Source organism: Clostridium sp. HGF2 (assembly GCF_964240115.1).
GTDB lineage: Bacteria > Bacillota_I > Bacilli_A > Erysipelotrichales > Erysipelotrichaceae > Clostridium_AQ > Clostridium_AQ innocuum.
In genome coordinates this window covers 245,155-330,322 of sequence record NZ_CAXSSO010000004.1, presented here as the reverse complement: position 1 = coordinate 330,322, position 85,168 = coordinate 245,155, and the positions used below count along the sequence as shown (strand labels likewise).

The window sequence follows — 85,168 nt, the reverse complement described above, 5'->3', positions numbered from 1 at the left end:
ATATGCATACGTATGCAGATTTGGAAAGAGTATTGTTTGTGAAGAATGGAAAAGGGAGGAGTTTTTTTTTATGTACAAAATCGGAGAGGCTGCCAGACTGCTGGGTCTCAGCACGGAAGCTTTGCGGTACTACGAACGTAAAGGGCTCATCGTGCCGCATAAGGACAGTGTATCCAATTACCGTTATTTCGATGCTTCACAAATCAACCATCTTCTGAATATGCAGAAGTATCAGAAGCTTGGCTTTACGCTGTATGAGCTGATGGATTTGTTTGAAAGCAGGGGAAATGATATGTTTCTTGAGCTGATGGAACAAAAGGAGAAGGAGCTGCTGCAGGAAAGTGTGTCGATGAGTCTTCGTCTTCACAGCATTCATCTTTCTTTGGAATGCATTGCGCTGGCAGAACGTGCACAGCATGCCATACAGTTTGTAACAAGACCTGCCCTGTATCGCATTTCCTATATGCAGGATGATGTGATTTTAGCGGATGATGCATCCCTGAATGAGGAACTCAGGGTGTGGTCGAAAAGCAGCGAGCTTCAGTTTCTGAGTGGACGAATCTGTGCCAAGGATTTTATCAGCGGACAGGAGCACTTTGATTACGGCTTTTGTATGTACGAGACGATTGGGGATTTCATCGGTATTCGGAAAAATGATGTGGTAAGACAGTATGCCGAATGTTCGGCTCTTGCCTACTGCTTTGAAGCGGATGCCCAGCATACGATTCTGCAGGAAAAGGAAAAGCTGCTGCAGTTTATGGAGGCACATCACCTGGTGCTTGACGGGGATATCCTGTCTCAGGTCTTATACAGTGCCTGCGAGGATCATCATTATCAGATGCGCCATATGATATGGGTCCCTTACAAGAGAGTGATATAAAATAATTTAATGTTTTTCTTAAATATTTTTAATAAATACTTGACTCTAAAAATACTTTAGGGTTTATGATGGTTCCTGCCTAGGTAGTTGGAGGAATGAAAGATGAAGAGCTTGATTTTTTTAGTAGATGAGAATAGAAATCAGTTATCTGCTTTAGAAAGGGCCATTTCTTCCGTTGAGGAATTTGAACTGGCCGGAATGACAAGCGATGGTGAGGAATGTATCCGACAGCTGGAGGGGAAACATGTACATGTTCTGGTGTTGGACATGATCCTGCCAAAGAAAGATGGGTTTTATGTATTAGAGGAAATACGCAGCAGAAGGCTGCAGGTGGATCATATTATCTGCATATCCTCATATCTCAGTGAAATGATTCTTTCTGAGTTCAACCGCTATTGTGTCGACTACATCATGATGAAGCCCTATGAGATTCCTGATCTGATTCGCAAGATTCATTTCATCAGGAATTATCAGCCGGATTATTCATTGAATGAGGAGCTGCAGAAAAAGCTGGGACGCAGTCAGAACCAGCATCTGGAGGGAACGATCACCGAGCTGCTGCACGAGCTTGGAGTTCCTGCAAACCTGAAAGGGTATCAGTATCTACGCTGTGCAATTATGCAGACCTACCGTGATATGGATCTGCTTGGTAAGGTTACCAAAACATTATATCCGAAGATTGCGCTGGAGTTTCAGACAACACCCTCCCGAGTGGAGCGTGGTATACGGCATGCAATCGAAGTGGCCTGGAATCGCGGAAATGCACATGTGATACATAAGATTTTCGGCTATACGATTTCCATGGAACGAAGCAAACCTACAAATTCCGAATTCATTGCAATGCTGTCTGACAAAATTCATATGGAGGAAACACGTGTCTGAACATGCACATAATGCATCCGGAAATAAAAAAGGGCGGAATGATCAACTGTTCAAATGAAACAGGATCAGAATACTCCGCCTTTTTATTTGGATTATTTGCGTAGAATGAAGCTGAGGTGTCTTCCGCATGCAGGCTCTCTTCGATAGCTGAAAAAAGCATCGTTTTTCAGAAAGGTATCGTTTGGATTCACTGTGATATGATCGCGTTCAACACCGAGATTCAGCAGCATCTGCATATTCAGCCCTTTGTTGTCTGCGATTGCCCTGCCGTTTGGCAGCATTGTCAGATAGTCACGGGTATCAAAGCTCATTGCCCGGATGCGGTCAATGACATCCTGCTGGATTTCAAAGCTGCGATATGCGATAGCCGGACCGATATAAGCCATCAGGTGAGCAGGATCGACATGCTCCTTCTGCATGAGCAGGGTCACGGTTTTGCGTGTAATTTCCTGCACGGTTCCCTGCCAGCCACTGTGAATAGCGGCAATGATACCGGTAAAGGGGTCATATAGAAGTACCGGCACGCAATCTGCATGAAAGACACCGATTGCGATGTTTCTTTCCTTTGTGTAAAGGGCATCACAGTCCGCAATCCCCTCCTCATAAACACGATAGCCTCTGCCGGCATCTGCGGCGGTTACCTCATGAATATGATCGGAGTGCGTCTGCATAGCGAAGGTCCACTGTGACGATGCTATATGGAGTGCTTTTGACAGAGTATCACGATTATTTAAAACATCCTCTTTCCGTAAACAGGCGTGCAGTGCCATATTGTTGTTTTCCGGCAGGGATGGGTCGCGCAGCGTCGTACCTGCAAGCAAATCATCCTCGTAGTTCCATTGTATATAATTCATATGATCATTCCTTCTTTCTTTCTTATATATTTATAGTATATGTGTGAGTATCCGGGTTTGCCCTGGGAAAAGTATATAGCAAGCTGCGGCTCTTGGCAATCCATTTGCGTGAATATATGCATTTTTCCAACGCTGGGCAAAACAGAGCACTTTCCTAATATTTCCAGAAATGATAACAATTTTTATGGATTTTAGCACTAAAGTGTTGACAGTGCTAAAATATTGGAATATACTATTAGCAGACATAGAGGTTGAGTGCTAGAAAGGAGTGAACCATATGCTTACAAAACGCCAGACGGCGATCTTTAAAACGATAGTAGATGAGTTCACCCGGACTGCCGAGCCTGTCGGTTCCAAGAAACTGATGGACCTGCTGGATTTCAACTGTTCCAGTGCCACCATTCGCAATGAGATGGCTGCACTGGAGGATTTGGGTCTGCTGGAGAAAACACATACCTCCAGCGGTCGTATACCAAGCAGTCGCGGTTATCGGTTCTATGTTGAAAATCTGATGGAGCGTGAACTGGATGATGGAGTCAAGCATTCTCTGCAGGCTGTATTTCAGGAGCGTCATTATTCAATGGATGAAATCGTTAAGAAAAGCTGTGATATTCTATCTCAGATGACCTCGCTGACTTCCGTGGTGCTGGGGCCGGAAAGCCGTTACCAGACACTGCAGCACATACAGCTGTTTCCACTCAGTGACACCAGTGCGGTTGCAGTCTTCATCACCGATCACGGGCATACGGAAAATAAGACATTTCACTTCCATACAGCCGTGAGCGTTGAGGATATCAAAACCTGCTGTAATCTGCTCAATGACAAGCTGAGCGGCACACCGATCAATGAGGTGGTGGAGCGCATGCAGCAGATTGAGCCGCTGCTGGCCAGCCATATTGCCCGTCACGAGGTGCTGTTTGAAGCCTTCGTTAATGCATTCATGCGGTTTGCAACCGACCATGTATACTGCAGCGGACAGAGCAATATGCTGTATCAGCCGGAATTCGCAGATATCGAAAAGCTGAAGGAGCTTATGAAGATGCTGGAGGACAGCAGTCTGTTTCGCCAGCTGGCCAATCACGAGGGTGATGTCGCCATTGAAATCGGCGGTGACAATGAATTGATTCAGGTCAATAATGTTGCAGTGGTATCCAGCAAGTTCAAGCTGAACGAGGATGAAGAAGGGGAACTGATGATCGTGGGACCTACCCGCATGCAGTACAGCCGTGTCGTTGCCCTTATGGAATATATGAGCAAAGTAATCGAAGATTTATACAGAAGTGAAAATCGATAAGGAGGTCATCATGCAGGAAGAAAAAGAAGTTGTAAACGAGGAAGCAAAGGCTGCCGGGCAAAGCGAAGAAGCAAAGACAGAGCAGGATGCTGCCAAGGCAGAGAAAAAGGATGCGAAGGAAGCGGAAAAGGAAGATAAGAAATCCGCAAAATTCGGTAAGAAGAAAAAAATCGAGGAACTGGAAGAAGAAATCGTAAAGCTGAAGGAAGAGGCGGCAGCAAACAAGAATGCCTACTTCAAGGCGTATGCAGATACAGAAAATCTGAAGAAGCGTCTGCAGAGTGAAAGCGACAATGTGCGCAAGTACCGCATTCAAAGCTTTGCGATGGAAATCCTGCCGGTTCTGGATAACCTGGAGCGTGCGCTGGATGTTAAGGTCGATGATCAGAATGTCAAAAACTACGCCAAGGGCTTTGAGATGATTTACCAGCAGCTGGTACACATCCTGAATCAGGAGGGTGTAAAGGAAATCGAAGCGCTGGACAAGCCGTTTGATCCAAACTTCCATCAGGCCCTGATGCAGGAGGCCAAGGATGGCGTGGAAAGCGGTATGGTCATTGAGGTCCTGCAAAAGGGATATATGCTGAAGGATCGTGTATTACGTGCAACACTTGTAAAGGTTAGCGAATAGATAAAAGGAGGATAACGATTATGAGTAAAATTATTGGTATTGACTTAGGTACAACAAACAGCTGTGTGTCCGTTATGGACGGTGGTGAATGCAAGGTCATCACAAATCCGGAAGGAAATCGTACAACACCATCTGTAGTCGCATACAAGAACGGTGAACGTATCGTCGGTGATGCCGCAAAGCGTCAGGTTGTTACAAACAAAAACACTATCAGCTCAATCAAGCGTCTGATGGGTACAAATGAAAAGGTTGAACTGGAAGGTAAGCAGTATACGCCGCAGGAAGTCAGTGCGATGATCCTGCAGTATCTGAAATCCTATGCCGAGGATTATCTTGGAGAAAAGATTGAAAAAGCAGTTATCACCGTACCTGCATACTTCAACGATTCCCAGCGTCAGGCTACCAAGGATGCAGGGAAAATCGCCGGTCTGGAAGTAGAGCGTATCATCAATGAGCCGACAGCTGCAGCTCTGGCTTACGGTATTGATAAAACTGAAAAAGAACAGAAGGTTCTGGTATATGACTTAGGTGGAGGTACCTTCGACGTTTCTATTCTGGAGCTTGCGGATGGAACCTTTGAGGTATTGTCTACAAACGGAGATACCCGTCTGGGTGGAGATGACTTCGATAACGTTGTTGTTGACTGGATGGTAGATACCTTCAAGAAGGAAAACGGTGTTGACCTACGTAAGGATACTATGGCTATGCAGCGTCTGAAAGAGGCTGGAGAAAAAGCGAAGAAGGATCTGAGTGGAGTTGTACAGACCCAGATTTCTCTGCCGTTTATCTCTGCAGGTGCGGATGGACCTCTGCACTTCGAGGCTACATTATCACGTGCAAAATTCGATGAAATGACAAAATCTCTGGTTGATCGTACGATGGAGCCGGTAAGAAACGCACTGCGCGATGCCGGACTGACGAAAAACGATATCCACCAGGTACTGCTGGTAGGTGGATCTACCCGTATCCCTGCTGTACAGGAAGCTGTTAAGAGCGTTCTGGGCAAGGAACCTAACAAATCCGTAAACCCGGATGAAGTAGTTGCTATGGGTGCTGCTATTCAGGGTGGTGTTATCGCCGGTGATGTAAAGGATGTTCTGCTGCTGGATGTTACACCATTGAGCCTCGGTATTGAGACAATGGGTGGTGTCATGACCGTGCTGATTCCACGTAACACAACGATTCCAACAAGCAAATCTCAGGTATTCTCAACTGCTGCGGATAACCAGCCTGCGGTTGATATCCGTGTTCTGCAGGGTGAGCGCCCGATGGCAAATGACAATAAGGAGCTCGGTATGTTCAAGCTGGATGGTATCGCTCCGGCTCGCCGTGGTGTGCCACAGATTGAAGTTACCTTTGATATTGACGTAAACGGTATCGTACATGTATCTGCAAAGGATAAGGGTACCGGTAAGGAACAGTCCATCACGATTCAGAATACGAGCGGACTGAGCGATGAGGAAATCGATCGTATGGTTCGTGAGGCTGAGGAACACAAGGCTGAGGATGAAAAACGCAAGGAAGAAATTGATCTGCGCAACCGTGCAGAGGGCTTCATTGCTCAGATTGATTCCATGCTGGCAGATAGCGGTGACAAGATTGATGCAAAGCAGAAGGAAGAAACACAGAAGCTGCGCGACGATTTACAGAAATCTCTGGATGAAAATGACATGGATGCTGTAAAGGAAAAACTGGAGGCACTGGAAAAGGCTGCACAGGCGGCTAGTGCTCAGATGTATCAGCAGCAGAGTGCGGATCCGAATGCAGGAGCAGGTGCAAACAACGCAAACAACGATGACAACGTTGTAGACGCTGAATTTGAAGAAAAGAAGTAAGAAAACGAAACGACTACAATTCCTAGTGCTTGCGCTAGGTTTTGTATGTTGTGTGATGCTGGTCATCTATTGGATGTATCCCATGCAGAGACAAAAGACTGCTGTTGATGTTTCCTCATATTATGCACAGACGGTGCGTGTGGATAAGGAAACACCGCTGTTTGAGAAGAAGGATGGAGAATACAAAGAGATTGGCCGTATCTTTAAGGGGACAATGCTGAAGCTTGACAAGCAAAGCGCACAGAACATGAAGGAAAAGTATTTCAGGCTGCAAACGGATGACTGCTACATCCTGGCTGATCATGTGGTACCCGAACAAACAGAAGAAAACAATGTCAAAAAGGCTAGTGTGTATCTGCCGTTTAATGAGAATATTGTGACAAAAGACAGCTATATCATTCAGAATGATGCAGGAGATAAGCTGGTGGAGGTAACACGGAAAGCATCTTATCCTATTTATGTTAAGGATGAGAAACGCTATGGTGTACAGATGGGGAATACCCTTGTGTATATTCCAAAATCCGCAATAGCAGCTACAAAGCAGGCTGACAATACCAGTGAGCCGGTCGCAAAACAGATTCCGGTTTTCATGTATCACTATTTCTATTCCAGAGAAAACGGTGAGGTCTCGAAAAACGGAAACTGGCTGGAGGTCAATGATTTTGAAGCACAGCTGAAGTATTTGAAGGAGCATAACTATGTGACGCTGCGCATGCAGGACGTGGAGAATTTTCTGGATGGAAAGGTACAACTGCCGAAGAACAGTGTTTCCATTACGATTGATGATGGGACAGCTTCCATATATAAATATGCATATCCGCTGCTGAAGAAATATGGTAATAGTGCAACGCTCTTTCTGATCGGGAATCATCTGGATGATGATAAGCTGCCACAAAGCTTTCAGGAAATGAAGCAAAACGGCATGGAGTTGCAGTCGCATTCCTATGACATGCATACCGGCGGCTGTGAAGGCGGTCATGGCGGTGCATTGCGCTGTGTGGCACATGATGAGGGTGTTGCGGACACAGAAAAGTCGTTTTCCATCATCGGCGGAGGTAATGTGTATTGTTATCCGTATGGTGATGTTACAGACAGTGCACTGCAGATTATGAAAGATGCAGGTGTGCATATGGCTTTTACGACAAATTATGGTAAAATAGAACCCGGTATGGATAAGCTGCAGCTGCCGAGAGTGCGTATTTTCGGAGATGCAGACATACAGCAGTTCATATACAGTCTGGAAAGTTAGGAGGGTGATCCACATGAGCAAACGAGATTATTATGAGGTCCTGGGACTCAGCAAGGGTGCCAGCGATGATGAAATAAAAAGAGCCTATCGGAAGATGGCGAAAAAATATCACCCGGATGTCAATAAGGATCCGGGGGCTGAAGAGTCGTTCAAGGAAGTAAACGAAGCATATGAGGTACTGAGTGATCCGCAGAAGAAGGCAACGTATGATCAGTTTGGTCATGCAGGTATGGATGGTGCCAATTTTGGCGGCGGTGCCGGAGGCTTTGGCGGTTTTGAGGACTTCGGAGATATCTTCGGTTCCTTTTTCGGCGGAGGCTTTGGCGGTGGTGGAAGTCGTCGCGCAAGCAACGGACCGCGTAAGGGGAATGACCGCTTCATGCAGATGCGCATCGAGTTCATGGATGCTATATTCGGAAAAACGGAAACAGTTACGATTGAGGTGGATGAGCAGTGCGATGAATGTATGGGAAGCGGCGCGAAGAGTAAGTCCGATATTAAGTCCTGTCCGCATTGTAATGGTACCGGTACAGTAACGACTCAGCAGAGAACGCCGTTTGGTGTGTTCCAGAGTCAGTCGGTGTGTCCGGATTGTAACGGAACGGGTAAGACGATTGTGAACAAGTGTCCGAAGTGCCATGGCAAGGGCTATGAGCATAAGCGTGTGAAGCTGGATATCAAGATTCCGGCAGGCATTCAGTCCGGTCAGCAGGTGCGTGTACCGAATAAGGGAGAGCGCGGTGTGAATGGCGGGCCGAACGGCGATCTGTATATCGAGATTCTGGTAAGCCGTCACAAGCAATTTGTACGCGATGGCAATGATATCCGTATCACGGTACCGATTAGTGCTGTGGATGCAATTTTGGGCTGCAAGGTGGATGTTCCGACTGTTTACGGTGATGTGGAGCTGACGATTCCGGCAGGTACGCAGTTCGGACAGCAGTTCCGGTTGAAGGGAAAGGGTGTCAAGTCTGCTTCTTCTCGCGGCAATCAGGGTGATCAGTATGTCGAGGTCAAGGTGGAGGTACCGACCAAGATTACACGCGACGAAAAGGAGCTGTATGAGAAAATTCGCAATAAGAAATCTCATGAGTCTCCGTTTGATAAATTTAAGAAGGCTTTTAAATAAGAATATTGCGGCAGTTGTTACTGATTTCAGTAATGCTGTCGCTTTTTTATTTGTTTTGTAATCGTTAACATTTTTGAGCGTGACAGTTTTGAGATAAATGATTTCTTTGTAAAATAAATAAAATTCTAATAATTCGGACTTTTTTTGCATGAAATCATTGATTGTAATGACCTATTGTAGTAGAATAGCTACGTGTAGAATGGAATGAATTAAGCATTTGCATACCCTTTATGATTATAAAGGTATACCTTTCTGTCTATATACTTATAATTAATGAAACAGGTGATTTCATATGAAATCATCTGTTTTTTTACGTTTTTCAGTCTATATAAATATACTTTATAACACTATTCTCGTTTTATTTAGTATATCTTTAAAGGTATACGTTTTGAGATTTAAAATTCCATTTTATAAAAGGGAGGGTAGTGAATTCATTAATGAATGTAAGTACATGAGGGAAAAAATAGGAATAACAGCATGTTTGCTGGAGGAAATCGTTGTTTGCAATCTTTCTTTTCTTTTTGATTTTACAGGTGATTATACAGTGCGCATCTGTGCCTTGTATTTTGTCATTCAGTATCTGTTTGGTCATTATCGGACGAAGACGCTGCTGATCTGGGAAGAGATAGAGCTGCTTGTAAAAAGTCATATCTGTTTTTTTATCGTCAGTATCCTGCTTGACCCCATGCAGGATTTCAATGCTCATTGTGCTTTGCTGAATGCAGTGATCTCATGCATCATGCTCTGCTTCAGTATCCTATTACAGCGTTATCTGCGCATCTGGTTTCGAAACAGCTGTGCGGACAATGTACTGATCATCGGTGCAGGAAGGCAGGCTCTTGCATTTGCAGAGGTCTGTGAGAAAAACCGGTTTGCGCTGATGAAGGTAAAGGGCTACATAGATACACAGGATGGTCATGTGTTGAAGGATATCAAACAGGATGTGTTTGCGTTGGGTGAGCTGGAACAGGCCGTTTCCAGACTGCAGATAAATTCCGCAGTCATCGCCTCAACGAATCTTACTAATGCACAGTTCGATGATATCCTGCTGAAGCTTAGGACAGTCGAAAAGATTCGCTATATGCCGTCCGTCAAGATTTTGACCTTCGATACTAGGGTCGAGGATTTTGACGGTCAGCTGCTCGTATCTACAGCAAAGGGAAAGATATCGACCTTCAATAAAGTGGTCAAGCGGACCATCGATATTCTCGGCGGTATAGCCGGCTGTATCCTGCTGATCCCCTTGACGATCTATGTGTGGAGATCAAACAGCAAAAATCATGATCATGATCCCATATTTTTCAAACAGGTGCGAATCGGGAAGGGCGGAAAGAAATTCGTTTTGTATAAATACAGGACGATGATACCCGATGCGGAGCGCATACTGCAGGAGCTTATGGAAAAGGATCCCGTGATCAGGGAAGAGTACGAGACGAATAAGAAGCTGAAGAAGGATCCCAGAATCACAAGGGCCGGAGAATTTCTGCGACGGAAGAGTCTGGATGAATTCCCGCAGTTCCTGAATGTGCTGAAGGGCGATATGAGCCTGACAGGACCAAGGCCGTACCTGCCTGGGGAACGTAAAGATATGGGAATCTATTATGACTATGTGATCGGCTGCAAGCCCGGACTGACCGGCATGTGGCAGACACACGGACGAAGCGATATCAGCTTTTCGGACCGGTTGAAGATGGATGAGTATTACTACAAAAACTGGAGCCTGAAGCTGGATATGACGATCCTCGTCAAGACGATCAAGACCGTGTTTCACGGGGATGGGGCAAGATGATGAAGCCGTGGTACGTGCTGTATGTGATGGGTGGCAGAGAAAAAAGGATATTGGAGCTTTTGAGTCAACAGGATGGTATAAAAGCATTCACTCCTTTAAAGGAAGTGGTGCACCGCATACAGGGGAAGCGAGTGATTGTGAAGAAACCGTTGTTTCCTTCGTATGTGTTTGTGGAAACAGAGCTGAATCCGAACGGGTTCCAGCAGGCGCTGCTTCGATACCGTTCACAGATCCGCGGTATCTTGAAGGAACTGAGGTATGAGGATGACGTCAGTGCATTGAGCACGGAAGAAAGAGCGTATCTGGAAGGCCTTATGGATGAGGAACACAATGTCCGAATATCAAAGGGTGAGATCCTGGATGGAGAGGTCATCATCACCGAAGGTCCGTTAAAGGGCTATGAAAGCAATATTATACGAATCGACAGACATAAACGTCGTGCCATCCTGAATGTCCGAATGAACGATCGGGAGATGCAGGTGGACGTTTCTCTGGAAATAGTGAAAAAGATCGAATCTCAGAAGTAATAGTTGTTGAGGCACTTTATGGAGAGGTTCAGGATACAGCCAACCATTCAACACTGCAGGTGGGGGAAGGGGAGAGTGTATCCTTTTTATGTAGTAAGATTCTCGCCTCAAAAGAAGAAAGCAAAGGAGAGAAATTAGTGGAAGATTTACAGAAGAGCATAGAACAGAATGAAGAAATAGAAATCGATCTGGGAAGACTGTTTCGGCAGTTGAAGAAAAAGATGTCCTTTATCATCGCAGTGACGGTGATCGCGATCATCATATCCTTATTGGTGACGAAGTTTCTGATACCAAAGAAATATGAAAGCATGGCAAGGATCTATCTGAAGCCGAATATCACGGAAAGTGGAATGATCGATTACAATACACTGACCGCCAATTCCAAGATGGTGAACAACTATGTCCTGATGCTGCAGGGGAACAGCCTGCTGGAGGATGTCGCGGAGAAGCTGAAGCTGGAGAATGAGGCATTGGTAAAGAATTCCTTGAGCGTCAGCAATGAAGCAGACAGTGAGATCATCACGGTGAGTGCTAGGACGAAGGATGCGAAGATGTCGAAGGATATCGTGAATACGACGGTGAATCTGTTTTTTGAGAGCATGAAGGACAAGCTGGATATCAAGAATATGACGATCCTGGATGCGCCGCAGGTGAATGAGACACCGGTATCGCCGAGCTTAAAGATGAACCTCTTGATCGGAGCGCTGCTTGGAATCATGGTGTCCTGTGGCTTTGTGACTGTACAGTTCCTACTGGATAAGAGGCTACATACGAAGGAAGATGCGGAATCGTATTTGGAGATACCGGTACTGGCAGAGATTCCGTTTCTGGAGGATTAGCGAATGAGCTTCATTGATCTGCATTGCCATATGGCATGGGATATCGATGATGGTATCGATAGCCGTGCAGAAGCACAACAGGCGTTACAGCAGGCCAGGGTGGATGGAATCGTAAAGCTGGCGGCAACACCGCATTTCATACCAGGAGCTCAAAAGGAAGCGGATGTAAGAGAGATGGATCAGCGGATCCGGGAGCTGAGGGAGCTTGGCAAGGAATATGGCGTCACGATTTACAGTGGCTGTGAGATGTTTCTGAATGATGATTATCTGGATATGGTCGATGGGAAATATTATAACACGATCAATGAGAGCCGCTATCTGCTGTGTGAGTTTGATGTCCGCAAGGATATCGAAAAGAACAGCTATGCGGATGAGCAGCTGTATGAATTGTCGATCAGAGGACTGACTCCCATGATAGCGCATGCGGAGCGGTACTTTCATAAGGATATCGATGTAAATCGAGTAAAGGAATGGATAAACAACGGATATGTGATTCAGATGAATCGGACGAGTCTATTGGGAATGCATGGTTCGCAGATTCAGAAGAATGCCAGACGGCTGTTGGAGGAAGGACTGGTGCATATCGTTGCGAGTGATGCACATCGTACCGGTGGAAATCGTATCTGCAGGCTGAGCGATGTATATCAGGAAATCGTAAAGGTAACTGATACGGCGAGCGCAGAGCTGCTCTGTACCATCAATCCACAGCATGTCCTTCAAGACGAGGATGTGGAACGTATGGCGGTAAGGAAAAGATCCTGGCTACAGCGAATGAGGAGGAGATGATGAAATGGAACGAAAGATAGCACCAAAGCGGAGTGATCCGAAAAAGCATACAAAAAAGAGTCAGTTTGACAATATGGAGGTATATCGTCAGCTGCGGACGAATATAGAATATTCATCCTTCAATAAGGATATCCAAGTGATTTGTGTGACCAGCTCGAATCCAGCAGAGGGAAAAAGCTCGGTCGCAAGCAACCTGGCAACGGTGGCGATTGCAAAGTACGAGAAGGTCCTGTTGATTGACTGTGATCTTCGAAAGCCCGTACAGCATAAGATCTTCAAGGTTTCGAATAAGCTGGGGATCAGTAATCTGATGAAAGAGAAGTCAGAGATCGACCTGGAGATCGGAGGTTATTTTCAGAAGTTCAAGGATAACAGTACGGACGGCAAGCTGTATGTGCTCACCAGTGGAAAATCTGTCCCGAATCCGCAGGAGATGCTGGCGAGCGACCGCTTCAAGGAGCTGATTGAAAAATTTCGAGAGATGTTTGACTACATCATCATCGACTGTCCGCCATTGAATGCGGTAGCGGATGCAATTCCGGTTTCGAGTATTGTAGATGGAACACTGTTTGTGGTATCCGCAATGGATACAGCAAAGCAGGAGGCAAAAAATGCGTTGACGATGCTGCAGAGAAATGGTGCGAATGTATTGGGGTGTGTGTTGACGAAGGTTGATATCACATCGAAGTCTTATTACAGCTATTATGGAAATTATAGCTAAGTGATGGAAGAATGAAACATGTGATCGGGATGAGGTGAGTCGATGAAGTATTTCTATGCATACGCTACAACGGAGGCTGAATGCGAAGCCATACACACGATTGTATTACATTCAGATTTGAATATACAGGAAACTTCTATTTACATAGATAACAATAGGTACGATGCATGGAATCAATTGATTGCTAATCTGGAAATGAAGGATGAACTTTATGTTTATAAGCTTTCGTCAATCGCAGCGGATGGAAATACACTCTTTGTCCATCTAACATATATAAAGAATAAGGATATAACGATAAAGCTTTTGGATGATTCAGATTTGAATACTGAACAGATGCTGACTCTGATTGATTTTGTCAGAGATACACAGCGCAAGCAGATATATGATAAGCAAATGGAGGGAATCCAGAGAGCTCTGGAGAAAAAGCGAAACGGGGAGGGTGATTACGGTCGACCTAAAATAACGCTGCCTGCTGATTTTGAAGTTAATATCAAAAAAATCATGCGAAAAGAAATGAAGCATGAGGATTATCGGGAGAAGTTAGGTTTCAAGCGTTCTACCTATTTTAAATTTGTCAAGGATCTGAAGGATTCCTGGAAGCAGCAGGAGCTGGAGAGGAGTCTGAGAAAAGATGGAAAATATTAAAAAGTATGGAAAGCATGTATACTGGATCGTGATGGTTCTGGCCGCGGCATATTTGTTATGGAGTCTGTACAGGTTCCATATTTTGCCATTGAAATATTATATACCGATTCTTGTTGTTATCTTATTGATTGTCGGTGCAGTTATCTATTGTATCCTTGGAAAAAAGGCTAACAAAATTACCAAGATTCTGGGATGTGTATTTTCAATAGTCCTTTGTATATGTATCCTGTTTATGAACGTTAAGGTTATAAATAAGGCACAGGAAACAGTGAAGGCTGTCAGTAACGGCGATATTAAGACGACAGAGATTTCTGTGCTTGTAAAAAAAGACAGCAGCTATAAGGATGTTAAAGATTTGGATGGAAAACAGTTTGGTATATTAAAAACAATTGATCGTGAGAATACGGACTTTATGTTGAACCGCCTAGGCTCTCAATTTTCAAATGAGATATCCAAAATCGAGTATAAGGAATTCAAGGATGAGATGCAGGGATTGCTGGATGGCAATACGGATGCCATTATCATGAATGAAGGGATGCGGGATGCATTCAACATCATCGATGGCAGCTTTGAGAAGGAAACCAGAGTTATCTATACGCTGGATCGTAAGGAAGTTTTGAAAAACTTAAAAGCGAACAACATCACAAAGGATCCATTCATCGTGTATATCTCAGGAATCGATACGAATGGTTCGATATCTAAAACGAGTCGAAGTGATGTCAATATGCTGGCGGCAGTGAATCCGCAAAAGAAAGAGTTGTTACTGGTATTCATACCACGTGATTATTATGTACCCTTACAGTGCCCGAATGGCAGTTGTGAAACAGGTGCGATGGATAAATTGACACATGCTGGACTCTATGGCGTGGAAACATCACAGGCAACATTGAGTAAGCTGTTTGATATTAAGATTAATTACAATGTGCGACTGAATTTCGATACGCTGACGACCATGGTGGATGCATTGGATGGAATAGATATTTATTCTGATAAAGAATTAACTGCATATACAAATAAGAATTGCAGCTATGTTAAAGGAAATCAACATGTAGATGGTGCTTGTGCATTAGCTTTTGCGAGAGAGCGGTATGCTTATGAAAGTGGAGATCGTCATCGTGGAGAGAACCAGCAGCAGGTAATTGAAGCGATGTTGAAGAAATTCACAAAGTCAAATGTCATCAAGAATTATGAAAGCATCATGAATGCAGTACAGGGAATGTTTCAGACCAATATGACAACGGATGAAATCACTGCACTCATACAGATGCAAATTGATGATATGGCTACATGGAAGGTCACAAGTATCAGTGCAGATGGCACAGGAGATATGTTGCCTACGTATTCGTTTGGTAGTCAGCCGTTGTATGTTATGCATCCTAAGGAAAACGCAATCGTAAATATAAAGAAGATATTGAAGAACATATTATGAACATGAAATTATTTCGAGGACTATATCACGGGAGTTCAATCATATTTTCATGAAGTGATTATTAGGAAATTATATCTGTTTCTTATTGGAAGTTTAACTGAAATAATAAGGTGATTAATTCTAATCCTAAGGCAAAAAATATGAGATGCGTATATAAATGTTAATTCTATGTTTATTTATGCAAAAGAAGGGAATTTACTATGAATATCGAAACTATAGAGTTTTTCTGTAAAGTACAAACATTTTTACGGCATAAATATTTAAAAGCGATTTATTATTATGATAAAAAAGGGATAATGATATCCAATGTCATTAAGTTAAGAAGATGAAAACTAACAGGATGCGATTTTATATAATCTTATCCTGATAGGATTAAGAGTATTCTGAAAAAATGCATGACAAAAAGAAGATTTTTCAAGCAATTTATAAACTTTTGAGTTTTAATTATATCGTGTTAAGAAAGGCGGTAGTTGAAACATATTTGCGCTTGTGATTTCACATGCCTCTTACATTTTCGATTTGGGTGGATTGGTAAGATATCTTGTGAAATGAGAGTTTCAAGATCAGGCGGGTGACCGCCTTTTCTTTTATGATGCTGGATAAAATAGCGACAATGATGTATCGCCATTTTTTTGTTTATCGCATAAGAATACTTTTTTTCTTACCCTTTTCCTTTGGCTTTTTATTTACTATATGATGAGCCATAATAAAAGATATATTATATAGTATCATCCTTGCCTAAATCTCCTGTTGGATGCTTTCTCGTTTTTTTGCATGAACAGCAACAGATCCGCTGAATATTTAAGGTCACGGAACGATAATTCTTTAAACCATCGAGTATTGTATATTTCTTATATTTCATCCTTACTAAATTCAACCCGGTTTAAATTTGTGATAATCGATTCATATTCTTCACTACCATCCAGTTTAAAGCGAACTACACGGAAATGAAGTTCATACTCAGGATTATGTTCATCAATAAAATCAAATGTAGATGTAGTAGATAAGAAACGATATTTCTCTTGTTGAGATTTTATATCTTTGGTCTGTTTTCTTGTCAATGTAATATGTAAATCCAAATCAAATTCTTCATCTGGCTGATTGTAATTTCATAAAAAACTGGAAATCGAGTGTATATCTTTCACACGTATCAAAAAGGACTTACCTGAATAATGACATTGGGGTTCTTATACGTTTTGTGTAAAAAAATTTGGATGATATTATAGAAGACATATGTCTTATACTTTCAGATTTAATAATCATGATTGCTATGTAAGAACAGACCCTTTTTATTCTGATTTTTTTAAGGGGGTGTAATTATAAAGAATGCTGTTATAGATGTTTATTCAAATTAGGTATCATAAATCAGATTTTACTGTGGGAGTTTAATGGAGTGGAAATTGCGTACCCAGATTTTATGGATAATAAAGGCGTATTATATGTTATTTTCAATACGAGTAAGGGAGAAAATCTGTCTTCTAAAACTAAATATTATTTTGAGATTATAAATTTAGATTTAGCAATTATAAAAAAATATAATAAAACCCTTACTTCAGCAGTAAAGCGACCTGAAATAAGAAATACATTCTATTCATCCTTGAATACTGATGGATACGTAGAAGTATATACAAAAAAATATCTTTTAAAAGTAAATTAAAGTCTTATCTGCCAAATTTTATTGAGAAAATTATGAAAGGATAAAAAATGAATAAAATAAATATGCCAATATTATATGAACAAAAAAAAGATTGCTGTGGATGTAGTGCTTGTTATGCATGTTGTCCGGTTAAAGCTATACAAATGAAATCGGATAACGAAGGTTTTCAATACCCTATTATCGATGAAAAAAAATGTATAAGGTGTCTAAAATGTATTAAGGTTTGTCCACTTAAAACATAATAACAATTCTAGCAAACACTGCTAAAAATCAATAGTTTTTATACTATATTTGTAAAAAAAAAGGTGAAATCGAAGTAGTTGTAGTAGAACTTGCCGTTCGGATGGTTGCTTTAGGAAATGATGTAACTTGCTATAATCCCAAAAACAAAAAAGTGGGTAAAGGAAAAAATGATAGGAAATATAAGCAAGTTCTTTTTAAATCAGTACCTACAATAAAAGGTTTTGCAGCTATAACGTCATCTGTTTTTGCTTAAATCTTTGCATCTTTTGGAAGATATGATATTGTACATTATCATGCTGAAGGTCCTTCAATTATGTGTTGGTTGCCAAAGCTATTTCGAAAAGGGATTGTAGTAACGATTTATGGAATTCTAGTTATAATTTTTGCAAGCTAGGAATAAACGCCTTAAATACGGGCTTTTTTGCATGTAAGAATTTGTCACAGATTAAGAAACAATTTGAAACAATTGGGTAAAAAAGCAGTATTAGAGATGATTTTCTGATTAGCTTGTGGACCTAAAAAACATTTATAAGAAGAGGGTGAGAGTGTATATGACAAAACAAAGTAAAATTAAAATTTTACATGTTGCTGAATGTATTGGAGGTGTGGATAAATATCTCCACAGTTTATTAAAATATACGGAACGTAATAAATATGAAACTATTGTTGTTTTATCTCATCTTTATAATGCTAGCGAATATAAAGATATATCCAATCATATTGAACAATTGAATATACCTCATGATATTGGAATAAAAACTATATTATCATCAAAAAAAATACGTAGTATTATAAAAAAATATGACCCAGATGTTGTTTATGCACATTCAAGTATTGCGGGCGCTATAACTAGAATTGCTTGCTTGGGTGTAAAATGTAAAGTCATATATAATCCTCATGGATGGTCGTTTAACATTAAAAGTAAAAAAAGTTGGATTTATGTGGCGTTAGAAAGACTAATGGCAAAGTATTGCGATGCAATTGTCTGCATATCAGAAGCAGAAAAGAAATCTGCGTTAGATAACAATATTTCAAATATAAATAAATTACATATAATTTATAATGGAATAGAAACAAATATAGTGCCTGAAAAAAGTAGAAAAGAGCTTGGTATACCTGAAGATGCATACGTAATTGGTATGGTAGGCAGAATTTGCAAACAAAAGGCACCTGATATTTTTGTAGGAATATCAAAATTTATAAGTGATGCATATTTTTTAATAGTTGGAGATGTATTGGAAGGTTCTTACGAAGAAAGAAAAGAAATTGAAAAAATCGCAAAAGAAAATAACGTCAAATTGAAAATAACTGGCTGGGTTGACAACCCGATAGATTATGTAGGAACATTTGATGTTGCTTGTTTACTAAGCAGATGGGAAGGATTTGGACTAGCAATCCCAGAGTATATGATTTGCAAAAAGCCAATAGTTGCTACGAATGTTGATGCATTATCTTATTTAATTCAAAATGAGCAAAATGGTCTTTTGGTTAGTGTGGATAATCAGGAAGAAGCTGCAAATGCTATATCAAAAATAAGAAATAATGATGAATTTAGGAAAAAAATTATCAAAAAGGGATATAAAGATGTGTTTGAAAAATATGATGTAAAAAGAGTTGCATTAGAAACAGACAAACTCATTAATGCACTTCTTGATTAATCTAAAGTAAAACATTATTTGGAGGTATTAATAGTGAAAAGAGTATGTTTAGTAGTTAACGGCTTGAGCTATGGAGGTGTAGAACAAGTATTGTTTAATTATTTAAATAATTATGATAAAGACGAATATGTTTTTGATATAGTTGCACAACGTGAAATATCCGTAGAAAAAGATATACAACGTTTCTCAAATATTGGATTCAATATCAAGTTTGTGACTCATAAAAGGAAAAATTTACTCAAGAATATTTTTGAAATAAGAAAAATATTAAAAAATGGTAACTACGATGTTGTCCATTCAAATATGAGTTATATGAATTTTTATATTCTGTATTTATCAAGAAAATATGGGATCAAAATCAGAATTAATCATTATCATAATGTTTTTAACGGCAAGCACCTAAAACAAATTGTATATTCGGTATGCAACAATTTATGCGATAGGTATTCGACTTGTAATTTGTTTTGTTCGGAGAAGGTATCTGATTATTTTGGTAAAACTACGAAGAAGTCACAAGTATTACCAAATGCTATAAATATTGAACAATTCAAATTTAGAAGATCAACAAGAGATATAACCCGTAAAGAACTTGGTATAAAAAGTACTGATTTTGTATTAGGGCATATTGGACGTTTTACAGATCAAAAAAACCATAAGTTTATAATTGATATTTTTCAAGAATATTGTAAAAAAAATAGTAATGCTAAGCTTTTATTATGTGGAGATGGTGAAATGCTTGGTACGATAAAAAAACAATGCGATGATTATAAGTTAAGTGAAAATGTGATTTTTTTATCTCCAAATTCTAGACCTGAATTGTACTACAATGTAATGGATTATTTCGTATTTCCTTCATTATTTGAGGGGTTAGGTATCACGATTGTTGAAGCGCAGATTAATGGTTTACCATGTATTTGCTCAAGTGTAATACCGGAAGAGGCAATTTTATCAAAAAATGTTAAAGTAGTTAGTTTAAATGAACCTGCGAAAGTATGGGTAGATAAAATTAAATGTAAAAGTACTGAAAGAAAAATTGATTTTGATTATTCTAGATATGATTTAAGTTTACATAAAGCACTTTTATTCAAAGTGTATAACAATCAATGTGAAGGGATATAATTATGAAAATAAAAAAGTCTAGTTTAAAATTAAATAATTATAAATCTAATTTAAGTATGAGTACTCCATTTATACTAAGTTTATGTATTGCTTTTGCTTTGTTTTGTTCAAGTATGCTTGGTCTACAAGTGTTTGGTATTTCTCTTAATAAAATAGGTCTATTACCTTTAGAGTTATATGGTTTATATCATATTTTTCATGTAAAAAAGGGGAAAATACAAGGTAACAGATATATTAAAGCTTTTATAGTTTTATACATGATTCAGATAATAGGATCAATCTTATCGTTAGCTTTTAGAGATTATATATCTTTTTTAGAATGGGAAGATCGATTAGTTAATAATGCGGTTCAATATTTATTTATATATTTCCCAATAGCCTTCTTCGTTTTTTCATATAGTAATAAGAAGGCTTTGTTTTCATCATTTAAAAGTATAATGATAAAGATATGTAGATTTCATGCCATCTACGTTCTCATTCAATTTGTGCTATGGAACACAATTAGTATTAATATAACAGATATTCTAATTAATCAAATGTTTTCACATATATTTGGTAGTTATGGAGTCGCGTATGGAAACACTGGTACTCAGATTTTTTTAAGAATAACTGGATTGAATAGTGATGCTGCATTCTTATCAATACTAATGCTTATTGGTTATTGTTTTGATAAGAATAAAGTATATAAAATATTATATTTTGCAAGTACGATTTTTGCGGTATCTAGAGTAGGGATGTTTTCAATTGCAATGCTAATGTGTATAGAATTATTTTTATACTTAGTTAAGCACAGACATGGAATCAAGCAAAAGGTTATTATTAGATCATTTATCGGTGTTGTTATTCTACTTTTTCCTGTGATAGTTGTGTATAACAATAGTCCTTCTGTACAAAATTATATCAATTTATTATTCGGGAGAATTCTTACTATATTTAATAGTGATGCTGATATTTATGGAACTGGTAGACATATGAGTTATCCGTTCTTATCTATTTATTCGTGGTTTTTTGATTTGAACATAATTGAAAGATTAATAGGTGTTGGAATTAGAACGGAAGGGTTAGTTTTTAACCACAGCCAATACATAGCATCTTTTTTTGATTTCAATCGAACAATGTTGACTAGTGCTTGGGCAATAGAGTGTGATTTTGCATCTATTTTACTAGGTAATGGGATTATAGGTATGTTAGTTTATTTGTATTTGTATATTCAGTTAATAAAATCAAAAGATATGTCTTTAATTTTATTAGGCATAGGCTTATTAGTGTTTGGGATAATGTACGACGTGTTTATATCTACAATAGTACAAACAACTTTAATATTTATTTTTGCTTATAGGGGGGATATGTTATGTGCAAAAAAACAAGTTCAAAGTCATTAATCAGCGGAAAAAGAAGTGAAGTAGAATTTTCAATTTGCATTCCAACATATAAGAGAAATCAATATTTAAAACAAGCTATAGATAGTGTGTTGATGCAAGATGATATTGAGAAATATTCGTATGAAGTAATAGTGGTTAATAATGATCCACAAGATGAGATGAAGGAACTTTGTGAGCAGTATATTGATAACAACAATGTTTACTTTTTTTCTAATGAAGTAAATGTTGGAATGTTAGGTAATTGTAACCAATGTATTAACTTAGCAAAAGGTAAGTATGTTTTATTTTTACATGATGATGATTATCTATTAAAAAATCATCTTAAAGAATTGATGAAATCTATTGAATATGCTAAGAAAAATAACTTAGATGCTGATTGTTTTATACCATCACGCTATGTATTATCACAATCATATTCATCTTTAAAAAAAGCTTTAAAAAATACTCTAAGCTTATTATTTTGTGTAAGAAAAGTGTATAAAAAATATTTAACAAAAGTAGATTATAAGGATGCTCTATTGTCATGGCGAGATTGTTTTCTAGCTCCTACATGCGGTATTTGTTTTTTACATGATAGCTTGCAAGAATATGGAGAAATTAAAGAAGTATTCGGTAAAGCGTGGGATTTTGTGTTTTTATATGAATTTTCAAAAAAATTCAACGTATACATAATGAAAAATAGAACGGCAGTATATAGATTAGAATCTGGAGTTACAAAAAATAAATTTACTCAGTTAGATTTTTATGAATATAATCAATATTTATTGAAAGAATCGGAATTACAGTTTAACAAATATTTTTATAATGAAATATATTGGTTTAACTATAAACGAAACATAGATGAAACAAAAGAACTTATTAGAGATAAAGGAATGTTTGATTTTAATACAAAGTATTCAAGAATAAAGTTTTTATTATTTAAAAGCAAACAAATGATTAACTATTATTTAAGAAATTTGGATGCAGAAAAAATTGTGTCTAAGGAGGACATATTATAATGAAAGTAGTAATTTTAGCGGGTGGATATGGAACAAGAATTTCAGAAGAATCAGCGTTCAAGCCAAAGCCCATGATTGAAATTGGTGGAATGCCTATTTTATGGCATATTATGAAAGGGTTTTCTGAACAAGGATTCAATGAGTTTGTGATTTGTGCCGGTTATAAACAGCATGTTATTAAAGAGTGGTTTGCAGATTATTTTTTACATACATCAGATATTACTTTTGATTTCACCAAAGGAAATGAAATGATTGTCCATAATAAGCATGCAGAAGCTTGGAAAGTAACAGTAGTAGACACTGGATTAAATACAATGACAGGTGGTAGAATTAAAAAAATACAGGATTATATTGGAAATGAATCATTTATAATGACTTATGGAGATGCTGTTGGAAATGTAGATATTAACGATTTAATTAAATTCCATAAAGCACATGGCAAAATTGGAACAATATCTGTATACAACTTCGGTCAAAATAAAGGGGTTCTTGATATAGCTAAAGATGGGAAAGTAAATGCATTTAGAGAGAAGTCTGATCTGGATGGAGATTTAATCAATATTGGATTTATGGTTATGAATCCTGATATTTTCAAAAGAATTGAAGGGGATAATACTGTTTTTGAACAAGAACCATTAAATAGCTTGGTTGCGAATAATGAGTTAATTGCAAGAACACATATTGGTTATTGGCAATGTATGGATACTCTTAGAGAAAAGCAGCAGTTAGAAAAATTATGGAGTTCAGGTAAAGCACCTTGGAAAACATGGGAGGATTAGGCATGTTCGATATTAATTTTTATAAAGGAAAAAAAGTATTTATTACTGGACATACAGGATTTAAAGGATCTTGGTTATGTAAAATTTTAACTAATGTTGGAGCAGAAGTTACGGGTTATTCTCTAAATCCTCCAACTTCTCCATCATTATTTGAAATTGCTAAAATTGAAGATGATATTCATTCAGTAATAGGTGATATAAGATATTTAGATTCTCTTAAAAGTGTGTTTGATGAAGCTCAACCTGAAATTGTTCTTCATTTAGCTGCTCAACCTATTGTAAGAGATTCTTATAATGATCCAAGATATACATATGAAACCAATGTTATGGGGACAGTCAATATTTGCGAGTGTGTCAGAAAATCTAAAACTGTAAAATCATTCCTAAATGTGACTACTGATAAAGTGTATTTAAATAAAGAATGGAATTGGGGATATAGAGAAAATGAAGAATTAGATGGATACGATCCATATTCTAATTCTAAGTCTTGTTCTGAATTAGTTACTCATTCATACATCAATTCTTTTTTTAATGAGATGGGAATTGCAGTGAGTACAGCTAGGGCAGGTAATGTTATTGGTGGTGGTGATTTCGCTAATGACAGAATTATTCCTGACTGCGTTAGAGCTGCAATTAAGAATGATGATATCGTAGTTAGAAATCCATTCTCAACTCGACCATATCAACATGTATTAGAACCATTATATGCATATTTAATGATAGCAGCTATGCAATATGAAGATAACAAATATGCTGGATATTACAATGTAGGGCCAGATGATATTGATTGCTATCAAACTGGAGCAATTGTGGATGTTTTTGTTTCAAAATGGGGAGATAACATGAAATGGATCAATCAATATGACGGCGGTCCTCATGAAGCTGATTTTCTAAAATTAGATTGTTCAAAATTAAAAGCGACATTCAATTGGAAACCACATTGGAACCTAGATACGGCTATCGAAAAAGTATGTGAGTGGTCTAAATGTTGGATTAATAATGAAGATGTTCGAGCATGTATGGATAAAGAAATTAATGAATTTTTAAAGGAAGGTATTTAAGTGTGAAGCAATAAAATAAGAAAAGGGCAACTTAAAAAGAACACAAAAGCGAACTATATTTAGCTCGAAAATGACAGAATTATTAGCTTGCGGCTAAAATAGGAGTAATTTTATATTCTCCTATAGATTGTAAAAGCTCTAAAGCATATTAAATATCCTGCTTACGAGGCTTAGGGGGATTAGGGTACATCAGTTCCTCATAATCGGATGGATGGAAATCCTTCAAGTATTTGAACATATGAAAAAGGCAGACTGCCATCAATCTGGTAGCAGCGATGTCCGCACGTTTATGACCCCTGCGCTTTTTGATTTTATTATATTTGATCTTGAAGTAAGGATATTACTTATCTTTAAGTGCGGCAAGTGCACATTGGATAAGCATTGGTAAGTATGTTCCAGCATGAGAGATACAGACAGATTTCTTTTTATCGGCACTCGCATTATTTGTCGGGGTAAGACCAATCCAAGAAGTAAAATGTTCTACGTCGAAAAAAAACACTCATATCAACACCGGTTTCTGAAACCAGCGTTGTCGCAGAAAGGTGACCAATACCAGGCAATTGAGTTGCAAAATCAATATACACATGGTATTTCGAAGTTCTTTTATCTATTTCAATAGAAAGTGCGGACTTCATATCTTCAAGAAACTGCATGTGACCAAGTGATAATAGGGTTTTGTATGACTGATCATCATCAAGGTGAAAACCTCTGATGGAGTTGAGAATTTCCTCACTTTTCTTTTTCAAGGAACCACGGAGTAAAGATCTGATATGGACTTCATCGACATCACTGGAAGTGAGAAGTTCAGAAAACACGGCAGAAGCACTGACACCAAAAGGATCAGAAACAACGAATGCCAAAGAAATATTGGAAACAGTTTGACAATTCTGCACACGGTTCTTTTCTGAAGATATAAAGTTTGTAATTTTATAACGATAACGAGATAGTCATGAAGTTGACGAAACTCTTAATTGGGCATGTAAGAAGGTTGTACTTCGCCCATTTGAAATAATTCTGCGATATGAATAGAATCTAAGAAATCAGTTTTTTTACCTTTCGGTGATTTAACATACTTTGGATGAGTGATAACAATATCAAAATCACGATCTTCAAGGTAGTTAAATACAGGAATTCAATACTTGCCTGTAGATTCCATACAGACGCAGTGGCAGTCATAATGATCAAGCCAGTCAACGAGTTTAACAAGGTCATAATTGTGAGTAGAGAATTTGCGGTGATGGTAAACAGGTTCCACCTGCATACTTTCAGCGATGATGATTGTGCAAGCTAATTTCTTTTTGTGACATCAATACCACAAGCAATGGGGTACATCACTCTGCTCATGAAAACCGCCTCCTTTGAAAGAAAGAAAAAGCATTGACTGCCATCTGTGTTCTCAAATATATCGATTCAAATAACAAGATTACTTTATTGGTAAGTGTATGTCCTCAAAGGGAACAAAAGTTTGTGCATGGACAGATGACTGCACAGATAAGAATACGAGTTAAACTAAAAAACAGAAAACATCACTCACCTCCACGTGCTCTATAGTATATTTCTTCTCTAACTATATTATAACGCATTGTAATGGTGCTGGTGTTTCATAAAAATTTGTGCTCACGCATAGCGAGAGAATGGAGGCAAGAATGAAAAATGTCATAGTTACAGGTGCCAATGGATTTATTGGCTCATCATTAATTAAAAAAATAATTCAAAATAATATTTTTGTAGTTGCAATTGATATATCTTTTAAGAATTCTAAATTACCTAAGTCTGATTTAATTAATGCTATCGAAATATCTTTAGATAATGCAGAAGATATAGAAAAATTAATTTCCTCAAAAAAATATGATTGTTTTTATCATTTTGCCTGGGCAGGTGTAAATGGCGGTGATAAAGCTAATCCATATGTGCAATTAAAAAATATTGAAATGACTTTGAATTGTGCCACTATAGCAAAAAAAATAAATTGTAAAAGATTCTTATGCGCAGGAACAATAGCTGAAAGAGCTACAGAATCATTAAACAAGCTAAAAAAAACAAGTGGTGGGATGATGTATGGTGTTGCAAAAACATCAGCACATTTAATTCTTGAAACATATTGTAAGAATATTGACTTAGAGTATGTTTGGATGCAGTTTTCAAATATATATGGTCCTGAAAATAAAACGGGAAATCTTGTTAGTTATACAATAGGTGAATTAGTAAAAGGTAATGAAGCGACTTTTGGCCCTGCAATGCAACCATATGATTTTATTTATGTTCAGGATTTAATTGAAGCTGTATATAGACTTGGAGAGGCAAAACTCAATGAAAATTTTTATTTCATTGGTTCTGGTAAACCTAGAATTTTAAAAGAATACTTAGCTGAAATTGGTGAACAGTGTAAAAAAAGTGATTTAATACGAATTGGTGTAAGAGAAGATGATGGAATTAAATACACTTTCGATATGTTTGACACTAAAAATTTATTAAATGACATTGGTGACTTTGTAACAAAAGATTTTACAGAAGGATTAAAATATACATTAGAGAATTATTAAGGAGACTTGGTATGGTACAGAAATGGAATTTTCAAGAATTAGATTTAAAAGATGCATATTTAATTAAACCATTTTTTGCTTCAGATGATAGAGGTGGATTAATTAAAGATTACAACATTGATGTCTTTAAAGACCATGGCATTAATCACGAGTTGAAAGAAGTATTCTATACTCTTTCAAAGAAGGGTGTTATTAGAGCATCACATTTTCAATTAATTAAACAACAACCTAAATTAGTACGTTGTGTAAGTGGTCATGTATATGATGTTATTGTTGATTTGAGACCAGATTCTCCAACATATGGTCAATGGAGAGGATTCCATCTGACAGCAGAAAATATGGATTCATTACTGGTTCCAGCTTATTTTGGACATGGATATTTAGTAATTGAAAATTCAATTGTAAGTTATAAAGCAACTGAAGTATTTTTTGAAGAAGGTGATTCAGGAATTATGTACAATGATCCTGATATTGGGATTGAATGGCCATTCGAGTTAATTGGTGGAAAAGATAATTTGATTATTAGCGATAAAGATTTAAATTTAATGAGTTTTAATGACTATAAGAAAATTATGGAAAATTATGACAATAAATCAGAAATTGAAGGTCATTTACAGTGAGAAGAATAAAAAAAGTCTTATCTATTAGTATAAGCAAAACATTATTAGTAAATTATAGATATTTTGGATGGGAGGGGTTGGTTAATCCTATCATTATTATATCAAAAAATACTAAATTAAAACGCTTATCAGGTAATGTGTTTGTTAAAAACAAAAAATGTCGTGTATATTTTGGATTTGTAGATGTTGGTATATTTGACAAAAAATATGAAAGAAGTATTTGGGATAATAACGGTATATTTCAATTTGAAGGTTCAGCTCATTTTGGATAAGGAACTAGAATTTCGAATAGTGGGAAAATAGTTTTTGGAGATAATTTTTGTGTTACGGCAAATTCTGCAATAGTATGTGTTTCTAATATAAATTTTGGATCTAATGTCTTATTGTCTTGGGATATTTTAATTTTAGATACAGATTTTCATAAGATATATTCTATAGATGATGAACACCAAATTAATAATCCTAAAAAAATTATTATAGGTAGTAACGTTTGGATTGGTTGTCGAAGCCTAATTTTGAAGGGGGTTGAATTAAAAAACAACACAATAGTTGCTGCTGCTAGTGTAATTTCGCACTCAAATACAGAAGAAAACTCAATTATTAATTCTTAATAGAATAATTAAAAATAATGTGATTTGGAAAGAGTAAATATGTAAAACCGCTTTTAATATGTTCTAAGCAATGTTTTGAAGGGAGAAAGTATGAATAAGAAAATTGGTATTTTAACATTTCATAATGCAGTAAATTATGGTGCTATATTGCAATGTTATGCATTGCAAAATGCATTAGAACAAAGAGGATATAATGTGGAAGTAATAGACTATACACCTCTATATTTTAATAAGGTTTTTTTCGACCCTTTAAAGCCATGGGAAGCAATTGGAACAAAAAATAAATTGAAATCTTTAATTAAAGTCTTCTTAAGATTTAGGCAACAAAGAAACAATTCTATAAAACAATTTGAATTAAAACAATTTGTTAAAAAGTATTTAAAAATTAGTGAAACAGTAGATTCTGAATTAATAAGCACATTTGATACTATCATTGCGGGAAGTGATCAAGTGTGGAATTTAGAACTTTTGGAAAATGATACAACGTATTTGTTGGATTTTCCAAATGATGTTAGAAGAGTTTCGTATGCTGCAAGTTTTAAAGTGTCTGATGTGGATGAGTTTGCAATTGATGCTTATAAAAAGTATCTTCCCAAGTTTAATAATATTTCAGTAAGAGAAGAAAACTTGAAAGTTTACCTAAAAAATAATCTAAATATTGACTCAACTAATGTTTTAGATCCTACTTTTTTATTAAATATGAAAAAATGGTCAGAACTAATAAATAATAAGAGATTGATAGAAGAAAAATACGTTCTGGTTTATCATGTTAATCAACCAGTTGAATTAGTTTCAAAAGCGTTAGAGTACGCAAAGAAAAATAGTTATAAGGTAGTAAGTTTAAATAGATTGAACACAAAAGATGATTATATTGATTTTAGTTATGCATCTATTGAAGAATTCTTGAATCTAGTAAAAAATGCTGAGGTGGTATTTACGACATCTTTTCATGGAATGGCTTTCTCAATTAATTTTCAAAAAGAATTTTATTTCGAGATTCCTGAAAAATCATACAATAATAACGAAAGATTGTTAGATTTGGCAAAAAAATTGAAATTAATGAATAGGAATATAAGCAACGGTTTAGATGAAAATCCAATAAATTGGGAGAGTGTGACTGATTTACTTGATAAATATGTTGAGAATTCTAATGAATTTTTAAACTATTCTTTAAATAATGAGGAAATGAAGAAATATGAGTAATATTGATTATTTTAATGACAATAAACCTATCGAATCATACATTGCTTATATTCGTGATACAAAATCTAGATTCAATAGTACATCTGGTGGCATTTTTTTTGAATTAGGGAGAAATTGTATTTTAGAAGGTGGATCAGTATATGGAGTTGCATTTGATGATAAATTTTCTCCTCAGCATAGAAGAGTAACAAATTATGAAGATTTGAAGCTACTGCAGGGATCAAAATATCCTCAAAGTAATGTAGGTGATATTTTTGTTCAAGTAAAGAAAGATCTGGACGAAGGTAAGAAAGTTCTTTTTTCAGGGACTCCATGCCAAATAGTGGGATTAAAAGCATATTTAAGAAAATCATATACAAATTTAGTTGCAGTTGATTTGATCTGCCACGGTGTTCCGTCGCCAGGTATTTGGAACAAATATCTTAATTATAATTTTAAAATTGATGAAATAATTGATATAAAGTTTAAAGACAAGTCTAATGGATGGAAACTATGGAGAGTAAGAATAGAGTCAAAAAATGCGTTATATGAAAAAGAAAGAACTGATGATGCATACATGGCTTCGTATATCAATGCTTGGAATATAAGACCATCATGTTATAAATGTAAGTTTAAAGGTCTTGATGGACGTAACTCAGATATAACTATTGCTGATGCGTGGGGTAAAGCGGAAACTGATTTAAGTTTAAACGACAATAAAGGATTATCATGTATAATTATTAATACAGAACATGGGGAATGTGAACTAGAAAAAATAAAGCGACAACTTGTTCATAAAAAATATAGTTTTGAAGATATAGTATCAGGTAATCCTGCATATAATGAATCAATAAAAAAACATTTTTTAAGAAAATGTTTAACAAAAATGACATATAAGAATATTAAGTTGATTGACATTTTGTCGAATGATAATTTATTCGGCAAATTAATCAGTAAAATTAATAGAGTTATAAATAGGAGTAATTAATTATGAGAAAATTTATAATTGGATTAGGTAGTTTTCCGTATAAAAAAGAGTTGGAAAATGTTTTACCAAGGGCGTCTACATTAGGCTTTGATTTTGTAGATACAAGTGATGACTATTTTAATGAAGATTATGTTGGTGACTATGTTAGAGACAATAATTTTAAAGTTTTTACAAAATTCTCTTTCGTTGATCAATTTAAAAATTTTGAGCAACATTTTAATGACTCTAAGATAAAAATTGAAAAAAATGGTACTGAGTTGTATTGTTATTTACTTCACTGGCCATATCCATTTTTATATAAAAAATTATGGTATAAAATGGAAGAGTTGTATTTGTCAGGTAAAGTTAAAGAAATAGGTGTTTGTAATTTTACCGAAAAACAATTAATGAAGTTAATGAAAAATTGTAGGGTAAAACCAATGTATAATGAAATCGAACTTCATCCTTTATTTCAACAAAAAGACACTGTTGAATTTTGTGAAAAAAATGATATTCAAATTATTAGTTATTCACCTTTCGCTAGAATTGATAAAAGACTTTTTGAGAATACTAATTTAATAAATATTTCCGAAAGAGAAAATACATCTATAGCAAATATTATACTGAAATGGAATATAAATAAAGGATATATACCTATTCCAAGTACATCAAAAGAACATCATCTAAAAGAAATGGAACTAGACAAGATTAAACTAATAAATCTGGATAAAGACGATATGAAAATAATTGATAGTTTAGAATGTAATGGTAGAATAAGATTTAATCCAGATACATATTTTTCATTTAAAACTAAAATTAAGTTTTTACTTATTTCTTTAGGAGTGCTATAAATATATGGAAAAGCAGTTGAATAAAACCTCGTTGAAGGTTAATTTTATTTTTAATACTTTTTTACAAATATTGTCCACAATTGCACCTCTTATAACTGCTCCATATGTTTCAAGGGTATTAGGTCCAGATAATATTGGAATTTATAGTTATACTTTGTCTATTAACTCTTATTTTGTTTTAATAGCAGGTCTTGGCACAGCTTCGTATGGAATTATTGAAATCGCTAAGGCCAGAGATTCTACTTACGATAGAAGTAAAACATTTTGGGGAATTGAATTAATTACTGTAATAACTTCTGTAGTTAGTTTGATTTTGTGGTTTTTTATTGTTCTTTTTTATGACGAATATCGTTTTATATTTTTTATTCAAACATTTTATATTTTAGCAATTATTTTTGATATATCGTGGTTCTTTTTAGGTATAGAAAAATTAAAACATACTGTAATAATTAATTCATTTTTCAAAATTATGGGAGTTATTTTTATATTTTTATTTGTAAAAACTCCTAATGATCTATCTATATACATTTTAATATTAGCCTTATCAACATTTTTAGGCAATACAAGTATGTGGATTTTTTTGCCAAAATATATAGTGAAATCCAAGGTTACACAAAAGGATCTATTGGCCCACTGTAGAGGCACGCTTATATATTTTGTTCCAACAATCGCAGCGACAATTTACACAGTTGTTGACAAAACATTGATAGGAATAATAACAAAAGATAATATAGAGAATGGTTGCTATGAACAAGCAACAAAAATAATTTCAATCATTAGAACAATATCATTTACATCAATGAATACTTTATTTAGTTCAAGAATGTCATATTTATTTAGCAAAAATATGAAAAAAGAAATTCAATTTAACTTATCTTTCGCACTTGAATTTATAATGACTCTTAGTTTTGGCGCTTTTTTTGGATTGTGTGCAGTGTCAAAATGTTTCGTACCAGTATTTTTTGGAGAAGGTTATTCTAGAGTCGTAATATTTTTAATTTTAATGTCACTATTGATTCCTATTATGGGAATAAGTAATACAATCGGATATTTATATTATAATCCGTCAGGTAATAGAGCAAAAAGTGCAAAAATACTGATTTTTGGAACATTGATTAATTGTATATTAAATGTTTGTTTAATAAAATTATTTTCTGGAATAGGTGCAATTATAGCGTCTGTTATAGCAGAATTTATAATTACTTATTTATATATTAAACAATCAGATGGGTATATTTCCTTTAATCAAATGTTTAAAATTATATCAAAGAAGTTAATATCTGGAATCTTGATGCTCATGACTATAATTGTTATATCTAAATATTTAGTATATAGCATTTTATCTTTAATAATTGAAATATGTTTAGGAGTAATCATTTATTATCTTGGTTTAATCGTATTAAAAGACACTTTTGCATTAGGTGTTACCAAAAAAATGTTTGTTAGCATACAATCAAAGATAAAAAAATAAGATTATGTTGAAAGGAAAAAGTATATTGTTAAAACTAAAATAAATTTATACAATATATAGTTTAATAACATGAGAATAAAAAAAATGATTTCATTCAAATTTTGGATACCAAATTTTAAAATGTACAAAGAGTTATTTGCAAATGATAGTTATGCATTTTCTACTTTCAGAGATAAAGACGGCGATTTAACTGTACGTGAGAAAATGATGGTTGAATTGAAGGCAGTAAAATTGTTTAGAAAATATCAATCTAATTATGACACGATATGGAGATATTTTTATTCTTTAAGATTAAAAAAATATCAATATAAATATGGACTAGAAATACAAAATAAAAATATAGGAAAAGGTTTTGTTATTGGACATTGGGGTCGAATTGTTATTAATGGTGAATCAAAAATTGGAGATCAGTTTATGGTAACCCACGGAGTTACTATTGGAAGAGACATTAGGGGAAAAAGAAAAGGTGTGCCGACAATAGGAAATAGAGTCGCTATTAGAGCTAATTCAACAGTGGTTGGCAATATCAAAATCGGGGATGATGTATTAATTGCACCAAATACATTCGTAAATTTTGATGTGCCAAGTAATTCTATAGTTATTGGTAATCCTGCAGAAATAATTTTTCGTGATAACGCATCAGAAGGACATGTCGGACGATTACCTTAATAGATATGAAATAAGAAATAAATAAGAAAAAAATGTAGTTAAAGAAGCAATGCCAATAAGTTAAGGAAGTTGACAAAATAAAAAATAGATTAGATGTCTGCACAAGAGATGAAATGTAGATGTCTAATCTTTTTATAAACATATTTAACCCCTGAAACATAGTAAAAAGAGCATTATGAAAAAATATGAGGGCAACTATGCTATATATATCAATATGCTTTTTATAGGATCGATCTTTTTTTATCCACATGACGTTGTTCATAATATTTTCCTCAATCACTTGCATTGCAGTATTATTGATATCTTCATCTATCATTACCAATGATTTGATAAACATTTTTTTCATAATGTCCACTGTCTTGTTGAAATTTTGCTTGATTACGCATTCTCCATCTTCCTTTTGTTCAATAGCTGCTTTTTCATTAATTTCTATTTTTTTTAGTTATATCAAATTATACAACCATATATCTGCATAAATATCCTGATAGATGAGTATCTCTTTGAATCCACTGAATTTCTCCAATTTCATCCTGTTCTTAAGCCGATTATAGGATGTTTCTATCGTCCAGCGCAGATGATACAATTCCTTTAAGTCATCTATGCTGTATTCATCCATTGGCAGGTCAGATATCAGGAATTCCACAATGTCTTCTCCATATTCGTCTTTTCCTATGATGATCTTAGTGAACCGAAGCTGATATGTGGTATTCATTAGATCCTGGCGAAATCCAATTTCCTCTCGATAGTGATTTGTCGTTTATCGAATGTTACTTCAAATTATCTGTCTTCACCATCCTGTACCTGATCCAAATAAGCTTTAAAAAAAACAGAAGATACACGAAATAGAAAGTATTGTTTTTGTTGTAACAGTTGATCTATGAGTCGCATAGACGGATACCCGCAATCAAAGGTAAAGATTGCTTTTCAACATAATTTTCACAATAAGTTTTGATATGTTGTGCTGCTAGTGCCATTTCACTTAATATACATGAACCGAATTGCATATCTAAAAACGTATTGTTTAGACAGTCATGTAAGGTAGATAAAAGTCCTCCTACAGGTTTTGATTGATTTTTTGTTGGATTTGTAGATGCAGAGATTCTTCCGAATGCAGATGCATTTTCCTTTGTGTTGAGAAGAATGATTTTTGATTCATTGACAGCCAATACAAGATTCCCTTTCCATTTTTTTAACTATCTGCTTCATTATCGTGATAATTTGCAATGAACTCATTACTCATGACACATATAGCCTGTGGATTGAACTTCTTCCTGGAGAGATAGAAAGCAGTTTCTGTAAACAGTTTATTTCTTTCCTAAATCTTGATAATAGCAGCGTGTAGAATGGAATGAGATAAGCATTTGTATACCCTTTATTAATAAAAAGGTATACCTTTATATAAGATATAAAATTAATTGAATCCATAAATGTAAAATGATGGAAGGGGTTAAATATACATTAATTAACTGGAACTGATATGTAATCAGATAGAAGACAGTCAGAAGCTTATATTTATATGCTAATAGGTGTGAATGGTGAAAAAAGTAGCACAGTCGAGAACAACCTAGTAGAAATATTTAAGAAAAACAGTTTGATACCAAGGCGTTACCTAAATTATCTATTATAGTAACTCCCGAAAATAGAAGAGGAAGGTAAATATGAGATAGAATGACTAATGCCATAGCACTAGGATGTGCAGAAATCATGTAGAGCAAAGAAGGCAGATACCTAATCCAGCGTATCTGCCTCTTCTTTTGAACATATGCTGATTTTAGACCGCTTGCTTGATTATTCTGTCAGAAATTTACATAAATTACAAACCTCTGAACTCATCACATCTTCCATATTTATAGCATCCATCCCTACATTCCTGTATAATAATACCCATGTTCACTCATAATTTCTTTCACTTTAGGATTTCTTTAGAATTCCTGCGATATACTGACCATACAGAAATGAGAGGTAATCAAAATGTTGCTGCGACTACTAAAAAACGACCTGCTGCATGGCAAGCTGACCAACTTCATGGTAATGATATTCCTTGCCGTATCCACCATGCTGTCCTGTGCCAGTATATCCCTGATCTACTCATCACAAAACCAGATATCCTACTTCATGGACGATATGGGAAAGGTGGCAGACTATAACTTTTCCATGATGAATATTACAAAAAAAGATGTACAGAAAATCACAGCCTTCATGAAAGCAAAAGACATTGATGCATATCAAATCGAGCATGCTATCACCCTGCCGCTGAGTGTTATGCGCTTCAATGGCACCAACGACCTGGAAAGCTCCGGCTGCTTTGCGACAACCTTGCCAAAGACCTATAATTTTCTATTCGATGAAAACAACAAAACCCCGGACATCCAACCGGGTGAGGTCGGCATCCCGCTATCTATGAAGCATCAGCTGAATCTACAGCTCAATGACACCTTCCAGATTTTGCGCGGTACCAGGACCTACACCTATAAAATCACCAGCTTTGTACGTGATTCCGTATACGGTTCTGATATGATGGGACAAAAACGCATCATCCTGCACCCTGCAGATTATCAAATTCAATATGATGTCACGCAGGACATTGATCATGCTGTGGTACTCTCGGTAAACGACGGGCCAAACACAAAGCAGCTGGAATATGAAATGCAGAAGGCCGGATTACCTAATGCGATTCTCGTAGACAAAGAAACTGCAGAGCTCTCCTTTATGGGAGTCAGCCTCGGCACCAGTGCCATGCTTCTCATGAGTGGCATCATTCTGCTATGCATGTCCTTTCTGATCATTCGCTTCACCATCCTCTTTCAGATTGAAAGCAGCTATGCAGAAATCGGTATCATGAAAGCAATCGGTTTCCAGCACTCTCAAATAAAACCGCTCTATCTAATGAAATATATGAGTATTTCACTTATCGGTGTTTTTATCGGATTCCTTATCTCTATCCCGTTTACTAATCTGCTGGAAGGTATGCAGGCTGGCATCGTTCCCGTTATGCCGGGGAACACAGGCACCTATCTCTCCCTGATTATTGTTATCCTGATACCGGCACTTATCTATACCGTGACAACTCTGGTATTGAGAAAGCTGAAAAAACAAAGCACGATGGATGCCATTCGCAAAGGGAATGAGGGAGAGACCTATAAAGAACACACGCATTTCACACTTGCCAAAACCCGCCTTCATCAACTTCACAGCTTTCTGGCCTTCAACGATTTAATGGCACAGAGAAAGCACTTCCTCATGATGGTCATCATCTACGCTTTCTGCATGGTATTGATACTCGTCCCTCTAACCCTCAAGGATGCTTTTCAAAAGGATACCTTTCTGCAGATTCTGAAAATATCATCTGGAGATCTCTACTCCCAGCAAAACGGAGGCAACACCATAAAGGATCTGGAAGAAAAGCGTGCTATGGTGCTTCGCGATTTGAAAGTCTACGATGAGCATGTCCGTGTCGATATTGAAACCATGACCAGTGCATCCCTCAGCGATGATGGTCTGAATACCTCGGTATTTCTCATGAAACGCGCTGATGGGAATACGATCACCTTTGATTACGGCAAGGCTCCCAAGTTGTCCAATGAGCTTGCCCTGACTACTACACTGGCTAAGCGTTATAGGAAAACTGTCGGCGACTCCATCAGCATGGAATACGAAGGGAAGAAAAACACCTACCTCATTAGCGGTATTTACAGCAGTATGATGAATCTGGGGAATAACATCCTCGCAGGTGATATTGAATATGAATATGCTTATACCGGCTATCTGGTGATTCACCTATCACAGGGGGAATTAACCAACCATCAGGTCGCAGAAACTATCAAAAAGGAGTATAAGGGGTTGAAGCTGATTGACAGCAGGCAGATGACGAAATCCTTCAGCGGAAATATGCCGCAGCAGATCACCATGATGTCGAATCTGATTATTGCGATTATTCTGGTCATTACCTTCGCTTTGACAATACTGTTCTCCAAGCTGCACATGCTGCGTGCAAAAAAAGCGATTGCTCTGATGCGCAGTATGGGCTATGCCAAACGCAATATCCGCAAATGGCTGTTTGCTCGTTGTATGATTCAGATACTATGCGGTCTAGTGCTGGGAATTCTGTTACACACCTTTTGCACGAACGGACTGCTGGAGGCCTATCTGGAATCCATGGGTATGGGGAGCGTAGCGCTGAGAAGTGCTACACTCAACATGTATGTTCTGTATCCGTTGCTGTTCATTCTGTCAGCCATGGCAGCGCAATGGATTGTCAATCGTACCATACCGGCATGGAATATTAAAGATTTGAGTGAGGAATAAAATTTTTCGGTACCGTATCAAAAGCATATAAATACAACGGAGTGATTCATAAGGAGGAGAATATGTATGGAAACAATAATAGAGGTCAGACAGCTATGCAAAAGCTTTGTCGTAAATAAAAAGCAGAATCATGTCCTGCGCAATGTGGATCTTTCCATTCACAAAGGAGAATTCATCGCCGTCATGGGACCAAGCGGCAGCGGTAAATCCACCCTGCTGTATACCATTAGCGGTATGGATCATATCAACTCGGGAACCGTGGAATTTGACCATAAGGAAATCAGCAGGTATAATGAAATGGAAATGGCGAAGCTGCGCCTGCATGAAATGGGCTTTATCTTCCAGCAGATGCATTTTCTAAATAACCTGAACATTTATGATAATGTGATACTTCCCGGCTATATGGCAAAGAAAAGGGAGCATAAGGAAATCAATGCCTATGCGGACGAGCTGCTGCGGAAGTTTCAGATCACCTCAATTGCAGGACATAGCATTCAGGAGGTAAGCGGCGGAGAGCTGCAGCGTGCCTGTATTGCCAGAGCAATGATCAACCAACCGCAGATTCTGTTTGCGGATGAACCGACAGGCGCGTTAAACAGCTCCAATGCAAAGGAAGTCATGGATATGTTTTCAAGGGTACATGAACAGGGAACGACAATCCTGATGGTAACGCATGATGTGAAGGTGGCTTCCTATGCACAACGCATCTGCTATATCAATGATGGTAAGATTGAAAGCAATCTCGATATCGGTGTGCTGAGGCATGCGGATGAGCTGAAGGAACGGGAAAAGAAGGTATACAGCTGGCTGATGGAAAAAGGCTGGTAGAAGGGATGCGTGTGTATGATTGATATTCTTGTTGTTGAGGATAATGATGAGCTGCGTGATGTATTAGAGCGTTTTCTGTTGCATGAGGGATATCAGACACGCTGTGTAAAGCAGGGAAATGACGCACTTACTCTTTTACAGCAGGAGAGGGTGCGTCTTCTTCTCGTAGATATTATGCTGCCGGACATGGACGGCTTTCGCATTTGTACGCAGGCCAGACAAAGCAGCAATCTTCCCATAATCATCATGAGTGCACGAACACAGACAAGTGACCAGCTGCTGGGCTATGAGCTGGGAGCGGATGATTATGTAGAAAAGCCCTTCGCCATGGCTGTTATGCTGGCTAAAATTAAAGCTCAGCTGAGAAGAGGCTATGAAATGCAGGAGGAGCGCAATGTGCTGAAGGACGATGATCTTCTGGTAGACATCGAGCGTCGCAATGTGACATTGAAAGGAAAGCAGCTGGCCCTCTCGGTAAAGGAGTTTGAGCTGCTGATTCTGCTGCTGAGAAAAAAGCATACAACGCTGCGTAAGGACTATATATTTTCCTCAATCTGGACAGATGCCTCTGAAAGTGAGCTGTCCACGCTGACGACACATGTCAATACACTGCGTGAAAAAATAGAAACCGATCCGCGTCATCCAAAGCGGCTGATTACTGTATGGGGAGTAGGCTACCGCTATGAAGGCATGGAATAGGCTGACCGTGCTTGTCCCGGCACTGCTTCTGCTGCTTCTGGTAGGATTAAACGGACTACTCTTACAGCTGCGGGATGAAACAATACCGGATGAAGCACTGGTAGAAATCAATCGCATGGCAAAAGAGCTGGAGAAGGGAAAGCGGATGAATGAGCTTGCTTCATCAAAAATTCAGGTTGAACTGCTTGAACTGAAGAAGACCTCCATGCAATCCTATATGGACCGCTCCCGTACAAGAAGTGTGTTTCTTCCGGCAAAGCAGGAGGGCAGCTTCTATCGCTTTACCTATCGCGTACAGCGCATACCGTCCTCAATCTTCTGGATTATCAATACCACCCTGCTTGGTGTCATATTGCTTGTTGTCTATCTTCTATTCTATATCCGCCGGCAGATCATACAGCCCTTCCATAATATGGAGGCTATGGCAACAGCTTTGAAAAACAGAGATTTCACGTATGAGCTGCCCCAGCAAAAGCATCGATTCTTCGGCAAATTTATCTGGGCAATTGATGTGATGAAGGAGGAGCTGCGCCATCATGAGGAAAAAGAAACAGCGCTGATGAAGGAAAAGCAGACAATGATTGCCTCTCTTTCCCATGATATTAAGACACCACTTTCCAACATCCGCCTGTATACGGACGCAATGAAGGAGCACCTGTATTCGGAAGAGCTGATCTGTGAGCGTCTGTATGAAAATTGTGATAAAATCGATCAGTATGTAAAGGAAATCATGCATACGAGCAATGAAGATTTGTTTGATTTTGATGTACATATGGAAGAGGTCTATCTCCATGATGTGGAAGTCTTGCTGAGGCGGGAACAGGAGCGCATTGAACTGGCACTGATATCCTATGAGCAATCCCTCTGTAAGGATCAGCTGGTCTATACAGACTTGACAAGGTTACGTGAAGTTATTGGCAATATTGTTGATAATGCGATGAAATACGGAGATGGAAAATGGATTCACGTATCCTTTTATGAAGAAGATCATCACAGTATACTGAAACTAGAAAATTCCGGCTCCTATATTGAGCAAAGTGATGCCGGTGCTATCTTTCAAAGCTTTTACCGGGGAAACAATGTTAACAACCATGCAGGAAACGGTCTGGGCTTGTATATTTGCAAACAGCTGATGCAGAAAATGGATGGCGATATTTTTATGACACAGGAACAGGGGAGTGTGAGCTTTCATCTTGTGCTTGGTACATTATAGGCCAGTAACAGGATTGAGATTTTCCAATTACTTGGTATAATACCATTAAGGAGCTGATGACATGAAGCGTTTGCCGATCGGTGTAGAAGACTTTAAAGAATTGGTCGATCATCAATATTATTACATAGATAAAACCATGTTTATTCAGGATGTACTGAAAGAAAAAGTTGTTCTGTATACTAGACCGCGAAGATTCGGGAAAACGTTGAACATGAGTAGGCGCTGCCCGCCCAGGCGTGCTCTATTATTTTTTCTCAATCAAACAAAAAGAAAACGCGTACCTTTTCAACGGGTCAAACATTACCAAATACAAGATTGCAGTGCAATATCAAAATCAGTATCCGGTTATCCTGATAACACTTAAGGATATGAAGGATATCAGGTTTCAGAATCAGATCGATATTTTCAAAGTGATCATACGGGAGCTGATAGGTAAATATAAGGATTTACTTACAAGTGAGCGACTGGATGATATTGATAAAAAACTTCTCATATGCTATCAGGAAGGTGATGTGAACATTGCTGACTTAAAAAATGGATTGCGCTTTTTAAGTCAATGTCTATATAAACATTATCAGAAGAAAGTAATTATTCTGATAGATGAATAGTGCCCGCCCAAGGCGTGATGTACCTTTGCAAAATGCGTATTTAAATGCTTATTATGAAGAAATGACTGATTTTCTTGACGGTATCTTCAGTGCAGCATTGAAAACAAATGAACAACTATCAGATTCTTTCAAATCAGGAATCCGGGTTGGGAAGGTTCGATCTTGCGGTGCTTCCGTTCTATAAGAAGAAACGGGGGTTCCTGCTGGAATTAAAAGTAGCCTCAAAAGAGGAAGAGATGGAACATGCAGCAGTTCAGGCATGTGAGCAGATAAAGGAAAAGCAGTATCTGGAGGGTTTGCAAAAGAAAGAATATACAGATATCGTAGGATATGGAATTGCATTTTATAAGAAGTCATGTTTGATTGTAGCACTTCCATAATGTTTATTTACTATGCAATGTGTGAATAATCTGAAGTTCATGAAAACTGAGACATAACGCTGTCGCAGTTTTTTTGTTATGATGGTTTTGTCACAAGCATAACAATTATGTGACAGAAAGGAGAATGCAATGAATCCATATAGACAATGTCCTATCTATCAAAATGAAAATTATCGTATTCGATTCGTAAAACAGAGTGATGTGAATGATTTATGAAAGGTATACAGCGATCCAAAAACAGTTGCTCTTTGCAATTGTGATAATTGTGAAGATGATTTTTATTATACGAGCAGAATACCAATGGAACAGGCAATCAATTACTGGATTATGGAATACCATAGAGAAGGGTTTGTTCGCTGGAGTATTCTGGATTGTACTTCCTCGACTGCAATCGGGACAATGGAGCTTTTTAAACGTTCGGCGAATGACGCCTATGACAATACAGCTGTACTGCGTCTTGATCTTTTAAGCAAATATGAAGAACAATCCTGTCTTCAAGAGATCCTTTCTTTGATTCTGCCGCATATCCGTGATTTGTTTCAGTGTACACAGGTTATAACCAAATGTGTACAGGAAGCAGAAAAACGCAGGGCTGTATTGCTGGAAATGGGATTTTCCCCATCAAAGGAGTCGCTGGTCGGCTGGGATGGCACACTTTATCAGAATTATTATCTGCGAAAGCTATAAGAGGTCTAATATAAAAAACGACGTGTATACTGGAACCAAAGTTCTGATATACACGTTTTTTGTAGCTCCTTTCATTCCTGATCCTGCGCTCTCCAATACGGATGGGCTGCCGCAATGATGCATTCTGCACTTTCTGTAAGCTGAATGCTTTCCTCTGGCATAACAAGGATACTACCACCCCGTAACACGGTAAAGGTATCTACCTGAAGACTGCCGGAAACCACGGATATCACGGATGCGATGGAATACGGATTCGTATAGCTGCCGGATAAGGTGAGGTGTCGCAAAGAGAACTCCCGCTGGTCGAAGCTGCTTCCTTCTGAAAAGCTCTGTTTTTGGACATGCAGGGAGGAATCCAGATTCGCAAGTGCTTCCTTCACATGGAGTGGTCTTGTATGACCATGCATATCCTTTCGCTCATAATCATATAAGCGGTAGGTGATGTTGGTGGACTGTTGAATCTCATAGATCAAGGACCCTGCGGTAAGGGCATGCATCATGCCGCTTCGGATATACACAAGGTCATTTTCAGAAACGGGTATGTGATCGATGACACCATGAAAATCCCTCTTTTGCAGCGCAGCTTCAACAGCTGCTCGATGACCCGCTTTGTTCTCGGCATACACCCAACCTTCACTTGGCTTCTCTATGAAATACCAGGCCTCGCTTTTTCCATAGGGCAATTGCAGCTGCTCCTTTGCATAGGTATCGGTTGGATGAATCTGAAAGCTGACATCCTGTGCACAGGAATCAAAAGCGATGATCAAAGGAAATTCCTCACCATCTTCAAGACCAAAGACAGCAGGATTCTTCTTGACTGCCCTGCGAAGGGTTGTTTCCTCCTTTTCATTATAAATTTCACAGTCGATTCCATCGATTCCACTCAGTGTATACACACAGCCAATCGTCTGAGCAGCACGATCTCCCTGATAGGCATGCAGACGTGTATCTCCCCAGAGGGTTTCCATTGTAATGGGACGTACAATATACATAACAAGAACCTCCTAACTTTTCCATATCTACAGAGATTGTAGCATATCTTACTATCAGAATATAGTGGTACCAACATAAAGAACGTAATTCTCTTTTATCTGTCACAGCTGCCGTGATATAATATAGCTACAGGAGCTGATACCTATGAAGCATATACCAATTGGCATTGAAAGTTTTAAAGAATTGATTGATGGTGAATATTATTATGTAGATAAGACACTGTTTATAAAGGATGTGTGCAAAGAAAAGGTCGCATTATATACAAGACCCAGACGTTTTGGTAAAACTCTGAATATGAATATGCTTTATTATTTTTTCTCATTAAAGCAGAAGGAGAATGCTTATCTTTTTGATGGTCTGCATATCACAAAGGATGCAGAGATTCTACGATATCAGAATCAGTATCCGGTCATCTTCATAACTCTGAAAGATATGAAACAAGTCTCTTTCGAAAATCAAAAAGCAATGTTCGCAATCCTGATTCAGGAGATTGTCAGAAATAATAAGGAATTACTCGATAGTGAGGAAGTAAGCACCTTCGATAAAGAGCAGCTTGTCGCTTACTCACGCCGCACACAGAGTGATATGGACTTACAGAATGCATTAAAATTTCTTTGTGTATGCCTGAAGCAGCATTACCATAAGAATGTGATTCTTTTAATAGATGAATATGATGTTCCATTACAAAGTGCATATTTAAACGGATATTATGATGAAATGGCAGACTTTTTAAGCGGTATATTCAGTGCTGCTTTAAAAACAAATGATGCTCTGGAGAAGGGAATCCTTACCGGATGCTTGAGAATTGCGAAAGAGAGTATTTTCACAGGAGTAAATAATTTCAATGGGTATTCCATTACGGAAGAACCATCCAGTACCTGCTTTGGGTTCACACCGGAAGAAACACTAAAGCTTTTAGAGTACTATCATTTAAAATCATATGAACAAACCGTAAAAGAGTGGTAGGCGCTGCCCGCCCATGGCGTGACGGTTATCTGTTTGGAAACAAAGAGATATACAATCCATGGAGCGTACTGAAATATGTGCTGAAAATCCTGCAGGGAAATGATGTACCGGAATCTTTCTGGGCGAATACGAGTGGGAATGATATTATATATCAATACATTCAGAAAGCCGATTCACAAATGAGAACGGATTTTGATACGCTGACATCTGGTGGAAGGATTACACAAACGGTAAGATATGAACTAACCTATCGTGAGATGGATCAGATAAACAACATTTACAGTTTTCTGCTGTTCACAGGCTATCTGAAAGCGATAGCGTGTGTCGATAAAGATAAAGCAGTATATCAGCTTATGATACCGAATAAGGAAATCAACCGAATCTATACCTTGATATTTGAAGAATGGTTTCAGGAGCAGGTTAAAGCAAAGAGCAGAACATTGGTTGATGCATTCATGAAAGAAGATGTGGAAACCGCAAATGAAGTTTTGAATACCATATTGTTTAAATCCATAAGTTATTTCGATTATGATGAAAAATTTTATCATGGAATGTTAGTCGGTATGCTCAGTGATTATCAAATCGTATCCAATCAGGAAACCGGTAATGGCCGTAGTGATATCATGGTACTACCGGCTTATAAGAAAAAAAGAGGACTTGTGCTTGAAGTTAAGGTTGCAACAAAAGAAAAGGATATAGAAATAACCGCACAAAAAGCATGTCATCAGATCAGGGAAATGAACTATATCGATGGTTTACAGGAAAGAGGATATACGGATATTATAGGATATGGGATTGCTTTTTATAAGAAAACCTGCGTAATTATGCTGGCGAAGTAAAATGCTTAGATTTATAAGAATTGAAATCAGCATATCGCATTGAAGTAAGCATTTCATCTACAGGATCCCCCTTCCTTCTGGGTAACAACAGGGGTGTGATATATCAATAAGAAAAGGCAGGACTTTTCTGGATAGGAGATACTTATGAAACGATGGACAGTAGAAGAGCTGGCAGGGATGATTGATCATACCTATGTCAAAGCAGATGCAACACGCAAACAGATGGAAAAGCTGTGTAAGGAAGCCAGAGAATATCATTTCGCGATGGCAGCCATCAATTCCTCACAAACCGCATTATGTGCGGAATACTTACGGGACAGTGATGTTCATGTGGGAGCTGCAATCGGCTTTCCGCTGGGACAGACAACAATCGCTGCCAAGGTGTTTGAAGCGGAGGATGCCATACAAAACGGAGCGGATGAAATTGATTACATGATCAATTTAACTGAAGTTAAGGCCGGAAACTGGGAGTATGTAAAAGAGGAAATGCAGCAAATCGTCACGGTATGCAGAAACAATGGAAAGCTGTGCAAGGTCATTTTGGAAACCTGTTATCTGACAAAGGATGAAATCAAACAGATGTGTAAAATTGCGGTGGCTGTCAAACCGGATTTTGTGAAAACCTCAACCGGCTTTGGAAGCGCAGGAGCTACTGCAGAGGATGTGGCACTGATGCGCAGGTGTGTCGGTACCGCAGTCAAGGTAAAAGCCTCCGGAGGAATACGGGATGCACGTACATTCAAAAAAATGGTTTCCAGTGGAGCGTTGCGTATTGGGACAAGTGCAGGGGTATCCATTGTCAGGGAGCTGCAGACGGAGGCCTTCAAGCACAGCGGTTATATCGCAATACCGGAAGAATATTAGTATCCCTGTGATTCCATGATAGGAGCACAGCTGTCTTCTGTGATAAAACAGCAAGCCGTGATGAAAAAGGGATGAAAATATTTTCACAAAATAATGTAACGGAATTACAGAAATACATTGACAATTTACAAAAAATGCTATATCCTTTTGTTAGTGACTACAAAACCAAAGGCAAGGATCGGGACCAGCATAGGAACCTTCTGCTGTAGAGAGCCGCTGGCTGGTGAAAAGCGGCGCAGAAATCTTATCCACTCACCCGTAAGCTGTAACCTGAACACATCACACGATGTCAGTAAACGTTACCGTCTGCTCACACGTTATCGTGAGAACATATTCGAAGTCTGGATATGTGAGGGGAATGATGCTTTTCATCATTCAACAAGAGTGGTACCGCGGAATTGGTGATAAACTTCCGTCTCTTAGTATAGAGATGGAAGTTTTTTGTTACAAAAAGGAGGACAGGATGATGGAAGGATATCAGAAGTACAAACGACAGTATTTTTTACCACCGGAGCCATGCATGGACTGGGCAGGGAAAGAATATATAGAAAAAGCACCCCAATGGTGCAGCGTGGATTTGCGGGATGGCAATCAGGCATTGATCATACCGATGAGTCTGGATGAAAAAATCGAGTTTTTCCAGCTGCTTGTAGAGGTTGGCTTTAAGGAAATTGAAATCGGCTTTCCGGCAGCCAGTCAGACGGAATTTGAATTTCTGCGCAAGCTGATCGATGAGGATTTGATTCCGGAGGATGTAACGGTTCAGGTACTGACACAGGCAAGAGAGCATATCATCCGCAGAACCTTTGAAGCTGTTAAGGGCGCAAAAAATGCAGTGATTCATTTATACAATTCCACATCTCTGGCACAGCGCGAGCAGGTGTTCAAAAAATCAAAGGAAGAAATTCTGAATATCGCTGTGGAGGGTGCCAAGCTGTTAAAGAAGCTGACAGAGGAGGACGGCGGCAATTACCGCTTTGAGTATTCACCGGAAAGCTTTACCGGAACAGAGGTGGAGTATGCCCTGGAGGTCTGCAATGCCGTATTGGATATATGGCAGCCAACTGCGGACAACAAGGTCATCATCAATTTGCCGGTGACTGTGGAAATGAGTATGCCGCATATTTACGCACAGCAGATTGAATACATGTGCAAGCATATGAACTATCGTGAGAATGTTATCGTATCCCTGCATCCGCACAATGACCGCGGGTGTGGCGTTGCTGATACGGAAATGGGTATTCTGGCAGGTGCGGACCGCATCGAGGGAACGCTGTTTGGCAACGGGGAGCGTACCGGAAATGTGGATATTATTACACTTGCAATGAACATGTATGCGATGGGAATCGATCCTGAGTTGAACTTCACGGATATGCCGCACATTGTCGAGGTTTATGAGCGCTGTACCCGTATGCAGGTACACATGCGTCAGCCCTATGCCGGTCAGCTGGTATTCGCAGCCTTCTCCGGCTCTCATCAGGATGCCATTGCCAAAGGCATGCATTACCGTGATGCCCAGGATCCTGATCACTGGACGGTACCGTATCTGCCAATCGATCCAAGAGATGTCGGACGTGTCTATGAAACAGATGTTATCCGCATCAACTCGCAATCCGGTAAGGGCGGCATCGGCTACATGCTCGAGGAATACTACGGCTATGATCTGCCATCCGATATGCGCGAGCAGGTTGGCTATTATATGAAGGATGTATCCGACCATGAGCACAAGGAGCTGCTGCCAAATGAGATCAACGATCTGTTCCAGAAGGAATACATGAACGTGAACGCACCCTATGCACTCAACGATTATCACTTTGTCCGTCAGGGTGATATCGTGACCGTGACGATGAACATCACCTATGAGGGAAAGACGCAGTTTATCACCGCTACGGGAAACGGCCGTCTGGATGCCGTCAGCAATGCCCTGCGTGACAATATGAATCTGACCTTTGACATACTGGATTACAAGGAACATGCGTTAAGCAAGGGGTCCTCGTCCAGAGCGGTATCCTATGTGAAAATCATCGACTGCCGCAAAAAGAATCAGTGGGGTGTGGGACTGCATGATGATATCATCGCATCCAGTGTACAGGCATTATTCTCAGCCATCAACCGGGCAGTCGCACAGCGCCGCGAGGCAGAAAAAGAAGCAGAGGCTTAAACAATAACAGCAGGAGGAAAACCATTATGGGAATGACAATGACACAGAAAATTCTGGCAGCACATGCCGGTCTGGATCACGTGGAGGCAGGACAGCTGATCGAAGTGAATCTGGATATGGTACTGGGAAATGATATTACATCACCGGTTGCTATCAAGGAATTTGAAAAATACGGCTTTTCACAGGTGTTTGATCCGGGAAAAATCAGCATGGTTATGGATCATTTTGCGCCAAACAAGGATATCAAGGCAGCACAGCAGTGCAAGGCATGCCGTACCTTTGCCTATGCGAAGAACATCGAGCACTTTTACGATGTCGGGGAAATGGGAATCGAGCATGCCCTGCTTCCGGAGAAGGGTATCGTAGGACCTGGGGAATGCATCATCGGTGCGGACTCCCATACGTGCACGTACGGAGCGCTGAACGCTTTCTCCACCGGTGTGGGCAGTACGGATATGGCCGCAGGCATGGCTACCGGCAAATGCTGGTTTAAAATTCCGGAAGCTATCAAATTTGATCTGCGTGGAAAGCTCGCACCGCATGTCAGTGGAAAGGATGTCATTTTACACATCATCGGCATGATCGGTGTGGATGGCGCCTTGTATAAATCGATGGAATTCAGCGGTATCGGTTTACAGAGTCTGAGCATGGATGATCGCTTATGCATGGCAAACATGGCAATCGAAGCCGGTGCCAAAAACGGAATTTTCGCCTTCGATGAGATTACGGAGGCTTATGTCAAGGATCGTGTAAGCCGTCCATATGTTACCTATGAAGCAGATGCGGACGCAGACTATTGCAATGTGTATCATCTGGATTTGAGCCAGATCACCCATACAGTAGCCTTCCCGCACCTGCCGGAAAACACCAGAACGATGGATGAAATCAAAGAGCCTGTGAGGATTGATCAGGTTGTCATCGGCTCCTGTACCAACGGACGGCTGTCCGATATGGCAGAGGCTGCACAGATTCTGAAGGGACAGCATGTGGCAAAAGGAGTGCGTGCCATCATCATTCCGGCAACACAGGAAATTTACAAGCAGTGCATACAACTGGGCTATACGGAAATCTTCATCGATGCAGGCTGCGTGGTATCCACACCAACGTGTGGTCCATGCCTGGGCGGCTATATGGGAATACTGGCGGAAAATGAACGCTGTGTAGCGACAACGAACCGGAACTTTGTCGGTCGGATGGGGCATGTAGATTCCGAGGTATATCTGGCAAGCCCGGCTGTTGCGGCAGCCAGTGCCATTATGGGCAGAATCGCAGCACCAAAGGAGGTAGCGTAAGCATGAATGCAAATGGAACAGCACATAAATACGGGGATAATGTCGATACCGATGTCATCATTCCCGCAAGATATCTGAATACCAGTGATCCTAAGGAGCTGGCAGAAAAATGCATGTGTGATATCGATGCGGACTTTGTAAAGAAAATCAAAGTGAACGATATCATGGTGGCAGGCTTTAATTTCGGTTGCGGAAGCAGTCGTGAACATGCGCCGATCGCCATTAAGGCAAGCGGTATTTCCTGTGTGATCGCAAAAAGCTTTGCGCGTATCTTTTACCGCAATGCGATCAACATCGGTCTGCCAATCCTGGAATGTGTGGAGGCAAGTGAGCGTATTGATGATAAGGATGAGGTGGAAATCAACTTCAATACCGGAGAAATCATAAATAAAACAAAAAACGAAACCTATCAGGCACAGCCGTTTCCTGCGTTTATTCAAAACATCATGCAGCACAACGGATTGTTAAATGCCATTAAAGAGCAGGGGGGGAAGTAAATGGAGAAGCATATTGCGGTAATACCGGGAGATGGAATCGGACCGGAAATCGTCAAAGAGGCGGTGAAGGTTCTGGATGTCATCGCAAAGAAATACGGACACAGCTTTGTCTACACGGAAGTGGATGCCGGAGGCTGCGCCATTGATAAATACGGAACCTCACTGCCAAAGGAAAGCCTGGATGCGGCGCTTGCCAGCGACAGCGTGCTGCTGGGGGCAGTCGGCGGACCGAAGTGGGATCATGTCGATCCTTCTATCCGTCCGGAAAAAGCATTGTTAAGCATTCGCAAGGAGCTTGGTCTGTATGCCAATCTGCGTCCTGCGAAAATCTTTAAGGAGCTATCCGATGCCTCTCCGCTGCGTAAGGATATCGTCGCAAACGGAATTGATTTTATGGTCGTTCGGGAATTGATCGGCGGTGTGTATTTCGGAGAAAAAAGCACGGTGGAAAAAAACGGAGAACTGTATGCCAGTGACAATATGTGCTATTATGCGCATGAAATCGAAAGAATTGCCCATACGGCATTTCAGACGGCGCGTAAAAGGGGAAGTCGTGTTATTTCCGTCGATAAGGCGAATGTACTTGACACCTCCCGTTTATGGCGTAAAATCGTAAGTGAAGTCGCAAAAGAGTATCCGGATGTAACCCTTACACATATGCTGGTGGATAATGCCGCTATGCAGATTGTGAAGGATCCATCCCAGTTTGATGTCGTTGTGACAGAGAATATGTTCGGGGATATCCTGAGTGATGAGGCCAGCATGATCACCGGCTCCATCGGTCTGATCCCCAGTGCATCCCTGGGGGAAACAAAGCGTGGTATGTATGAGCCGATTCACGGCTCTGCACCGGATATCGCAGGGCAGAATATCGCCAATCCAATCGGCACGATACTGGCCGCAGGCATGATGCTGAAATATGCCTTTGACATGGATCAGGAAGCTGCGGAAATCGAAGAGGCTGTGGAAGCGGCACTTCGTCTGGGATATCGCACAAAGGATATCATGGAGGATGGAAAAACATACCGGACATGTTCCCAGATGGGAGATACGATTGCGAAACTGATAACAAACGCATAGGAAGTGCAAAGGAGAGCAGACAAGATGTTAATTAAGAATGGAAGGATTCATACAATGGCCGCTGCCGGAACCATACAGGCGGATATTCGCGTGCAAAATGGAAAAATTGCCGCAGTCGGTGAAAATCTGAAAGAGGAAACCGGAGAACTGATCATCGACGCATCCGGAAAACAGGTGTTCCCTGGAATGATTGAAGCCCACTGTCATCTGGGAATGGAGGAAAGCGCCATTCGCGGCGAAGGTGATGATGTTAATGAAATGAGTGATCCGATTACGCCGCAGGTGCGTGCCATCGACGGCTGTAACCCACTGGATGAAACGATTATCAATGCCCGCAATGCCGGAATCACCACGGTGGCCGCAGGTCCTGGAAGCGCCAATGTCATCGGTGGTACCTTCATGGCCTATAAAACACACGGCGTCAGCATTGATGAAATGGTCATACAGAATCCGGTGGCGATGAAGTGTGCCTTTGGGGAGAATCCAAAGCGTGTCTATCAGGACAGCCGCATCAAAACCAGAATGAACATTGCAGCGCTGCTGCGGGAAACGCTGGCAAAGACCAAGGAATACATCGCAAAAAAGGAAGCCGCTAACAACGATCCACTGAAAATGCCGGCCTATGATATGAAGCTGGAGGCGATGATTCCGGTTATCAAAAAGGAGCTGCCGTTAAAATGTCACGCACATCGTGCGGACGATATCCTGACGGTGATTCGTATCGCTAAGGAATTCGATGTCAATGTGACACTGGATCATTGCACGGATGGGGAGGTTATCAAGGCACAGGTGAAGGCAAGCGGATATCCGGCTATCGTCGGACCATCCCTGACCCATAAATCAAAATTCGAGCTGGCAAACAAATCCTTTACAACGCCGGGTGTTCTGTGCAGGGAAGGAATCCTGATCGCCATTACGACGGATTCACCGGTCGTACCGCAGGAATATCTGCCGTTATGTGCAGCACTTGCCATGAAGGACGGTCTGCCGGAAGAGGAGGCATTAAAAGCCATCACCATCAATCCTGCAAAAATCCTTGGACTGGAGAAACGCATCGGCAGCATTGAAGAGGGCAAGGACGGGGATATCATCATCTGTGACAGCTCTTTGCTGGATACACAAAACGTTATCCGCTATACCATTATCAACGGGGAAATCGCTTATCAGAAGGCATAGGCTGTTCATTCATAAAAGTAATCTCGATATAGGAAAGAGCGCTTCGGTTGTTAAGGCCAAAAGCGCTCCTTTTGTATATGAAAGCTCAGACAGATCGGAAATTCGGTTAAAGCAATTACTAGGAAACGATGATGCAGTCATTAAAAAAGCAGAATCATAAGCAGTTCCTCTGTGAGCATGGTGCGTTTTTATGTATCACCTGCTATGGTATATGTACTGCATGATTTCTTCTTCAGCAATGAAATTGAATAATCAGTTGTTTCAAAAACAGGAGAAGCGCTTGGGGAGTCAGCGAACAGTAAGAAGCCGCTGTTAAGTGCAGTTGCCTGCAGTAGTTTCATTATATAGTTTATGGAAATACAGTTGATAATCAAAACGGCTGTTCTTCATATGAAATCATTAAATAATATCGTCATATAGGATTTCCCTGCTTCCTTTTGCTTTGGCTGTAGCTGTGTAAAATAGAAAAAGCTGTAAAAAAGTCGTATCCAAGCCAGAAATTGCTATTTTTTTCGTATTTTGTATTGGAAATATTGTAAATGAGGTGCAATTCTTTTATAATATCAATGGATGTATATAAAAAAGCATACGTAAATAGACAGTGTGTTTTTTTATGATTTTCCCTCTATTTTCTTGAAAAATTGACCCTTTTCGCGAAAAATACGCCTATTTCATAAAGTATAATTTTATAGATATACACAAGAAATGGGGCGAAGCCATGAAGGATGCACTGCTGGATTATATATTTGATAACTGTGATGCTGCTTATATTTCTGATCTTCGACAGAAGATGATTTTTCAGGAATATGCGGATATGATTCTGGAAATAGAGGATACGAAATTCTCCGTTGAGGAATGGAATTATGTATACCGGTATCTCACAGGAGCAAATGCTGTATTTTCTGCTGTAGCTGAGGTGAAGGAAGCATTACGATCCTGGATGCAGGCATGATGGAAACTACGCGACAGGCATGCTGCTACGCGTTCATTCAAATCGAATAGATACACACGTTAGACTTCCCGAAACAATAAGGTGAAGTCTTCTTTTGTATACCTCATGCAGCCCTTGCAAGGCCTGTTTTTGTATGTCTATTGCTTACTCCTTTGCCTGAATCTTCGCACAGACCCGGCGGCAGGTTGCGATAAAATCCAACAAGCCGGCATGCAGATGCTTGTTTGCATGATAGATGATATAATAATCCCTCTGAAAGGAAACATCCGATAAATACAAACGGGTGACAATGCCTGCCTCCAGCTCTGCCTTTACCATCTGATAGGGCAGGATGGAGATACCGAAGCCGAACTGCACCCCCTTAACCAGTGCACGGGTGCTGGCACTCTCCCATATGGGATGCAGTTGAATATCGTGCACCTTCATGATGGAATCCAGAATTTCTCTTGTACCGCTGCCCTTCTCCCGCAGCAAAAACGGTTCCTGTGCAATATCCTGCAGACACAGCTTCTGTTTTTCTGCCAGCGGATGCTCTCTGGCACAGATGACGGCAAGCTCATCCTTGAAAAACGATAGTTTCTGAATATGCTCATGTGTCGGAATTCCCTCAATCAGCGCCAAATCCAGCTGATTGGAAACGATGGACTCCTCAAGAATCATGGAATTTTCAATGAGAATCTGTATCTGCCGCTTCGGATACTCCAGCTTATAGCTGTGCAGGCATTCACAAAGCAGACTGTTGGCAATGGTAATACTCGAGCCGATGGACATGCTTTCCATATCACTCCAGTGTTCCATGCTGTTTTCCATTTCATCAAACAGGGAGGTGATGTGACTGGCGTATTTGAGAAAGCGCTCTCCATCACCTGTCAGATATAATTTGCGCGAGATTCTGTCAAACAGCTGCAGCTGATAATACTCCTCCAGCTCCCGTATGGCAAGGGATACCGAGGGCTGTGCCATATGCAGCTTTTCTGCGGCTCTGGTGATACTTCCCCATGTGCATACCGCAACAAAAATGCGGAGATGTCGTAGTGTCATGAAATTCTCCTTTCATAATAAAATGTTATTAAATATATATAATAATACTATTTTCATTATGAAATGACAAGGACTATAATAGTAGGGAAGGTGATGAAATTGGAGAAAAATGCAAAAATGTACGGAACTTTATTTTCTTCCGTGTTTATGTTAAGTGCCTGTACCTTTGGTGGAGGCTATGTGATCGTACCGCTGATGAGAAAGAAATTTGTTGAGGATCTGCATTGGATCGAAGAGGGAGAGATGATGGATCTGGTGGCTATCGCCCAATCCTCACCCGGAGCAATCGCTGTCAATGCCTCGATCAGTATTGGCTATCGCTGTGCCGGTATCCCGGGGGCAATCGTTGCAGTCATCGGAACAGTACTTCCTCCGCTTGTGATCCTAACGGTGATATCCTATTGCTATGAGGCGTTTATCCAGATACGCTGGATACAGGTCATGCTGTTTGGAATGCAGGCAGGTGTGGTTGCGACCATCTGTGATGTGGTATGGACGATGGGCCGGGAGGTCTGGAGCCAGCCGCAGAAGGTGTATGTGCTCATCATGCTGGCAGCCTTTGTATGCAATGTTTTGTTTGATGTCAATCTGCTTATCATCATAATCGTATGCGGTGCACTGGGCTATCTGATTGAGCGAGCGATAAAGAAGGAGGGTGGTCTGCAATGACACTGTTACAGCTGTTGTTCAGCTTTCTGCAAATCGGGCTTTTGAGCATTGGCGGCGGCTATGCGGCGCTTCCGATTATTCAGGATCAGGTCGTCGCCATGCATGGCTGGCTGAGCATGCGTGAATTTGCGGATATCCTGACCATATCTCAGATGACACCGGGACCTATTGCAATCAATGCCGCCAGCTTCGTGGGGACAAAGATTGCGGGGCTGCCGGGAGCACTGGTGGCATCTCTTGGTGTGGTGCTGCCCAGCTTTATCATTGTCCTGACACTGTCCTTTCTGTATTATAAATACCGGCAGCTGGATGCGATTCAGGCAGTGCTGAAGGGGCTTCGTCCGGCGGTGGTTGCTTTGATTGCATCTGCAGGGGTGTCTCTGGGAATCGATGCCTTCTGGGGAGGAAAAGCGATATCGCTTGCAGATGTTAATCTGGAAAGTGTGCTGCTGTTTGCACTGGGCTTCTTTCTGTTGAGAAAATATAAAAAAAGTCCGATTACCGTCATGCTGCTGTGCGGTGTACTGGCAGTTGGTTATGGTTTGCTGAGCGGAAGTCTTACATTTTAGTGATTGTTACACGCATGATGTAACAATCAGCAGTACGATAGCATTGTCAGAAAGGATGATGCTATATGAGTTGCGGATTACAGATTCACAAACAGGCCGTCATGATAGAATACTATCTCAATCAGGCGGTAAACAAGGTACGGGGGCAGAAGAACAGTTCTCTGGCTGATATCACGATGGTATACGATCAGCCGATTCGCCTTACTGCGGAAATCCTCAGTGAATTACAGGATAAGGTGCGCAATGAGATCGAGCTGAAGACCATTCAGGATATCAAAACCAAATACTGTACGTATCAGGGGTATATCCTGTCACAGCTGGATGAGGAGATTTGTGAAAAGCTGGTGGATGATCTGAAGCGTTTAAGTGAATGAGCACAGGTAGTGAATACCTGTCAGGCTTGAAAAAGGAGGCTTTCCGATGGGGACGCCTCCTTTTTGGATGGGAACGCTGATAAGCTCTGCATACTGAAATATGTGCATAAGCAGAGAGCAAAACTATGCTTCCATATGGGTTATGCATTGTGCAGGCTTTGGTATTTCCTGTTTAATTCCTCAATCAGCTGCTTTTTTGTGTTACGCGTAGGATCCTGCATCGCGTAGTCCAGAAGCATATGCAGTGCGATACCGATCTGTTTGCCGCATAGACCGAAATCCATCATGTCTCTGCCGTTTACCGCGAGTGTCTGTAAGCTGAGAGGCTCTTCCTCCGCGTGCATGTGCAGTAGCAGCTCTTTGCATTGCCGGATGATCCGGACACCGTTTGCGGCCGGCTCCGGGTTTTTTGCGAGCTGGTCTGCGAGCTGTACATCCAGGGCCAGTAAGGCATCCTCCAGCTGATTATCAAATTTTGAAAGATATCTGCGCAAAGTGCTTTTTTTCGGTGTGAGATTGTAATCGTGATATGCAATGCAGCGTAAAACGCGTTGTATGGTCCGATTGTCATAGTGAAGCTTTTTCAGCCAGTAGCGGGCAAGCTCAACAGATTTCTGCGCATGTCCGTAATAATGGGAGATGCCGTCTGCATCCAGAGTTTCACAAGCCGGCTTTCCCGTGTCATGGAAAATGATGGCCAGCTTGCCTTCCAACGCCATCCCTTTCGTATGGTTCAGTGCCACATCGGTATGCGTGAATACATCATATATATGCCAGGGATTGTTCTGTTCTTTGTTCATCAGCTTCGTATAGCCTGCCGCAATTGTATCCAGCACCCGCATTTCCTTTAACAGCTGCAGCGTATCCGGATAATCCTGCAGCAGGATACGGTTGAATTCCTCCCGAATGCGTTCTCTGGAGATATAGGACAGCAGATGGGCATGGGTGCGTATGGCCTGCACCGTTTCTTCCTCGATGGTGAAGTGCAGTGTACAGTGAAAGCGCATGGCACGAAGAATACGCAGAGCATCCTCCTGCATTCTTTCGGAAGCCTTTCCGACACAGCGTATGGTTTTTTTGGCGATGTCTGCCTGTCCATGGTAAGGGTCATGAAAGCCCCGCTTCGGATGCCAGGCGATGGCATTCATTGTGAAATCCCGCCGCTTTAAATCTTCATCGATATCCGGGGTGAAACGGACTGCTTTTGGACTGCGGTGATTGGTATAGGCACTTTCTGTACGATAGGTTGTGATTTCGACGGGCTCATCCTGTACAAGGACGGTTACGGTACCATGCTTCAGTCCGGTTGGTATGACGCGGTAGCCCTTTTCTTGAAACAGCGCCATCACCTCATACGGCGTGGCATCCGTTGTGATATCATAATCATGCAGCTCCCGCCCCATCAGCATATCACGCACACAGCCTCCCACCAGCCATGCTTCCTTATGAATGGTCGAAAAGAGCTGTAATACAGATTGTATTTGGGAATCGTTTATTGTTTTCATAGCATTCTCCTTACTGCTATTATATAATGAATGCAGTGATGAAAAAAGGAGATTACATGAAAAAAGTTGTTGAAATCGTTCATGATATCATGAAGAGCCAATTAACAGAAAACAGCATCTGTGCGGATTTTACCATGGGGCAGGGGTACGATACGCTGTTTCTAGCCCAGCAGAAAAACTGTTCTCATATTTATGCATTCGATATTCAGCCGCAGGCGTATGTGCAGACCAGAGAAAAGCTGGAGAGTGCACAGCTGGAAGGGAAGGCCACTCTGATTCTGGATTCACATGAATGCTGTGATATCTATATCCGGGAGCCGCTGGATCTCGGCATTTTTAATTTCGGATATCTGCCGCATGGGGATCCTGAAATCATGACCAGGCGAAAAACGTCTCTTTGCGCGGCCACAAAAGCATTGCATCTGTTGAAAAAGCATGGTATTCTGATTCTGGTATTGTATTGGGGACAGGCCTGCAACAGAGAAGAAAGTGAAGCACTGCTGGCATGGAGTGCTGCGTTGCAAAGCCGCTGCTTCAGCGTGTGCAGAATTACGATGCATAATAAGCAGAATTGTCCCGATATACTGGTGATTAGCAAGGAAAAGGAGAAGGTAGATTATGATCAAAGCCGTAATATTTGATATGGATGGGGTGCTGGTGGATAGTGAACCAAAAAACCTGGAGCAGCTGAGAGGATTTTATAAAAGCTATGGGACAGAGGTGGATGATGCTTTTATGCATTCTCTGGTTGGCAGCTCCTATACGTATACATATACTGAAAGCATGCGGGTCATGCATATGGACTGGCCGATGGAAAAATTTAAGGAAAAGCTGGATGATTACTGTAAGCTTCATGCATTTGGGTATGATGAGGTATTGAATCCGGGAGTAAAGGAAACGCTGATCTGGCTGCGGGAGCACGGCTATAAAACGGCAGTTGCATCCAGCTCGGCCATGCATCAGATTCAGACGATGGAGAATGTCTGTGATCTGGTTGGCTGCTTTAATGAGCTGCTGAGTGGTGAGATGTTTCATGAAAGTAAGCCTAATCCCGAAATTTATCTGACAGCCGCAAAAAAGCTGAAGGTGAAGCCGGAGGAATGCATTGCTGTAGAGGACAGCAGCTATGGGATAGCGGCAGGTAATGCTGCCGGTATGCGCGTGCTTGCCTATGCAGATGATCGTTATGGCGTGGATCAGAGCAAGGCTTATGCCAGAATCCATCACATGCAGGAAATCAAGAAATATCTTAACGATTAAGAAAACAGGTGGTTTGTTTGATAGGCCTGTTTTAAAAGAAAATGCGCAGCGCTATCCTATATATCTTTTGATGATGTTGAAAGCAGGTATATTTCCTGCTTTTTTTCAATACCTGTATCTTATATCAAACGACTGGCATATTTAGAAGTGACTTAAAGGCACAGGGTGAGCATATAAAAATATAATATACAAGAGAATATCTGTTGGAAAGAGTCGCAGCTACGAAAGGAGTATACAAAACGAATAGTTATGATTTCTGCAATCAGAATTCACTGACCTTCATTTTCTTTCGATTGCAATTTTATATTTGCAGTTTACCGCAGATACATAGCAGAAGAAAGAATACGAAAGCTCAGATATTCCTACTTTTTTGCTATACTTTCTCTTTTTTTAGCACTCAAGTGTTGACAGTGCTAAAAACTGTGCTATAATAGCATTAGCAATCAAATAGTGAGAGTGCTAAAAAGGAGCGTGATCGTATGAACTTTGATAAAATGAGTGAAAAGCTGCAGGAGATTATCATGCAGGCAGTGGAAATCTGCAAATCGTATCAGCATACAACCGTTGACACCATCCAGATGCTGAAGGCCATCTTTGAACATGATGTGCTGGATGGCTTATTCAAGCGCCTGAATATAGATAAGACAAGAGCCCTGACGCTGATCGATCAGGAAATGAACAGAGTGGCAACCAGCAGCAATGTCAATCCACAGCTGTCAAACGAGGTTGCTCAGTCCTTTTCCAGGGCGGAGCAGTGGAGTGCCGGTATTCAGGAAACCTATCTGAGTGTTGCCAGTGTTTGGATTGCGTTGATGTTTAATAAGTCCTATATATCCAAGCAGCTGGTTAAGGAATTCCATCTGAATGAAAAGACCTGCAAGGATGAGGAGCTGAAGCGCAGAGGCGGTAAGAAGATGGATTCACCGAATGCGGAGGCCAATCTGGAGGCGTTGAGTAAATACGGACGTGATCTGGTGGAGGAAGTCAAAAACGGTAAAATCGATCCAATTATCGGACGGGATGATGAAATCCGCCGTGTCATTCAGATCTTGTCCCGTAAGACAAAAAACAATCCGGTGCTGATCGGTGAACCGGGTGTTGGTAAAACCGCGGTTGTGGAAGGTATTGCATGGCGTATTATGAAGGGCGATGTTCCACAGTCTCTGAAGGAAAAGAAGCTGATTGAGCTGGATATGGGTTCTCTGATTGCGGGTGCGAAATACCGTGGTGAATTTGAGGAGCGTCTGAAATCCATTCTGGAGGAAGTGAAGCAGGCAGAAGGAAATATCATTCTGTTTATCGATGAAATTCACAATCTGGTCGGTGCCGGTAAAACAGAGGGCAGTATGGATGCCGGAAATATGCTGAAGCCGATGCTGGCACGAGGTGAGCTGCGCTGTATCGGGGCAACCACCTTCAATGAATACCGGCAGTATATTGAAAAGGATGCGGCTTTGGAGCGGCGGTTCCAGCGAGTTATGGTGCAGGAGCCCAGCGTGGAGGATACCATCTCCATCCTGCGTGGCTTAAAGGACCGCTTTGAATCATATCACGGTGTGAAGATTCTGGATGAGGCAATTCTTGCCGCAGCAACGATGTCCAACCGCTATATAACCGACCGGTTTCTGCCGGATAAGGCAATTGATTTAATCGATGAGGCATGTGCCACACTGCGGGTGGAAATGGAGTCTATGCCGCAGGAGCTTGATGAGCTGCAGAGAAAAATCATGCAGCTGCAGATTGAAGAAACCGCATTAAAGAAAGAGGAAGATAAAAAGGCGAAGGAGCGTCTGGAGGATATTCGTACAGAGCTTGCACAGCTGCAGGCGGAAAAGGACTCCCTGTATACAAAGTGGGAGGATGAAAAGGCAGAGCTGGAGGAAAGCAAGGATGCCAAGGTTCGTCTGGAGAAGGCAAAGCTGGATCTGGAGCAGGCACAGAATGAAGCACGTTATGAGGATGCCGCCAAGCTGCAGTATGCGACGATACCGCATCTGGAGAAGCTGATTCGCGAACAATCCGACAAACAGAAGGAGGATGCCCTTATTCAGGAAACCGTCAACGAGGAGCTGATTGCGAAAATCGTATCCCGCTGGACCGGTGTGGAGGTCAGCCGTCTTGTGGAAAGTGAACGTCAGAAGCTCCTGCATCTGAAGGAAGCCTTACAGAAACGTGTCATAGGACAGGATAACGCACTGGAGCTTGTCAGTGATGCCATTTTGCGAAGTAAGGCTCAGATTCAGGATGAGCATCGCCCGATTGGAAGCTTTCTGTTTCTGGGACCAACCGGTGTCGGTAAGACGGAGGTTGCCAAGGCACTTGCGGAGCAGCTGTTTGACAGTGAATCCCATATCGTCCGTATTGATATGAGTGAATATATGGAGAAGCACAGCGTTTCCCGTTTGATAGGAGCGCCTCCGGGATATGTCGGCTACGATGAGGGCGGACAGCTGAGCGAGGCTGTGCGTCGCAATCCGTATTCCATTATTCTGTTTGATGAGGTTGAAAAGGCACATCCGGATGTATTTAATGTTCTTCTGCAGATACTGGATGATGGACGCATTACCGATTCCAAGGGTGTGACTGTGGATTTCAAGAACACCCTGCTGATCATGACCAGCAATCTGGGAAGTCAGTTCGCCTTTGATGGTGCTGATCGTGATACTAATTATATGAATGAAGTGAAGAATTATTTTAAACCGGAGTTTATTAACCGTATTGATGAAATCGTTGTCTTCAATGCATTGAATGATGATATGCTAGGTAAGATTGCTCATAAATTCATGAGGGAGCTTACACAGCGTCTTGAGCATAAGGATATCACATTACAGGTTAGTGATGCTGTATACAGAGCTATTGCCACACAGGGTGTAGATCCGTTATATGGTGCACGACCGATGAAGCGTTATATCCAGAGAAATATTGAAACTTTGATTGCCCGCAGGATGATTGAAGGAAATGCAGGTAAGGACGATACCATCCGTGTGGATGTCAGAGATAGGGAATATACAGTTGAGATAACCCATTCTGAAAATTGATAAAGCTGCGTACACCCGTTACAGGGTTGCGCGGTTTTTTTTGCGCGCTTGTGACTGGACACAGGTGAATTCCTGTATTTCCAGGGTAGTCAGAACATCGTTTTCCGGTATACGAAGCATTTTTGTAAATTTTTTAAAAAATTTTAGGAGTTTTGTATATTTCATACGTATATAAGAGTATATAGGAAAAAAAGGAGGATACTACCTATGGAAAAAGAATATACAAAGGATTACCCGATCCCCTTTCACAATGATGTTTTCTTCAAATACATGCTGATTGGGGACGATGCAGGCTCTGCATTGCTGAGAAGCAGAATCATCGAAGAAATTTACGGACTGAAGGTCCATGAAACGAAGGTCCTGAACCCGGAGCTGCTGCCGGAAGCTTTTTTTGGCAAACGTGCGGTTTTGGATGTCGTGCTGGAGGATGAAGCCGGCCATTTTTACGATCTGGAAATGCAGGTATCCGGCTATACACAAAAGGAACAGCTGCGCTTTCAGCAGTATGGCTACCGTCTGGTCGGAAGACAGCTGAAGCAGGGAGATGAATATACCGCGCTGAAGCCGTTTTATCAGATTATCTTTATGAATGATAAGCCCAGGGATGGCGGACGCATGATACGTCACTACAAGGTAAAGGATGAGGATAATCAGGAGGAGCCCAACGGTACACTGAATCGTGCCATCGTGTTTTTACCAATGATTAAACAGCGTGTAAAAGAGGTTGGAGGAGTGGGTAATCTGACAGAGTTTGAAACTTTCTGCTATGTGCTTGCATATAATCCGGATGATGCTATACTAAACATGAAGAGAAGGATGGTGAATGTGGTTATGGAAAAATATAATGAAATGCGCGAGGACGGCTCATTATTCAGCTGGGCGGAATCGGTGGAGTTTGCGGAGCAGGCTGTACAGGCTAATTTGGAGGAACGAACTGCAGAAGCTGAGAAACTAGGTTTGGAAAAAGGTCTCGAAAAAGGAAAAAGAACAATGTTAAAAGCACTGCTTATCCAAAAGTACGGTATTGATGATGATTGGGTGGATACCTTGAGCAAACAGCAGTTGGATGACGTTGTTATTCAAATTCTGGATTGTGCTACATATGATGCCTTAAAAGAGAAAATGGAAAAGAATAAATCAGAATAGAAATAGAAGGATGCAGAATTCCATTGATATTAAAATTCTGCATTCTTTTTTATGATTAAGATCTACGTTGCATTATCTATATATAAATATTGGAGTAAATAATGAAATTCAATAAAAATAGGACATTTTCATATGCTGCGGCACGCTGGTTGCTAACAAATAGGGTGAACGGTACCAACCGTAGAAAAATGAAAAACGGAGAACAATGAGAAGGGCTGTGCATTTTGGAGCCGGCAGTATCGGACGAGGGTTTGTTTATTGAGAACGCCTGCTTGCATTCTGGTATGAGGTAGTCTTCGCAGATGCGAATGAAGATCTGATGAATAGGATCGATGAGGAGCAGGAATATGAACTGCAGCTGGTCGATCATGATTTGCAGTCGCTGTATATTGATCATGTCCGTGTGCTATCAACGCCGGGAGATAAAGAGAAGCTACAGTGGGAACTTGCGCATTATGATTTCATTACCACCTCTGTCTGGATAAACAATCTGCCTAAAATAGCACGATCGCTTTGCATCTTCAAAACAAAACGTTAAGAGGAAGATGCAGTCATCTTTATCAAAGCACTGGAAGCATTTCTTGAAGTATAGCATATTCCCTGGCGAACAGAACTAAATCAGAAGTGTCCAGCAGTTTATAATTAGACCTATGTATGTTAGCTGCCGCAAGCCTACTTAAAAGTTGTTTTTTCCTTTGAAGTATGATATCTTGTTCATGGTGATACCTCATGTTGATATTAATTGCTCCGGCAAAACGTATGCGTCCGACAATTGATTTTATGGATCACAAACGCATGCCCTGCTTCCTGTCGGAAAGTGAACGGCTTGTTACATATCTGAAAACAAAGAAGCAGGAGGAATTAAAAGCCATGCTGAACTGCAGCGATGCCATTGCCGAATGGACATACAACAGCTATCAGCACATGGATGTGAATGTCTCCTGTGTGCCGGCACTGCTCAGCTTTGACGGTATACAATACAGCTATATGGCACCGGATCTTTTTTCAGATGAATACTTCGTTTATGCAGAACGGCATATTCGCATTTTATCCGGCTTATATGGTATTCTGGAGCCCTTTGACGGCGTCGTACCCTATCGTCTTGAACTGGACAGTCCCTTTCGTACACCCTTTTGCACAAGCCTATATGATTTCTGGGGAAGCAAGCCCTATCAACGGCTGATTGAAGAGGATAAGCAGATTCTGGATTTATCCAGCAAGCAGTACGGCAGGCTCATAAAACGGCACTTGGATCCGGATGTACACTTTGTCAGCGTCTACTTTCTGGAAGAAGAAGAGGGCAGGCGCAGAGAAAAGGGTGTTTATGTGAAAATGGCAAGAGGTGAAATGGTGCGCTGGCTGGCTGAACAGAATATTCAGCAGTTTGATGATGTAAAGCGCTTCTGCAGACTGGGCTATCGTTTTGATGCTACGGTCTCAGATGATAAGCAGTATCACTTTGTGCGCAAAGCGGACTGGAAACGAAGCAAATACAAAGCTGTTTAAGAATGACGGTGTTTTAAACGGGAATTGAACAGAAATTGATACATTACGCAAGGCCCTGACACCGGTGTGCTTGGAATCAGCTTTTAAAAAAGGAGATTACAATGAAAATACAAACAGAAATATGCTGTGGCAGCTACGATGATGCACTGCGGGCAGAGCAGGGTGGTGCTCTCCGTATTGAATTAAACAGTGCTTTACATATGGGAGGATTGACACCGAGTGTCAGCTCTTTAAAGCTGGTTAAACAGCATACGCAGCTAAGCGTCATGGCAATGGTTCGCCCTCGTGGAGGAGGCTTCTGTTATGAGAGTGCAGACTTTGTACAGCTATTGGACGAAGCTAAAGAAATGCTGGAAAATGGAGCGGATGGTATTGTATTCGGCTGTCTGCATGCGGATGGAACTATAGACGAGCAGCAGAGTGCCCGGCTGGTTGCAATGGCTCATGCAGCAGGGAAAACAGCGGTATTCCATCGGGCCTTTGATTGTACACCGGATCCGTTCGCTGCGATAGAAACGCTGATTGCACTTGGCGTAGACCGCATCCTGACAAGTGGACAGCAACCCAAAGTCATGCAGGCGCTAACGCTGTTGAGGAAGCTGCAAAACATTTATGGCTCCCGCATTGAGCTGCTGGCAGGAAGTGGGCTGCATGCTGATAACGTACAGCAGTTTCTGGTGGAAACTGGAATTTATCAGGTTCATTCCTCCTGCAAGGATTGGAAAAAGTATGTGACTACGATTGGTGAAACAGTAAGCTTCTCCTATGCACCGCAGCCGCATGCATCCGACTACGAGGTTGTAAGCGCGCAAAGGGTGCGTGCATTTCTTGCGGCAGTGAAGAGTGTGAAATAATAAGCGTTCGCTTTATAAATGAAAAACGATGACCATAGAGTGGATGTCGATTGCATATCCTACTTTGTAGGATGAAGGGAACATCAGCTATGAGAACAGTCAGGTTGACCGTAACAAAGAGTGCATGCCACAGCGGGTATTGTAAACAGGGGACAGCTTTGTTGTGAAGGACTTATATCCTCTCTATGTCATGAATTCTGGAATTCAATATATCCAAGTGTTTATGCATGATGGAATGCTGTATCGCTGGATTATGGAGCACAGGGGCAACGCAGTTTCATGCAAAATGCCCGGATCGCGGCAGAGTATGTATCCATGGAGAGCTCATGGAAGAAAATCGGACAGAATAGAAATGAGTTTTTGTCTGCTTAGGGATAACAGTAAAATGAAACATGAACTTGATCGATGAAAAGACAGGTATTGGATTTACGTTTGCACACCTGGCTTTTTTATATACAGAGCAGTCATTTAGGTGTGTTAAGATTTTTCCTGATATGAAAAGGCTTTCTTATAATACACAGGATCCTTTTTCACCAGACTGAGTATTTTCTTTTTTAGAATATCCTTTGAATGCATCCTCTTTTTGAGTAAGCGTTTGGAAATAATGCAGCTTTTTTTGAATTATGTGCATTATGCATAGTCGCACAACAGGCTGATAAGCGGCTTGCAATCGTGTGTTTTTATGTTATCTTGTTCGCTACTCTTGAAATTTCCATATAATAAGGGTAAACTTATCACATGAAGTTTTTGTCAAGGCAGGGATTGTGAATGTTTGGATATGTAGTTGTCAATAAACCAGAGCTAAAAATAAAAGATTTTGATACCTATCAGTCCTTTTACTGCGGTTTATGCAAAGCACTCCATAAGGATTTCGGACGCAGAGGACAGCTGACCTTAAATTTTGATCTCACCTTTCTGGCGATTTTGCTTACGGCATTGTATGAGCCGGAGGATCAGCTCGTCAGGGAGCGATGCGTCGTTCATCCGATGCACCGGCATGTAAAGCGGGAGAATGCTTATCTTCGCTATGCTGCGGATATGACGATTATTCTGACCTATCTGAAGTGTGAGGATGACTGGAAGGATGAGCATCGGCTGCAGGCCAGAAGCATGCTATCGCTTTTAAAGCGTCCGATGAAGCGTATGGAAGAAGCCTATCCCCATAAGATACAGGCAATCCGTGAGGCTTTGCAAAAGACAGCGGAGCTGGAGAAGGCGCAAAGCCGTGATCTGGACAGGCTTTCCTCCTTAAGCGGTGTGATGATGGCGGAAATCGTTACCTACCGGCATGATGAATGGTATGATACACTATATCGTCTGGGAGATTATCTGGGAAGGTTCATCTACATCATGGATGCCTATGATGATGTGGAAGACGATCGAAGGAAGGGACAGTTCAATCCGTTTCTTGAAAAAAGCGGGCAAACGGATTTTGATGAACGTGTCAAGGTCATTCTGGAGCTGATGATTTCCAACAGCGCCGATGCATTTGAAGCACTGCCGATTCTGCGGCATGCGGATATACTGCGTAATATCCTGTATGCGGGAGTCTGGACGAAATATGAAATGGTAAGAAAGAAAAGAACAGGTGAAAAAGATGGATGATCCGTTTAAGATATTAGGGGTGTCAAGGGATGCCAGTGAGGATGAAATCAAGCGTGCTTATCGCCAGCTTGCGAAGAAATATCATCCCGATGTAAACAAGGAACCCTACGCTGAAGAGAAATTCAAGCAGATACAGAATGCTTATCAGCAGGCACTGGATTATAAAAAGAACGGGGGAGCATTCGGACAGAATTTCAACGGCTACCAGCAGAATACCTATCAGCAGTCATTTTCCAATGATTACCAGGCAGCTGTCAGCTATATAAACATGGGGCGTTTTCAGGAGGCGATTCAGGTGCTGAACAGCATTCAGAATCGGGATGCATCCTGGTATTATCTGTATGCCATCAGCAATTATAGTATCGGGAACCAGATTGCGGCGATGGAGGCGGCAGAGCGAGCATGTCAAATGGATCCGTCCAATCAGCAATACCGTCAGCTATATGCACAGATGCAGTCCGGAAGAACCCGCTATCAGAGTATGCAGAGTCCCTTTGGCGGTGGAGGATCAAATTTCTGCTGTCAGCTGATCTTATGCAATATGTGTCTTGGCGGGGGATGCTGTCCGGGAATCTACCTGTGCAGATAAAGTCGCATGGTTTGCGGCGTTAGCCTATGTACGCAGAAAGGTAATCAAAACAAATAGAGGAAGAGGTATGCAGAAATTGCGGTGCCCGGCTATTCATAAAGGAGATGCCCTGCGACAGAACAGGCGCTTGCCCGTGTACGAAATAGAAAAGCAAAGGATCGATTTCATCAGGTTCGTAAAGATGAAATTGATCCTTTTTGTCTCAAATGCATTGCGTGCCTACTGTATCGCACGTAAGAACGCAGGCTGTATGTTTTTTACCTCTCCTCAGCCTGACGAAAGGCACCGTTGTGCGTTTCCTTTGCTCTGTACAAAGCCTCATCGGCAGCCTTGATCAGCTCCATATAATTATCATTGGGGCAGGCGATAATAGCACCGGAGGATAAGGTGATTGCGGGCATATTTCGTTTCTGGGCTTCCTTCGCCAGTGACAGATTGATATCCTCCATGATTTTTTCCGCTACACAGTAGTCACGCGTATTGGATACGAAGATGGCGAACTCATCTCCATGGAGTCGTGAAGCATAATCGACCGTACGGATTCGACCGACAATCATCTGTGCCGTCAGACGGATAACCTCATCACCGACGGAATGCCCATATTGATCATTGACAGATTTGAAATGATCGCCGTCAATCATAATCAGGATTCCATTCTCATCCTCCTCCATTCCCTGTATGTGATGCTTAACTGTACTGCGGAAGGATTTCATATTCATCATACCGGTCAGCTCATCGATGGCTGCAGCCTTCTGGGCAGCCTGTAATGCAATTTCCAAACGCTTCTGTGTCTGACCCAGCTCCACATAGGCCCCCTTTAATTCACGGTTTTTCAGCTCTCTGCTGATCTGGCTCAGCACATAAATCAATATGATTTCCAGTATGAGCAGAGGAATCAGCCAGATTTGCAGGGTTGCGGACAGCATGGAATATACGGGTACGAGAATAAGATAATCAAACTCGTTTCCCTGCTGGATCAGTCCGAAGTATTTCTGATTCTGATAATCAACCAGCTGCATACCGTTATCCTTCAGAAGCGAGTTGAAGTCGGTGGAAAAGCTGTTTTGAAAATCATAGAAGGCCTGTGCATAGGAAGCCTCATCCTCCAGCTTCTTTCGATCCTCCTTTGAAATTGAGGAATCGGCCTGCTTCAGCTTGTTGTTTGCCTCTGTCAGCTGTTCTCTGTTTTCCTCAGTGCTCTGCATTAGGTTTCCGCCGAGATAATCCTCCTCGCTGCTGCCAATGATGGTGCCTTTTTTATCAAAAATGATCAGCTGCTCCTTATCATATGCCTGTAAAGAGGCGATAAGCTTCTGTATGTTTCCCATTTTTATATCATAGGCAAACACGGTTTTCTGATCCGGCTGCATCTGTGAAATGGTGGATAGAATATAATGATTGGCAAAGCTCATATACGGCGGAGTGAACACGATTTCACCCTTCGCATCCACTGCATTGCGGTACCACGGACGTGTTGTGGCATCATATCCGCTTTTTTCATATTGCTCATAGGGCGTATCCCAGCTGTATAAATAGGAGTTCCTATAATACATATACAGGCCGTCAAAGGTATCACCCTCAATAGCCTGCAGCTGCTTATCCAGCTTTTTCAGATACTTCCAGATGACTGCCGGCTTTGGCTCTGCTTCCACCTCCCTTTCAAGCATGGTAGTGAACAGCTGAAAGGAATGCCGGTAATCATCCATAACACTTTGTACTTCCTCCTGTGACTGCAAAGCATGCGCATTCATATCCGCTTGGATTTGCCGGTAGGCATGATTGCCTATGATGATGCAGGCGGCAAGGTTGATAATCAGAAAGCCTGCGACATACCACAGCTGATGCTTTTTAAATAAACTGCGTTTCATATGGAACCTCCTCATTGGTTTCACCATAAAAGTTGAGTTTTAAGAAATATCTGTTATGTTCATTTTATCACAAAAAGGCGTAGTGCACATAAGAAAAGAAAATTCAGTATGCATTCTTTTAAATTGCTGAAAAGAATGCCTGTAATATCAACAAATGAAAGAATATTTCATATCGTATTTTATTAGCTGGCGGCTTTCAGGGCGGCTGGGCAAGGGTGGTGGATGATGCATTTGAAAGAGCTTGTCTGTGGAAAATCATCACCGAGGGGAAAATAGTGGTGGAAATATGTTTGCGTTTGTGAAAAACTGCACGATAAGCATTGACAAAGTAAGGAATTAGAGTATGATATATATGGATATTAACCAAGGGTAACATTTAGAAAGTTGGTAGTTGATTATGACGACATTGGATAACATTAAACCCGGACAGGGTGGCATTATACGGGCAGTTGGCGGACAGGGGGCGCTGCGCAGACGGCTGCTGGATATGGGATTGACGCCGCGCACGAACGTGCATGTAAACAAGGTGGCGCCAATGGGTGATCCCATGGAGCTGAATCTGAGAGGCTATGTTCTGACGCTGCGTCTGGAGGATGCCGCAAAGATTGAGGTAGATGCGGAGGGGGCGAAATGAAGGATGTCCTAATCGCACTGGCCGGTAATCAGAATTGCGGCAAGACGACACTCTTCAACCGACTGACCGGCAGCAACCAGCATGTGGGGAATTTTCCCGGAGTAACCGTGGAAAAGAAAATGGGGCAGATCAAATCGTTTAAGGAAGCTGCCTTGGTCGACCTGCCGGGAATTTATTCCCTGTCTCCTTATACGAGTGAAGAGGTGGTGACAAGGGATTTCATTTTAAAGGATGATCCGGATTTGATCATCAATATCGTGGATGCTACGAATATTGAACGAAACCTCTATCTGTCTTTGCAGCTGATGGAGCTGCAGAAGCCGATGGTGATTGCGCTGAATATGATGGACGAGGTGACGGCGAGTGGAAACAGCATTGATGTGCATACGCTGAGTGAGCATCTGCGCTGTCCGATCGTGCCTATCTCCGCAAGCAAAAATGAGGGGATCGATGAGCTGATCCGTGTGGTGAAAAAGCAGATTCGGGATGGAAAACAGGCAGTAAATCTGGACTTCTGCAAGGGAGAGGTTCACCGTGCCATTCATTCCATAGCCCATATTATAGAGGATCATGCGAAACAGGCAAAGGTTCCCATGCGTTTTGCCTCTACCAAGCTGGTGGAGGGAGATGAACCAATGCAAAGGGAGCTGAAGCTGCATCAGGATGATATCGATATTATAGAAAAAATCGTAAAAAGCATGGAGGATGCCTTACAGACAGACCGTGAGGCTGCACTGGCAGATATGCGCTATTCCTATATAGAGGAGCTGGTGGCTGACTGTGTTGTGAAACGGCATGCATCCTCAGCACAGGTGCGCAGCGAGAAAATTGACGGGCTGCTGACCCATAAATATCTTGGCATACCGATTTTTATTCTGATCATGCTGTGCATTTTCTATCTGACCTTCGGTCCGATTGGCGGCACTATGCAGACGCTGCTGGAGGATGGGATTGCCGTAGCATGTGATCAAATGGCTAACCTGCTGGCGTCCTTGCAGGTCAGTGACTGGCTGCAGGCGCTGATCATAGACGGTATCTGCAACGGTGTGGGAAGCGTACTGTCCTTTCTTCCTGTGATCGTAACGCTGTTTTTCTTCCTGTCTTTGCTGGAGGACAGCGGGTATATGGCCCGGGTGGCGTTTGTTATGGATAAGCTGCTGCGTAAAATCGGTTTGTCGGGCAGAAGCTTTGTGCCAATGCTGATTGGCTTTGGCTGCAGTGTGCCCGCTATCATGTCCGCCCGTACACTGAGCAGTGAGCGTGACCGGAAAATGACTATCGTTGTCACTCCGTTTATGTCCTGCAGTGCCAAGCTGCCAATTTACGGTATGATAACTGCTGCATTTTTTCCTGAGCATACTGCATTGATCCTGATCAGTGTATATCTGATTGGTATCCTTGTGGCGATCCTGTCTGCACTGTTGCTGAAAAGCACAATGTTTAAGGGAGACAGCGTGCCCTTTGTAATGGAGCTGCCTTCCTATCGTATACCGAGTGCAAAAAGTGTAGTGCTGCATATGTGGGAGAAGGCTAAGGATTTTCTGCGCAAGGCATTCACGATCATCTTTGTGGCCAGCATCGTTATCTGGTTTTTACAGAGCTATGATTTTTCCTTCACTGCAGTTGCGGATTCCGCAGATTCCATGCTTGCCAGCATCGGCACCTGGATTTCTCATATTTTTGCACCGCTGGGATTTGAGGACTGGAGAGCAAGTACCGCGCTTGTAACCGGAATCACGGCAAAGGAAAGTGTTGTTTCCACGCTGAGTGTACTGACCCAGACAAACAGCGATGCCGGTTTGAGTGCTGCTTTGCAGACAATTTTCACTCCGGTTTCCGCCTTTGCATATCTGTGCTTCACGGTATTGTATATGCCATGCATTGCCGCCTTCGCCGCAACAAGAAGAGAACTGGGATCCATCAGGCAGGCGCTGGGAGCTGTCGGCTACCAGACGCTGGTTGCCTATCTTGTCGCATTCCTTGTCTTTCAGATCGGAAGTATGTTCTTCTGATTGGACAAAACCTGTATTCCTGCATATACTAAAGGTGAACAGGATGTGAGAATATGAATATTGCAGATGTTATCGTAATAGCGGTACTGCTTGCCATACTTGCGGTGATCGTTTATGCTACCAGACCGAAAAAAGGGAAGGACTCCGGCTGCGGCTCCTGTCACAGTGACTGCTCCAGCTGCTCTGCCTTTTCCAGCCTGTATGAAGATTATAAGAAGGATCAGGAGCAGGAATAATATATGAGCTGTCTTGTATGCTGTCCTGAATAAATATGGGATATGCGGAAATACAATAAGGTGTGCGGATGCTTTGCCAACAGCTTATGGCTTCGCTGAGGTTGCACCTGCTGTTCCTGTGTTTGGAATTGAATAATAAAAAGCAGGTAATTTTAAAAAGGCCTGGTCTTCGGTTGTTTATGGATAAGGAATTCACATTTCTATTGTCATTTATAGTAATGTGAATTCTTTTTTTGACTTATCGTTAAATAGGGGAAGAAATATCAAAAGGTACTGACATCTGAAATTTTAACTTTCGTATGTAAATTCCTTCATGATAACGGTGTCTTGTGTGGTATAGTATAGCTGTAAGGAAAGCAGGTGTAGAACATGATTTTACCATACAGAGATAAGCAGCCGCTCATAGAAGAAAGCGCCTATGTATCCAGCAATGCGACCGTGATCGGTGATGTGACGCTGGAGAAGGGAAGCTCCATCTGGTTTCACAGCGTGGTGCGCGGCGATAAGGATCATATTCATATCGGCGAGGACAGCAATATACAGGATAATTGCACGCTGCATACGGATCCAAAGCATTTGCTGCAAATAGGGAAACGGGTGACCGTGGGCCATAATGCGGTGCTGCACGGTTGTATGATTGAGGATGAGGTGCTGATCGGCATGGGAGCTATTGTGTTAAACGGTGCACATATCGGCAGACACAGTATCATCGGTGCAGGGGCTCTTGTAAAGGAAGGACAGCAGATTCCGGAAAACAGTCTGGCTGTGGGCAGTCCTGCCCGGATCATACGCAAATGCAGTGAGGAGCAGGTAAAGGAAATTCTGGAGAATGCCGCGCATTATGCACAGCTAGGCAGTGAATACAAAGAAATAGATGTTTAAAATCACGTATAAATGAAACACTCCTTCCCATACTAATGGTGACAAAGGAGTGAGAATATGTTTGAACACAAGAAAAAGTTATTACATCCTGTAAAGGTAGAGCGTCCCAATCCGCAATACGCTGTCCTGATGCAGGAACAGCTGGGAGGCTGCAACGGTGAGGTCAAGGCAGCGATGCAGTATCTGTCACAAAGCTTTCGCGCAAAGGACCCGGTCTTCAAGGATTTGTTTCTGGATATCGGTACCGAAGAGCTGAGCCACATGGAAATGGTGGCAGAAACCATCAATCTGTTAAATGGTGGTGATGTGGACTATAAGAAGGTGGATGCCGGTGAGATTGAAACAATGGTTACCTTCGGTCTGAATCCTGCCCTGGTAAATTCCAGCGGAAATCCATGGACTGCTGACTATGTGACCGTGACAGGTGATCTGGCAGCCGATCTGCTTGCGGATATCGCAAGTGAACAGCGTGCCAAGGTGGTATATGAGTATTTGTATCGTCAGATTGATGATAAATATGTCAAGGAAACCATCATGTTCCTGCTGGAGCGTGAGGAAGCTCACAATGCACTGTTCTGTGAAGCACTAAATAAAATTACAGATGACGGCAGCAATAAGAGCTTCGGTATGAGTGAAGACAGTCGCTTGTATTTTGACTTATCCAAGCCGGGACGTTACTTTGATGATCCGGATCCAAAGGCACCGAAAATGGCAAATGCCAAGGATTCCAAAAGCACCAAAAGCAAATCAAAAAAGAAATAAGACATGCAACAGCCAAAGGGGAACCTGCGGCTTTTTCTTTTGGAGATACTGTTCGAATTTCGAATAAGAAAAGGAATGCGAATTTACTCAGCATTCCTTTTTCTTTCTATTTAAGTTCGTTCTTTTTCAGCTTTTCTTTTAAATCATCATATGTATCACATTTCAGGATAAGGATGACTGCGTCATCTATCTGCTGATCGGATAAGGAATTCACCCAGTTATCGTCAATTTCGTACTTATGGATGATCTGTGTTTGTAACAATGTCCTTTTTCCTTTTTCAAGACCTTTTTCAAGACCTTTTTCAAGCCCCAGCTTTTCAGCTTCTGCAGTTCGCTCCTCCAAATTGGCCTGTACTGCCTGCTCCGCAAACTCCACCGATTCCGCCCAGCTGAACAATGATACGTCCTCACGCATTTCATTATATTTTTCCATAACCACGTTCACCATCCTTCTCTTCATGTTTAGTATAGCATCATCCGGATTATATGCAAGCACATAGCAGAAAGTTTCAAACTCTGTCAGATTTTCCACGCCTCCAACCTCCTTTACACGCTGTTTGATCATCGGTAGAAACACGATGGCTCGATTCAGTGTACCGTTGGGCTCCTCCTGATTATCCTCATCCTTTACCTTGTAGTGGCGTATCATGCGTCCGCCATCCCTGGGCTTATCATTCATAAAGATAATCTGATAAAACGGCTTCAGCTCTGTATATTCGTCTCCCTGCTTCAGCTGTCTTCCGACCAGGCGGTAGCCATACTGCTGAAAACGCAGCTGTTCCTTCTGCGTATAGCCGGATACCTGCATTTCCAGATCGTAAAAATGGCCGGCTTCATCCTCCAGCACGACATCCAAAACCGCACGTTTGCCAAAAAAAGCTTCCGGCAGCAGCTCCGGGTTCAGGACCTTCGTTTCATGGACCTTCAGTCCGTAAATTTCTTCGATGATTCTGCTTCTCAGCAATGCAGAGCCTGCATCGTCCCCAATCAGCATGTATTTGAAGAAAACATCATTGTGAAAGGGGATCGGGTAATCCTTTGCATATTCTTTTTCCATAGGTAGTATCCTCCTTTTTTTCCTATATACTCTTATATACGTATGAAACATACGAAACTCCTAAATTTTTTATTTTTTTTACAAATTTCCATGTTATCCTCTACATGGGGAATCTGTGCATAGTGGCCTTACAGTCCCATCCATCTGTAGTGAAAGCAAATCGCATGGTCCAATCACTGGATGACAGCTTACACAAAGTTTCATTTCTTTCAGAAAATGCCTCCAAACTGTTTCTTTTTTTGTATAAGTATGGGATAATAAAGAGCATAAAAGCGTCATAGTGTCTTTTCCTTTTGAAAAGGAATATACTATAGCAGATAAGGAGGTTTGTCGCATGAAAGCATATGCAGCAGGAAAATTGTTCTGGAATACGTTCAAATGCGAAAGCGTCCTGCTCCGTGAACGATGTTGTAATCGTCAAGTTCATAGAGAATATCAACTGTAAAAGGAGGACATGAAAGATGAAGGAAACAGTAAAGCTGATTGGAAACACCCCTTTGTACCATATAGAGGATACCAATATTTATGTAAAGCTGGAAAAATATAACATCGGTGGCAGCATCAAGGACCGCACAGTGCTGGGGATGCTGGACGCTGCCATGAATAAGGGAGAAATCAGACAGGATACGGTACTGGTTGAAGCCACCAGTGGTAACACCGGTGTCGCACTTGCTATGCTTGGTGCCGTTTACCATATCCCGGTCATTATCATTATGCCGGAAACAATGAGTATGGAACGCCGTCAGCTGGTAAAGGCCTACGGTGCAACACTTGTGCTGACACCGGGGGAAAAGGGAATGCAGGGAGCCATGGATGAAATGGAAAGGCTGATGAAGGAGAACACAAACTATCGTTCACTTTCCCAGTTCGACAATCCCGATAATCCAAATGCGCATTATGAGACAACCGGAAAAGAGATTCTGGATCAGCTGCAGGATGTGGATATCTTTGTTGCCTGCATCGGAACCGGTGGTACCTTCAGCGGGGTGGCAAAGCGGCTGAAGGAATACAATCCCGCGATTTTATGCATGGCTGGAGAGCCGGAAAAGAGTGCGGTTTTAAGTGGACGACAGGCTGGTCCGCACAAAATACAGGGTATTGGGGCAAATTTTGTTCCTGCTAATTTTGATCGGGAGCTGGCGGATGATATTCTGCTGATATCCGATCGTGAGGCTGTTTTTGAGACAGTGCGCTTCGCTAAGGAAACCGGAATTCTGGTCGGTATCAGCTCCGGTGCCAACATTGCTTTAGCAAAACGTTTATCTTTACGCTATCCCGGAAAAAAGATCGTTACGGTAGCACCGGACGGTGGAGAAAAATACCTCTCCATACTGGATTTTGACTGATATGTTTCGGGTGTTGAAGGATATCAATCACAACCTCAACCGCTCCCTGCAAAACGATCCGGCAGCGCATTCCAAGCTGGAAATTCTGTTGTTGTATCCGCATATCCGTGCACTGGCCTTTCATCGGGTTTCTCATTTCCTGTACAAGCATCATCTGTTTTTTCTGGCAAGGCTGAATTCCAACATCGCCAGGCATTGGACAGGGATAGAAATTCATCCGGGGGCAACGATTGGCAGAGGTCTGCTGATTGATCATGGAATGGGGGTTGTCATCGGAGAGACTGCCGTCATCGGAGATGACTGTCAGCTGTATCACGGTGTAACGCTGGGGGGGACGGGTAAACAGCATGCCAAACGGCACCCTACGCTGGGAGATCGGGTGATGATTGGAGCGGGGGCAAAATGTCTTGGCAACATCACGATTCATGATGATGCCAAGGTCGGAGCCAACGCGGTTGTGATCAGTGATGTGCCGGCAGGCTCCACCTTCATCGGGCTGGCTGCCAAAGATAAACGGGAAAAGCACTGTATTTTTTATTAAACGTAAGAAGGCTGCGGAAGCTGCAGGACGATTCCGCGTCTTTTTTTACAGCCTGTCCATACCGGTATCCTTCTCAATCATTTTTGCTGTCAATATGGAAGGGTAAGTATTATCATTCACTAATCTTATGGTAGAAATTGTTTAATTAAGGGTAAAAACAGTAACGTATGGCAGTAACCTCATGAAGAACGTAGTACCTTTTTGGTATTCTTGAGGATTCATTATGCCTCGGTGAATCGCAACGGGCGGATGGTAAGGATTTCATTATTTTACATGGGACTCTTGCGCAATGGGGGAGTATGCTATAAAATATCTCTGTGCACTGTACATAAACGTATACGTTTGTGTACAGCTCTTTTTTTTGTGCAATCAAGCGTAAAATACCTGTTTTTTACATGCTTTTTCAGGAATATAGCGGTATTTCAAATCGTATACCATATGAAATATCCGTGCAGGAAAGAAGGGATGAGGAAATGAAGCTGGTTTTCGTTGTGCTGCTTTGTCTTGTCGCGGTCATTCTGCAGCCGCTGAAAGGCATGTAGTATAAAGAAAGCATGCGCCATCTGTATGCTTTCTTCAGCTCCTTCAGTTTGAAAATCAAAATATGTTGACGCCTATCTTTAGGTATGGTATATTATATCTGTAATAGATATATCGAAAATGGATATATCTATTATGGAGGTTAAGAATATGTCAAAAAGCAATACGATGGAGAGTGAGCAGCTGACGGATGCGATGTATTACATTCTGCTGTCGCTGATGAACGAGCGCCATGGCTATGCAATCATGAAATATATCGAAGAGCTCAGCAATCAAAGCATCACCATGGGGCCGGGAACCCTGTATACACTGCTGAAGAAGCTGTGCCGTGCGGAATGGATTTTGCAGACCTCAGTTGATGCGGTTCGGACAAAGAAATATCAGATTACCGATACCGGCAGACAGGTGCTGCTGCATGAGGTTGCCCGACGAAAACGCATGGTGGAGGACGGATTGCGAATATTGGAGGAAAACGGATATGAAGGATAGAAAACGCGTGATGTGCGGTGGTCTTGCCTTTTCCGATTGTGAGGATATGGAAATGCTGCATCAGTATGCAAAGGAAGGCTGGGTGTTTGAGAAATTTCGCGGTATGTGCTACATCCTGCAAAAGCAGGAGCCGGTCAACCGCATCTTCAGCTACGATATGCAGAAGCTGAAGGAGGATGAAAAGGAAGCCTACTTTCAGCTGTTTGAAAACAGCGGCTGGCATATCATAAATCCCGAGGGAAAAGATGTTTACTTTTTCTGGGCTGAGGAGGGCTGTGTACCCCTGCACAGTGAGGTGGAAACCAGAATGGAGGGATATCGTTCGACTCTGCATATATTCGCCGGTGCCCTGGTTATCGGCTGTCTCTGTCTGCTGTCCCTGCTGTGGTTCGAAAGCTCTGTGGTGTCGATGATCCTTTTGATGACAGGTTCGATTCTGGGGGCTGTCGGCCTGTTGATGGTGGTCGGTATTATGCTGCGTATGAAGAGAAGACGTCTTCGTATCGTGAATCTTACCTTTCGCAAAGGGGCGTTGCTGTTTGTGTCCGGAGCCGGTATGCTGTTTGCAAGTGGCTTTGACTGGGCTGCGGACATGCATAGTCTGCTGCTGATACTCGGGACAGTCTGTACGATAGAAGGCTTTCTGTGGATGTGCTTTCAATATCGTCAGTTTCGGGATAAAAAAGAAATTCAAATAAAAAAGAAAGACGAGGGTGTATTATGATCGAAGTAAAGAATCTGACAAAGCTGTATGGGAAATTCAAGGCTGTGGATGATGTTTCCCTATGTGCGGCGGATGGTGAGGTGACCATTCTGCTGGGGCCGAACGGGGCAGGTAAATCGACAACTATCAAGAGCATAACCAATCTGCTGCAGTATAAGGGAGATATTAAAATCAACGGTGTTGCCAACAGCTCACTGGATGCGAAAAAGGGCTTTGGCTATATTCCCGAGGCACCGGTGCTCTATGATCTTCTGACCATAGATGAGCATGTGGAATTTATCGGAAAGGCATACCGCTGTGAGAATTACCGTGCGCTTGCAGATGAATATATCACCCTGTTCAAGCTGGAGGATAAACGCAAAAAAGCGGTTCGTGAGCTGTCAAAAGGGATGAAGCAGAAGGTCAGCATGCTGCTGGCACTGATCATTTCGCCAAAGACGCTGCTGGTGGATGAGCCGATGGTGGGATTGGATCCGGCAAGCATTGAAGAAACGCTGCAGCTGTTTGTACGTCTGAAGAAGCAGGGGGTTGCCATTCTGATTTCCACGCATATCATTGATGTAATCGAAGCGATATGGGACAGCGCCTATATTATGGATCACGGAAGAATTGTTGCGCATGTGCGAAAGGAAGAGCTGAAGGATAAAAGTATCAAGGAAATCTTCTTTGCATCTGTGGAAGGTGATGAACATGAGCATACTGTATAAGCTGTATCTGACACGCATGAAGGCGAATATTCGCCATGTATTTTCCCGTAAGGGAAGCGCAATTTTTGCCATACTCATGATGTTACTGTACGGCGGACTGATTGTCATGAGTCTTTCCAAGCCGGAAATCGCATTGTCGATGCAGAATATCACGGATGCCAATATGGCGATCATGATCGGTGTCGGCTTTACTGCGCTGATGGTCGGCGTCATGCTGCTGCAGAAAAAAAAGGCGCTGTTTATGGAGGCGGATGCCTTTTATCTGTTCAGCGGCCCCTTTACCCGTGTACAGACCATGCGCTTTCTCATGCTTCAGAATATTGCTTCCGCCTTTCTGTGCGGGGCAGTTTCCCTGCTTATGGTCATTCTGCTGGGTAGCACGATCGAATTGTCATTTCCGTTTTTGCTGATTGCATTCCTCTGCTTTTCTTTGGTGTATTTTGTCTTTCTGGTTGTATATTATTATGTGTATCTGCTCTCGATTCAAAAGGATAGCTATCGCCATATCCCTGCGGTTGCCGCTTTGCTGTATGTACTGATGGTTGCGGCGGTGTATGGCATGGTCGTCCTGCAGAACGATTTTGCACTGGCAGGAAGTGGAACACTTTTTCTGAATACGGAGCTGTTTTACTTGGTGCCGCTGTTTGGATGGATCAAAATGATACTGGTATCCTATATCGCTTCCTCATGGGGACTTATGCTGCTTGGAATCGGCTTACTTCTGATTTCCTGTATTGCAGCCTATCTTCTGCTATGCAGCTATAAGGGGGACTTTGTGGAACGTGCCATGCAGGATGCACAGGAGTTTACTGCGCTGTATAAGGATGTGCGTGCCGGCAAACGCGATGGGATGAGTGATCGTAAGATTCATGAGGTTAAGGCGAGCTTTCGCAGTGGCGCTATGGCTATCTTTTCCAAAAATGTTCTGCTGCTGCGCAAATCCAATGATTATATCCGCTGGACGGATGTTATGACAATCGGTATTTATCTGGTTATCACACTCATCATGGATATGGGCTTTGGCTTTTTCATGTATATGATGATGTTCTGGCTTTTCACCATTGTCCAGAATTCCGATTTCATGAAGGATATGAACAACTATCAGATTTATCTGATTCCCGATCACCCGCTGAAAAAGCTGCTATGCGTGCTGCTGCCGACCTTTTTGAAGATGCTGCTGCCGATGAGTGCGGCAATTCTTGTGGCGGCTTTGCTGTATCAGACAGATATTGCCAGTGTCCTGCAGTATTTCATCATGCTGCTGGGCTATGCAACGCTGTTTCTGTCAGCGAGCGTGCTGTCTGTACGTATCTTAAAGAGTCGTAACAATGCAATTATGGAGAATATGTTGCGTATGCTGATCATGGTTGCAGCAGCTGCTCCCGGTATCGGGCTGACCATTTTCTTCCTGAGCAGGGGGGAGTTTACACTGGAGCTTCTGCAGCAGCTGACGATGATTTCGCTGGCGATGAACTTCGTTATATCGGTTATCATCGTGCTGGTCTGTGCACCGATGATGAACGGCAGAGAAATCAAAAGCGAGTAAATTTATACAAAACTTATGGAAAGGAAAGGGAAATTTCTTTTCCTTTTCATTTGTTTATGATATAGTATGTTACAGTATTTAAAAGAGGTAATTGTATGTGGAAATATCAATGTAAGAAACATCTTGTGGTTTTACTGGTCAGCTTTGCGGCCGGTGCAGTCCTGTTTGGATTTATGGGCTATCAAAGAGAGTATATCGTTTCTTTGATGCAGCAAAGCATTCCTGCGGAAATGGCAGGAGAGCTTGTAAAAGCAGATTATATGTATTATCTGATCGGCGGTCTGACCATATCCGGTCTTGCCAACGGCGTCATGCTGCTGAGCTATGCCATGCAGCGCTTTAATGTTCCCTTTATCCTCATCATGGTGCTGTTTTTTATGGGCGGCTTCACCATCGTTGAGCTGATTGGTACCGTAACTGTGCTTCCGGCACTTGTTGTCTGCCTGTATGGCATGCTGAGTATTCCCAACAGAGGCAGGCGCAGGGAATTCGCAAAGGAAAATGTGACCAGTGTTGCGGAGGTGGAACGTGTTTACCGCCTGCATCATGCATATCTGAGTGAGTATGAAGCACTTGGCAAAAAGGCCTGGAGCTTTAATCTGAAAATGAACCTGCTGTATTTTACAGGGTTGATTGCGGTTCTGCTTGTGATTCTGTATGTCGAGAATTTCATAGCGGTCTTTGCGGCAATGATGATGTATTCCATTCTGTTTTTTCAGCTCACCAAACGGAAGAACATGTCCATGCAGCCGATTATTTCCCTGCTGTATGATCAATGCAATCCCGAGGCCTGTGCAACGGCGATTTTTGCCTATGCAAAAAAAGGAAAGCGGAAAAAGAACTTTCCGATGCCCCAGCATCTTGCACAATGCATGGTCTATCTGAATGATCCGCATCTGGCAATCGATGTGCTGGCAACCAGTGCGCAGGGTAGAGGAAACTTCATCTTCGCCTATCACTCGCTGATGGCATATGCGTATTACCAGCTGGGTGATCGCAGTATGGTGAAATATCATTACGATGAGTGTGAGAAGGCCGGGGCCAGAGTAAACAACGGACCGATGCAAATGATTAAAACACAGTGTCTGGAGGGAATTCAGAACAAGCTGGATCTGATGGATCAAAACTTCTCCAGCTCCCGCAGCTTTTTTGAAAAAGCGATGCCGACAGCAGGATTTGAATTTCAGCGTGTGGATTTCAAATACTACCTGGGACTGATTGCTTTTGTTGAGAAGGACTTGGAGGAAGCGAAAAGCTGCTTCCGTTATGTATGTGCACACGGTAATAAAATCTATTACGTGGAAAAGGCACAGAGCTTTCTGAAAACGATTGAACAGGCAGAGGCTGCCGTACAGGAATAATATGCAGATGAAAGAGGACGCTTTAGAATCCTCTTTTTTTATTTTCAGGTGAAAGCGGAAACATTGTGAACTTTGTGTGAAGTAAAGTATCTTTGTTGACATCGCTGTATTTTTGAATATAATAGTTAAGGTAGTTAATTATTAAGTTACTTAACTAATTGGAGAGGTGATACAATGGATGAGATGGATATTGTCAGGAAGGTTACACATTTATTTTACATGTTTCGCAGAGACAACCTGCTGAAAAAAGATGATCATCCGAAAATGAAGCATCGCGATATCATGGTCCTGGATGCCATTATGAAGCTCAATGACGGCAATCTGGTAAAGATGAGCGAGCTGAGTGATTATTTTCAGGTCACGCCCGCTGCGATTTCCCAGATTATAAAGCAGTTTGAGAAAAAGGGGTGGGTGGACCGGATTCTTTTGGATACAGATCGCAGAAGCGTCTATATTCAGGTAAGCGAGGATGCCCGTCGGATGATGAAAAACTGTGAAGCCTTTATGACAGAGCGTCTTGTCGAATTCATTGAGGAACTCGGTGAGGAGGATGCCAATGCGTTTGTCCGCATACTGGAAAAGGCACTGGCATATTCTCAGAAACGCAAAGAAAAGCTTGAGGAAGGAGAACAGAAATGACGAAATTAGGTAAATATCTGAAGCCGTTTGCCCTATCGATTCTGGCGATTGTGGCATTGCTGTTCACGCAGGCGATGTGTGAGCTGGCGATGCCGGATTATATGTCCAGTATAGTCGATGTCGGTATCGTATCCGGTGGTGTGGAAGACGGTGTTCCGAGTGTAATTCGTGAAAGTGAAGTAAAAAAGCTTGTTCTGTTCATGGATAAAAAGGAACAGAAGGTCTTTACAGACAATTACACAAGGCTCATAAGTGAAGAAGCAACTGACGATCAGCTGGATGCCTATCCGATACTGAAAAAGGAAAATGTATATGAGCTGAAGGATGTGGACAGTGCGACAAGAGATACCATAAAGGAATCTCTGCGCAAGGCGGAAACGACTGTCATGGGGCTGGAGCAGAGTGCTGCCGAGGCCAAAAGCGGAAAATCCTCATCCAGCAGGGAATTGTCGGATGAACAGAAAAAGATGATGAAGCTGCTATCCAGTCTGCCGAAAGGAATGGACATCTTCACCGTTTTGGAAACCATGCCATCAAAGCAGCTGATGGATATGAAACAGGAAATGAATAAGGTGACCGATGCCATGGGGGCAGAAACCGCAGATACTGCCAATGCAGCCTATGTGCGAAATGAATACAAGGCCATCGGTGTTGATGTGGATGCCATACAGTATACCTATCTGTTCCAGCACGGGTTTATGATGCTGGCGGTAGCGCTTGGCTCTGCGGCTGCGGCAGTTGCTGTCGGCTTTCTGGCAGCGCGTATCGCGGCAGGTGTATCCAGAAACCTGCGCAAGGATGTTTTCAATAAGGTTGAACACTTCTCCAGTGCTGAATTTAATAAATTCTCCACGAATACGCTGATTACACGTACCACCAATGATATCCAGCAGATTCAGATGGCGTTGGTAATGATTCTGCGTATTGTCATCTATGCTCCGATCATAGGTATCGGTGCTGTGATCAAGGTTGTAAATACCAATGTATCCATGACATGGATCATCGCACTTGTCGTTGTGCTCATTCTGAGTATCATGATGGTGGCATTCGCCTTTGTTATGCCGAAGTTCAAGATGCTGCAGAAGCTGATGGACAAGCTGAATTCCGTCGTTCGTGAAATTCTGGATGGAATGCCGGTCATCCGTGCCTTCAATAATCAGAAATGTGAGAGTGAGAAATTTGCGAAAGCAAACGGTGATATTCTGAAAACCAATTTGTTCACCACACGTGCCATGGCATGTCTGATGCCGCTGGTCATGCTGATTATGAACTGCGCCTCGATACTGATCGTATGGATCGGCTCCCATCAGATTGATTCCGGAGCATTGCAGGTTGGTGATATGATGGCGTTTATCCAGTATGCAATTCAGATTATCATGGCATTCATGATGATTACAATGATATCCATTATGCTGCCAAGAGCGAGTGCGGCTGCACAGCGTGCCATGGAGGTACTGCATACCGAGCCGAGCATCTGCGATCCGTTAACAGCAGAGCACTTTGATGAAGCAAAACGCGGCTGTATTGAATTCCATCATGTCAGCTTCCGCTATCCGGGCGCTGAGGAGGATGTTCTTCACGATATCAGCTTTACGGCACAGCCGGGTGAGACAACCGCCTTTATCGGAAGTACCGGAAGCGGTAAATCAACCATCATCAATCTGGTTCCGCGCTTCTTTGATGTAACAGAGGGAAGTATTCTGGTGGACGGTGTGGATGTCCGCAGGGTATCTCAGCATGATCTGCGTGAAAAAATAGGATATGTACCGCAGAAGGGTTCTCTGTTTACCGGTACGATTGCCAGCAATCTGCAATATGCGAATGAGGATGCGACAACGGCCGATATGGAAGAGGCCGCATCGATTGCACAGGCACTGGACTTCATTGATGAGAAACAGGAGCGCTTTGATGCACCGATTGCACAGGGTGGTACGAATGTTTCCGGTGGACAGCGTCAGCGCTTGTCCATCGCAAGGGCGCTTGTCAAAAAACCGGAAATTTATATCTTTGATGATACCTTCTCCGCACTGGACTTCAAAACAGATGCCCGCCTGCGAAAGGCACTGAATGAATTATGCCAGGAAACCAGAAGCACGGTTCTGCTGGTTGCACAGCGTATTTCCAGTATCATGCATGCCCAGCGCATCGTTGTTCTGGATAAGGGGCAGGTAGCTGGCATCGGTACCCATGAGGAACTGATGAAGTCATGCGATGTCTATAAAGAAATCGCATATAGTCAATTATCAAAGGAGGAACTGGAAAATGAGTAAAGAAAACCGTTCTTCACATGCAGCGAAGCGAGGACCGATGGGGCACAGAGGCCCGGGTGCTCCTACAGAAAAAGCTAAGAATTTTAAGGGCACCATGAAGCAGCTGATTGCCTACATGCGCCCCTACTATCTGAATATTATCGTATCCATGCTCTTTGCCGTACTGTCTGTGGTCTTTATGGTCGTCGGACCAAAGATTCTGGGAAGGGCGACAACTGAGCTGGTCAGCGGATTTACCGCTAAAATATACGGAACAGGATCCATCAATTTTGACCGCATTGCGGAGATTCTGTTATTTCTGATTGCTATCTATCTGATTTCCACCTTATGTAATTTCATTCAGAACTGGATGATGGCAGGTGTGGCACAGAAGGTATCCTTCAATCTGCGTAAGACAATGGCGGCGAAAATCGACATTCTGCCATTCTCCTATTTTGATAAGCAATCTCATGGTGAGGTGCTGTCACGCTTTTCCAATGATATTGATACGGTACAGCAGACCCTGAGTCAGTCTCTGGCACAGATGATTTCCTCCATTGTACAGATTATCGGCTTCC

The 85,168-nt window shown here is 41.4% G+C and carries 86 protein-coding genes and 1 other annotated feature (1 of these 87 cut by a window edge); of the genes, 75 read left to right on the top strand and 11 right to left on the bottom strand.

Annotation, left to right across the window (positions count from 1 at the left end):
- Positions 1–70: 70 nt before the first annotated feature.
- Both ACESPQ_RS09825 and spo0A read left to right on the top strand, forming a co-directional pair.
- Complete coding sequence (locus tag ACESPQ_RS09825) at positions 71–880, top strand: MerR family transcriptional regulator (protein WP_002610195.1); 810 nt, start codon at positions 71–73, stop codon at positions 878–880.
- Between the two features lie 102 nt (positions 881–982).
- The gene (gene spo0A, locus ACESPQ_RS09820) at positions 983–1,762 is read left to right on the top strand and encodes a sporulation transcription factor Spo0A (RefSeq protein ID WP_002610197.1); all 780 of its coding nucleotides are present in this window, start codon (positions 983–985) and stop codon (positions 1,760–1,762) included.
- 92 nt (positions 1,763–1,854) lie between these two features.
- On the opposite strand, the gene pgeF is transcribed toward spo0A, so the two are convergent.
- The gene (gene pgeF / locus ACESPQ_RS09815) at positions 1,855–2,616 is read right to left on the bottom strand and encodes a peptidoglycan editing factor PgeF (RefSeq protein WP_002610199.1); all 762 of its coding nucleotides are present in this window, start codon (positions 2,614–2,616) and stop codon (positions 1,855–1,857) included.
- A 277-nt stretch (positions 2,617–2,893) separates the two neighbouring features.
- On the opposite strand from pgeF, the gene hrcA reads away from it, so the two are divergent.
- The 12 genes from hrcA (at position 2,894) to ACESPQ_RS09755 (ending at position 15,490) form a co-directional block, all read left to right on the top strand.
- Positions 2,894–3,910 (top strand): heat-inducible transcriptional repressor HrcA, encoded by a 1,017-nt coding sequence (hrcA, locus tag ACESPQ_RS09810; RefSeq protein WP_044908191.1) that lies wholly within the window; start codon positions 2,894–2,896, stop codon positions 3,908–3,910.
- Positions 3,911–3,920: 10 nt separating this feature from the next.
- Complete coding sequence (gene grpE / locus ACESPQ_RS09805; protein WP_009271033.1) at positions 3,921–4,541, top strand: nucleotide exchange factor GrpE; 621 nt, start codon at positions 3,921–3,923, stop codon at positions 4,539–4,541.
- A gap of 20 nt (positions 4,542–4,561) precedes the next feature.
- The gene (gene dnaK / locus ACESPQ_RS09800; protein WP_373144303.1) at positions 4,562–6,376 is read left to right on the top strand and encodes a molecular chaperone DnaK; all 1,815 of its coding nucleotides are present in this window, start codon (positions 4,562–4,564) and stop codon (positions 6,374–6,376) included.
- An 82-nt stretch (positions 6,377–6,458) separates the two neighbouring features.
- A complete protein-coding gene (locus tag ACESPQ_RS09795) occupies positions 6,459–7,625 on the top strand; it encodes a polysaccharide deacetylase family protein (protein WP_373144302.1) in 1,167 nt (388 codons plus the stop codon).
- 13 nt (positions 7,626–7,638) lie between these two features.
- Positions 7,639–8,754, top strand: coding sequence for a molecular chaperone DnaJ (gene dnaJ, locus ACESPQ_RS09790; RefSeq protein ID WP_002610208.1), 1,116 nt, complete (start codon positions 7,639–7,641; stop codon positions 8,752–8,754).
- Between the two features lie 451 nt (positions 8,755–9,205).
- Positions 9,206–10,543: an exopolysaccharide biosynthesis polyprenyl glycosylphosphotransferase gene (locus ACESPQ_RS09785; protein WP_224727407.1), complete on the top strand. Its 1,338-nt coding sequence runs from the start codon at positions 9,206–9,208 to the stop codon at positions 10,541–10,543.
- Positions 10,540–11,070 carry an antiterminator LoaP gene (loaP, locus tag ACESPQ_RS09780; protein WP_257379577.1) on the top strand — a complete coding sequence of 177 codons (531 nt, stop codon included), beginning with the start codon at positions 10,540–10,542 and terminating at the stop codon, positions 11,068–11,070. The genes ACESPQ_RS09785 and loaP overlap by 4 nt, the downstream gene beginning before the upstream one ends.
- A 137-nt stretch (positions 11,071–11,207) precedes the next feature.
- Positions 11,208–11,909: a YveK family protein gene (locus ACESPQ_RS09775; protein WP_002610217.1), complete on the top strand. Its 702-nt coding sequence runs from the start codon at positions 11,208–11,210 to the stop codon at positions 11,907–11,909.
- Between the two features lie 3 nt (positions 11,910–11,912).
- Positions 11,913–12,695 (top strand): tyrosine-protein phosphatase, encoded by a 783-nt coding sequence (locus tag ACESPQ_RS09770; RefSeq protein ID WP_009271029.1) that lies wholly within the window; start codon positions 11,913–11,915, stop codon positions 12,693–12,695.
- A gap of 4 nt (positions 12,696–12,699) precedes the next feature.
- The gene (locus ACESPQ_RS09765; RefSeq protein WP_009271028.1) at positions 12,700–13,416 is read left to right on the top strand and encodes a CpsD/CapB family tyrosine-protein kinase; all 717 of its coding nucleotides are present in this window, start codon (positions 12,700–12,702) and stop codon (positions 13,414–13,416) included.
- Positions 13,417–13,458: 42 nt separating this feature from the next.
- Positions 13,459–14,061 (top strand): recombinase family protein, encoded by a 603-nt coding sequence (locus ACESPQ_RS09760; RefSeq protein WP_257335271.1) that lies wholly within the window; start codon positions 13,459–13,461, stop codon positions 14,059–14,061.
- On the top strand, positions 14,048–15,490 hold the full coding sequence (locus ACESPQ_RS09755; RefSeq protein ID WP_373144301.1) for an LCP family protein: 1,443 nt from the start codon (positions 14,048–14,050) through the stop codon (positions 15,488–15,490). The genes ACESPQ_RS09760 and ACESPQ_RS09755 overlap by 14 nt, the downstream gene beginning before the upstream one ends.
- Before the next feature lie 851 nt (positions 15,491–16,341).
- Here ACESPQ_RS09755 and ACESPQ_RS09750 read toward each other — a convergent pair.
- Positions 16,342–16,569, bottom strand: coding sequence for a hypothetical protein (locus ACESPQ_RS09750; protein WP_258291386.1), 228 nt, complete (start codon positions 16,567–16,569; stop codon positions 16,342–16,344).
- Between the two features lie 314 nt (positions 16,570–16,883).
- Between ACESPQ_RS09750 and ACESPQ_RS09745 the strand changes: the two genes are divergently transcribed.
- The 8 genes from ACESPQ_RS09745 to rfbG all read left to right on the top strand — a co-directional run bounded on the left by ACESPQ_RS09745 (position 16,884) and on the right by rfbG (position 24,387).
- The gene (locus ACESPQ_RS09745; RefSeq protein ID WP_109770700.1) at positions 16,884–17,147 is read left to right on the top strand and encodes a hypothetical protein; all 264 of its coding nucleotides are present in this window, start codon (positions 16,884–16,886) and stop codon (positions 17,145–17,147) included.
- Between the two features lie 47 nt (positions 17,148–17,194).
- Positions 17,195–17,389, top strand: coding sequence for a 4Fe-4S dicluster domain-containing protein (locus tag ACESPQ_RS09740; protein ID WP_081616021.1), 195 nt, complete (start codon positions 17,195–17,197; stop codon positions 17,387–17,389).
- A 552-nt stretch (positions 17,390–17,941) separates the two neighbouring features.
- Entirely contained in the window at positions 17,942–19,048 is a 1,107-nt protein-coding gene (locus ACESPQ_RS09735) for a glycosyltransferase (protein ID WP_109770699.1), read from the top strand.
- Positions 19,049–19,081: 33 nt separating this feature from the next.
- A complete protein-coding gene (locus ACESPQ_RS09730) occupies positions 19,082–20,167 on the top strand; it encodes a glycosyltransferase (protein WP_002610260.1) in 1,086 nt (361 codons plus the stop codon).
- Positions 20,168–20,169: 2 nt separating this feature from the next.
- A complete protein-coding gene (locus ACESPQ_RS09725; RefSeq protein WP_002610262.1) occupies positions 20,170–21,549 on the top strand; it encodes a hypothetical protein in 1,380 nt (459 codons plus the stop codon).
- Positions 21,519–22,547, top strand: a complete 1,029-nt coding sequence (locus ACESPQ_RS09720) for a glycosyltransferase family 2 protein (RefSeq protein ID WP_373144300.1) — start codon at positions 21,519–21,521, stop codon at positions 22,545–22,547. The genes ACESPQ_RS09725 and ACESPQ_RS09720 overlap by 31 nt, the downstream gene beginning before the upstream one ends.
- A complete protein-coding gene (rfbF, locus tag ACESPQ_RS09715) occupies positions 22,547–23,326 on the top strand; it encodes a glucose-1-phosphate cytidylyltransferase (protein WP_002610265.1) in 780 nt (259 codons plus the stop codon). Before ACESPQ_RS09720 ends, rfbF begins: the two co-directional genes overlap by 1 nt.
- Before the next feature lie 2 nt (positions 23,327–23,328).
- Entirely contained in the window at positions 23,329–24,387 is a 1,059-nt protein-coding gene (rfbG, locus tag ACESPQ_RS09710) for a CDP-glucose 4,6-dehydratase (protein ID WP_002610267.1), read from the top strand.
- A gap of 340 nt (positions 24,388–24,727) precedes the next feature.
- Here the strand turns inward: rfbG and ACESPQ_RS09705 are convergent, their stop codons facing one another.
- On the bottom strand, positions 24,728–24,886 hold the full coding sequence (locus ACESPQ_RS09705) for a transposase (RefSeq protein ID WP_373144299.1): 159 nt from the start codon (positions 24,884–24,886) through the stop codon (positions 24,728–24,730).
- Positions 24,828–25,280 (bottom strand): hypothetical protein, encoded by a 453-nt coding sequence (locus ACESPQ_RS09700; protein WP_373144306.1) that lies wholly within the window; start codon positions 25,278–25,280, stop codon positions 24,828–24,830. Before ACESPQ_RS09700 ends, ACESPQ_RS09705 begins: the two co-directional genes overlap by 59 nt.
- Before the next feature lie 753 nt (positions 25,281–26,033).
- Here ACESPQ_RS09700 and ACESPQ_RS09695 point away from each other — a divergent pair.
- The 9 genes from ACESPQ_RS09695 (at position 26,034) to ACESPQ_RS09655 (ending at position 33,301) form a co-directional block, all read left to right on the top strand.
- A complete protein-coding gene (locus tag ACESPQ_RS09695; RefSeq protein ID WP_002610272.1) occupies positions 26,034–26,930 on the top strand; it encodes an NAD-dependent epimerase/dehydratase family protein in 897 nt (298 codons plus the stop codon).
- A gap of 11 nt (positions 26,931–26,941) precedes the next feature.
- Positions 26,942–27,550 (top strand): dTDP-4-dehydrorhamnose 3,5-epimerase, encoded by a 609-nt coding sequence (rfbC, locus tag ACESPQ_RS09690; RefSeq protein ID WP_002610274.1) that lies wholly within the window; start codon positions 26,942–26,944, stop codon positions 27,548–27,550.
- Positions 27,547–27,822 (top strand): hypothetical protein, encoded by a 276-nt coding sequence (locus ACESPQ_RS09685; protein ID WP_038274603.1) that lies wholly within the window; start codon positions 27,547–27,549, stop codon positions 27,820–27,822. The genes rfbC and ACESPQ_RS09685 overlap by 4 nt, the downstream gene beginning before the upstream one ends.
- A 111-nt stretch (positions 27,823–27,933) precedes the next feature.
- Positions 27,934–28,161: a hypothetical protein gene (locus tag ACESPQ_RS09680; RefSeq protein WP_157133779.1), complete on the top strand. Its 228-nt coding sequence runs from the start codon at positions 27,934–27,936 to the stop codon at positions 28,159–28,161.
- Positions 28,162–28,251: 90 nt separating this feature from the next.
- Entirely contained in the window at positions 28,252–29,364 is a 1,113-nt protein-coding gene (locus ACESPQ_RS09675) for a polysaccharide pyruvyl transferase family protein (protein ID WP_002610276.1), read from the top strand.
- The gene (locus ACESPQ_RS09670) at positions 29,357–30,331 is read left to right on the top strand and encodes a Coenzyme F420 hydrogenase/dehydrogenase, beta subunit C-terminal domain (RefSeq protein ID WP_002610279.1); all 975 of its coding nucleotides are present in this window, start codon (positions 29,357–29,359) and stop codon (positions 30,329–30,331) included. The genes ACESPQ_RS09675 and ACESPQ_RS09670 overlap by 8 nt, the downstream gene beginning before the upstream one ends.
- A gap of 2 nt (positions 30,332–30,333) precedes the next feature.
- The gene (locus ACESPQ_RS09665) at positions 30,334–31,161 is read left to right on the top strand and encodes an aldo/keto reductase family protein (RefSeq protein ID WP_008728775.1); all 828 of its coding nucleotides are present in this window, start codon (positions 30,334–30,336) and stop codon (positions 31,159–31,161) included.
- Between the two features lie 4 nt (positions 31,162–31,165).
- Positions 31,166–32,632, top strand: coding sequence for an oligosaccharide flippase family protein (locus ACESPQ_RS09660; RefSeq protein WP_002610378.1), 1,467 nt, complete (start codon positions 31,166–31,168; stop codon positions 32,630–32,632).
- 84 nt (positions 32,633–32,716) lie between these two features.
- Positions 32,717–33,301, top strand: a complete 585-nt coding sequence (locus tag ACESPQ_RS09655) for a serine acetyltransferase (RefSeq protein WP_002610380.1) — start codon at positions 32,717–32,719, stop codon at positions 33,299–33,301.
- Positions 33,302–33,743: 442 nt separating this feature from the next.
- Here the strand turns inward: ACESPQ_RS09655 and ACESPQ_RS09650 are convergent, their stop codons facing one another.
- Together ACESPQ_RS09650 and ACESPQ_RS09645 are read right to left on the bottom strand one after the other, a co-directional pair.
- Complete coding sequence (locus tag ACESPQ_RS09650) at positions 33,744–34,013, bottom strand: transposase (RefSeq protein ID WP_002610383.1); 270 nt, start codon at positions 34,011–34,013, stop codon at positions 33,744–33,746.
- A gap of 163 nt (positions 34,014–34,176) precedes the next feature.
- The gene (locus ACESPQ_RS09645; protein ID WP_142419761.1) at positions 34,177–34,467 is read right to left on the bottom strand and encodes a hypothetical protein; all 291 of its coding nucleotides are present in this window, start codon (positions 34,465–34,467) and stop codon (positions 34,177–34,179) included.
- A gap of 805 nt (positions 34,468–35,272) precedes the next feature.
- Between ACESPQ_RS09645 and ACESPQ_RS09640 the strand changes: the two genes are divergently transcribed.
- The 8 genes from ACESPQ_RS09640 to ACESPQ_RS09605 all read left to right on the top strand — a co-directional run bounded on the left by ACESPQ_RS09640 (position 35,273) and on the right by ACESPQ_RS09605 (position 42,021).
- Positions 35,273–37,606 carry an ABC transporter permease gene (locus tag ACESPQ_RS09640; RefSeq protein WP_002610385.1) on the top strand — a complete coding sequence of 778 codons (2,334 nt, stop codon included), beginning with the start codon at positions 35,273–35,275 and terminating at the stop codon, positions 37,604–37,606.
- Positions 37,607–37,672: 66 nt separating this feature from the next.
- A complete protein-coding gene (locus tag ACESPQ_RS09635) occupies positions 37,673–38,434 on the top strand; it encodes an ABC transporter ATP-binding protein (protein WP_002610387.1) in 762 nt (253 codons plus the stop codon).
- Positions 38,435–38,449: 15 nt separating this feature from the next.
- Positions 38,450–39,133: a response regulator transcription factor gene (locus tag ACESPQ_RS09630; protein ID WP_008728777.1), complete on the top strand. Its 684-nt coding sequence runs from the start codon at positions 38,450–38,452 to the stop codon at positions 39,131–39,133.
- Positions 39,117–40,346 (top strand): sensor histidine kinase, encoded by a 1,230-nt coding sequence (locus ACESPQ_RS09625; RefSeq protein ID WP_257335759.1) that lies wholly within the window; start codon positions 39,117–39,119, stop codon positions 40,344–40,346. Before ACESPQ_RS09630 ends, ACESPQ_RS09625 begins: the two co-directional genes overlap by 17 nt.
- A gap of 61 nt (positions 40,347–40,407) precedes the next feature.
- Positions 40,408–40,710: an AAA family ATPase gene (locus ACESPQ_RS09620; protein ID WP_002610393.1), complete on the top strand. Its 303-nt coding sequence runs from the start codon at positions 40,408–40,410 to the stop codon at positions 40,708–40,710.
- The gene (locus ACESPQ_RS09615) at positions 40,604–40,954 is read left to right on the top strand and encodes an AAA family ATPase (RefSeq protein WP_254887957.1); all 351 of its coding nucleotides are present in this window, start codon (positions 40,604–40,606) and stop codon (positions 40,952–40,954) included. Before ACESPQ_RS09620 ends, ACESPQ_RS09615 begins: the two co-directional genes overlap by 107 nt.
- Positions 40,955–41,061: 107 nt before the next feature.
- Positions 41,062–41,334, top strand: coding sequence for a PD-(D/E)XK nuclease domain-containing protein (locus ACESPQ_RS09610; protein WP_002610397.1), 273 nt, complete (start codon positions 41,062–41,064; stop codon positions 41,332–41,334).
- Positions 41,335–41,634: 300 nt separating this feature from the next.
- Positions 41,635–42,021 carry a hypothetical protein gene (locus ACESPQ_RS09605; protein WP_049940929.1) on the top strand — a complete coding sequence of 129 codons (387 nt, stop codon included), beginning with the start codon at positions 41,635–41,637 and terminating at the stop codon, positions 42,019–42,021.
- Between the two features lie 71 nt (positions 42,022–42,092).
- On the opposite strand, the gene ACESPQ_RS09600 is transcribed toward ACESPQ_RS09605, so the two are convergent.
- The gene (locus ACESPQ_RS09600; protein ID WP_109770692.1) at positions 42,093–43,013 is read right to left on the bottom strand and encodes a class I mannose-6-phosphate isomerase; all 921 of its coding nucleotides are present in this window, start codon (positions 43,011–43,013) and stop codon (positions 42,093–42,095) included.
- 145 nt (positions 43,014–43,158) lie between these two features.
- Here ACESPQ_RS09600 and ACESPQ_RS09595 point away from each other — a divergent pair, with 145 nt between their 5' ends.
- The 9 genes from ACESPQ_RS09595 (at position 43,159) to ACESPQ_RS09555 (ending at position 52,841) form a co-directional block, all read left to right on the top strand.
- On the top strand, positions 43,159–43,980 hold the full coding sequence (locus tag ACESPQ_RS09595) for an AAA family ATPase (protein ID WP_373144298.1): 822 nt from the start codon (positions 43,159–43,161) through the stop codon (positions 43,978–43,980).
- Positions 43,974–44,819, top strand: a complete 846-nt coding sequence (locus ACESPQ_RS09590) for a PD-(D/E)XK nuclease domain-containing protein (RefSeq protein WP_002610404.1) — start codon at positions 43,974–43,976, stop codon at positions 44,817–44,819. The genes ACESPQ_RS09595 and ACESPQ_RS09590 overlap by 7 nt, the downstream gene beginning before the upstream one ends.
- Before the next feature lie 144 nt (positions 44,820–44,963).
- Positions 44,964–45,683: a deoxyribose-phosphate aldolase gene (gene deoC, locus ACESPQ_RS09585; RefSeq protein ID WP_002610406.1), complete on the top strand. Its 720-nt coding sequence runs from the start codon at positions 44,964–44,966 to the stop codon at positions 45,681–45,683.
- Between the two features lie 165 nt (positions 45,684–45,848).
- Positions 45,849–46,106 (top strand) — a binding site (T-box leader).
- 43 nt (positions 46,107–46,149) lie between these two features.
- Positions 46,150–47,844 carry a 2-isopropylmalate synthase gene (gene leuA / locus ACESPQ_RS09580; protein ID WP_038274643.1) on the top strand — a complete coding sequence of 565 codons (1,695 nt, stop codon included), beginning with the start codon at positions 46,150–46,152 and terminating at the stop codon, positions 47,842–47,844.
- A 26-nt stretch (positions 47,845–47,870) separates the two neighbouring features.
- A complete protein-coding gene (gene leuC / locus ACESPQ_RS09575; protein ID WP_002610410.1) occupies positions 47,871–49,136 on the top strand; it encodes a 3-isopropylmalate dehydratase large subunit in 1,266 nt (421 codons plus the stop codon).
- Between the two features lie 2 nt (positions 49,137–49,138).
- Complete coding sequence (gene leuD, locus ACESPQ_RS09570; RefSeq protein WP_002610412.1) at positions 49,139–49,633, top strand: 3-isopropylmalate dehydratase small subunit; 495 nt, start codon at positions 49,139–49,141, stop codon at positions 49,631–49,633.
- Entirely contained in the window at positions 49,634–50,713 is a 1,080-nt protein-coding gene (gene leuB, locus ACESPQ_RS09565) for a 3-isopropylmalate dehydrogenase (RefSeq protein WP_257377227.1), read from the top strand. It abuts the gene before it with no gap.
- Between the two features lie 24 nt (positions 50,714–50,737).
- Complete coding sequence (locus ACESPQ_RS09560) at positions 50,738–51,889, top strand: amidohydrolase (RefSeq protein ID WP_002610416.1); 1,152 nt, start codon at positions 50,738–50,740, stop codon at positions 51,887–51,889.
- A gap of 718 nt (positions 51,890–52,607) precedes the next feature.
- Positions 52,608–52,841, top strand: a complete 234-nt coding sequence (locus ACESPQ_RS09555) for a hypothetical protein (protein WP_002610418.1) — start codon at positions 52,608–52,610, stop codon at positions 52,839–52,841.
- Positions 52,842–52,985: 144 nt separating this feature from the next.
- On the opposite strand, the gene ACESPQ_RS09550 is transcribed toward ACESPQ_RS09555, so the two are convergent.
- Entirely contained in the window at positions 52,986–53,882 is an 897-nt protein-coding gene (locus tag ACESPQ_RS09550) for a LysR family transcriptional regulator (RefSeq protein ID WP_002610421.1), read from the bottom strand.
- Between the two features lie 99 nt (positions 53,883–53,981).
- Between ACESPQ_RS09550 and ACESPQ_RS09545 the strand changes: the two genes are divergently transcribed.
- The 3 genes from ACESPQ_RS09545 (at position 53,982) to ACESPQ_RS09535 (ending at position 55,494) form a co-directional block, all read left to right on the top strand.
- Complete coding sequence (locus tag ACESPQ_RS09545) at positions 53,982–54,551, top strand: chromate transporter (protein WP_009587570.1); 570 nt, start codon at positions 53,982–53,984, stop codon at positions 54,549–54,551.
- Positions 54,548–55,120 carry a chromate transporter gene (locus ACESPQ_RS09540; protein ID WP_002610425.1) on the top strand — a complete coding sequence of 191 codons (573 nt, stop codon included), beginning with the start codon at positions 54,548–54,550 and terminating at the stop codon, positions 55,118–55,120. The genes ACESPQ_RS09545 and ACESPQ_RS09540 overlap by 4 nt, the downstream gene beginning before the upstream one ends.
- A 65-nt stretch (positions 55,121–55,185) precedes the next feature.
- Positions 55,186–55,494 (top strand): hypothetical protein, encoded by a 309-nt coding sequence (locus ACESPQ_RS09535; protein ID WP_109770690.1) that lies wholly within the window; start codon positions 55,186–55,188, stop codon positions 55,492–55,494.
- 140 nt (positions 55,495–55,634) lie between these two features.
- Here ACESPQ_RS09535 and ACESPQ_RS09530 read toward each other — a convergent pair whose 3' ends face one another.
- Positions 55,635–56,999, bottom strand: a complete 1,365-nt coding sequence (locus tag ACESPQ_RS09530; RefSeq protein ID WP_373144297.1) for a CCA tRNA nucleotidyltransferase — start codon at positions 56,997–56,999, stop codon at positions 55,635–55,637.
- A gap of 56 nt (positions 57,000–57,055) precedes the next feature.
- On the opposite strand from ACESPQ_RS09530, the gene ACESPQ_RS09525 reads away from it, so the two are divergent.
- The 9 genes from ACESPQ_RS09525 to ACESPQ_RS09485 all read left to right on the top strand — a co-directional run bounded on the left by ACESPQ_RS09525 (position 57,056) and on the right by ACESPQ_RS09485 (position 66,997).
- Positions 57,056–57,640: a tRNA (mnm(5)s(2)U34)-methyltransferase gene (locus tag ACESPQ_RS09525; protein WP_002610432.1), complete on the top strand. Its 585-nt coding sequence runs from the start codon at positions 57,056–57,058 to the stop codon at positions 57,638–57,640.
- Positions 57,618–58,259, top strand: a complete 642-nt coding sequence (locus ACESPQ_RS09520) for an HAD family hydrolase (RefSeq protein ID WP_109770688.1) — start codon at positions 57,618–57,620, stop codon at positions 58,257–58,259. The genes ACESPQ_RS09525 and ACESPQ_RS09520 overlap by 23 nt, the downstream gene beginning before the upstream one ends.
- Positions 58,260–58,738: 479 nt before the next feature.
- Positions 58,739–61,297, top strand: a complete 2,559-nt coding sequence (locus tag ACESPQ_RS09515) for an ATP-dependent Clp protease ATP-binding subunit (protein ID WP_373144296.1) — start codon at positions 58,739–58,741, stop codon at positions 61,295–61,297.
- A 207-nt stretch (positions 61,298–61,504) separates the two neighbouring features.
- Positions 61,505–62,443 (top strand): PD-(D/E)XK nuclease family transposase, encoded by a 939-nt coding sequence (locus ACESPQ_RS09510; RefSeq protein ID WP_109770686.1) that lies wholly within the window; start codon positions 61,505–61,507, stop codon positions 62,441–62,443.
- 319 nt (positions 62,444–62,762) lie between these two features.
- Complete coding sequence (locus tag ACESPQ_RS09505; protein WP_258291384.1) at positions 62,763–62,981, top strand: hypothetical protein; 219 nt, start codon at positions 62,763–62,765, stop codon at positions 62,979–62,981.
- A 191-nt stretch (positions 62,982–63,172) separates the two neighbouring features.
- Positions 63,173–63,949, top strand: coding sequence for a peroxide stress protein YaaA (yaaA, locus tag ACESPQ_RS09500; RefSeq protein ID WP_002610439.1), 777 nt, complete (start codon positions 63,173–63,175; stop codon positions 63,947–63,949).
- Positions 63,950–64,050: 101 nt separating this feature from the next.
- A complete protein-coding gene (locus ACESPQ_RS09495) occupies positions 64,051–64,803 on the top strand; it encodes a copper homeostasis protein CutC (protein WP_373144295.1) in 753 nt (250 codons plus the stop codon).
- A gap of 768 nt (positions 64,804–65,571) precedes the next feature.
- On the top strand, positions 65,572–66,408 hold the full coding sequence (locus ACESPQ_RS09490; RefSeq protein WP_109770684.1) for a DUF5685 family protein: 837 nt from the start codon (positions 65,572–65,574) through the stop codon (positions 66,406–66,408).
- Positions 66,401–66,997, top strand: a complete 597-nt coding sequence (locus ACESPQ_RS09485) for a tetratricopeptide repeat protein (protein WP_002610447.1) — start codon at positions 66,401–66,403, stop codon at positions 66,995–66,997. The genes ACESPQ_RS09490 and ACESPQ_RS09485 overlap by 8 nt, the downstream gene beginning before the upstream one ends.
- Positions 66,998–67,254: 257 nt before the next feature.
- Here the strand turns inward: ACESPQ_RS09485 and ACESPQ_RS09480 are convergent, their stop codons facing one another.
- Positions 67,255–68,865 (bottom strand): sensor domain-containing diguanylate cyclase, encoded by a 1,611-nt coding sequence (locus tag ACESPQ_RS09480; RefSeq protein WP_109770683.1) that lies wholly within the window; start codon positions 68,863–68,865, stop codon positions 67,255–67,257.
- 397 nt (positions 68,866–69,262) lie between these two features.
- Between ACESPQ_RS09480 and ACESPQ_RS09475 the strand changes: the two genes are divergently transcribed.
- From ACESPQ_RS09475 to ACESPQ_RS09455, 5 genes are all read left to right on the top strand, one after another.
- Entirely contained in the window at positions 69,263–69,499 is a 237-nt protein-coding gene (locus ACESPQ_RS09475; RefSeq protein WP_002610450.1) for a FeoA family protein, read from the top strand.
- Positions 69,496–71,511 (top strand): ferrous iron transport protein B, encoded by a 2,016-nt coding sequence (gene feoB, locus ACESPQ_RS09470; protein WP_002610452.1) that lies wholly within the window; start codon positions 69,496–69,498, stop codon positions 71,509–71,511. Before ACESPQ_RS09475 ends, feoB begins: the two co-directional genes overlap by 4 nt.
- Before the next feature lie 53 nt (positions 71,512–71,564).
- Positions 71,565–71,747: a FeoB-associated Cys-rich membrane protein gene (locus ACESPQ_RS09465; protein ID WP_002610454.1), complete on the top strand. Its 183-nt coding sequence runs from the start codon at positions 71,565–71,567 to the stop codon at positions 71,745–71,747.
- 369 nt (positions 71,748–72,116) lie between these two features.
- The gene (locus tag ACESPQ_RS09460) at positions 72,117–72,629 is read left to right on the top strand and encodes a gamma carbonic anhydrase family protein (protein WP_002610456.1); all 513 of its coding nucleotides are present in this window, start codon (positions 72,117–72,119) and stop codon (positions 72,627–72,629) included.
- Between the two features lie 57 nt (positions 72,630–72,686).
- A complete protein-coding gene (locus tag ACESPQ_RS09455) occupies positions 72,687–73,391 on the top strand; it encodes a manganese catalase family protein (RefSeq protein WP_008817556.1) in 705 nt (234 codons plus the stop codon).
- A 106-nt stretch (positions 73,392–73,497) separates the two neighbouring features.
- Here the strand turns inward: ACESPQ_RS09455 and ACESPQ_RS09450 are convergent, their stop codons facing one another.
- Positions 73,498–74,448: a PD-(D/E)XK nuclease family transposase gene (locus tag ACESPQ_RS09450; protein WP_373144294.1), complete on the bottom strand. Its 951-nt coding sequence runs from the start codon at positions 74,446–74,448 to the stop codon at positions 73,498–73,500.
- Positions 74,449–74,909: 461 nt separating this feature from the next.
- Here ACESPQ_RS09450 and ACESPQ_RS09445 point away from each other — a divergent pair, with 461 nt between their 5' ends.
- The 10 genes from ACESPQ_RS09445 to ACESPQ_RS09400 all read left to right on the top strand — a co-directional run.
- The gene (locus ACESPQ_RS09445) at positions 74,910–75,794 is read left to right on the top strand and encodes a PLP-dependent cysteine synthase family protein (RefSeq protein ID WP_109770681.1); all 885 of its coding nucleotides are present in this window, start codon (positions 74,910–74,912) and stop codon (positions 75,792–75,794) included.
- A 1-nt stretch (position 75,795) separates the two neighbouring features.
- Positions 75,796–76,335, top strand: a complete 540-nt coding sequence (gene epsC, locus ACESPQ_RS09440) for a serine O-acetyltransferase EpsC (RefSeq protein WP_002610463.1) — start codon at positions 75,796–75,798, stop codon at positions 76,333–76,335.
- 690 nt (positions 76,336–77,025) lie between these two features.
- A complete protein-coding gene (locus ACESPQ_RS09435) occupies positions 77,026–77,364 on the top strand; it encodes a PadR family transcriptional regulator (protein ID WP_109770680.1) in 339 nt (112 codons plus the stop codon).
- Entirely contained in the window at positions 77,354–78,088 is a 735-nt protein-coding gene (locus tag ACESPQ_RS09430) for a DUF2812 domain-containing protein (RefSeq protein WP_109770679.1), read from the top strand. The genes ACESPQ_RS09435 and ACESPQ_RS09430 overlap by 11 nt, the downstream gene beginning before the upstream one ends.
- A complete protein-coding gene (locus tag ACESPQ_RS09425) occupies positions 78,085–78,795 on the top strand; it encodes an ABC transporter ATP-binding protein (RefSeq protein ID WP_257327747.1) in 711 nt (236 codons plus the stop codon). The genes ACESPQ_RS09430 and ACESPQ_RS09425 overlap by 4 nt, the downstream gene beginning before the upstream one ends.
- The gene (locus ACESPQ_RS09420; protein WP_038274609.1) at positions 78,779–80,341 is read left to right on the top strand and encodes a putative ABC exporter domain-containing protein; all 1,563 of its coding nucleotides are present in this window, start codon (positions 78,779–78,781) and stop codon (positions 80,339–80,341) included. Before ACESPQ_RS09425 ends, ACESPQ_RS09420 begins: the two co-directional genes overlap by 17 nt.
- A 95-nt stretch (positions 80,342–80,436) precedes the next feature.
- Positions 80,437–81,702: a hypothetical protein gene (locus tag ACESPQ_RS09415; RefSeq protein ID WP_009270999.1), complete on the top strand. Its 1,266-nt coding sequence runs from the start codon at positions 80,437–80,439 to the stop codon at positions 81,700–81,702.
- A 174-nt stretch (positions 81,703–81,876) separates the two neighbouring features.
- Positions 81,877–82,341, top strand: coding sequence for a MarR family winged helix-turn-helix transcriptional regulator (locus ACESPQ_RS09410; protein ID WP_002610474.1), 465 nt, complete (start codon positions 81,877–81,879; stop codon positions 82,339–82,341).
- Positions 82,338–84,611, top strand: a complete 2,274-nt coding sequence (locus ACESPQ_RS09405) for an ABC transporter ATP-binding protein (protein ID WP_002610476.1) — start codon at positions 82,338–82,340, stop codon at positions 84,609–84,611. The genes ACESPQ_RS09410 and ACESPQ_RS09405 overlap by 4 nt, the downstream gene beginning before the upstream one ends.
- A protein-coding gene (locus tag ACESPQ_RS09400) for an ABC transporter ATP-binding protein (protein ID WP_109770677.1) crosses the window boundary here: on the top strand, positions 84,604–85,168 show its beginning. The gene runs 1,301 nt beyond the window's last position; only the first 565 of its 1,866 coding nucleotides appear in the window; it begins with the start codon at positions 84,604–84,606; its stop codon lies beyond the right edge, outside the window. The genes ACESPQ_RS09405 and ACESPQ_RS09400 overlap by 8 nt, the downstream gene beginning before the upstream one ends.

Bases quoted from the DNA above. Each gene is read 5' to 3' on its own strand.
- ACESPQ_RS09825 (WP_002610195.1), top strand. From the start codon at position 71: ATGTACAAAATCGGAGAGGCTGCCAGACTGCTGGGTCTCAGCACGGAA.
- spo0A (WP_002610197.1), top strand. From the start codon at position 983: ATGAAGAGCTTGATTTTTTTAGTAGATGAGAATAGAAATCAGTTATCT.
- pgeF (WP_002610199.1), bottom strand. From the start codon at position 2,616: ATGAATTATATACAATGGAACTACGAGGATGATTTGCTTGCAGGTACG.
- hrcA (WP_044908191.1), top strand. From the start codon at position 2,894: ATGCTTACAAAACGCCAGACGGCGATCTTTAAAACGATAGTAGATGAG.
- grpE (WP_009271033.1), top strand. From the start codon at position 3,921: ATGCAGGAAGAAAAAGAAGTTGTAAACGAGGAAGCAAAGGCTGCCGGG.
- dnaK (WP_373144303.1), top strand. From the start codon at position 4,562: ATGAGTAAAATTATTGGTATTGACTTAGGTACAACAAACAGCTGTGTG.
- ACESPQ_RS09795 (WP_373144302.1), top strand. From the start codon at position 6,459: ATGCAGAGACAAAAGACTGCTGTTGATGTTTCCTCATATTATGCACAG.
- dnaJ (WP_002610208.1), top strand. From the start codon at position 7,639: ATGAGCAAACGAGATTATTATGAGGTCCTGGGACTCAGCAAGGGTGCC.
- ACESPQ_RS09785 (WP_224727407.1), top strand. From the start codon at position 9,206: ATGAGGGAAAAAATAGGAATAACAGCATGTTTGCTGGAGGAAATCGTT.
- loaP (WP_257379577.1), top strand. From the start codon at position 10,540: ATGATGAAGCCGTGGTACGTGCTGTATGTGATGGGTGGCAGAGAAAAA.
- ACESPQ_RS09770 (WP_009271029.1), top strand. From the start codon at position 11,913: ATGAGCTTCATTGATCTGCATTGCCATATGGCATGGGATATCGATGAT.
- ACESPQ_RS09765 (WP_009271028.1), top strand. From the start codon at position 12,700: ATGGAACGAAAGATAGCACCAAAGCGGAGTGATCCGAAAAAGCATACA.
- ACESPQ_RS09760 (WP_257335271.1), top strand. From the start codon at position 13,459: ATGAAGTATTTCTATGCATACGCTACAACGGAGGCTGAATGCGAAGCC.
- ACESPQ_RS09755 (WP_373144301.1), top strand. From the start codon at position 14,048: ATGGAAAATATTAAAAAGTATGGAAAGCATGTATACTGGATCGTGATG.
- ACESPQ_RS09740 (WP_081616021.1), top strand. From the start codon at position 17,195: ATGAATAAAATAAATATGCCAATATTATATGAACAAAAAAAAGATTGC.
- ACESPQ_RS09735 (WP_109770699.1), top strand. From the start codon at position 17,942: ATGACAAAACAAAGTAAAATTAAAATTTTACATGTTGCTGAATGTATT.
- ACESPQ_RS09725 (WP_002610262.1), top strand. From the start codon at position 20,170: ATGAAAATAAAAAAGTCTAGTTTAAAATTAAATAATTATAAATCTAAT.
- ACESPQ_RS09720 (WP_373144300.1), top strand. From the start codon at position 21,519: ATGTGCAAAAAAACAAGTTCAAAGTCATTAATCAGCGGAAAAAGAAGT.
- rfbF (WP_002610265.1), top strand. From the start codon at position 22,547: ATGAAAGTAGTAATTTTAGCGGGTGGATATGGAACAAGAATTTCAGAA.
- rfbG (WP_002610267.1), top strand. From the start codon at position 23,329: ATGTTCGATATTAATTTTTATAAAGGAAAAAAAGTATTTATTACTGGA.
- ACESPQ_RS09695 (WP_002610272.1), top strand. From the start codon at position 26,034: ATGAAAAATGTCATAGTTACAGGTGCCAATGGATTTATTGGCTCATCA.
- rfbC (WP_002610274.1), top strand. From the start codon at position 26,942: ATGGTACAGAAATGGAATTTTCAAGAATTAGATTTAAAAGATGCATAT.
- ACESPQ_RS09675 (WP_002610276.1), top strand. From the start codon at position 28,252: ATGAATAAGAAAATTGGTATTTTAACATTTCATAATGCAGTAAATTAT.
- ACESPQ_RS09670 (WP_002610279.1), top strand. From the start codon at position 29,357: ATGAGTAATATTGATTATTTTAATGACAATAAACCTATCGAATCATAC.
- ACESPQ_RS09665 (WP_008728775.1), top strand. From the start codon at position 30,334: ATGAGAAAATTTATAATTGGATTAGGTAGTTTTCCGTATAAAAAAGAG.
- ACESPQ_RS09660 (WP_002610378.1), top strand. From the start codon at position 31,166: ATGGAAAAGCAGTTGAATAAAACCTCGTTGAAGGTTAATTTTATTTTT.
- ACESPQ_RS09655 (WP_002610380.1), top strand. From the start codon at position 32,717: ATGATTTCATTCAAATTTTGGATACCAAATTTTAAAATGTACAAAGAG.
- ACESPQ_RS09650 (WP_002610383.1), bottom strand. From the start codon at position 34,013: ATGAATACCACATATCAGCTTCGGTTCACTAAGATCATCATAGGAAAA.
- ACESPQ_RS09640 (WP_002610385.1), top strand. From the start codon at position 35,273: ATGTTGCTGCGACTACTAAAAAACGACCTGCTGCATGGCAAGCTGACC.
- ACESPQ_RS09635 (WP_002610387.1), top strand. From the start codon at position 37,673: ATGGAAACAATAATAGAGGTCAGACAGCTATGCAAAAGCTTTGTCGTA.
- ACESPQ_RS09630 (WP_008728777.1), top strand. From the start codon at position 38,450: ATGATTGATATTCTTGTTGTTGAGGATAATGATGAGCTGCGTGATGTA.
- ACESPQ_RS09625 (WP_257335759.1), top strand. From the start codon at position 39,117: ATGAAGGCATGGAATAGGCTGACCGTGCTTGTCCCGGCACTGCTTCTG.
- ACESPQ_RS09620 (WP_002610393.1), top strand. From the start codon at position 40,408: ATGAAGCGTTTGCCGATCGGTGTAGAAGACTTTAAAGAATTGGTCGAT.
- ACESPQ_RS09610 (WP_002610397.1), top strand. From the start codon at position 41,062: ATGAACAACTATCAGATTCTTTCAAATCAGGAATCCGGGTTGGGAAGG.
- ACESPQ_RS09605 (WP_049940929.1), top strand. From the start codon at position 41,635: ATGGAACAGGCAATCAATTACTGGATTATGGAATACCATAGAGAAGGG.
- ACESPQ_RS09600 (WP_109770692.1), bottom strand. From the start codon at position 43,013: ATGTATATTGTACGTCCCATTACAATGGAAACCCTCTGGGGAGATACA.
- ACESPQ_RS09595 (WP_373144298.1), top strand. From the start codon at position 43,159: ATGAAGCATATACCAATTGGCATTGAAAGTTTTAAAGAATTGATTGAT.
- deoC (WP_002610406.1), top strand. From the start codon at position 44,964: ATGAAACGATGGACAGTAGAAGAGCTGGCAGGGATGATTGATCATACC.
- leuA (WP_038274643.1), top strand. From the start codon at position 46,150: ATGGAAGGATATCAGAAGTACAAACGACAGTATTTTTTACCACCGGAG.
- leuC (WP_002610410.1), top strand. From the start codon at position 47,871: ATGGGAATGACAATGACACAGAAAATTCTGGCAGCACATGCCGGTCTG.
- leuD (WP_002610412.1), top strand. From the start codon at position 49,139: ATGAATGCAAATGGAACAGCACATAAATACGGGGATAATGTCGATACC.
- leuB (WP_257377227.1), top strand. From the start codon at position 49,634: ATGGAGAAGCATATTGCGGTAATACCGGGAGATGGAATCGGACCGGAA.
- ACESPQ_RS09560 (WP_002610416.1), top strand. From the start codon at position 50,738: ATGTTAATTAAGAATGGAAGGATTCATACAATGGCCGCTGCCGGAACC.
- ACESPQ_RS09555 (WP_002610418.1), top strand. From the start codon at position 52,608: ATGAAGGATGCACTGCTGGATTATATATTTGATAACTGTGATGCTGCT.
- ACESPQ_RS09550 (WP_002610421.1), bottom strand. From the start codon at position 53,882: ATGACACTACGACATCTCCGCATTTTTGTTGCGGTATGCACATGGGGA.
- ACESPQ_RS09540 (WP_002610425.1), top strand. From the start codon at position 54,548: ATGACACTGTTACAGCTGTTGTTCAGCTTTCTGCAAATCGGGCTTTTG.
- ACESPQ_RS09535 (WP_109770690.1), top strand. From the start codon at position 55,186: ATGAGTTGCGGATTACAGATTCACAAACAGGCCGTCATGATAGAATAC.
- ACESPQ_RS09530 (WP_373144297.1), bottom strand. From the start codon at position 56,999: ATGAAAACAATAAACGATTCCCAAATACAATCTGTATTACAGCTCTTT.
- ACESPQ_RS09525 (WP_002610432.1), top strand. From the start codon at position 57,056: ATGAAAAAAGTTGTTGAAATCGTTCATGATATCATGAAGAGCCAATTA.
- ACESPQ_RS09520 (WP_109770688.1), top strand. From the start codon at position 57,618: ATGATCAAAGCCGTAATATTTGATATGGATGGGGTGCTGGTGGATAGT.
- ACESPQ_RS09515 (WP_373144296.1), top strand. From the start codon at position 58,739: ATGAACTTTGATAAAATGAGTGAAAAGCTGCAGGAGATTATCATGCAG.
- ACESPQ_RS09510 (WP_109770686.1), top strand. From the start codon at position 61,505: ATGGAAAAAGAATATACAAAGGATTACCCGATCCCCTTTCACAATGAT.
- ACESPQ_RS09505 (WP_258291384.1), top strand. From the start codon at position 62,763: ATGAATAGGATCGATGAGGAGCAGGAATATGAACTGCAGCTGGTCGAT.
- yaaA (WP_002610439.1), top strand. From the start codon at position 63,173: ATGTTGATATTAATTGCTCCGGCAAAACGTATGCGTCCGACAATTGAT.
- ACESPQ_RS09495 (WP_373144295.1), top strand. From the start codon at position 64,051: ATGAAAATACAAACAGAAATATGCTGTGGCAGCTACGATGATGCACTG.
- ACESPQ_RS09490 (WP_109770684.1), top strand. From the start codon at position 65,572: ATGTTTGGATATGTAGTTGTCAATAAACCAGAGCTAAAAATAAAAGAT.
- ACESPQ_RS09485 (WP_002610447.1), top strand. From the start codon at position 66,401: ATGGATGATCCGTTTAAGATATTAGGGGTGTCAAGGGATGCCAGTGAG.
- ACESPQ_RS09480 (WP_109770683.1), bottom strand. From the start codon at position 68,865: ATGAAACGCAGTTTATTTAAAAAGCATCAGCTGTGGTATGTCGCAGGC.
- ACESPQ_RS09475 (WP_002610450.1), top strand. From the start codon at position 69,263: ATGACGACATTGGATAACATTAAACCCGGACAGGGTGGCATTATACGG.
- feoB (WP_002610452.1), top strand. From the start codon at position 69,496: ATGAAGGATGTCCTAATCGCACTGGCCGGTAATCAGAATTGCGGCAAG.
- ACESPQ_RS09465 (WP_002610454.1), top strand. From the start codon at position 71,565: ATGAATATTGCAGATGTTATCGTAATAGCGGTACTGCTTGCCATACTT.
- ACESPQ_RS09460 (WP_002610456.1), top strand. From the start codon at position 72,117: ATGATTTTACCATACAGAGATAAGCAGCCGCTCATAGAAGAAAGCGCC.
- ACESPQ_RS09455 (WP_008817556.1), top strand. From the start codon at position 72,687: ATGTTTGAACACAAGAAAAAGTTATTACATCCTGTAAAGGTAGAGCGT.
- ACESPQ_RS09450 (WP_373144294.1), bottom strand. From the start codon at position 74,448: ATGGAAAAAGAATATGCAAAGGATTACCCGATCCCCTTTCACAATGAT.
- ACESPQ_RS09445 (WP_109770681.1), top strand. From the start codon at position 74,910: ATGAAGGAAACAGTAAAGCTGATTGGAAACACCCCTTTGTACCATATA.
- epsC (WP_002610463.1), top strand. From the start codon at position 75,796: ATGTTTCGGGTGTTGAAGGATATCAATCACAACCTCAACCGCTCCCTG.
- ACESPQ_RS09435 (WP_109770680.1), top strand. From the start codon at position 77,026: ATGTCAAAAAGCAATACGATGGAGAGTGAGCAGCTGACGGATGCGATG.
- ACESPQ_RS09430 (WP_109770679.1), top strand. From the start codon at position 77,354: ATGAAGGATAGAAAACGCGTGATGTGCGGTGGTCTTGCCTTTTCCGAT.
- ACESPQ_RS09425 (WP_257327747.1), top strand. From the start codon at position 78,085: ATGATCGAAGTAAAGAATCTGACAAAGCTGTATGGGAAATTCAAGGCT.
- ACESPQ_RS09420 (WP_038274609.1), top strand. From the start codon at position 78,779: ATGAGCATACTGTATAAGCTGTATCTGACACGCATGAAGGCGAATATT.
- ACESPQ_RS09415 (WP_009270999.1), top strand. From the start codon at position 80,437: ATGTGGAAATATCAATGTAAGAAACATCTTGTGGTTTTACTGGTCAGC.
- ACESPQ_RS09410 (WP_002610474.1), top strand. From the start codon at position 81,877: ATGGATGAGATGGATATTGTCAGGAAGGTTACACATTTATTTTACATG.
- ACESPQ_RS09405 (WP_002610476.1), top strand. From the start codon at position 82,338: ATGACGAAATTAGGTAAATATCTGAAGCCGTTTGCCCTATCGATTCTG.